Annotated in this window: 111 protein-coding genes and 1 pseudogene (2 of these 112 cut by a window edge); 59 read left to right on the forward strand and 53 right to left on the reverse strand. The window is 67.6% G+C overall.

Annotation, left to right across the window (positions count from 1 at the left end; genetic code table 11):
- On the reverse strand, positions 1–135 hold the 5' end (the start) of the coding sequence (locus FHY06_RS19080; protein ID WP_145759719.1) for a nucleotidyltransferase family protein. The gene continues 579 nt to the left of window position 1, outside the view; 135 of the gene's 714 nt are visible here — the first part of the coding sequence; it begins with the start codon at positions 133–135; the stop codon falls past the left edge of the window.
- A 20-nt stretch (positions 136–155) separates the two neighbouring features.
- The gene (speD, locus tag FHY06_RS19085; RefSeq protein WP_184606041.1) at positions 156–536 is read right to left on the reverse strand and encodes an adenosylmethionine decarboxylase; all 381 of its coding nucleotides are present in this window, start codon (positions 534–536) and stop codon (positions 156–158) included.
- A 153-nt stretch (positions 537–689) separates the two neighbouring features.
- Between speD and FHY06_RS19090 the strand changes: the two genes are divergently transcribed.
- Entirely contained in the window at positions 690–2,792 is a 2,103-nt protein-coding gene (locus FHY06_RS19090; RefSeq protein ID WP_184606042.1) for a transketolase family protein, read from the forward strand.
- Positions 2,793–2,852: 60 nt separating this feature from the next.
- The gene (gap, locus tag FHY06_RS19095) at positions 2,853–3,854 is read left to right on the forward strand and encodes a type I glyceraldehyde-3-phosphate dehydrogenase (protein WP_019653743.1); all 1,002 of its coding nucleotides are present in this window, start codon (positions 2,853–2,855) and stop codon (positions 3,852–3,854) included.
- A gap of 75 nt (positions 3,855–3,929) precedes the next feature.
- On the opposite strand, the gene FHY06_RS19100 is transcribed toward gap, so the two are convergent.
- The 3 genes from FHY06_RS19100 to FHY06_RS19110 all read right to left on the reverse strand — a co-directional run bounded on the left by FHY06_RS19100 (position 3,930) and on the right by FHY06_RS19110 (position 5,617).
- Positions 3,930–4,523, reverse strand: a complete 594-nt coding sequence (locus FHY06_RS19100; protein ID WP_184606043.1) for a hypothetical protein — start codon at positions 4,521–4,523, stop codon at positions 3,930–3,932.
- A 24-nt stretch (positions 4,524–4,547) separates the two neighbouring features.
- Positions 4,548–5,141: a hypothetical protein gene (locus FHY06_RS19105; protein WP_184606044.1), complete on the reverse strand. Its 594-nt coding sequence runs from the start codon at positions 5,139–5,141 to the stop codon at positions 4,548–4,550.
- Between the two features lie 167 nt (positions 5,142–5,308).
- Positions 5,309–5,617 carry a putative quinol monooxygenase gene (locus FHY06_RS19110; protein ID WP_019653746.1) on the reverse strand — a complete coding sequence of 103 codons (309 nt, stop codon included), beginning with the start codon at positions 5,615–5,617 and terminating at the stop codon, positions 5,309–5,311.
- A 136-nt stretch (positions 5,618–5,753) separates the two neighbouring features.
- On the opposite strand from FHY06_RS19110, the gene FHY06_RS19115 reads away from it, so the two are divergent.
- On the forward strand, positions 5,754–7,082 hold the full coding sequence (locus tag FHY06_RS19115; protein WP_184606045.1) for an Nramp family divalent metal transporter: 1,329 nt from the start codon (positions 5,754–5,756) through the stop codon (positions 7,080–7,082).
- 3 nt (positions 7,083–7,085) lie between these two features.
- Here FHY06_RS19115 and FHY06_RS19120 read toward each other — a convergent pair whose 3' ends face one another.
- The 3 genes from FHY06_RS19120 to FHY06_RS19130 all read right to left on the reverse strand — a co-directional run bounded on the left by FHY06_RS19120 (position 7,086) and on the right by FHY06_RS19130 (position 9,521).
- Positions 7,086–7,427 carry a protealysin inhibitor emfourin gene (locus tag FHY06_RS19120; protein ID WP_019653748.1) on the reverse strand — a complete coding sequence of 114 codons (342 nt, stop codon included), beginning with the start codon at positions 7,425–7,427 and terminating at the stop codon, positions 7,086–7,088.
- On the reverse strand, positions 7,424–8,500 hold the full coding sequence (locus FHY06_RS19125; RefSeq protein WP_184606046.1) for a M4 family metallopeptidase: 1,077 nt from the start codon (positions 8,498–8,500) through the stop codon (positions 7,424–7,426). Before FHY06_RS19125 ends, FHY06_RS19120 begins: the two co-directional genes overlap by 4 nt.
- Positions 8,501–8,591: 91 nt before the next feature.
- Positions 8,592–9,521, reverse strand: a complete 930-nt coding sequence (locus FHY06_RS19130) for a LysR family transcriptional regulator (RefSeq protein ID WP_184606047.1) — start codon at positions 9,519–9,521, stop codon at positions 8,592–8,594.
- 124 nt (positions 9,522–9,645) lie between these two features.
- Between FHY06_RS19130 and FHY06_RS19135 the strand changes: the two genes are divergently transcribed.
- The 3 genes from FHY06_RS19135 to FHY06_RS19145 all read left to right on the forward strand — a co-directional run bounded on the left by FHY06_RS19135 (position 9,646) and on the right by FHY06_RS19145 (position 12,249).
- Positions 9,646–10,740, forward strand: coding sequence for a tartrate dehydrogenase (locus FHY06_RS19135; RefSeq protein WP_132754448.1), 1,095 nt, complete (start codon positions 9,646–9,648; stop codon positions 10,738–10,740).
- A gap of 82 nt (positions 10,741–10,822) precedes the next feature.
- Positions 10,823–11,839: a Bug family tripartite tricarboxylate transporter substrate binding protein gene (locus FHY06_RS19140; RefSeq protein ID WP_184606048.1), complete on the forward strand. Its 1,017-nt coding sequence runs from the start codon at positions 10,823–10,825 to the stop codon at positions 11,837–11,839.
- Positions 11,840–11,958: 119 nt separating this feature from the next.
- Entirely contained in the window at positions 11,959–12,249 is a 291-nt protein-coding gene (locus FHY06_RS19145) for a YciI family protein (protein ID WP_019653753.1), read from the forward strand.
- Here the strand turns inward: FHY06_RS19145 and FHY06_RS19150 are convergent.
- Positions 12,246–13,334, reverse strand: coding sequence for a pirin family protein (locus tag FHY06_RS19150; protein WP_126183646.1), 1,089 nt, complete (start codon positions 13,332–13,334; stop codon positions 12,246–12,248). The two genes, FHY06_RS19145 and FHY06_RS19150, sit on opposite strands and share 4 nt — an antisense overlap.
- Before the next feature lie 160 nt (positions 13,335–13,494).
- On the reverse strand, positions 13,495–13,917 hold the full coding sequence (locus tag FHY06_RS19155) for a VOC family protein (protein WP_019653755.1): 423 nt from the start codon (positions 13,915–13,917) through the stop codon (positions 13,495–13,497).
- Between the two features lie 168 nt (positions 13,918–14,085).
- Here FHY06_RS19155 and FHY06_RS19160 point away from each other — a divergent pair, with 168 nt between their 5' ends.
- Positions 14,086–15,660 (forward strand): CYTH and CHAD domain-containing protein, encoded by a 1,575-nt coding sequence (locus FHY06_RS19160; protein ID WP_260310529.1) that lies wholly within the window; start codon positions 14,086–14,088, stop codon positions 15,658–15,660.
- A 21-nt stretch (positions 15,661–15,681) separates the two neighbouring features.
- Here the strand turns inward: FHY06_RS19160 and FHY06_RS19165 are convergent, their stop codons facing one another.
- Together FHY06_RS19165 and FHY06_RS19170 are read right to left on the reverse strand one after the other, a co-directional pair.
- Entirely contained in the window at positions 15,682–16,158 is a 477-nt protein-coding gene (locus tag FHY06_RS19165; protein WP_184606049.1) for an FKBP-type peptidyl-prolyl cis-trans isomerase, read from the reverse strand.
- A gap of 74 nt (positions 16,159–16,232) precedes the next feature.
- Positions 16,233–17,135 (reverse strand): LysR family transcriptional regulator, encoded by a 903-nt coding sequence (locus tag FHY06_RS19170; protein WP_184606050.1) that lies wholly within the window; start codon positions 17,133–17,135, stop codon positions 16,233–16,235.
- 87 nt (positions 17,136–17,222) lie between these two features.
- Here FHY06_RS19170 and FHY06_RS19175 point away from each other — a divergent pair, with 87 nt between their 5' ends.
- The 7 genes from FHY06_RS19175 to FHY06_RS19205 all read left to right on the forward strand — a co-directional run bounded on the left by FHY06_RS19175 (position 17,223) and on the right by FHY06_RS19205 (position 23,318).
- Entirely contained in the window at positions 17,223–17,609 is a 387-nt protein-coding gene (locus FHY06_RS19175) for a DoxX family protein (RefSeq protein ID WP_184606051.1), read from the forward strand.
- A 43-nt stretch (positions 17,610–17,652) separates the two neighbouring features.
- Positions 17,653–18,237 carry an NADPH-dependent FMN reductase gene (locus tag FHY06_RS19180; protein WP_184606052.1) on the forward strand — a complete coding sequence of 195 codons (585 nt, stop codon included), beginning with the start codon at positions 17,653–17,655 and terminating at the stop codon, positions 18,235–18,237.
- Entirely contained in the window at positions 18,234–19,100 is an 867-nt protein-coding gene (locus FHY06_RS19185) for a pirin family protein (RefSeq protein WP_409327458.1), read from the forward strand. Before FHY06_RS19180 ends, FHY06_RS19185 begins: the two co-directional genes overlap by 4 nt.
- A gap of 113 nt (positions 19,101–19,213) precedes the next feature.
- Positions 19,214–20,422: a M20 aminoacylase family protein gene (locus FHY06_RS19190; protein WP_019653763.1), complete on the forward strand. Its 1,209-nt coding sequence runs from the start codon at positions 19,214–19,216 to the stop codon at positions 20,420–20,422.
- A 23-nt stretch (positions 20,423–20,445) separates the two neighbouring features.
- Positions 20,446–21,444, forward strand: coding sequence for a tripartite tricarboxylate transporter substrate-binding protein (locus FHY06_RS19195; RefSeq protein WP_354414687.1), 999 nt, complete (start codon positions 20,446–20,448; stop codon positions 21,442–21,444).
- A gap of 96 nt (positions 21,445–21,540) precedes the next feature.
- The gene (locus tag FHY06_RS19200; protein ID WP_126183654.1) at positions 21,541–21,999 is read left to right on the forward strand and encodes a type II toxin-antitoxin system RelB family anti-toxin; all 459 of its coding nucleotides are present in this window, start codon (positions 21,541–21,543) and stop codon (positions 21,997–21,999) included.
- Positions 21,993–23,318: a HipA domain-containing protein gene (locus FHY06_RS19205; protein ID WP_409327459.1), complete on the forward strand. Its 1,326-nt coding sequence runs from the start codon at positions 21,993–21,995 to the stop codon at positions 23,316–23,318. Before FHY06_RS19200 ends, FHY06_RS19205 begins: the two co-directional genes overlap by 7 nt.
- Before the next feature lie 44 nt (positions 23,319–23,362).
- Here the strand turns inward: FHY06_RS19205 and FHY06_RS19210 are convergent, their stop codons facing one another.
- Both FHY06_RS19210 and FHY06_RS19215 read right to left on the reverse strand, forming a co-directional pair.
- Complete coding sequence (locus FHY06_RS19210; protein WP_019653773.1) at positions 23,363–24,349, reverse strand: tripartite tricarboxylate transporter substrate-binding protein; 987 nt, start codon at positions 24,347–24,349, stop codon at positions 23,363–23,365.
- A 65-nt stretch (positions 24,350–24,414) separates the two neighbouring features.
- The gene (locus FHY06_RS19215; RefSeq protein ID WP_184606054.1) at positions 24,415–26,412 is read right to left on the reverse strand and encodes an acetoacetate--CoA ligase; all 1,998 of its coding nucleotides are present in this window, start codon (positions 26,410–26,412) and stop codon (positions 24,415–24,417) included.
- 110 nt (positions 26,413–26,522) lie between these two features.
- On the opposite strand from FHY06_RS19215, the gene FHY06_RS19220 reads away from it, so the two are divergent.
- The 10 genes from FHY06_RS19220 (at position 26,523) to FHY06_RS19265 (ending at position 35,826) form a co-directional block, all read left to right on the forward strand.
- The gene (locus tag FHY06_RS19220; RefSeq protein ID WP_260310530.1) at positions 26,523–27,320 is read left to right on the forward strand and encodes a Crp/Fnr family transcriptional regulator; all 798 of its coding nucleotides are present in this window, start codon (positions 26,523–26,525) and stop codon (positions 27,318–27,320) included.
- A 127-nt stretch (positions 27,321–27,447) separates the two neighbouring features.
- On the forward strand, positions 27,448–28,158 hold the full coding sequence (locus tag FHY06_RS19225) for an outer membrane lipoprotein (protein WP_184606055.1): 711 nt from the start codon (positions 27,448–27,450) through the stop codon (positions 28,156–28,158).
- 166 nt (positions 28,159–28,324) lie between these two features.
- On the forward strand, positions 28,325–29,242 hold the full coding sequence (locus FHY06_RS19230; protein WP_184606056.1) for a dihydrodipicolinate synthase family protein: 918 nt from the start codon (positions 28,325–28,327) through the stop codon (positions 29,240–29,242).
- 81 nt (positions 29,243–29,323) lie between these two features.
- On the forward strand, positions 29,324–30,457 hold the full coding sequence (locus tag FHY06_RS19235) for a branched-chain amino acid ABC transporter substrate-binding protein (protein ID WP_019653778.1): 1,134 nt from the start codon (positions 29,324–29,326) through the stop codon (positions 30,455–30,457).
- Between the two features lie 15 nt (positions 30,458–30,472).
- Positions 30,473–31,411, forward strand: coding sequence for a 4-hydroxyproline epimerase (locus FHY06_RS19240; protein ID WP_184606057.1), 939 nt, complete (start codon positions 30,473–30,475; stop codon positions 31,409–31,411).
- A gap of 20 nt (positions 31,412–31,431) precedes the next feature.
- On the forward strand, positions 31,432–32,535 hold the full coding sequence (locus tag FHY06_RS19245) for an NAD(P)/FAD-dependent oxidoreductase (protein WP_184606058.1): 1,104 nt from the start codon (positions 31,432–31,434) through the stop codon (positions 32,533–32,535).
- Positions 32,532–32,780 (forward strand): (2Fe-2S)-binding protein, encoded by a 249-nt coding sequence (locus FHY06_RS19250; protein ID WP_126183660.1) that lies wholly within the window; start codon positions 32,532–32,534, stop codon positions 32,778–32,780. Before FHY06_RS19245 ends, FHY06_RS19250 begins: the two co-directional genes overlap by 4 nt.
- Positions 32,777–34,081 carry an NAD(P)/FAD-dependent oxidoreductase gene (locus tag FHY06_RS19255; protein WP_184606059.1) on the forward strand — a complete coding sequence of 435 codons (1,305 nt, stop codon included), beginning with the start codon at positions 32,777–32,779 and terminating at the stop codon, positions 34,079–34,081. Before FHY06_RS19250 ends, FHY06_RS19255 begins: the two co-directional genes overlap by 4 nt.
- Entirely contained in the window at positions 34,078–34,818 is a 741-nt protein-coding gene (locus FHY06_RS19260) for a GntR family transcriptional regulator (RefSeq protein ID WP_019653783.1), read from the forward strand. Before FHY06_RS19255 ends, FHY06_RS19260 begins: the two co-directional genes overlap by 4 nt.
- 81 nt (positions 34,819–34,899) lie before the next feature.
- Entirely contained in the window at positions 34,900–35,826 is a 927-nt protein-coding gene (locus FHY06_RS19265; protein ID WP_019653784.1) for a fatty acid desaturase family protein, read from the forward strand.
- A gap of 7 nt (positions 35,827–35,833) precedes the next feature.
- Here FHY06_RS19265 and FHY06_RS19270 read toward each other — a convergent pair whose 3' ends face one another.
- Positions 35,834–36,727, reverse strand: coding sequence for an EamA family transporter (locus tag FHY06_RS19270; protein ID WP_019653785.1), 894 nt, complete (start codon positions 36,725–36,727; stop codon positions 35,834–35,836).
- Between the two features lie 81 nt (positions 36,728–36,808).
- Here FHY06_RS19270 and FHY06_RS19275 point away from each other — a divergent pair, with 81 nt between their 5' ends.
- A complete protein-coding gene (locus FHY06_RS19275) occupies positions 36,809–37,696 on the forward strand; it encodes a LysR family transcriptional regulator (protein ID WP_145759546.1) in 888 nt (295 codons plus the stop codon).
- Here FHY06_RS19275 and FHY06_RS19280 read toward each other — a convergent pair.
- The 4 genes from FHY06_RS19280 to FHY06_RS19295 form a co-directional block, all read right to left on the reverse strand.
- Positions 37,633–38,871: an acyltransferase family protein gene (locus FHY06_RS19280; protein ID WP_184606060.1), complete on the reverse strand. Its 1,239-nt coding sequence runs from the start codon at positions 38,869–38,871 to the stop codon at positions 37,633–37,635. The genes FHY06_RS19275 and FHY06_RS19280 overlap by 64 nt on opposite strands.
- Before the next feature lie 33 nt (positions 38,872–38,904).
- Complete coding sequence (locus FHY06_RS19285) at positions 38,905–39,921, reverse strand: MerR family transcriptional regulator (RefSeq protein ID WP_184606061.1); 1,017 nt, start codon at positions 39,919–39,921, stop codon at positions 38,905–38,907.
- 22 nt (positions 39,922–39,943) lie between these two features.
- Positions 39,944–40,279: a hypothetical protein gene (locus FHY06_RS19290; RefSeq protein ID WP_019653789.1), complete on the reverse strand. Its 336-nt coding sequence runs from the start codon at positions 40,277–40,279 to the stop codon at positions 39,944–39,946.
- 128 nt (positions 40,280–40,407) lie between these two features.
- Positions 40,408–40,578 carry a hypothetical protein gene (locus tag FHY06_RS19295; RefSeq protein WP_019653790.1) on the reverse strand — a complete coding sequence of 57 codons (171 nt, stop codon included), beginning with the start codon at positions 40,576–40,578 and terminating at the stop codon, positions 40,408–40,410.
- A 60-nt stretch (positions 40,579–40,638) separates the two neighbouring features.
- Here FHY06_RS19295 and FHY06_RS19300 point away from each other — a divergent pair, with 60 nt between their 5' ends.
- A complete protein-coding gene (locus tag FHY06_RS19300; protein WP_184606062.1) occupies positions 40,639–42,114 on the forward strand; it encodes an MATE family efflux transporter in 1,476 nt (491 codons plus the stop codon).
- Between the two features lie 65 nt (positions 42,115–42,179).
- Here FHY06_RS19300 and dbpA read toward each other — a convergent pair whose 3' ends face one another.
- The 3 genes from dbpA to FHY06_RS19315 all read right to left on the reverse strand — a co-directional run bounded on the left by dbpA (position 42,180) and on the right by FHY06_RS19315 (position 45,570).
- Entirely contained in the window at positions 42,180–43,592 is a 1,413-nt protein-coding gene (dbpA, locus tag FHY06_RS19305; protein WP_184606063.1) for an ATP-dependent RNA helicase DbpA, read from the reverse strand.
- Between the two features lie 84 nt (positions 43,593–43,676).
- Positions 43,677–43,961, reverse strand: a complete 285-nt coding sequence (gene infA, locus FHY06_RS19310) for a translation initiation factor IF-1 (protein WP_019653793.1) — start codon at positions 43,959–43,961, stop codon at positions 43,677–43,679.
- Between the two features lie 361 nt (positions 43,962–44,322).
- On the reverse strand, positions 44,323–45,570 hold the full coding sequence (locus tag FHY06_RS19315; RefSeq protein WP_184606064.1) for an MFS transporter: 1,248 nt from the start codon (positions 45,568–45,570) through the stop codon (positions 44,323–44,325).
- 87 nt (positions 45,571–45,657) lie between these two features.
- On the opposite strand from FHY06_RS19315, the gene pdxR reads away from it, so the two are divergent.
- The gene (gene pdxR / locus FHY06_RS19320) at positions 45,658–47,118 is read left to right on the forward strand and encodes a MocR-like pyridoxine biosynthesis transcription factor PdxR (RefSeq protein WP_184606065.1); all 1,461 of its coding nucleotides are present in this window, start codon (positions 45,658–45,660) and stop codon (positions 47,116–47,118) included.
- A gap of 53 nt (positions 47,119–47,171) precedes the next feature.
- Here pdxR and FHY06_RS19325 read toward each other — a convergent pair whose 3' ends face one another.
- Positions 47,172–47,654 carry an Lrp/AsnC family transcriptional regulator gene (locus FHY06_RS19325; RefSeq protein WP_184606066.1) on the reverse strand — a complete coding sequence of 161 codons (483 nt, stop codon included), beginning with the start codon at positions 47,652–47,654 and terminating at the stop codon, positions 47,172–47,174.
- Positions 47,655–47,773: 119 nt separating this feature from the next.
- Between FHY06_RS19325 and FHY06_RS19330 the strand changes: the two genes are divergently transcribed.
- Positions 47,774–49,072, forward strand: a complete 1,299-nt coding sequence (locus tag FHY06_RS19330; RefSeq protein WP_184606067.1) for an aspartate aminotransferase family protein — start codon at positions 47,774–47,776, stop codon at positions 49,070–49,072.
- Between the two features lie 3 nt (positions 49,073–49,075).
- Here the strand turns inward: FHY06_RS19330 and FHY06_RS19335 are convergent, their stop codons facing one another.
- On the reverse strand, positions 49,076–50,131 hold the full coding sequence (locus FHY06_RS19335; protein WP_145759552.1) for a sugar phosphate isomerase/epimerase family protein: 1,056 nt from the start codon (positions 50,129–50,131) through the stop codon (positions 49,076–49,078).
- 140 nt (positions 50,132–50,271) lie between these two features.
- Here FHY06_RS19335 and FHY06_RS19340 point away from each other — a divergent pair, with 140 nt between their 5' ends.
- Positions 50,272–51,165 carry a gamma-glutamyl-gamma-aminobutyrate hydrolase family protein gene (locus FHY06_RS19340; RefSeq protein WP_019653799.1) on the forward strand — a complete coding sequence of 298 codons (894 nt, stop codon included), beginning with the start codon at positions 50,272–50,274 and terminating at the stop codon, positions 51,163–51,165.
- 33 nt (positions 51,166–51,198) lie between these two features.
- Here the strand turns inward: FHY06_RS19340 and FHY06_RS19345 are convergent, their stop codons facing one another.
- Both FHY06_RS19345 and FHY06_RS19350 read right to left on the reverse strand, forming a co-directional pair.
- The gene (locus FHY06_RS19345) at positions 51,199–52,839 is read right to left on the reverse strand and encodes an acyl-CoA dehydrogenase family protein (protein ID WP_184606068.1); all 1,641 of its coding nucleotides are present in this window, start codon (positions 52,837–52,839) and stop codon (positions 51,199–51,201) included.
- A gap of 40 nt (positions 52,840–52,879) precedes the next feature.
- Positions 52,880–53,716 (reverse strand): thioesterase family protein, encoded by an 837-nt coding sequence (locus FHY06_RS19350; RefSeq protein WP_184606069.1) that lies wholly within the window; start codon positions 53,714–53,716, stop codon positions 52,880–52,882.
- A gap of 75 nt (positions 53,717–53,791) precedes the next feature.
- On the opposite strand from FHY06_RS19350, the gene FHY06_RS19355 reads away from it, so the two are divergent.
- Positions 53,792–54,421, forward strand: a complete 630-nt coding sequence (locus FHY06_RS19355) for a TetR/AcrR family transcriptional regulator (protein ID WP_260310535.1) — start codon at positions 53,792–53,794, stop codon at positions 54,419–54,421.
- 6 nt (positions 54,422–54,427) lie between these two features.
- Here FHY06_RS19355 and FHY06_RS19360 read toward each other — a convergent pair whose 3' ends face one another.
- The 3 genes from FHY06_RS19360 to FHY06_RS19370 all read right to left on the reverse strand — a co-directional run bounded on the left by FHY06_RS19360 (position 54,428) and on the right by FHY06_RS19370 (position 56,556).
- Positions 54,428–54,619 (reverse strand): hypothetical protein, encoded by a 192-nt coding sequence (locus FHY06_RS19360; protein WP_019653803.1) that lies wholly within the window; start codon positions 54,617–54,619, stop codon positions 54,428–54,430.
- Between the two features lie 79 nt (positions 54,620–54,698).
- A complete protein-coding gene (locus tag FHY06_RS19365) occupies positions 54,699–55,580 on the reverse strand; it encodes an N-formylglutamate amidohydrolase (RefSeq protein ID WP_184606070.1) in 882 nt (293 codons plus the stop codon).
- A 13-nt stretch (positions 55,581–55,593) separates the two neighbouring features.
- Positions 55,594–56,556: a tripartite tricarboxylate transporter substrate binding protein BugE gene (locus FHY06_RS19370; protein ID WP_019653805.1), complete on the reverse strand. Its 963-nt coding sequence runs from the start codon at positions 56,554–56,556 to the stop codon at positions 55,594–55,596.
- A 111-nt stretch (positions 56,557–56,667) separates the two neighbouring features.
- Here FHY06_RS19370 and FHY06_RS19375 point away from each other — a divergent pair, with 111 nt between their 5' ends.
- Positions 56,668–57,600: a LysR substrate-binding domain-containing protein gene (locus FHY06_RS19375; RefSeq protein WP_184606071.1), complete on the forward strand. Its 933-nt coding sequence runs from the start codon at positions 56,668–56,670 to the stop codon at positions 57,598–57,600.
- Positions 57,601–57,616: 16 nt separating this feature from the next.
- Here FHY06_RS19375 and FHY06_RS19380 read toward each other — a convergent pair whose 3' ends face one another.
- Both FHY06_RS19380 and FHY06_RS19385 read right to left on the reverse strand, forming a co-directional pair.
- Complete coding sequence (locus tag FHY06_RS19380; protein WP_184606072.1) at positions 57,617–58,603, reverse strand: Bug family tripartite tricarboxylate transporter substrate binding protein; 987 nt, start codon at positions 58,601–58,603, stop codon at positions 57,617–57,619.
- 3 nt (positions 58,604–58,606) lie between these two features.
- Positions 58,607–61,558: a DNA topoisomerase III gene (locus FHY06_RS19385; RefSeq protein ID WP_132754389.1), complete on the reverse strand. Its 2,952-nt coding sequence runs from the start codon at positions 61,556–61,558 to the stop codon at positions 58,607–58,609.
- 85 nt (positions 61,559–61,643) lie between these two features.
- Here FHY06_RS19385 and FHY06_RS19390 point away from each other — a divergent pair, with 85 nt between their 5' ends.
- Genes FHY06_RS19390 through FHY06_RS19400 form a run of 3 tightly spaced genes read left to right on the forward strand, consistent with a single transcriptional unit; the run spans position 61,644 to position 63,384 of the window.
- On the forward strand, positions 61,644–62,351 hold the full coding sequence (locus FHY06_RS19390; RefSeq protein ID WP_409327460.1) for an SET domain-containing protein: 708 nt from the start codon (positions 61,644–61,646) through the stop codon (positions 62,349–62,351).
- A 5-nt stretch (positions 62,352–62,356) separates the two neighbouring features.
- Positions 62,357–63,172, forward strand: a complete 816-nt coding sequence (locus tag FHY06_RS19395) for a biotin--[acetyl-CoA-carboxylase] ligase (RefSeq protein WP_184606073.1) — start codon at positions 62,357–62,359, stop codon at positions 63,170–63,172.
- Positions 63,173–63,183: 11 nt separating this feature from the next.
- Positions 63,184–63,384: a hypothetical protein gene (locus FHY06_RS19400; protein ID WP_019653811.1), complete on the forward strand. Its 201-nt coding sequence runs from the start codon at positions 63,184–63,186 to the stop codon at positions 63,382–63,384.
- Between the two features lie 18 nt (positions 63,385–63,402).
- Here FHY06_RS19400 and FHY06_RS19405 read toward each other — a convergent pair whose 3' ends face one another.
- The 3 genes from FHY06_RS19405 to FHY06_RS19415 all read right to left on the reverse strand — a co-directional run bounded on the left by FHY06_RS19405 (position 63,403) and on the right by FHY06_RS19415 (position 66,193).
- The gene (locus tag FHY06_RS19405) at positions 63,403–64,845 is read right to left on the reverse strand and encodes a sensor histidine kinase (RefSeq protein WP_126183681.1); all 1,443 of its coding nucleotides are present in this window, start codon (positions 64,843–64,845) and stop codon (positions 63,403–63,405) included.
- A 115-nt stretch (positions 64,846–64,960) separates the two neighbouring features.
- On the reverse strand, positions 64,961–65,635 hold the full coding sequence (locus FHY06_RS19410; RefSeq protein ID WP_019653813.1) for a response regulator transcription factor: 675 nt from the start codon (positions 65,633–65,635) through the stop codon (positions 64,961–64,963).
- 72 nt (positions 65,636–65,707) lie between these two features.
- The gene (locus FHY06_RS19415) at positions 65,708–66,193 is read right to left on the reverse strand and encodes a MarR family winged helix-turn-helix transcriptional regulator (RefSeq protein ID WP_019653814.1); all 486 of its coding nucleotides are present in this window, start codon (positions 66,191–66,193) and stop codon (positions 65,708–65,710) included.
- 146 nt (positions 66,194–66,339) lie between these two features.
- Between FHY06_RS19415 and recA the strand changes: the two genes are divergently transcribed.
- From recA to FHY06_RS19430, 3 genes are read left to right on the forward strand one after another with little or no spacing between them, the layout of a single operon-like run.
- The gene (recA, locus tag FHY06_RS19420) at positions 66,340–67,443 is read left to right on the forward strand and encodes a recombinase RecA (protein ID WP_019653815.1); all 1,104 of its coding nucleotides are present in this window, start codon (positions 66,340–66,342) and stop codon (positions 67,441–67,443) included.
- 52 nt (positions 67,444–67,495) lie between these two features.
- A complete protein-coding gene (recX, locus tag FHY06_RS19425; RefSeq protein ID WP_132801467.1) occupies positions 67,496–67,957 on the forward strand; it encodes a recombination regulator RecX in 462 nt (153 codons plus the stop codon).
- Positions 67,938–68,369 carry an SRPBCC family protein gene (locus FHY06_RS19430; protein ID WP_126183682.1) on the forward strand — a complete coding sequence of 144 codons (432 nt, stop codon included), beginning with the start codon at positions 67,938–67,940 and terminating at the stop codon, positions 68,367–68,369. The genes recX and FHY06_RS19430 overlap by 20 nt, the downstream gene beginning before the upstream one ends.
- Before the next feature lie 26 nt (positions 68,370–68,395).
- On the opposite strand, the gene yiaA is transcribed toward FHY06_RS19430, so the two are convergent.
- Positions 68,396–68,833, reverse strand: a complete 438-nt coding sequence (gene yiaA / locus FHY06_RS19435) for an inner membrane protein YiaA (RefSeq protein ID WP_019653818.1) — start codon at positions 68,831–68,833, stop codon at positions 68,396–68,398.
- Between the two features lie 90 nt (positions 68,834–68,923).
- Between yiaA and FHY06_RS19440 the strand changes: the two genes are divergently transcribed.
- Entirely contained in the window at positions 68,924–69,667 is a 744-nt protein-coding gene (locus tag FHY06_RS19440; RefSeq protein WP_184606074.1) for a hypothetical protein, read from the forward strand.
- Between the two features lie 52 nt (positions 69,668–69,719).
- Here FHY06_RS19440 and argC read toward each other — a convergent pair whose 3' ends face one another.
- Entirely contained in the window at positions 69,720–70,643 is a 924-nt protein-coding gene (argC, locus tag FHY06_RS19445; protein ID WP_184606075.1) for an N-acetyl-gamma-glutamyl-phosphate reductase, read from the reverse strand.
- Positions 70,644–70,861: 218 nt separating this feature from the next.
- Between argC and sucC the strand changes: the two genes are divergently transcribed.
- The 9 genes from sucC (at position 70,862) to FHY06_RS19490 (ending at position 79,832) form a co-directional block, all read left to right on the forward strand.
- The gene (sucC, locus tag FHY06_RS19450) at positions 70,862–72,028 is read left to right on the forward strand and encodes an ADP-forming succinate--CoA ligase subunit beta (RefSeq protein WP_019653821.1); all 1,167 of its coding nucleotides are present in this window, start codon (positions 70,862–70,864) and stop codon (positions 72,026–72,028) included.
- A 10-nt stretch (positions 72,029–72,038) separates the two neighbouring features.
- The gene (sucD, locus tag FHY06_RS19455; protein ID WP_126021035.1) at positions 72,039–72,932 is read left to right on the forward strand and encodes a succinate--CoA ligase subunit alpha; all 894 of its coding nucleotides are present in this window, start codon (positions 72,039–72,041) and stop codon (positions 72,930–72,932) included.
- A gap of 120 nt (positions 72,933–73,052) precedes the next feature.
- Entirely contained in the window at positions 73,053–73,739 is a 687-nt protein-coding gene (locus FHY06_RS19460) for a TerC family protein (RefSeq protein ID WP_019653823.1), read from the forward strand.
- A gap of 28 nt (positions 73,740–73,767) precedes the next feature.
- Positions 73,768–74,568 (forward strand): Stp1/IreP family PP2C-type Ser/Thr phosphatase, encoded by an 801-nt coding sequence (locus FHY06_RS19465; RefSeq protein ID WP_184606076.1) that lies wholly within the window; start codon positions 73,768–73,770, stop codon positions 74,566–74,568.
- Positions 74,569–74,646: 78 nt separating this feature from the next.
- A complete protein-coding gene (locus FHY06_RS19470; protein WP_019653825.1) occupies positions 74,647–75,300 on the forward strand; it encodes an FHA domain-containing protein in 654 nt (217 codons plus the stop codon).
- Positions 75,301–75,351: 51 nt separating this feature from the next.
- On the forward strand, positions 75,352–77,610 hold the full coding sequence (locus tag FHY06_RS19475) for a CHASE2 domain-containing protein (RefSeq protein WP_184606077.1): 2,259 nt from the start codon (positions 75,352–75,354) through the stop codon (positions 77,608–77,610).
- Between the two features lie 29 nt (positions 77,611–77,639).
- Positions 77,640–78,443: a 3',5'-cyclic-nucleotide phosphodiesterase gene (locus FHY06_RS19480; protein ID WP_184606078.1), complete on the forward strand. Its 804-nt coding sequence runs from the start codon at positions 77,640–77,642 to the stop codon at positions 78,441–78,443.
- 211 nt (positions 78,444–78,654) lie between these two features.
- Positions 78,655–79,218, forward strand: a complete 564-nt coding sequence (locus tag FHY06_RS19485) for a pilin (RefSeq protein WP_184606079.1) — start codon at positions 78,655–78,657, stop codon at positions 79,216–79,218.
- A 62-nt stretch (positions 79,219–79,280) separates the two neighbouring features.
- A complete protein-coding gene (locus FHY06_RS19490) occupies positions 79,281–79,832 on the forward strand; it encodes a pilin (protein WP_184606080.1) in 552 nt (183 codons plus the stop codon).
- Here FHY06_RS19490 and FHY06_RS19495 read toward each other — a convergent pair.
- The 9 genes and pseudogenes from FHY06_RS19495 to FHY06_RS19535 all read right to left on the reverse strand — a co-directional run bounded on the left by FHY06_RS19495 (position 79,819) and on the right by FHY06_RS19535 (position 88,082).
- Complete coding sequence (locus tag FHY06_RS19495) at positions 79,819–80,154, reverse strand: hypothetical protein (protein ID WP_184606081.1); 336 nt, start codon at positions 80,152–80,154, stop codon at positions 79,819–79,821. The genes FHY06_RS19490 and FHY06_RS19495 overlap by 14 nt on opposite strands.
- Before the next feature lie 232 nt (positions 80,155–80,386).
- A pseudogene (locus FHY06_RS19500) lies at positions 80,387–80,665 on the reverse strand (transposase); the annotation flags it as partial.
- Entirely contained in the window at positions 80,643–80,912 is a 270-nt protein-coding gene (locus FHY06_RS19505; RefSeq protein WP_184606083.1) for a hypothetical protein, read from the reverse strand. The gene FHY06_RS19505 and the pseudogene FHY06_RS19500, both read right to left, overlap by 23 nt.
- Before the next feature lie 255 nt (positions 80,913–81,167).
- Positions 81,168–84,695 carry a pilus assembly protein gene (locus FHY06_RS19510; RefSeq protein WP_184606084.1) on the reverse strand — a complete coding sequence of 1,176 codons (3,528 nt, stop codon included), beginning with the start codon at positions 84,693–84,695 and terminating at the stop codon, positions 81,168–81,170.
- A gap of 30 nt (positions 84,696–84,725) precedes the next feature.
- The gene (locus tag FHY06_RS19515) at positions 84,726–85,427 is read right to left on the reverse strand and encodes a pilus assembly PilX family protein (RefSeq protein WP_184606085.1); all 702 of its coding nucleotides are present in this window, start codon (positions 85,425–85,427) and stop codon (positions 84,726–84,728) included.
- Entirely contained in the window at positions 85,424–86,560 is a 1,137-nt protein-coding gene (locus FHY06_RS19520; RefSeq protein ID WP_184606189.1) for a PilW family protein, read from the reverse strand. The genes FHY06_RS19515 and FHY06_RS19520 overlap by 4 nt, the downstream gene beginning before the upstream one ends.
- Positions 86,561–86,563: 3 nt before the next feature.
- On the reverse strand, positions 86,564–86,986 hold the full coding sequence (locus FHY06_RS19525; protein WP_184606086.1) for a type IV pilus modification PilV family protein: 423 nt from the start codon (positions 86,984–86,986) through the stop codon (positions 86,564–86,566).
- Between the two features lie 56 nt (positions 86,987–87,042).
- Positions 87,043–87,618 carry a GspH/FimT family pseudopilin gene (locus FHY06_RS19530; RefSeq protein ID WP_184606087.1) on the reverse strand — a complete coding sequence of 192 codons (576 nt, stop codon included), beginning with the start codon at positions 87,616–87,618 and terminating at the stop codon, positions 87,043–87,045.
- Between the two features lie 8 nt (positions 87,619–87,626).
- Complete coding sequence (locus FHY06_RS19535; protein WP_184606088.1) at positions 87,627–88,082, reverse strand: type IV pilin protein; 456 nt, start codon at positions 88,080–88,082, stop codon at positions 87,627–87,629.
- 152 nt (positions 88,083–88,234) lie between these two features.
- Between FHY06_RS19535 and FHY06_RS19540 the strand changes: the two genes are divergently transcribed.
- The 7 genes from FHY06_RS19540 to FHY06_RS19570 all read left to right on the forward strand — a co-directional run bounded on the left by FHY06_RS19540 (position 88,235) and on the right by FHY06_RS19570 (position 98,140).
- On the forward strand, positions 88,235–89,950 hold the full coding sequence (locus FHY06_RS19540) for a PglL family O-oligosaccharyltransferase (RefSeq protein WP_184606089.1): 1,716 nt from the start codon (positions 88,235–88,237) through the stop codon (positions 89,948–89,950).
- Between the two features lie 229 nt (positions 89,951–90,179).
- Positions 90,180–90,755, forward strand: a complete 576-nt coding sequence (locus FHY06_RS19545) for a GspH/FimT family pseudopilin (protein ID WP_184606090.1) — start codon at positions 90,180–90,182, stop codon at positions 90,753–90,755.
- A gap of 11 nt (positions 90,756–90,766) precedes the next feature.
- A complete protein-coding gene (gene pilV, locus FHY06_RS19550; RefSeq protein ID WP_020723019.1) occupies positions 90,767–91,384 on the forward strand; it encodes a type IV pilus modification protein PilV in 618 nt (205 codons plus the stop codon).
- A complete protein-coding gene (locus tag FHY06_RS19555; RefSeq protein ID WP_019653837.1) occupies positions 91,381–92,385 on the forward strand; it encodes a PilW family protein in 1,005 nt (334 codons plus the stop codon). Before pilV ends, FHY06_RS19555 begins: the two co-directional genes overlap by 4 nt.
- Entirely contained in the window at positions 92,382–93,014 is a 633-nt protein-coding gene (locus tag FHY06_RS19560) for a pilus assembly PilX family protein (RefSeq protein WP_184606091.1), read from the forward strand. The genes FHY06_RS19555 and FHY06_RS19560 overlap by 4 nt, the downstream gene beginning before the upstream one ends.
- Before the next feature lie 3 nt (positions 93,015–93,017).
- The gene (locus tag FHY06_RS19565) at positions 93,018–97,664 is read left to right on the forward strand and encodes a pilus assembly protein (protein WP_221404311.1); all 4,647 of its coding nucleotides are present in this window, start codon (positions 93,018–93,020) and stop codon (positions 97,662–97,664) included.
- Entirely contained in the window at positions 97,661–98,140 is a 480-nt protein-coding gene (locus FHY06_RS19570; RefSeq protein ID WP_184606093.1) for a type IV pilin protein, read from the forward strand. The genes FHY06_RS19565 and FHY06_RS19570 overlap by 4 nt, the downstream gene beginning before the upstream one ends.
- Before the next feature lie 31 nt (positions 98,141–98,171).
- Here the strand turns inward: FHY06_RS19570 and moaC are convergent, their stop codons facing one another.
- The gene (moaC, locus tag FHY06_RS19575; protein WP_184606094.1) at positions 98,172–98,654 is read right to left on the reverse strand and encodes a cyclic pyranopterin monophosphate synthase MoaC; all 483 of its coding nucleotides are present in this window, start codon (positions 98,652–98,654) and stop codon (positions 98,172–98,174) included.
- Between the two features lie 63 nt (positions 98,655–98,717).
- On the opposite strand from moaC, the gene FHY06_RS19580 reads away from it, so the two are divergent.
- The gene (locus FHY06_RS19580; RefSeq protein WP_184606095.1) at positions 98,718–100,274 is read left to right on the forward strand and encodes a M48 family metalloprotease; all 1,557 of its coding nucleotides are present in this window, start codon (positions 98,718–98,720) and stop codon (positions 100,272–100,274) included.
- Between the two features lie 19 nt (positions 100,275–100,293).
- On the opposite strand, the gene FHY06_RS19585 is transcribed toward FHY06_RS19580, so the two are convergent.
- From FHY06_RS19585 to FHY06_RS19595, 3 genes are all read right to left on the reverse strand, one after another.
- Positions 100,294–100,647: a phage holin family protein gene (locus FHY06_RS19585; RefSeq protein WP_184606096.1), complete on the reverse strand. Its 354-nt coding sequence runs from the start codon at positions 100,645–100,647 to the stop codon at positions 100,294–100,296.
- 94 nt (positions 100,648–100,741) lie between these two features.
- Entirely contained in the window at positions 100,742–101,206 is a 465-nt protein-coding gene (locus FHY06_RS19590; RefSeq protein WP_019653844.1) for a hypothetical protein, read from the reverse strand.
- Positions 101,207–101,284: 78 nt separating this feature from the next.
- Complete coding sequence (locus FHY06_RS19595; RefSeq protein ID WP_184606097.1) at positions 101,285–102,034, reverse strand: TerC family protein; 750 nt, start codon at positions 102,032–102,034, stop codon at positions 101,285–101,287.
- Between the two features lie 496 nt (positions 102,035–102,530).
- Between FHY06_RS19595 and FHY06_RS19600 the strand changes: the two genes are divergently transcribed.
- The gene (locus FHY06_RS19600; protein ID WP_026346302.1) at positions 102,531–103,016 is read left to right on the forward strand and encodes a DUF3717 domain-containing protein; all 486 of its coding nucleotides are present in this window, start codon (positions 102,531–102,533) and stop codon (positions 103,014–103,016) included.
- Between the two features lie 2 nt (positions 103,017–103,018).
- On the forward strand, positions 103,019–103,324 hold the full coding sequence (locus tag FHY06_RS19605) for a putative signal transducing protein (protein ID WP_184606098.1): 306 nt from the start codon (positions 103,019–103,021) through the stop codon (positions 103,322–103,324).
- A 119-nt stretch (positions 103,325–103,443) separates the two neighbouring features.
- Here FHY06_RS19605 and FHY06_RS19610 read toward each other — a convergent pair whose 3' ends face one another.
- Positions 103,444–104,004 carry a YaeQ family protein gene (locus FHY06_RS19610; RefSeq protein ID WP_019653847.1) on the reverse strand — a complete coding sequence of 187 codons (561 nt, stop codon included), beginning with the start codon at positions 104,002–104,004 and terminating at the stop codon, positions 103,444–103,446.
- Positions 104,005–104,094: 90 nt separating this feature from the next.
- Complete coding sequence (purB, locus tag FHY06_RS19615) at positions 104,095–105,474, reverse strand: adenylosuccinate lyase (protein WP_132754361.1); 1,380 nt, start codon at positions 105,472–105,474, stop codon at positions 104,095–104,097.
- Positions 105,475–105,627: 153 nt separating this feature from the next.
- Between purB and FHY06_RS19620 the strand changes: the two genes are divergently transcribed.
- Positions 105,628–106,239, forward strand: a complete 612-nt coding sequence (locus FHY06_RS19620) for a glutathione S-transferase N-terminal domain-containing protein (RefSeq protein WP_019653849.1) — start codon at positions 105,628–105,630, stop codon at positions 106,237–106,239.
- Between the two features lie 62 nt (positions 106,240–106,301).
- On the opposite strand, the gene FHY06_RS19625 is transcribed toward FHY06_RS19620, so the two are convergent.
- Together FHY06_RS19625 and FHY06_RS19630 are read right to left on the reverse strand one after the other, a co-directional pair.
- Positions 106,302–107,549, reverse strand: coding sequence for an SAM-dependent methyltransferase (locus tag FHY06_RS19625; RefSeq protein ID WP_260310536.1), 1,248 nt, complete (start codon positions 107,547–107,549; stop codon positions 106,302–106,304).
- Positions 107,550–107,970: 421 nt separating this feature from the next.
- Entirely contained in the window at positions 107,971–108,585 is a 615-nt protein-coding gene (locus tag FHY06_RS19630) for a glutathione peroxidase (RefSeq protein ID WP_019653851.1), read from the reverse strand.
- A gap of 128 nt (positions 108,586–108,713) precedes the next feature.
- Between FHY06_RS19630 and FHY06_RS19635 the strand changes: the two genes are divergently transcribed.
- Positions 108,714–108,965: the start of a ferritin family protein gene (locus FHY06_RS19635; RefSeq protein WP_019653852.1), read on the forward strand. Its footprint extends 606 nt past the window's final position; only the first 252 of its 858 coding nucleotides appear in the window; the start codon lies at positions 108,714–108,716; its stop codon lies off the right edge, out of view.

Below are 108,965 nucleotides of genomic sequence, written 5' to 3' on the forward strand. Positions count from 1 at the left end.
TTCGGTGAAGCCGCCGTCGGCCAGCGCCTCCATCGGCCATTGCATCAGGGGCTTGCCGTGCACCTCCAGCAGGGGCTTGGGTGTGGCATCGGTCAGCGGCCGCATGCGCTCGCCGCGCCCGGCGGCCAGGATCATGGCGCGCACCGCGTTGCCGCTCACGCCGCGACCCGTCCGCGCTGCAGCTCGTTGCGCTCGCTGTGCCGAGGCTGGAACAGCGACACCAGGCATTCCATCAGCGCATGCGCCTTGGCCGAGTGGTCGCCGCTGAAGTTGCAGACGTACACGTCCAGCGTCACGCCGCGCTGTTCGGGCCATGTGTGGATGCACAGGTGCGATTCGGCCAGCAGCACCGTGGCGGTGACCCCGCCCGGGCCCTGTGGCGTGGCCGGGAAGCCGTGGATCAGCTTGCCCACCGCCTGCAGCCCGGCGGCCGCCACCGCCTTGAGGCAGACCGCGCCGAGGGCATCGCGATCGATGAGCCACTGGGGGCCGCATTGGCAGTCGTGGAGGTCGGCGGTGAGGTGCAGCCCGTGCATGGGTGGCAACTCTAGCAGTCCGCCCTGCTGCCCAGGCGCACAGGAGCATCGGAAGGGTGTTCGGGCCGTATCGGGAGCGTTCGGGGCTCGCCCGGTAAAATCGCGGGTTCTCCCCACCCCAACCTCCCTTTTCCCTCCGAAAGTCCACCGCACATGGCAAACCACGCCCTGATGGCCAACGCAATCCGCGCACTGGCCATGGATGCCGTCCAACAAGCAAATTCCGGACATCCGGGCGCACCGATGGGCATGGCCGACATGGCCGTCGCACTCTGGGGCGATCACCTGCGCTACAACCCCGCCAACCCGCACTGGTTCGACCGCGACCGCTTCGTGCTGTCGAACGGCCACGCCTCGATGCTGCTGTACTCGGTGCTGCATCTCACCGGCTACGACCTGCCCATCGGCGAACTCAAGAACTTCCGCCAGCTGCACAGCAAGACCGCCGGCCACCCCGAAGTGGACGTGACCCCGGGCGTCGAGACCACCACCGGCCCGCTGGGCCAGGGCATCACCAACGCCGTGGGCTTCGCGCTGGCCGAGAAGCTGCTGTCGGCCGAGTTCAACCGCAAGGACCACACCGTGGTCGACCATCACACCTACGCCTTCCTGGGCGACGGCTGCATGATGGAAGGCATCAGCCATGAGGCCTGCGCGCTGGCCGGCGCCTGGCACCTTAACAAGCTGATCGCGCTGTACGACGACAACGGCATCAGCATCGACGGCCAGGTCAAGCCCTGGTACATCGACAACGTGGCCGAACGCTTCCACGCCTATGGCTGGCATGTGATCGGCCCGATCGACGGCAACGACGCCGCCGAAGTGTCCAAGGCCATCGCCAAGGCCAAGCTGTCGACCGACAAGCCCACGCTCATCAACTGCAAGACCGTCATCGGCAAGGGCAGCCCGAACCGCGCCGGCACCGCCAAGGCCCACGGCGAGGCGCTGGGCGCCGAAGAAATCAAGCTCACGCGCGACGCCATCGACTGGCACTACCCGCCTTTCGAGATCCCGGCCGAGGTGTACGCCGACTGGGACCACAAGGAAGCCGGCGCCAACATCGAAGCCGAGTGGAACGCCAAGTTCGCCGCCTACGCCGCCGCCTACCCTGAGCTGGCTGCCGAGTTCACCCGCCGCATGAAGGGCGAGCTGCCCAAGGACTTCCACCAGGTGGCGTTCGACACCGTGGTCGCCGCACACACCAAGGCCGAGACCGTCGCCAGCCGCAAGGCCAGCCAGCTCGCGCTCGAAGCCTTCACCGCCGCGCTGCCCGAAATGCTCGGCGGCAGCGCCGACCTGACCGGCTCGAACCTCACCAACACCAAGAGCACCGCCGCGCTGCGCTTCGACGCGAAGACCGGCGCGGTGGTCATGAACGTGCCCGCCGTCGAAGGCAAGCAGGGCGCGGAAGACGAAGCCAAGTCCGAAGCCCCGGCCGAAACGCCGCACGGCACCATCGGCCGCCACATCAACTACGGCGTGCGCGAGTTCGGCATGGCGGCCATCATGAACGGCGTGGCGCTGCATGGCGGCTACATCCCCTACGGCGGCACCTTCCTCACCTTCAGCGACTACAGCCGCAACGCCATCCGCATGGCCGCGCTGATGAAGCGCCGCGTGATCCACGTCTTCACGCACGACTCCATCGGCCTGGGCGAAGACGGCCCGACGCACCAGTCGATCGAGCACGCCGCGTCGCTGCGCCTGATCCCGAACCTCGACGTCTGGCGCCCGTCGGACACGGCCGAGACCGCCGTGGCCTGGGCCGTGGCGCTCCAGAACCAGTCGCGCCCGACCGCGCTGCTGCTGAGCCGCCAGAACATCGCCTACTCGCCCAAGAGCGAACTCGGCGACATCAGCCGAGGCGCCTACGTGCTCTCCGAGCCCGAGAACGTCGGCCTCAAGAACAAGAAGACGGCGGCCGTCATCATCGCCACCGGCTCCGAAGTGCCGCTCGCGCTGGCAGCCCAGAAGCTGCTGGCCGAGAAGAAGATCGCCGTGCGCGTGGTGTCGATGCCCTCGACCACCACCTTCGACCGCCAGGACCTGGCCTACAAGAAGGCCGTGCTGCCGAAGAAGCTGCCGCGCATCGCCGTGGAGATGGGCTGCACCGGCGGCTGGTGGAAGTACGGCTGCGCCGCCGTCGTCGGCATCGACACGTACGGCGAATCGGCCCCCGCGCCGGTGCTCTTCAAGCACTTCGGCTTCACGGCGGAGAACGTCGCGGCCACGGTGGAAGCCGTGCTGCGCGACTGATCGATTCCTTCTTCGCCGTTCACGACACACAACAGTTTTTCAACCTTAGGAGCAAGTCAGATGGCTATCAAACTTGGTATCAACGGCTTCGGCCGCATCGGTCGCAACGTGCTGCGCGCAGCCGTGCAGAACTTCCAGAACGACATCGAAATCGTCGCCATCAACGACCTGCTCGAGCCTGACTACCTGGCCTACATGCTCCAGTACGACTCGGTGCACGGCCGCTTCAAGGGCGACATCGCCGTCGAAGGCAGCACGCTGATCGTGAACGGCAAGAAGATCCGCCTCACGCAGGAACGCGATCCCGCGAACCTGAAGTGGAACGAAGTCGGCGCCGACGTGGTGCTGGAATCGACCGGCCTCTTCCTCACCAAGGAAACCGCGCAGAAGCACATCGACGCGGGCGCCAAGAAGGTGATCCTGTCGGCACCGTCGAAGGACGACACGCCCATGTTCGTCTACGGCGTGAACGACAAGAAGTACGCCGGCGAAGCCATCATCAGCAACGCCAGCTGCACCACCAACTGCCTGGCCCCGCTGGCCAAGGTGCTGAACGACAAGTGGGGCATCAAGCGCGGCCTGATGACCACCGTGCACGCCGCCACCGCCACGCAGAAGACCGTGGACGGCCCGAGCAACAAGGACTGGCGCGGCGGCCGCGGCATCCTGGAAAACATCATCCCGTCGTCGACCGGCGCCGCCAAGGCTGTGGGCGTGGTGATCCCCGAGCTCAACAAGAAGCTCACCGGCATGAGCTTCCGCGTGCCGACCTCCGACGTGTCGGTGGTCGACCTGACGGTCGAGCTGGTGAAGGAAGCCACGTACAAGGAAATCTGCGCCGAGATGAAGGCGCAGAGCGAAGGCGCGCTCAAGGGCGTGCTGGGCTACACCGAAGACAAGGTCGTGGCCACCGACTTCCGCGGCGACGCCCGCACCTCGATCTTCGACGCCGAAGCCGGCATCGCCCTCGACGGCACCTTCGTGAAGCTCGTGAGCTGGTACGACAACGAATGGGGCTACTCGAACAAGTGCCTGGAGATGGTGAAGGTCGTGTCGAAGTAAGGCTTCGCCGCTTCCATAAAAAAACGCGCCTCCGGGCGCGTTTTTTGTTGGGCTCCTTGATCGGGCGCCTCACCGCTATCGCAGCTTCTCGTTCCTGCGTATCTCGCTGCTCAACTGCGCCGTCAGCCGCGTCGCGGCCCTTCGCGCAGCCAGCCCGAAGTCGCCCTTGAACTCGCCGAACTCCGCTGTGCCGTTGCCCGCGGCGCGCACGCGCGTGACCTCGGTGCCCGCCGCATCGGTCACCACGCACGAGACCTCGGCCGTGAACGAGGTCGGCGGCCAGCTGATCCATGAGGACGAGCTCGAATCGGTCTTGATGCGCGGCGAGAACACCAGCGAGACGCCCGCCGCCTCGTTCGCCTTCGCGTCGCTGGCGCTGCGCAGCACGACCACGTCGCGGTAGACGGCGCGCAGCGCATCGCGGATCGACTTCTCCAGGTCGCGGTACGGGTAGTAGCTCACGCGGTCGCCGCTGCCGCCGGGGGTGATCACTTCGAGGTCGCGGTCGGCATCGGTCATCACGTAGGCGACCTTCTTCGACACGAGGTACGCCTGCGAACGTGGCGGGGCGGTCTCGGTGATCATGGTGATCGGGTGCACGCAGCCGCCGAGCAGCAGCAGCAACAAGGCCGACAGTGCGATGGACGCCGGACGAAAAAGGGATTGCATCGAAGCGCCTCCTGGCCTCAGGGGTCAACGGCCGATGGCGGCCACGAACTGCGGATCGGCATACACCTGCCGCAGCAAGGCACGCACGAGGCGCGGGTACGCGGCCTGCCCGGCGGGCACGGCGACGATGCTCGCGTAGCTCGAATCGAAGGCGGTCTCGGCGCGGTAGGTCTTGCGCAGGCGCTGCGTGGCGTCGCGCGTGACGGTGATCTCGACTTCCATGCGGCCCGCGCCGTTGATCACGCCGAGGTCGATCTCGTTGACCAGCACGCGCGCCGCGATGCGCGTTGGCGCCTTCGGGTCGTAGACGGAGATCTCGCTGAGGTCGCGCATCATCGCGTCCTGCAGGTACTGGGCGAAGCTGCCGCTGGGCGACAGCAACCGGGCGCTGCGCAGCCGCACGGTGTTGACCTTGTCGTTTGCATCGGAGGGCTGCGCCTTCGCGAGGGCCACCATGCCGGGGCGCGTGGCTTCCAGCTTGTCGAGGGTCTCGTAGTCGGCCGCGTAGGGCGGCGCCAGCAATGGCGCGCAACCGGTGGCCAGAACGGCGGCTGCCAGCGCGCCTATCAAGAGCAGGCTGCGCAAACGCCAGCCTTGCTGCGAACTAAAGATCGCCATCCCTTCGGTCCCCTCTCTGCATCTTCACGAGGCCCGCGATGCATGCATGGTGCATCGGTGGCGCGTGCTCCCGGCGTGACGGTAGCACGCATCGCGCGGCGCGCGAATGCGTGAAGCCGCGAAACCGAAAGGTACGAAGAGGTGGGAAGGAGGGGCTAAGGCGAGCCTCAGACCGGCTCGAGCACGTGGATCAGCTTGCCCGCGGTGAGCTCCTTCGTCTTCTCGCCGTGGGCCTTCATGTGCGGCGCGACCGCGTGCGCCTGCAGGTGCGCCAGGGTTTCCCACTTCTCGATCACGACGAAGGTGTCGGGGCCGAAGCTGGCCTTCGACGCGGGGATGCCCTGCGCATCGACCGTGGCGCCGTACTCGATGCAGCCTGCCTCGGCCAGCACGGCTGCGCGGTTCTCGGCGAAGGCTTCGAGCAGCCTGGCGCGCTGGCCGGGCTTGGCGGTGATGACGGCGACGACGTGGATCATTGAAAGGGTCTCCGGTTGGTTGGTTGGATGGGTGGTCGACTGGAATGCGACGGCCGAATCTAAGAGATTTGGCGCGGCGGTGCCGGTCAGGTCCGCGACAAGGCCGTGTCCCTGTCTTGTCCCTATCATCTTCCGCATGTTCTTCCCGCTCCCTCGCACGGCCACCGCGCCCTTCTGTCCTTCCGAAGTCAAGGGCAGCGTCGCCGTCCCGCAGGAACTGCCGTTCTTCAAGAAGCTGATGCGCTACGCGGGTCCGGGACTGCTGGTGTCGGTCGGCTACATGGACCCGGGCAACTGGGCGACCGACATCGAGGCCGGCTCGCGCTTCGGCTACGGCCTGCTGTTCGTGGTGCTGCTCGCGAGCCTGGCCGCGATGCTGCTGCAGACGCTGTGCGTGCGGCTGGGCATCGTCGCGCGCAAGGACCTGGCGCGCATCTGCCGCGAGCACTACTCGCCGCGCGTCAACCGCCTGCTGTGGCTGGGCGCCGAGCTGGCCATCGTGGCCTGCGACCTCGCCGAAGTGCTGGGCAGCGCGCTCGCGCTGCACCTGCTGTTCGGCGTGTCGATCCCGGTGGGCATCGCGATCACCGCCTTCGACACGCTGCTGGTGCTGGGCCTGCAGGGCGCGGGCTTCCGCCGCGTGGAGGCCATCGTGCTGGGGCTCGTGGGCACGATCGCGGCCTGCTTCGTGGTCGAGCTGGCGATGTCGCCGCCCAACTGGTTCGGCGTGGCGATGGGCTTCGGCCCGAGCCTGGAGCGGCTGCACCAGCCGGGCGCGCTGTACCTGGCCATCGGCATCGTCGGCGCGACGGTGATGCCGCACAACCTGTACCTTCACTCGTCGATCGTGCAGACGCGCCTGATCGCCGACACCGAGCCCGCGAGGCGCGAGGCGGTGCGCTTCTGCACGCTCGACGCGGTGGTGTCGCTCTCGCTTGCGCTGCTGGTCAACGCGGCCATCATGGTGCTCGCTGCCAGCGCCTTCCACGCCACCGGCCACCGCGAGGTGACGGAGATCGACGACGCCTACCGGCTGCTGGAGCCCGTCGTCGGCAGCGCGGTCGCGGCCACGCTGTTCGGCATCGCGCTGCTGGCCTCGGGGCAGAGCTCGACCTTCACCGGCACCATCGCAGGCCAGATCATCATGGAAGGCTTCCTCGACCTGAAGATCCCTTGCTGGCAGCGCCGCCTCATCACGCGCGCGCTGGCGCTGGGCCCGGCGTGGCTGGGCGTCTGGTGGTTCGGCTACGGCGGCGTGGGCAAGATGCTGGTGCTCAGCCAGGTGGTGCTGAGCTTCCAGCTGCCCTTCGCGATGTGGCCGCTGATCCGCTTCACGAGCAGCCGCGCGCTGATGGGCGGCTTCGCCAACGGCCCGGTGGTGAAGTCGCTGGCGTGGCTGCTGTTCGGCGTGATCGGCGCGGCCAACGTTTGGCTGATCGCATCGGTGGTCGTGAGCGGTGCCTAGGCCTCAGCGCTTGCCCGCTTCCTTCCACAGGTGCACCAGCGCCTCCGGCGCCTCGGCCTCGGGCACCTCGAAGCTCACGAAGATGTCCTGCTGCTCGCCGGCGCTGCGCACGAGCACCTCGACGCGGTAGAAGCGCTGGTCGCCGCCCGACACCGTCGCGCCGGCCTGCTGTTGCGCGTGGGGCACGGCGCTGTGCAGCGCGTCGCCGATCTGCTGGCGCAGCTCCTGCGTGCACTCCCCCAGCCGGAAGCTGCGCGGCTGCGCCAGCCCCGGCACGAAGGCCAGCCCGCCCTCGCGCGTCACGCGCACGGTGGTCGCCTCGTTCAGCGGCGGCAGGCGGATCATGGCGCGATCACCCCCACGGCCTGCCAGGCGTCGACGACCGCCTTGCGGACTGCGCTGCCGGCGCCGAAGCGCTGCGACGCGACATCGATGCTGAGCGTCGCGAAGGCCTCGAAGTCGGCGTCGTTGCGCAGGCGCCCGTCGCGCAGCGTGTCGTACCAGACGCGGCCTGCGCTCTCCCATGCCGGCCCGCCGATGGCGACGGCCGCCAGGTGGAAGGCGCGGTTCGGAATGCCCGAGTTGATGTGCACGCCGCCGTTGTCCTGCGAAGTGACGACGAAGTCCTTCATGTGCGCGGGCTGCGGGTCCTTGCCGATCACCAGGTCGTCGTAGGCGGTGCCGGGCTCGGCCATCGAGCGCAGCGCCTTGGCTTTCACGGTGGACATGAAGAGGCCCGCGCCGATGAGCCAGTCGGCCTGCTGCGCGGTCTGCTTCAGCACGTGCTGCTTCACCAGGACGCCGAACACGTCGCAAATCGATTCGTTGAGCGCGCCTGGCTGGCCCTGGTAGATGAGCGCGGCCTCGTGGTCGATCACGCCGTGCGTGAGCTCGTGGCCGATGATGTCCACCGCGATGGTGAAGCGGTTCATCACCTCGCCGTCGCCGTCTCCGAACACCATCTGCGCGCCGTTCCAGAAGGCGTTGTCGTAGTCCTTGCCGTAGTGCACGCTGCCGGTCAGCGGCATGCCCGCGCCGTCGATGGAGTCGCGCTCGTACACCTCGCGGTACAGCCGCCAGGTCGCGCCCAGGTGCTCGTAGGCCTCGTCGGCCGCGATGTCGCCGGTGGCGGGCCTGCCTTCGGTGCGCACCAGCCTGCCGGGCAGCTCGGTCGTGTGGCCCGCGTCGTGGATGGCGCGCTCTGGCGAATCGGGCCGCGCGGGGCGCACCGGTGTGCCGGTGATGTTCGACACCACCGCCGGCGGCACCAGGCCGCGCAGCGCGCGATGTTCGCGGTCGATGGCCAGCGTGCTCACCGCGCGCTCGCTCAGCGGCGGGCTGGCGCTTTCGGCAAGCCGGCTCAGCAGGTACGGCGGCACGAAGGCGGGCGGCAGGATCTGCGGATTGCGCGACGGCATGGGCGGGCCTTTCGTCGAAGGTCGATCGGGGCATCGATCGGTTCGAAACCACCGTAGCAGAAACGCGAGGCGGCGCCTGTCGGATCGCGGCTCAAGCCCTGGGCGGCATGTCGTCTTTGCCGAGCGCGGCGGCCATGAAGTCGACGAAAGTTCGCACGCGCGCCGACAGCTGGTGGCGCTGCGGGTACACCGCGTAGATGTCGGCATCGGGCGTGCGGTAGCTGGCGAGCACCTGCACGAGCCGGCCGCTGCGCAGGTAGCGCGCGATGTCCCACTCGGCGCGCATCAGGATGCCGTGGCCGTCGAGCGCCCAGTTGACCGCGATCTCGCCGTCGTTGGTGCTGAGCATGCCGCGCGTCTTCACTGCCTCGGTGCGCTGCGCGGTGCCGCGCCCGCTGCTCAGGCGCCAGATGCCGTAGGCCTCGTCGCCCTGGCGGATGCCTATGCAGCGATGGCGCGTGAGGTCGTTGGGCACCTTGGGCTGCCCGGCGCGCGCGAGGTAGGCGGGCGAGGCGCACAGCAGGCGCCGGTTCGACGCGATGCGCCGCGCGATCACGCGGGCCTCGGGCGGTGCGCCGAAGCGGATGCAGACGTCGAAGGCGTCGTCGGTCAGCGGCGGCGGGTTCACCGAGAGCTGCAGCTGCACCTCGACCTGCGGATGCCTGCGCGCGAACTTCGAGATCAGCGGCGCCACGTGGCTGCGCCCGAAGCCCAGCGTGGCGTTCACGCGCAGCAGCCCCTGGGGCTCGCCCTTCGCGCCGCCGAGCAGCTGCGCCATGTCGTCGATCTCGCCGAGGATGCGGCGCGCGTGCGCCACGTAGAGCTCGCCCTCGGGCGTGAGGCTCATGCGCCGCGTGGTGCGGTTCACCAGCGTGACGCCCAGGCGCGACTCCATATGCGCAAGCCGCTTGCTCACTGCGGGCGTGCTGATGCCGAGTTCTCGCGCCCCCGCGCTCAGGCTGCCGCTGGCCGCGAGCGTGGAGAAGAAGCCGAGATCGGCGGGCTGGACCGGGGCTGCCATGGGTGATCCGATTGTTGAATTCAGGTTAACGATGGATTCACTTCCGCCGTGAATCGTTCGACCCAGCCGATCCTACAGTGGGAGCCCGACAGAGCACCCACACACACGAAGAAGGACATCGACGATGAGCAGCAGCTACAGCATCGCCACCATTCCCGGCGACGGCATCGGCAAGGAAGTGATACCCGCAGGCCGCCAGGTGATGGAGGCGCTGGCCGAGGCCTCCGGCGGCGCGCTGCGTTTCAGCTTCGAGGACTTCGGCTGGGGCGGCGACTGGTACCGCGAACACGGCGAGATGATGCCGGCCGACGGCCTCGAGGCGCTGCGCGGCAAGGACGCGATTCTTTTCGGCTCCGCGGGCGATCCGCACATTCCCGACCACATCACGCTGTGGGGCCTGCGCCTGAAGATCTGCCAGGGCTTCGACCAGTACGCCAACGTGCGGCCCACGCGCATCCTGCCGGGCATCGATGCGCCACTGAAGCGCTGCCGGGCGGAAGACCTGAACTGGGTGATCGTGCGCGAGAACTCCGAAGGTGAATACGCCGGCGTCGGCGGGCGCGTGCACCAGGGCCATCCGATCGAGGCCGCCACCGATGTGAGCATGATGACCCGCGCGGGCGTCGAGCGCGTCATGCGCTTCGCCTTCAGGTTGGCGCGATCGCGCCCGCGCAAGCTGCTCACGGTGGTCACCAAGAGCAACGCGCAGCGCCACGCGATGGTGATGTGGGACGAGATCGCGCTGCAGGTCTCGAAGGAGTTCCCCGACGTGCGCTGGGACAAGGAGCTCGTGGACGCGATGACCGCGCGCATGGTCAACCGGCCTGCCACGCTCGACACCATCGTCGCCACCAACCTGCATGCCGACATCCTCAGCGACCTCGCGGCCGCGCTCGCGGGCAGCCTGGGCATCGCGCCCACCGGCAACATCGACCCGGAGCGGCGCTATCCGTCGATGTTCGAGCCCATCCACGGCTCGGCCTTCGACATCATGGGCAAGGGGCTCGCCAACCCCGTGGGCACCTTCTGGTCGGTGGTGATGCTGCTGGAGCACCTCGGCGAGGCCGAGGCCGCGCGCCGCGTGATGGCCGCGGTGGAGCACGTCACGGCCAACCCCGCGCTGCACACGCGCGACCTGGGCGGCAACGCGACCACCGAGGAGGTGACGCGTGCGGTGTGCGCGCACATAACTGCACAGCCGCTGCGGCTGGCGGCCTGATCGGCCCCCTGCCGAGCAGGCGAACGACGGTATCCGCGCGCCTCGAAGCGCGCGGCGCAGAACAACGAGCCGGAGACAAGACATGAACGCTTCATCGAACGCGCGCCTGCATCGGCGCATCGTGCTGCAGGCCGCAGCCATCGCGCTGGGACTGGGCTCCACCGCCCTCGCCTTCGCGCAGCAGGGGCCGGGCGCCGCGGGCTGGCCCGCGCGGCCGATCAGCCTCGTCGTGCCCTTCCCGGCCGGCGGCACCACCGACGTGCTGGCCCGCGCGCTGGCCGACAAGCTCTCTCAGTCGCTGGGCCAGCCGGTCGTGGTCGAGAGCAAGCCGGGCGCCGGTGCCACGCTGGGCGCCGACTACGTCGCCAAGGCCAGGCCCGACGGCTACACGCTGCTGATGGGCGCGGTGCACCACACCATCGCCACCAGCGTCTACAGGAAGCTGCCTTACGACTTCCAGAAGGACCTGGCGCCCGTCACCGTGGTGGCGATGGTGCCGAACGTGCTGGTGGTCAACGCGGCGAACACGCCCGCGAAGAACGTGGCCGAACTGGTCGTGCTCGCCAAGGCCGCGCCCGAGAAGCTGGCCTACGGCTCCAACGGCAACGGCACGGCGCAGCACCTGATCGGCACGCAGTTCCAGGCCAGCACCGGCACGAAGCTGCTGCACGTGCCCTACAAGGGCAGCGGGCCGCTCACCACCGACCTGCTCGGCGGACAGGTGGCGATGTCATTCGACACCATCACGCCGGTGCTGCAGCACATCAAGGGTGGCAAGCTGCGTGCGCTGGCGGTGACCACCGCGCGGCGCTCGTCGGTGCTGCCGGACGTGCCGACGCTGGATGAGTCCGGGCTCAAGGGCTTCGACATCGGCACCTGGTTCGGCGTGCTGGCGCCCGCGGCCACGCCGAAGGAGATCGTGGCGCGCCTGAACGCCGAGATGGTGAAGATCATCCATTCGCCAGACTTCGCGCAGCGCATGCAGGCCATCGGCGCCGAGCCGCTGGGCGGCACGCAGGAAGAGATGGCGCGGCAGATCCGCGAGGAGACGGCCAAGTTCGCGAAGCTGGTGAAGGAAGGCGGCGTGGCGATCGAATAGCGCCGCGGCGGACGGCTCGACGGCGGCGTGCAGCCGGTTACGCACGCGCACACCTGCATTCAGCGGCATGGGCGCCGAGGCCATAGGATCAGGGCTTCCGAAATCACCGCCTCCCGCCCATGTTCATCGTCACCCTCACCTACATCCGTCCGCTCGAGGAAGTCGACGCGCTGATGGATGCGCACATGGTCTGGCTCAAGAAGCACTACGAAAGCGGGCTTTTCGTGGCCTCGGGCCGGCAGGTGCCGCGCCAGGGTGGGGTGATCCTCGCGCGCTCGGGCGACCGCGAGGGCCTGGAGGCGGTGCTGGCGCGCGACCCCTTCGTGCAGGGCGGGGTGGCGCGCACCGACGTCATCGAGTTCGTGCCGCGCATGACGGCGCCGGGCGTCGAGATCCTCAAGAACTTCTAGCGCGCCGCGGCCGCATCCGCCGGCAGTTCCTCGCGCCCGCCCGGATGCCGGGCGAAGCGCGGCGCGTCGTGGCCGTGCACCGGCGCGGGGTCTTCCCAGGGCCAGCCGCCGAACTGCGTGCGGCGGTAGTCGGCCATGGTCTGGCTGATCTCGGCCTGCGTGTTCATCACGAAGGGGCCGTACTGGACCACCGGCTCGGCGATCGGACGGCCCTGCAGCACCAGGAACTCCGCGGCGTCGGCGTCGCCGTTGGCGATCTCGACGTCCACGCCCGCGCGCAGTTCGATGGCGACCGGCCCCCGCACCTGCTCGCCGCCCACCCGCGCGGCCGACCCCTTGAAGAAGTACAGCATGCGCCGCGTGCCCTCGCCGGTGGCGGCGGGCAGCGTCCATTGGGCGCCGGGCGTCATCTTCAGCGTCCAGATCGCCACGTCGGCATCGGCCTGCGCGGCCCACGAATCGGGCGGGGGCGCCAGCGGCTGGATCGGTGCCCGGCCGTTGGAAGGGTCGTCGCCGAGCCGGCCCGCGATCACCGCGACCTCGGTGCGGCCGCCCTTCGCGTCGTCGGAGACGAAGCGCGGAATGGCCTCCGACCAGAACATCGTGAAGTGCGGCTCGGCCATCTTGTTCTTCGCCGGCAGGTTGAGCCAGATCTGGAACAGCTCCAGCGGGTTGGCGGAGTCGGCCTCGAGCAGCGGGAACATCTCGGAATGCACGATGCCCTTGCCGGCCGTGAGCCACTGCACGTCGCCGCCGCCGAAGCGCGCGGTGGCGCCCAGCGAGTCGGAGTGGTCGACCAGGCCCTTGCGCACGATGGTCACGGTCTCGAAGCCGCGGTGCGGGTGCGAGGGAAAGCCCGGCACCGTCTCGCCGTGGTACATGCTCCAGCCGTCCTTGCGGCTGAAGTCCTGGCCGATCTGGCGGCCGGCCAGCGAGGCCTCGGGGCCCATGCGGCCGTTGGCCTTCGGGTAGGCGTCGTCGTGGTAGACGCAGAAGAGGAACGGGTCGATCGTCTGCCAGGGAAAGCCCAGGGGCTTCACCTGCAGGACGGGGCTCCTGTCGTCGTTGTTCTTGTCGTCGGGCATGCGGATATTCCTTTCCTTGGGGCGCGCGGCCGATGATGCCGTGCCGGTGGGTGGAATATCGGGCCGCCGGCGCCTTTCGCCAGAGGCCTTCCGTGCAACAGTGAAGAGCGCGTATGGAACGATCGGCATCGTTCGGGTCCTCGGCGGCGGCGGCGCTGCCTCAGGGGTTCTGGTGCGTCACGGCGGCGTTCGGGTCCATGTAGACCAGCTCCCACAGGTGGCCGTCGAGGTCCTGGAAGCCGTGGCCGTACATGAAGCCGTAGTCCTTCGGCTCGGTCGGCGTGGTGCCGCCGGCCGCCTTGGCCTTGGCCACCAGTTCGTCGACCTCGGCGCGGCTCTCGCACGAGAGGCACAGCAGCACTTCGGTGCTCTTGGCGGTGTCGGCGATGCTCTTGGTGGTGAAGGTCTTGAAGAACTCCTCGACCAGCAGCATGACGTGGATGCTGTCCTTCTGGACGACCATGCACGCGGCATTGGCGTCGGTGAACTGCTCGTTGAAGGTGTAGCCCAGCGCGGCGAAGAACGCCTTGGTCTTGTCGAGGTTCTTGACGGGGAGGTTCACGAAGATCTGCTTGGTGGCCATGGTGTCGTCCTGTCGATGAAAAGAGGTTTGTGAGGGTGTTGTCCGGCGTTTTGTGTACGCCGTCCACAAACGATAGCAAATCAAATGGACGGCGTCCACATATTTTTTCGAGGCTGCCGATCCCGACGATGCGGCCGCGATTGCAAGGGGCGAAACGGACCGGGCATCATGGCTGCCATCATGGAAATCGAGTTCAAGTTCTGCATCCCCGCCAGCCGCCTGAAGGCCGTCGAAGCCGCCCTCAGGCGCGGCACTGTCGCCCGCACCCGCCTGCAGGCCCGCTATTTCGACACCGCCGACCAGCGCCTGGCCGCCGACGGCGTGGTGCTGCGGCTGCGCAAGGAGGGGCCTCGCTGGGTGCAGACCGTGAAGGCCACCGGCGACAACGCCCTGCATCGGCTGGAGCACAACGTCGACCTCGGCACTGCAGCGCCGGCGCCGCAGATGGATCCGCAGCGCCACCAGGGCACGCCCGTGGGCGAACGGCTCGCGAAGCTGCTCGCCGACGGCAGCCCGCTGGTCGAGCGGCAATCGACCGACATCGTGCGGCTCACCCGCGACGTCCGCGTCACCGGCTCCGCCGGCGCGGTGATCGAGATGGCGCTGGACGTCGGCAAGGTCGTCGCCCACGCCGGCACGCCCGAGCAGCGCGAATCGCCGGTGTGCGAACTGGAGCTCGAACTCAAGCGCGGCGACGTGCAGGGCCTGGTCTCGCTCGCGCGGCGCTGGTCGCAGCAGCATGGGCTGTGGTTCAGCACCGTGTCGAAGGCCGAGCGCGGCGCGCGGCTGCTTGCGGCGCAGGAAACGGTGGAAGCCGTGAAGGCCGAGCCGCCGCGCTTCGCCGACCAGCATCCGGACGGCCCGGCCATCCGGCAGGCCGTGGTCGCGTCTTGCCTCGCGCAGATGCTGCCGAACGCGAGCGAGATCGCCGCGGGCAGCGCCGACGAGGAGCAGATCCACCAGCTGCGCATCGGCATCCGCCGCCTGCGCACGGCGCTGCGTGAGCTCGCCGATCTAGACCCCGCCTCGGGTGCCGCCCAGGCCGCGGAATGGGAGTCCCCGCTCGTAGACGCCTTCCGCGCCCTCGGCGCACTGCGCGACCGCGAACAGGTCGTGAAGTTGGCGCAGCCCCGCCTGCGCGAAGCCGGTGCGCCGGACTTCGACCCGCTGGCCGCCGACGGTGGAGCCGCAGCCGATGCGCCCTCGCCCGGCGACATCGTTCGCTCCCCGGCCTTCCAGAACGTGCTCGTTTCGCTGATCGGCTTCACCGCGGCGAAGCCGGCCGAACCCGAACCCGCGCCCGCCGCGGAAGGCGACCCGCCATCAGCAACGGTCGGCGCCAACGACGCCCACCGCCTGCTGCGAAAGCGCCTGCAGCGCCTCCACAAGCAGGTGCTGCGCGACGGCGAACGCTTCGAATCGCTGGACACCGAAAGCCAGCACCGCGTGCGAAAGCGCCTCAAGCGTTTGCGCTACCTCGCCGAGTTCGTGGCGCCGCTGTTCGATGAAAAGGAAGAAGGCGCCGACACCTATCTGAAGGCCCTGCGCCCCGCGCAGGACGCATTGGGCGAATTCAACGACGAGGCCGTCGCGCTCGCGCTGTACCGCGAGGCCGCCGCCCGCGATGCGCGCGCATGGTTCGCCGTAGGGTGGTTCACCGCGCGGCGCGAGGCCGGGGCGAAGGCCTGCCGCAAGGCGCTCGCGAAGATCGAGGATGCGGCGAGGTTCTGGAAGAAGAGCTAGTCGCGGGGCTACGCAGCCCGTTCAGTGATGGTGCCCGTGTGCCCCATGAACATGCCGGTGCTCGATCTCCACCGGCTGCGCCGCGCGCACGTCCGTCACCTGCAGGCTGAACTTCAGCGCCTTGCCGGCCCAGGGGTGGTTGCCGTCGAGCAGCACGACCGGGCCCTTGATCTTCATCACGGTGAAGACGTGCTCGCGGCCGTCGTCGAGCCGGCCCTGCAGCTGGCCGCCGACCTTCACGCCGGGCGGGAAGTCGGTCTTGGGAATGGAGCGCACCAGCGACTCGTCGCGCTCGCCGAAGGCGTCTTCGGGGGCGAGGTTCAGCACGGTCTGGTAGCCCTTTTCCTTGCCGTTGAGCGCTTCCTCGATCTTCGGCAGGGTGTTCTCATAGCCGCCATGCAGGTAGGCCATCGGCTCTGGGCTCGCCTCGATGAGCTTGCCCTGTGCGTCGGAGACCTTGTACTTGATGGTGACGACGGTGTCTTTTGCGATTTTCATGGGCTCGCATTCTCGGCCGAAACCCGAAGGCGCACGCAGCCGGGCCTTTCCCGGGGATCGCGGTGGCTGCCCGGTTACTTGAGCACGTCCATCTGGTCGAGCTTGCCCATCACCAGCTCGATGAAGGCCGACACCGCCAGCGGCAGGTGCTTGCGGCTCGGATAGACGACGTTGAGCCCGCGCCCGGTGTATTCGTACTGCGGCAGCACGCGCACCAGCTCGCCGGCCTGCTCGTCGCGCGTGGCCATCGCGGGCGGCAGCTGGGCGATGCCCAGGCCGGCCAGGGCCGCCCTGCGCAGCGCCTGGGCGGTGTTGCCAGTGAAGCGGCCGGCGACCTGCACTTCCTCTTCCACGCCGTCGGGGCCGGTGAGGCGCCAGGTGGTGTGGCCGGTGGGGGTCGAGGGGGTCACGCAGTCGTGCCGGGCCAGCTCCTGCAGGCTCTTCGGCTCGCCGCGCCGGGCGATGTAGGCGGGGCTCGCCAGCAGGCCGGCGCTGCGGGTGACCAGCCGCCGGCCGACGTAGCCCGAGTCGCGCAGCACGCCGCCGCGGAAGGCCACGTCGATGCGCTCGGCGATCAGGTCGGCGGCTGCGTCGCTGAGCACGAAATCGAGCTTGACCAGCGGATGCGCGGCCAGGAAGTCGGCCACCCATTCCATCGGGAAGAAATCGAAGAAATCCGCCGGCGCGGCCACGCGCACCAGGCCGCTGGGCTCCTGGCCGCCGGCCGCCAGCGCCTGCCCGGCGGCGGCCAGGCCGTCGATCAGCCCGGCGCAGCGGTCGTGGAAATCCTGTCCGGCGCTGGTCAGCGTGAGCTTGCGCGTGGAGCGCTGCATCAGCCGGGCGCCCAGCTGCGATTCGAGCTGCTGGATGCGCCGGCTCACGGTGTTCGGCGGCAGGCCCAGCCGCCTGCCTGCCTCGGCGAAGCTGCCGTGGCGCACCACCTGGACGAAGACGGCGGCGTCGTTGAGGTCGAACATGGCGGGCTGATTCCTTCAATTCATGGACGAGTGCAATCCGACTCTACCGCCTAGTCGATTAATGGGTGCATGCCTAACCTTGTGCCCATGACTACTTCATCCCTTATCTCCCCCACTCGGCGCCGCATTGTCTGGGGCGTGCGCGTCCTGCTGGCGCTGGCTTTCGGCGCCGCGGGCGCTGCCAAGCTGGCCGGTGCGCAGCAGATGGTCCAGGTGTTCGACGCCATCGGCTTCGGCCAGTGGTTCCGCTACCTGACGGGGCTGGTCGAGGTCGGCGGCGCGGTGCTGCTGCTCGTGCCCGCTACCGGCTTCCTCGGCGGCCTGCTGCTGTTCGCGACCATGGTGTGCGCCGTCGCCACGCACCTGCTGCTGATCGGCGGCAACCCCGCGCCGGCCGTGGTGCTGGCGCTGTTGTCGGGCTTCGTCGCCTGGCGGCTGCGGCCGCAGTCCGGGTCCGTCGCCGCGGCGGCCTGATTTCCTTTTTCTCTCTTTCTTCCAACCTCTTTCGGAGTACCCCATGACCCAGCAGCAACCCCGCATCGGCATCATCCTCGGCTCCACCCGCGAAGGCCGCTTCGGCGAGAAGCCCGCGCAGTGGATCCACGAGATCGCGAAGCAGCGCACCGACCTCGCCTTCGAACTGGTCGACCTGCGCGACCACCCGCTGCCCCTTTTCGACGAAGCCGGCGCGCCGGCCTGGGACCCGGTGAAGAACGAGGCCGCGCAGCGCTGGCAGGCGAAGCTGGCCGGCTTCGACGGCCTGATCGTCGTCACGCCCGAATACAACCACGGCCCCACGGCGGTGCTGAAGAACGCGATCGACTGGGCCTACAAGGAGTTCATCCGCAAGCCGATCGGCTTCGTGGGCTACGGCGGCGTGGGCGCGGCGCGCGCCATCGAGCAGCTGCGGCTGGTGGCGGTCGAGATGCAGATGGCGCCGGTGCGCCACGCGGTGCACATCGGCATGGTCGAGTTCCTCGGCATCTGGCAGCAGGGCAAGAGCTTCACCGACTTCCCGCACCTCGCGCAGGCGGCCACCGCGCTGCTCGACGACATCGCGTGGTGGACCAAGGCGCTGAAGAGCGCGAGGGAGGCCGCATGATGAGCACGGCCATCGAAGCAGGCGCCCGCGCCATCGTCTACCGCACGCGCGGTTCGCGCCACGGCGGGATCACGCGGCTGATGAGCCCCGGCGACCTGGGCGAATTCCTCAAGCCCTTCGTGTTCCTCGACCTCTTCGGCTTCGACGTGACCGGCGGCCACAAGGGCTTCGGCCTGCATCCGCACTCGGGCATCGCGACGCTGACCTGGCTGATGGAAGGCGACACCCAGTACGAGGACACCACCGGCGAGCAGGGCACGCTGCGCGGCGGCGGCGTCGAATGGATGCGCGCCGGCAACGGCGTGTGGCACACCGGTGCGCCCGCGCCGGGCGTGGAGCGCGTGAGCGGCTTCCAGCTGTGGGTGGCGCTGCCGCCTTCGGAAGAGAACGGGCCCGCGCAGAGCATGTACCTCGCGCCCTCGCAGGTGCCGGCGCAAGGCCCGGCGCGCGTGCTGCTCGGGCGCTATGGCGCGGCGCAGAGCCCCATCGCCGCGCCCTCGCCGATGAACTACCTGGCCGTGAAGCTGAAGGACGGCGAACGCTGGACCTACCTGCCGCCGGCCGGCCACACGGTGGGCTGGATCGCCGTCAGCGCGGGCGCGCTCGAAGCGGGCCGAGACACCGGCGGCACCGGCGGCCCTGTCGCCGCGGGCGAGCTCGCGGTGTTCGAGGAATCGGGCGCGGCCATCGACTTCGTGGCGCACGGCGACACGGCCTTCGTGCTGGGCTCGGCGGCGAAGCATCCGCACGAGCTGGTGATGGGCTACTACTCGGTGCACACCAGCAAGGCCGCGCTCGAGCAGGGCGAGGCCGAAATCCGGCGCATCGGCGCGCGGCTGAGGCAGGAAGGGCGCATCGCGTAGCCGGGCCGGCAGATGATCCGGCGTGCGCGCGGCGGGCTGCTGCGCCAGAATCGTTCGCTTCACCCCCAACGTCGAACGACCCGGCCGGCTTCGCAGCCGGCAGCAGCCCCGCCATGAACATCGCCGATTCCTTCATCACCAACGCCGCCCGCTTCGTCGAGATCCGGCGCGACATCCACGCCCACCCCGAGCTCGGCTTCGAGGAGCACCGCACCTCCGACAAGGTCGCGAAGCTGCTCGCCGAGTGGGGCATCGAGGTGCACCGCGGCATCGCGGGCACGGGGCTCGTCGGCGTGCTGCGCAAGGGCACGGGCAGCCGCACCATCGGCCTGCGCGCCGACATGGACGCGCTGCCGCTGCACGAGGCCAACGAGTTCGCGCACAAGTCGACGCACCCCGGCCGCATGCACGCCTGCGGCCACGACGGCCACACCACCATGCTGCTGGCCGCCGCCTGGCACTTGGCGCAGCAGGGGCCCGACGACTTCGACGGCACGGTGAATTTCATCTTCCAGCCCGCCGAGGAGATGGGCAAGGCCGGCGCCAAAAAGATGATCGACGAGGGCCTGTTCGAGCGCTTCCCCTGCGACGCCGTCTTCGGCCTGCACAACTTCCCGGTGGGCGACGTGGGCCGCTTCGCGCTCAACGAAGGCGCGCTGATGGCCTCGAGCAACACCTACATGATCACCGTGCGCGGACGCGGCACGCACGCCTCGATGCCGCACACCGGCATCGACCCGGTGGCGGCGGTGGTCACGCTCGCGCAGCAGCTGCAGACCATCGTGGCGCGCACCATCCCGAGCACCGAACGCGCGCTGCTCGCGGTCACGCAGCTGCAGGGCTCCGACGCACCGAACGTGATTCCCGACGTCGCCACCGTCGGCGGCACCATCCGCACCTTCTCGATCGACGCCATCGACAAGCTCGAGGCCCGCCTGCGCGAAGTCGCCGCCGGTGTGGCGGCCGCGCACGGCTGCACGGCCGAGGTCTTCTTCAAGCGCTCGTCGCCGCCGACCGTGAACCACCCGGCCGAGGCGCGCTTCGCGGCCGGCGTGATGCGCGAAGTGGTGGGCGACGACATGGTCACCGACGACTTCCCCGCCGTGATGGGCGCCGAAGACTTCGCCCACATGCTGCTCGCGCGGCCCGGCTGCTACGCCTTCCTGGGCAACGGCGACGGCGACCACCGGCTCGACGGCCACGGGCCCGGCCCTTGCATCATCCACAACACCTCGTTCGACTTCAACGACGAGATCATCCCGATCGGCGCCAGCTACTTCGTGAAGCTGGTGCAGCGCTGGCTGCCGGCGGCGCGCGCCTGAAGTTGTTTCCCTACTGCTGACCGATGACCAAGAAAGTGGCCACACAGATGACCCCCACTCGATTCACCCGACGTTCATTCAACGCGATTGCCGCCGCGGCGGCGCTTTGCGGCATCGCTGCGGCGCACGCGCAGCAGCGCGTGATCCACATCGTCGTGCCCTTCGGCACCGGCGCGGTGCAGGACACGGTGGCGCGCGCCTTCAACAACGAACTGGGCGCCGCGCTGAACGCCAGCGCCATCGTCGAGAACCGCGCGGGCGCAGGCGGCACCGTGGGCGCGGCGATCGTGGCGCGCGCGCCGGCCGACGGCAACACGCTGGTCCTCGCCGCGGCGAGCCACAACATCGCGGGCTTCCTCTACAGCAAGCTCAGCTACGACCCGCTGAAGGACTTCGTCGGCGTCGCCAACGTCGGCAACGCGGGCTACGTGCTCGCGGTGTCCAGCGGCATGGGCGTGTCGAGCACGGCCGACTTCATCAAGGAGGTCAAGGCCAATCCCGGCAAGTACAACTACGCCTCCGCCGGCAACGGCAGTGCCACGCACCTGGCGATGGCCTCCTTCCTCGCGAAGGCGGGCCTGCAGATGACGCACATCCCGACCAAGTCGACCGGCGAGGCCGTCAACGAGGTGCTCGCGGGCCGCGTGCAGGCGGTGATCTCGTCGAGCATCGGCGTGATGGGCTTCCAGGAGGACGCGCGCATGAAGCTGCTGGCCTCCACCGGCCAGTCGCGCAGCCCCTTCCTGCCCAAGCTGCCGACCGTGGCCGAGAGCGGCCTGCCCGGCTACGCCTTCGATTCGTGGATCGGCCTGCTCGCGCCGGCCGGCACGCCCAAGGCCGAGGTCGAACGCCTGAACGCCGTGACCAACAAGGTGCTGGCCGACCCGGTGATCCAGGAACGCTTCAAGCGCCTGGGCGTGGAGCCGCGCAGCCAGAGCGCGGAGGAGTTCCAGAAGCTGCTGCGCGCAGACTGGGATGCGATGGGGGCGGTGGTGAAGGCGTCGGGGGCGAAGGTCGACTGAGGTCAGTGAATTACAAGCCTGAGCCGATATAAAGTAAAAATAAGCTAAGACAGATATTTTGACAAAACAAGACAGGGCCGATATTCTGAAACCTCAATGGAATATCCCCTGCGCTTCGTCGATCAGCTGCGGCCGCATCTCAAGGCCCTGCGCAAGCAGCGCGGCCTGACGCAGGCGCAGGCCGGCGCTCTCATCGGCGTCAGCCAGGCCCGCATCGCCGAAATCGAGGCGAACCCCGGCGCTGTCAGCTTCGAGCAGCTGATGAAGCTCCTGTCGGCGCTGGGCGCATCCTTCTGTCTGCGCGAGGAAGCAGCGCCGAATCCCGTGCCCGTGGCAGCGGAAGAGCCCGCGCCGTACGACGCCGTGAAGCTTCCCCCCGGCCCATGGACCGCCACGCCGATGAGCGACCAGTCGGTGCTGGTGCGCCTGGAAGCGGAATCGCCCGGTGCGCCGGGCGAATCGCTTCGCGCACTCCAGGCACTGAATCCCGGCAAGGACGTCAAGCCCACCTCGCGCCGGAACTTCGTCGTCCGGCCCAAGAGGGAGTCGTGGTGACGCAGGCCCTCGACGCCTGGATGAACGGAGAGCGCGTAGGCACCTGGATAGTCGAACGCGGCACCCATTCCTTCCGCTACGACCCGGCCTGGTCTGAATCGCCGCGGCGGCGATCGCTGTCGCTGTCGATCCCGCTGAACAGCGCGCTCGAGGTTCGCGGCGAAGTGGTCCGCAACTACTTCGACAACCTGCTGCCCGACAACGACAGGATTCGCGCGCGCCTGCGCAACCGTTTCCGGCTCAGGGACGCCACGACCTTCGGCCTGCTCGAAGCCATCGGCCGCGACTGTGTCGGCGCCGTTCAACTCGTGCCGGAGGGCGCTGCGCCGCAGGGCTGGAACTCCGTCGACTGCGAGCCGCTGGACGAGGCGCAGATCGCCGAATTGCTGCAGGCGGTGCCATCCGAAGACGTGCCGCAAGGCATGCGCGACGAAGACCTGTTGCGCATCTCGCTGGCCGGTGCGCAGGAAAAGACGGCGCTGACCCGCTGGAATGGCGAATGGTGCCGGCCGCACGGCGCCACGCCAACCACGCACATCGTCAAGCTGCCGCTCGGGCTGATCGGCGGCTCCAGGCGTGTCGACGCCTCCGACTCGGTGCAGAACGAATGGCTGTGCGCGCAGATCGTGCTGGCCCTCGGCCTGCCGGTGGCGCCAAGCACCGTGGCCACCTTCGGCGGGCAGACGGTGCTGATCGTGGAGCGCTTCGATCGCGAGTGGATGGACGACAGCACCTGGATCGCACGCCTGCCGCAGGAAGACTTCTGCCAGGCCCTGGGCCTGCCGTCCGAAAGGAAGTACGAGCAGCACGGCGGACCCGGCATGTCGAAGTGCCTGCAGCTTCTCCAGGGCAGCAGGAGCGTGTACGACGGCGCGCGCTTCCTGCTTGCGCAGTTGGCCTTCTTTCTGCTCGCGGCCACCGACGGGCATGCCAAGAACTTCTCGATCCATCTCCAGCGTGGCGACGCCTACGAGATGACGCCGCTGTACGACGTCATCTCGATGTGGCCGTATTTCGGCGATGGCGCCAATCAATTCCAGCAGCGCAGGGCGGGCCTGGCAATGGCGATCCGTTCAAGGAATGCGCACTACGTGTTCCAGACCATCCAGGCCCGCCATTGGCATGGCCTGGCAATGAAGAACGGCGGCATCGACGTGTGGAACGCGATGCTCGACCTGGTGACGTCGGTGGACGCCGCGCTGGGCGAGGTCGAGGCGCTGCTGCCGCCGGACTTTCCCGCGCGGACCTGGGAGGCCATCTCGCAAGGCATGCGAGGCGAGGCGAAGCGATTCCTCGCGGGCGCCGACATCGCCTCGTAGGACGCCGCCGGGCCGACATCGAACCGGCTTGCGCCGGATGCCGCTCAGGACTCCGAAGTGAACCCGATCTGCTTCACCAGCGGCCCCCAGCGCTCGTACTCGGCCTTCTGGTCGGCCGCCATGTCCTGCGCCGTGGTGCCGTTCGCGACCAGTCCGACCAGGGCCAGCGCGTCGACCACGGCCTTGTCCTTCAGCGCCTGGGTGATGGCGGCGTTGGCGGCAGCGATGGTGGCGGCGGGTGTCCTGGCCGGTGCGTAGAAGCCGAACCATTCCTCGGAGGTCACGTCGGGGTAGCCCAGCTCAGTGAAGGTCGGCACGTCGGGCAGGAAGGGCGAGCGCTTCTTGCCGGAGGTGGCCAGCACGCGGATGCGGCCGGCCTTCACGTACTGAAGGTAGTCGCCGCTGGGGTTCATGGCTGCCGCGATCTGGCCGCCCACCAGGTCGGTGATGCTGGGCACGGTGCCGCGGTAGGGCACGTGCTTGAGGTCGACGCCCGCGCGCATGCCCAGCAGCGCGCCCAGCAGGTGCGGCATGGAGCCGGCGCCTGGCGATCCGTAGCTGGCCTTCTCGGGATGGGCCTTGGCCCAGGCCAGGAAGTCCTTGAGGGTCTTCACTTCCGCCGGTACCGAGGGCCCAACGGCCAGGCCGTGGAACATCACCGCGCCGATGGACACGGCGGTCACGTCCTCGGGCTTGTACGAGAGCTTCGGATAGATGTACGGATACACCGACAGCGCCGACACGGGCGCCAGCGCCAGCACCGAGCCGTCGGCCGGCGCTGCCTTGAGCGTCTCCAGCGCGATCCGCCCGCCCGCACCGGGCTTGTTCTCCACGTAGCCCGGGTTCCTGCTGTAGGGCGTGCCGCCGAGTTTCTCGGCGACGCGGCGCGCCACGCTGTCGCCGGCGCTGCCGGCGGGAAAGCCGTAGATGACCTTCACCTGCTCCAGGGCCTGGGCGAGGGCGGCGAAGGGCGTCAGTGCGCCGGTGGCGGCGGCGCCTGCCATGGCGTTGAGGAAGTGGCGTCGTTGCATCTTCTGTGTCTCCTTGGGTGTGTGTATGGGTGGGATGCGGGTGGAAAGCGAGTGGCCGCGCGGCATCAGGCCGCCGCGCGCTTGCCTGCGTAGTCGACGAAGAAGGCGAGGCTGCGCGGGTTCTGCATGCTGTCGGGGCTCGCCACCTTCTCGGCCGGCGTGCCCAGCAGCAGCTTGCGCAGGGGCACTTCCATCTTCTTGCCGCTGAGCGTGCGCGGAATCTCGTCCACCTGCACGACGTCGTCGGGCACGTGGCGCGCCGACGCCTTGGTGCGGATGGCGGCGCGGATGCGCTCGACGAGGGCCGCATCGAGCGCCATGCCCGGCTGCAGCACGACGAACAGGGGCATGAACGAGGGACGGCCCAGGTATTCGAGATCGACCACGAGGCTGTCGCGCACCTCGGGCAGCTGCTCGACCACGCGGTAGATCTCGGCGGTGCCCATGCGGATGCCGAAGCGATTGATGGTGCTGTCGGAGCGCCCGTAGATCACTGCGCTGCGCCGCGGCGTGAAGCGAATCCAGTCGCCGTGCCGCCAGACATGGGGGAAGGTCTCGAAGTAGCTTTCGCGGTAGCGCCGGTTCCCGGGATCGTTCCAGAAGTACAGCGGCATCGAGGGCATCGGCTTCGTGATGACCAGCTCGCCCACCTCGTCGACCACCGGCCGGCCGGCATCGTCGAATGCGTAGGCCGCCACGCCGAGTTCGGGGCACTGGATCTCTCCGGCGTGCACCGGCAGGCTGGGCGCGCAGGCAACGAAGCCCGAGGCGATGTCGGTGCCGCCGCTGATCGAGGCCAGCCAAAGGTCGGACTTGACGGCGTCGTAGACCCAGAGATAGGCCTCCACCGGCAGCGGCGAGCCGGTCGCGTTGATGGCGCGCAGCCGGTCGAGGTCCGCGATGTCGCGCGGGCGCAGCCCGTCCTTCATGCAGTTGGCCAGGTAGGCCGCGCCGCAGCCGAACAGCGTGACGCCCTGCTCGCCGATGAAGCGCCACAGCGCGCCGGCGTCAGGCCAGGCGGGGTTGCCGTCGAAAAGCACGATGCTCGCGCCGGTCAGGAGCGCGCCCACCTGCAGGTTCCACACGATCCAGCCGGTGCTGCCGAGGAACAGCAGCCGGTCGCCCGCGCGCAGGTCGTGCTGCAGCGCCATGGTCTTCAGGTGCGTGAGCACGATGCCGCCGTGGCCGTGCACCATCGCCTTGGGCAGGCCGGTGGTGCCGGACGAATAGACGATCCACAGCGGGTGGTCGAAAGGCAGGCGCTCGTAGCGCGGCGGCGCGTCCTCGCGCAGCGCATCGGCCCAGTCGACGCGGTCGCGCCAGTCGGGTGCCGGGGCCTCGTCGCCCGGGCCCGGCACGTGGATCACGCGTTTCACGCTGGGCAGTTCGGCCAGCAGCTCCTTCACCTGGGCGCTGCGGTCGTGGCGCTTGCCGTTGTAGCGGTAGCCGTCGGTCGCCAGCAGCAGGCAGGGCTCGATCTGGCGCAGCCGGTCGAGGACCACGCCCGGGCCCATGTCCGGCGCGCAGCTCGACCAGATGGCGCCGATGCTGGCGCAGGCCAGGAAGGCGACGACGGTCTCCGGCCAGTTGGGCAGGTAGCCGGCCACCCGGTCGCCTGGGCCGATGCCCCATGCGCGCAGCCGGCCGGCCAGCGCGGCGGTGTCGCGCTCGAGCTCAGCCCACGACATGGTGCGCAGCGGCGCGTCTTCCCTGCGCGCGACGATCGCGGGGCTCGCCGGGTCGTTGCCCACCCTGCGGAACACGTTCTCGGCGTAGTTCAGCCGCGTGCCGGGAAACCACTGCGCCCCGGGCATCTCGCGCTGCGCGAGCACCGGATGCGTGTCGCCCTCGCCCACGACGCCGAAGTACTCCCAGATCGACTGCCAGAAGGGCTCCAGCGAGTCCACGGACCACTGCCAGAGCTGCTCGTAGCCGCCCGCCGGCACGCCGTGGCGTTCGTCCAGCCACTGCTGGTAGGCATGGAGCCCGCTGGCGCGGACCTGTTCGGCCGAGGGTGTCCACAGCAGCTGGCCGTGGGCGTCGGAAGGGGGCGAATCGTGCATCGTGTAGCGGGCATCCAGAAGCCGCCCGGCGGGCGGTTCGGGCCGGATTGTTCGGGCGATGCGGCGGCGATACTGTTGGAAATGAGACATTTGAATTAAGGGTTTGCCCGTTGGAAAAGAAGCCACACGAGCCGTCGCAGGGGCCGTCGCACGATCCGCCGGCCGTGCCTCATCGGCGAGCAGCGGAGCCCCTTCCTTCGCGGCGTGCGAAGGCCGACGAACCCGCGGGCCTGGGCATCGACGAGCTGCTGCGCCTGTCGCCGTGGAGCGCGGCCCTGCCCGCGCCGCTGCGCAAGCAGGTGATGGAGCGCATGCGCGAGCACCGGGTGTCGAAGGGCCAGCTGCTGGCGCGGCGCGGCGAGATTCCGTCGACCTGGTTCGGGCTGATGGAGGGGCTGCTCAAGACCTCGGTGCTCGCCGCCGACGGCCGCAGCTCCACGCTCGGCGGCATCCTGCCGGGCTGCTGGTTCGGCGAGGGCGCACTGCTGCGCGGCAAGCCCCGCCACGCCGACTACGTGGCGCTGCGCGACAGCCGCGTGGCGCTGCTGCCGCTGGACGATTTCGCCCGCCTGCTGCAGGAGCACCCGGCGTTCAAGGACTTCATCTACGCGCAGATCAACGAGCGCCTGCATTACTTCATGGACCACGTGGGCGACGTGCGGCTGATGCGCGGCCCCGCGCGCGTGGCGAACGCGCTGTGCGGGCTGGCCCATCCGCTGAACAACCCGCTCGGGCTGATCCACCTGCCCATCGCGCAGGACGAACTGGCCGCCATCGCCGGCGTCTCGCGCCAGCGCTGCAACCTCGCGCTGCAGCACATGCAGGCCGAAGGCTGGCTGCACGTCGGCTACGGGCAGCTGACCCTGCTCGCGCTGGAGCCGATCGCGGACATGGCCCGGGCGGGCTGATCCCCTGCGGCGGCGCCTCCGGCGCGAAATCGCCTTGTAGGACGCCGGCGGATTGAACTTCCCGCCCCTCGAAGCCATGCTTTGGCGGTGCCCCGCGCGCCGTGCGCCGGGGCGGAAAGGAAATCTCATGAACTCGACATCGCCCCTCGAACAGCCTGCCACCGTGCACGCGGGCAGATCGCCCAAGGTGCTCTGGGCCGTGATCGGCGTGCTGGCCATCGCGGTCGCGGCGCTGGGCGGGGTGCTGCTGCACAGGCAGGGGCAGGAAACCGCGGCGCCCGCCTCCGCGCCCCTGGCCGCCGCTTCGACCGCCCCGGCGCCCGACGACTTCAAGCCCGAGGCCATGCCGCCCGCGCCTGCCATGCCGCCGCCTGCGGTCGCTCCAGCCTCTCCCGCCCCTCAGGCAATGGCTGCCGCACCGCAGTCAGCGCCCGCTCCTGCAAATTCGACTGCCGTTGCTGCAGCCGAACCCGCGCCTCCCACGCGTGCCGCGCCGCCGTGCGCGGTCTGTGGCCGCGTCGAATCGGTCCGGCCGGTGCAGCGCCAGCAGAAGACCACCGGCGTGGGCGCCGTAGCGGGCGGCGTGGTCGGCGGCCTCGTCGGCAACCAGTTCGGCCACGGCAACGGTCGCGTCGCCACCACGGTGCTGGGCGCGGTCGGCGGCGGCTTCGCGGGCAATGCCATCGAGAAGCACGTGCGCACCGTCACCGTCTACGAGGTGGGCGTGCGCATGGACGACGGCAGGCTGCGCACCGTCGAGACGAAGACCGCGCCGCCGATCGGCAAGCAGGTCACGCTCCAGCGCGGCGTGCTGCGACCGGCCGACGGCCACAAGTAGGCGGGCGAGCCACCTGCACGGCAGGGCCGCTCGCCCTGCGCCGCCGCTTCCGTATCACAGAAGAACACGCTGCAAAAGAGCGCTTGCCCCAAAAGTATCTTGACCGTATATCCTTAATATATTTAGAGTCCGGTGTCTTCCACCGCACATCCGAAGGAGCGATCAAGTGAGCAATCCCCGCTGGCAAGGCGTCTTTCCCGCCGTCACCACCAAGTTCCACGCCGACGAGAGCATCGACGCCGAGGGCACCGCCCGGCACATCGACTTCCAGATCCGCAACGGCATCCACGGCCTCGTCACCTGCGGCTCGCTCGGCGAGGCCAGCACGCTGACGCTGGAGGAGAAGCTGCAGGTCGCCAAGATCGCGCTCGAAGCCGCCGACGGCCGCATCCCGGTGCTGGCCAACGTGTCGGAGACCAGCACCCGCGAGGCGCTGCGCTACGTCGATGGCGCCAACAGGCTCGGCGTGGCCGGCTTCATGGTGATGCCCTCGGTGATCTACGTGGCCGACGCGCGCGAGGCCATGCTCAACGTGCGCACCATCGCCAATGCGGCGCAGAAGCCCATCATGGTCTACAACAACCCGGTGGCCTACCGCGTCGACCTGAAGCCCGCGCACATGGTCGAGCTGGCCGACTGCGAATGGATCGCCGCCATCAAGGAAAGCACCGACGACATCCGCCGCATCACCGACCTGCGCAACACCGTGGGCGACCGCTACCAGCTGTTCCTCGGCGTCGACGACCTCGCCTACGAAGGCCTGGCGCTGGGCTGCGACGGCCTGCTCGCCGGCGTGGGCTGCGCCTTCCCGCGCGAGACGGTGGCGCTCTACGACCTGATGAAGGCCGGCAATTTCGCCGAGGCGCTCAAGCTCTACCAGTGGATGACGCCGATGCTGCACCTCGACGTGTCGACCAAGCTCGTGCAGAACCTCAAGCTCATCGACGCGATCGTGGGCGTGGGCACCGAGCACATGCGCCGCCCGCGCCTGCCGCTGGTCGGCGCCGAGCGCGAGTTCGTCGAAGGCATCGTGAAGAAGGCGCTCGCGACGAGGCCTGTTCAATACCAGTCGGTCATGCAATAAACCGACGGCGCGCCGGCACCGGCTTACCGGTCGGCTGCCGGCCGCGTGTTTTTCATCGTCCCCAACCCAGCAGGAAGAAGCATGAAGACAAAAGCAAGCATGGTTTCGTTTCTCGGTCTCGCGGCCCTGGCCCTCGCCGGCCAGGCGCACGCGCAGGAGCAGGTGGTCAAGATCGGCCACAGCGGTCCTCTCTCGGGCCCCAATGCCTTCGCGGGCAAGGACAATGAAAACGGCGTGCGCCTCGCCATCGAGGAGCTCAACGCGAAGAAGCTCGTCGTCGGCGGCAAGACGCTGAAGTTCGAGCTGGTCTCCGAAGACGACCAGTGCGACGCCAAGACCGGTGTGAGCGTGGCGCAGAAGTTCGTGGACGACGGCGTCAAGTACGTCATGGGCCCGTACTGCTCGGGCGTGGCCATCCCGGCCTCGCGCATCTACGCCGACGGCGGCACCATGGTCTCCACCGTGGGCACCAACCCGAAGGTCACGCAGGGCGGCTACAAGAACCTCTACCGCATCATCGCGAGCGACAACCAGATCGGCGGCGCCATGGCCGTGTACGCGGCCAAGGAGATGAAGGTCAAGAAGGTCGGCGTGATCGACGACCGCACCGCCTTCGGCCAGGGCCTCGCCGAGGAATTCACCAAGGAGGCGAAGAAGCAGGGCCTCACCGTGGTCGGCCAGGAGTTCACCACCGACAAGGCCGTGGACTTCACCGCCATCCTCACCAACATGAAGGCCAAGGCGCCCGAGGCCATCTTCTTCGGCGGCTACGCGCCTCAGGCCGCGCCCATGGCGCGCCAGATGAAGCAGCTCGCGGTGCCCGGCAAGCTGCTGGGCGGCGACACCGTCTGCAGCCCCGCCACCGGCAAGCTCGGCGGCGACGCGGTCAACGACCTGGTGTTCTGCGCGCAGGGCGGCTCCATCCTCGAGAAGGCGCAGAGCGGACCGGCCTTCAAGGAGAAGTTCAAGAAGCGCTTCAACATCGATCCCGATGCGTACGCCGCCTCGTACTACGACCAGGTGCTCTTCATCGGCGAGTCGATGAAGAAGGCCAACTCCATCGATCCCGACAAGGTCGGCGCCGAGCTCTACAAGGCCACCTACAAGGGCGTGGCCGCCACCTACGCCTACGACGACAAGGGCAACATGAAGCAGGCGCCGATCACGGTGTTCACCTTCAAGAACGCGGCCCCGGTGCCCATCGCGAGCTACTGAGACGAAGCGAAGAACATGCATCGCATCCAGGTCATCGACTCACACACGGGCGGCGAGCCCACGCGCCTGGTAATCGGGGGCTTCCCCGATCCGGGCAAGGGCAGCATGGCCGAGCGCCGCGCGCTGCTGGCCGAGCGGCACGACAAGTGGCGCGCCGCCGCCGTGCTGGAGCCGCGCGGCAGCGACGTGGTGGTGGGGGCGCTGCTGTGCGAGCCAGTCTCGGCCGATGCGGTCGCGGGCGTCGTCTTCTTCAACAACGCCGGCTATCTCGGCATGTGCGGCCACGGCACCATCGGGCTGGTCGCTAGCCTCGCGCACATGGGACGCATCGGCGTGGGCGAGCACCGCATCGAGACGCCCGTGGGCACCGTGACCACCACGCTGCACGAAGACGGCTCGGTGAGCGTGCGCAACGTGCCCGCCTACCGGCACCTGCGGCAGGCGGCGGTCGAGCTGCCCGGCCACGGCATCGTGCGCGGCGACGTGGCCTGGGGCGGCAACTGGTTCTTCCTCGTGAGCGAGCACGGCCAGCGCGTGGCGAGCGACAACCTCGCCGCGCTCACCGACTACACCGCCGCATTGCGCAAGGCCCTTACGGCGCAGGGCATCACCGGTGCCGACGACGCGGAGATCGACCACATCGAGCTCTTCGCCGACGACAGCGAAGGCGCCGACAGCCGCAACTTCGTGCTGTGCCCGGGCAACGCCTACGACCGCTCGCCCTGCGGCACCGGCACCAGCGCCAAGATCGCCTGCCTCGCGGCCGACGGCAAGCTCGCGCCGGGCGAGGTTTGGAAGCAGGCCAGCGTGATCGGCAGCGTCTTCGAGGCCAGCTACGCGCTCGACGGCGACGGCCGCGTCATTCCCACGCTGCGCGGCCGCGCGCACATCAGCGCAGAGGCCACGCTGCTGATCGACGACGCCGATCCCTTCGGCTGGGGCATCCGGCTCTGACCACGGGCACGACGGGCGCAATGGACGCGGACGTCATCGTCATCGGCGCCGGCATCGTCGGCGCCGCGTGCGCGCATGCGCTCGCGAATGCGGGCGCGAAGGTGCTGGTGCTCGACGCCGGCATCGGCGGCGCCACCGGCGCAGGCATGGGCCACCTCGTGGTGATGGACGACAACCCGGCCGAACTGGCGCTGAGCCGCCATTCGATCGCGCAGTGGCGCGAGCTCGCGCCGCGCATGGGCGAGGACTGCGCCTACAGCGCCTGCGGCACGCTGTGGATCGCCGCGAACGACGAGGAGATGGCCGAGGCCGGGCGCAAGCTGCAGCGGCTGCGCGCCGACGGCATCGACAGCCGCCTGCTCGACGCACGGCAGCTCTCGGCCGCCGAACCTGCATTGCGCAAGGGCCTCGCGGGCGCGCTCGAAGTGCCTGGCGACGGCATCCTCTACGCACCCAACGCGGCGCGCTGGCTGCTCGCCCAGCATGGGGCATCGATCCGCGTCGAGCAGGCGAAGGTCGATGCCATTGAGGAAAACGGCACGCTGCGCCTGGCCGACGGCAGCCGCCGCGCCGCGCCGCGCGTCGTGCTCGCCAACGGAATCCAGGCCACCGCGCTGTGCCCCGAGCTGCCGATACGCCCGAAGAAGGGCCACCTGCTCATCACCGACCGCTATCCGGGCACGGTGCACCACCAGCTCGTCGAACTCGGCTACGTGACCAGCGCCCACCACAGCGAGGGCGACTCGGTCGCCTTCAACGTGCAGCCGCGTCCCACGGGGCAGCTGCTGATCGGCTCCTCGCGCCAGTTCGACACCACCGACGCGGCCGTGGAAGCGCCGATGCTCGCGCGCATGCTCCAGCGCGCGCTCGACTACCTGCCGGGGCTCGCGAACCTCAACGCCCTGCGCTCGTGGACCGGCATGCGCGCGGCCTCGCCCGACGGGCTTCCGCTTCTGGGCAGGCATCCGTGGCGCGAGAGGCTCTGGCTCGCCGTCGGGCACGAGGGCCTCGGCGTGACCACGGCACCCGGCAGCGCACACCTGCTCGCCGCGCTGATGACCGGGGCGACACCCGGTTTCGACGCCGCGCCCTACGCGCCTCGCGGCCTGCGGGGGGCCGCATGAGCGCCCACACCCTGTTGAACATCGACGGCCGCCTGGTCCGCGTGAAGGCCGGCAGCTCGGTCGCCGCCGCGCTGCGCGTGGCCGGCGGCACGGGCGTGGCGCGCACCTCCGTCGGCGGCCAGCCGCGCGCGCCCTTCTGCGGCATGGGCGTGTGCCAGGAATGCCGCGTGCTCGTCGACGGCCGGCGCAGACTCGCCTGCCAGACGGTGTGCGTCGAGGGCATGCGCGTGGAGACTGCGGAATGAGCGGCGTCGTGCCCGAGCATTGCGACGTGCTGGTCGTCGGCGCCGGCCCGGCCGGCATGGCGGCGGCAGTGGCGGCTGCGCGCAGCGGCGCATCGATCGTCGTGATCGATGACAACCCCGCGCCCGGCGGACAGATCTGGCGCGACGGCCCCGGCGCGAAGCTGCCGCCGGCCGCGCGCAAGTGGCGCGAGGCGCTCGAACGCCATGCCAACATCCGCGTGCGCAGCGGCACGCGCGTCGTCGCTGCGCCCTCGCCCGGCGAACTGCTGCTCGAAGATGCCGACGGTGCCGTGCGCATGCGATGGGGCAGGCTCATCCTGTGCACCGGCGCGCGCGAACTGCTGCTGCCCTTCCCGGGCTGGACGCTGCCCGGTGTGACCGGCGCGGGCGGGCTGCAGGCGCTCGTCAAGGCCGGCCTGCCGCTCGAGGGCGAGCGCATCGTCGTCGCGGGCAGCGGACCGCTGCTGCTTGCCGCCGCGGCCACTGCGCGTTCGGCGGGCGCCAAGGTGCTGCGCATCGCCGAGCAGGCTTCGTTCGCCGCGGTCGCGCGCTTCGGCGCCAGCCTCGCGCGCTGGCCCGGCAAGGCGGCGCAGGCCGTCGCGCTGGCTGACCCCTGCTATCGCACCTCGTCGCACGTCGTCTCGGCGGGTGGCGCCGTGCAGGTCGAGTCGGTGCGCCTGCGCCAGGGCAACGGCCAGGAAGTGGAGATCGCCTGCGACCGCATCGCCTGCGGCTTCGGCCTGGTGCCCAACACGCAGCCCGGCCGCATGCTCGGCTGCGCGCTGGCTTCGGACGGCTTCGGCGCGCGGGGCCTGCAGGTCGATGCGCGGCAGGCCACCAGCGTGCCGGGCATCTACGCGGCGGGCGAGTGCACCGGTTTCGGCGGCAGCGAGCGCGCGCTGGCGCAGGGCAGCATCGCCGGCCATGCAGCGGTGGGCGACGAACGCGCGGCCGCCGCGCACGAGGGCGAGCGCGCGCGCTGGGATGCCTTCGCGGCGCAGCTGCACCGCGGCTTCGCGCTGCATGCCGCCATCCGGGCGCTGCCACGGCCCGACACCCTCGTGTGCCGATGCGAGGACGTGCCCTTCTCCGCGCTGCAGGACTGCAGCGGCTGGACCGACGCCAAGCTGCACCGCCGCTGCGGCATGGGCGCCTGCCAGGGTCGCGTGTGCGGCGATGCCGCGCAGTTCCTCTTCGGATGGACACCGCCCGCGCCGCGCCCGCCGCTGTCGCCGGTGCGCATCGCGACGCTCGCGGGACTCGTCGAGATCGAGTCCACGGGCGCGGACGCCCGACAATGACGGCGCCGCCGCATCCGCAGAACGAGACCATGGCCTCCCCGAAGACAGCACCGAAGAAGAAAGAAGCAGAGACAGCCCCCGTGGCCGCCGCCCGCGCGCGGCCCAAGCGCCGGGCCGCCGACGAGGCCTACGACGCCATCGAGACGCTGCTGTCCACCATGCAGCTGCAGCCCGGCAGCCAGATCGTCGAGGCCGAACTCGCCGAGCGCACGGGGCTGGGCCGCACGCCGGTGCGCGAGGCGCTGATGCGAATGGTGTCCATCGGCCTGATCGTGCAGCAGCCGCGCCGCGGGCTGCTGGTGTCGACCATCGACCTGGCCGACCACCTCGACGTGATCCAGACGCGGCGCGTGCTCGAGGTGCTGATCGCCGCCTGCTCGGCGCGCCGAGCCACCGCGCAGCAGCGCCAGGAGATCGTGCGCTGCGCCGAGATGATGGTCGAGGCCGCGAGCCGCGGCGACCTCAACGACTACATGCAGGCCGACCGCGCGCTGGACCTCGTCAACCACCGGGCGAGCCACAACGACTCGGCGGTGCGCGCGGTGATCCCGCCCATCGTCCAGTGCCGGCGCTTCTGGTACGCCTACCAGCACGAAGGCGAGATCGTCGAGGGCGCGAACGCGCACCTGCAGCTGGCGCGGGGCATCGCGACCGGCGACGAGGCGGCCGCCACCGCGGGCGCCAACCGGCTGATGGACTATCTCGAAGTCTTCGCGCGCAAGATCATCGACAACTAGGCCGAAGGGCTTCGCTTTCCGCACTGGCACCCCGGGCAACTCCGCGTGCCTGCGCCCGTCTCGCGGCGCATACTGGCCCGCATGGCCGTCGCACCCCGCGCCCAACCCGAGGACTTCTTCACCGCCGACGAGTGGGGCTCGCTCACCGCGCGCTCGTCGTGGAAGGGCCTCTGGCTGGTGCTGCACTGCTGGGGCGTGATCGGCGCGGCGATGCTCGCGGGCATCATGTGGCCGTGGACCGTTCCGCTGGTCGTGCCGATCGTCGGCGCGCGGCAGCTGGGCCTCTTCATCCTCATGCACGACGCCGCGCACGCGGCGCTGCACCGCAACCGAAAGATCAACGACTGGGTGGGCCACTGGCTGTGCTCGTCGACGCTGCGCGACTACCGGCCCTATCACCTTCAGCATCATCGCTTCGTGCAGCAGACCGAAGACCCGGACCTCGTGCTGTCGGCGCCCTTCCCCATCACGCGCGCCTCGATGTGGCGCAAGGTGGTGCGCGACCTGAGCGGGCAGACCTTCTACAAGCAGCGCTTCGGGCACATCGCCGAAGGCATCCGCAAGAGGGCGCCCGGCGAATCGGCACTGCAGGTTTTCGGCCGCGAGCTCGCGAAGGACCGGCGATTCCTCGTTGCCAACGGGCTGGGCTTGCTCGCCTTCGCCCTCGCCGGCTACGGGTGGGCGTGGCTCGCGATGTGGCTGCTGCCGATGGCGACCTGGCTTCCTCTGGTGAGCCGCGTGCGCAACATCGCCGAGCATGCGCTGGTCGCGCAGAACGAGCCCGATCCGCTGCGGCAGGCGCGCACCACGCATGCCGGCTGGCTGGAACGTGCGCTGGTGGCGCCCTACTGGGTCAACTACCACTGCGAGCACCACATGTTCACCAGCCTGCCCTGCTGGGCGCTGCCGAAGGCGCACCGCCTGCTGCAGCGGCAGGGCGCCATCGCGCGCATGGAAGTGCAGCCGGGCTACCTGAGCCTGCTCGGGCGGGCCACGGCCGCAGCCTAGCCTTCCCTCAGCGCGCGCCCGCCGGCGCGGTGCGCACCTTCGGCGCCTGCGCGCCGCGCTGCGCATGCTGGCTCAGCCAGATGCTCGCGATCACGACGAGGATGCCCAGCACCTGCCAGGTCGAAAGCGCCTGGCCGAGCAGCGCCCAGCCGAGGATCACCGCCGTCACCGGGCTCAGGAAGGCCAGCGGCGCGACGGTCGATGGCTCCAGGCGGGCCACGCCGCGGAACCACACGATGTAGGTCAGCGCGGCGCCCACCAGGCCCAGCCAGCCGAAGCCGATCCAGTTGTGCAGCGTGAGCGCAGGCAGCGGCGGCTCCAGCAGCAGCGCCACCGGCAGCAGCAGCAGGCCGCCCGCGGTGAGCTGCCAGGCGGTGAAGGTCAGCGCCGACACCGGCGGCTGCCAGCGCCGGCTCAGCACCGTGCCGAAGGCCATCGACACCGCGGCGGCGATGGCGGCCGCGATGCCCAGCGCATCGAGCGCCGCGTTCGGCGTCAGCACCAGCAGCGCCACCCCGCCGATGCCGACCACCGCCGCCACCACCGACAGCGCGCGCACCGGCGAGCCCAGGAAGACGCTGGCCAGGAACACCACGAAGAGCGGCTGCACCGAGGTGATGGTGGCCGCCACGCCGCCCGGCAGCCGGTAGGCCGCGAGGAACAGCATCGCCCACAGCACCGAGAAGTTCAGCGCGCCGAGCAGCAGGATGCGGCCCCACCACGCGCGCTCGGGCAGCTGCCGCACGATCGCCAGCAGCAGCAGGCCGGCGGGCAACGCGCGCAGCAGCGCCACCGTCAGCGGGTAGTTCGCAGGCAGCAGCTCGGTCGTGACGATGTAGGTGCTGCCCCAGACGGCGGGCGCCGTGGCGGTCAGGAGGATGTCGGTGGTGCGGCTGGTCATGCCTCGAATCTAGTGAGTTGACCGGTGGTTGTGAATGTTCGAATAATGAATTGATTCTTTACCGTCAGTCGTCAATCAGGCATGGACCACCTCACCGCCCTCAGAGTCTTCCGTACCGCCGCCGCCACGGGCAGTTTCGCCGGCGCCGCGCGGCAGATGGGGCTCTCGCCCGCGGCGGTGAGCAAGAACATCGCCGAGCTGGAAGCGCACCTGAAGGTGCGGCTCATCAACCGCACCACGCGGCAGATGAGCCTGACGGAGGCCGGCGCGGCGTACCACGAGCGGCTCTCGCGCATCCTCGACGAGCTCGCCGAGGCCGATGCCGCGCTCGCGCCCATGGGCAGCAGCCCCGGCGGCGTGCTGCGCGTGAGTGCGCCCCTGACCCTGGCGCTCACGCTGCTGTCGCCGGCCATCCCGGAGTTCATGGGCCGGCATCCGAACCTGCGGCTGGAGCTGAACCTGCAGGACGCCCGCGTCGACATCATCGGCGAGGGCTACGACCTCGCCATCCGCGGCAGCGACCGGCTGGAGGATTCGAGCCTCGTCGCGCGCGAGCTCATGACCATGGACCACGTGCTGTGCGCCGCCCCCGCCTACCTCGACGCCGCCGGCCGGCCGGGGCAGCCCGCCGACCTGAAGAGCCATGAGTGCGTGCAGTTCACGCTCTCGGGCCATGCCAACAAATGGACCTTCACGCGCGCCGGCCGCAGCGTGGCGGTGCCGATCGACGGACGCTACAAGGTCGGCTCCAGCATCGCCGTGCGCGACGCGCTGCTCGCGGGCTTCGGGCTGAGTCTGATCCCACGCATCTATGTGGAGAAAGAGCTCGCCTCCGGCCGGCTGGAGGCGGTGCTGCAGGAATGGGAGGCCGACCGCACGCCGGTGTACGCGGTGTACCCCTCGCGTCACCTCGCGGCCAAGACGCGCGCCTTCGTCGACTTCCTGGTGGAGCGGTTCTCCGGCCGCTGACCGTTCAGCAGCCTGCCGAGGGGCGTGCGGCGCACCAGCAGCTGGTAGCTCGCGAGCGCGGCCAGCGAGGTCGCCGCGATGTTCAGCCCCATCTTCGCGACCGCGCCCAGCGGCACGTCGAACAACAGGATGCCGAAGCCCACGGTGCCCAGCATGTGCACCAGGTACACCCAGTACGAGCTTTGTGACAGGTAGTCGAGCACCGCGTTGCGGCGCGGCAGGTAGCGCAGGAAGCCGCCGATCAGCGCCATGCTCCAGAGCCACGCGGTCGCGCTGTAGGCGTAGGCGATCCAGAACTCGGGATGCGGCACACGATGCAGGCTGCCGCCGCGGGTGGCACCCAGCAGCAGCACCGTCGCGACCAGGAAGGCGAAGCCGGCCGCTGCATGGCCCTTGCAGCGTGCCGAGAAGACTGCGAGCAGCTGCTCCTGCCGGCCATGAACGTACCAGCCGGCCGCGAAGAAGAGGCCGCTGCGCATCCACTCGGCCGCAGGCGGCAGGAAGGAGCCTGTTTCCTGGAGCAGGCCCGACGGATAGGCCATGCCCACGAGGGCCAGCGGCAGCGCCAGCACCGCGAAGCCCCAGCGCCGCGACAGCAGTTGCGTGAAGCCCCGTGCCAGTGCCTCGCGCAGCCGTGCCGGCACGAAGCGCCGGACCCGCATGCCGGCCCAGGCCAGCACGCTGAGCCAGAACAGCTGGTACAGGAACCACAGGTGCATGGTGTTGAAGGGCGAGCCGCCGGCCTGCCGCGGGGGTGCCAGCGCGACGTCGATGCCCGGCACGCTGCGCACCGTCAGGTGGATGTAGACCATCGCCAGCACCGTGGTCGCCGCGAACAGTGGCGGCCAGAAGATCGCGAAGGGCAGCGCGAGCCGCAGGCAGCGGTTCTTCAGCATGCCGTTCGCGCCGCGCCGCTCGGCCAGCAGCGCCACGAAGAAGCCGGCCAGCACGAAGAACACCGGCATGCGGAAGCTGTGGATGAACAGCAGCAGCAGGTCGGCCACCGGCGACGTCTTCGGGTCGCGCCAGGGCAGCGGCGAGTCGACGGTGAGGTGGTTGATCGCCACGTGCAGCACGATGCCGAGCCACATCATGAGGGCGCGGAGGTTGTCGAGCGCGTGGAGCCGCTCGAGCGGCTGCGGATGTGGCGGCAGTGGAGTGTGTGCGTTGTTCATGAGGCCACTGTCGGGCCTCACGCAACGTCAGGGTCAAGCGCTGCGCGGGGCCGTCGCGGGGTTCATCGCACGCAGCAGGTAGTCACGCACCGCAGGCGTGGTGACGGCGGTGGCCTGCAGCACCGGCTCGGCGGCCATCGCCTGCATCAGCCGGGCGCCGATGCCGGGGTCGTGGTCGGTGAAGGCGTCGAACAGGCGCACCCATTCGCGCGCGATGGCCTGCACGGCCTCGTCTTCGGGCGGAACGCCGCGCGCCTGCAGGGCAGCGAGTTCGGTCGCGAGCCTGCGCCATTCGTCCTCGGGCGGCGGGCCCAGCCGTGCGAAGTCGTCGGTGCGCATGTGGCGCAAGAGCGCGGCCATGCGGATGCCGATGGCCTCGCCGATGTAGTCGACCAGCTCGGCGGACGGCCCGTCGTCGCGGCGCGCCACGGGTTCGCGGCGGTACATCTCGCCCCAGCGCGTGACGAGGTCGTAGTTGCCGTCCATCCACTGGCCCATCAGCGTCATCCAGCGCGCGGCCAGCGGCTGCACCTCCAGCGAATCGGCCGGCACGCCCCGCGCCATGAGCGCGGCCACCTCGGCCACCAGCGGCGGCCAGCGGTCGGCCACCTGCTTCCAGTTGGCCATGAGCGACCTGATCTCGGCGGGGCTGAAGTAGCGACCGTACGTGGTCATCTGCTCGAGCGTGGCGAGCCAGTCCTTCATGTCGGGCTGGGCGCCTTCGGCCAGGCGCTGCTCGAGCAGGCCGAGCCGCTCGCGCAGCGCGGTGGCCTGCGCGATCTGCTGGTCGAGCGATTCGATCTGCCGCGCGATGATCGCGGGCATCGAGCCGCCTTCCGCGTCGAGCACCGCGCCGATCTCGGCCAGCGGCAGGCCCAGCAGCCGCAGCGCCTGGATGGCGTGCAGGCGGGCGATGTCAGCCGCGTGGTAGAGGCGGTAGCCGGCCTCCGAGCGCGCCGAGGGCGCCAGCAGGCCGATGGCGTCGTAGTGGTGCAGCGTGCGCACCGTGAGGCCGGTGTGCCGGGCGAGTTCTCCGACCTTGAGCAGCACGGGTTGTCGCTCCTGCGGGGACTCAGCCGGCTTCGGAACCGGGCTCGGGCTCGGGCAGTTCCGGATCCTCCCAGCCGAGCAGTTCGGCCAGCCGCCGCACCACCCACGTGGCCTCGGCCGGCGACACGCCCGATTCGGGCGCGGCCAGTCCGGCGTGGATGCGGCGCAGGATCTCGCTTTCGACCGGCACCTCGGTGTGGTGCTGGATCTGCGCGTGGCCCACGAGATGGCTGGCGAGGTCCTCGCAGATCTCGTAGCGCTCGCGCACCACGCCGATGGGCTCGCTCAGGCGCTGGCGCGCGTCGGTGTAGACGGCGAAGAACGAGGGCGGGATGAGGATCTGGTTGTCTTCGGACATCGCGGGCCTGGGGAAAGTCTGGTGGCAGCGGCGGCCCCAATGACAAAACGCGCCCTGGGGCGCGTTCGTCGTGGCTCCTTCGGTGCTCTTTCAGGAAGCGTGGGGAGCCGGCGGGGGCAGAAGCCGGATCAGCCGCCCTTCTTGGCGCGCTTGCCGGGGTTCTTCTTGCTGCGCGTGGCGGTGCCGCGTTCGAGGCTGACCTTCTGGCCGCCACCGGAGCGCGGCGCGGTGTAGCCGGGCAGCGGCGTCGGCTTCGGGGTGGCAACGCGTTCGGCTTCGGTACGGAATGTCTTGGGCATGAAAAGCTCGGGTAAAAGTGAATGTTCGAACCTGCAATTAGGCCACATCGGGAATTTCACATGCCAATAACCGCAACGGCGGGTGGTGTCGGGCGCGCGCGTTTCGTTTCGGGCTCGCTGATGCGCCACGTCTGCGTGATGGCCGGCACGGGCGCCATCGGGCTGATCGCGGTGTTCGCGGTCGACCTCATCAACCTGTTCTACATCTCGCTGCTGGGCGAGAAGGAGATCGCCGCGGCCATCGGCTTCGCGGGCGTGGTGGGTTTCTTCCATGCGTCGCTTTGCATCGGGCTGACGATCGGCATCGCGGCGGTGGTGTCGCGGACCGTGGGCGCAGGGCGCGCCGAGGATGCGCGCCGCATCGCCACGTCGAGCCTCCTGCTGATGACGGCGCTGGCCGTGGTGGCGGGCACGGGCACCGCGTTCTTCCTGCATCCGGCGCTGCACGTGCTCGGCGCACAGGGCGAGACGGCGCGGCTCGCGCACCGCTATCTATCGGTGACGGTGCACACGCTGCCGCTGCTGGGCATCGGCATGGCGACCTCGGCGCTGCTGCGCTCCATCGGCGATGCGCGCCGCTCGATGACGGTGACGCTCGGCGGTGCCTTCGTGACGGCTGTGCTCGATCCGATCCTGATCTTCGGCTTCGGCCTGGGGCTCGACGGCGCGGCCATCAGCGCGGTGGTCTCGCGCATCGTGCTCGCGGCCATCGGCCTGCACGGCGTGATCGTGCGGCACCGCATGCTCGGGCGCTTCGAGCCGCACAAGCTCGCCGACGATGCGCGCGCGCTCGGCACGGTGGCGGCTCCGGCGGTGCTGACGAATCTCGCGACGCCGGTAGGCGCGGCCTTCGTCACGCATTCGGTCGCGCAGTTCGGGCCCTCGGCGGTCGCGGGCGCCGCCACCATCGACCGGCTGACGCCTGTGGCCTTCGGGCTGGTCTATGCGCTCAGCGGCGCGGTCGGGCCGATCCTTGCGCAGAACCTGGGTGCGGGGCAGTTCCGCCGCGTACAGGAGGGCCTGCGCGACAGCCTGCTCTTCATGGTGGTGTCGGTGGCCGCGGCGTGGCTGGTGCTGGGGCTCGGGCAGGGCGTGATCATCCGGGCGTTCTCGGCCGACGGACAGGCGGCGCAGCTGATCTCGCTCTTCTGCAGCTGGCTGGCCGCGAGCTTCTTCTTCGCGGGCGGGCTGTTCGTGGCGAACGCCTCGTTCAACAACCTCGGGCATCCGCTGCTGTCGACGGCGTTCAACTGGGGGCGCGCCACGCTGGGCACGATTCCGTTCGCCTGGTGGGGCTCGCACTACGGCGCGGCCGGCGTGCTGATAGGCCAGGCGGTCGGCTCGTCGATCTTCGGCCTGCTGGCGGTGATCGTCGCGTTCCGGCTGGCCGCGAAGCTGGCGCGCCAGGAGCTGCCGGCGCCGGACGCCGTACCGGCCCCGGTGCTCGACGCGCCGGTGGCACCGACCTCGGCGCATGCGGAGGCCGCGGCTTTGAGCACGCCGCAATCGGTTCCGAAGGGCGCCGCATCTTCGTGAGGGCCGCCGCGCCCGGTAGGGGGTTGGAGAAGCGACACGAAGTGCGCGAAGCCTGGGAGCGAGTCCTAGATGAGCCGCACCCTGACCGACTTGCCCTTCACGCGGCCGGCGGAGAGCTTGCGCGCCGCCTCGGCCGCGATCGCACGGTCCACCGCCACATAGGTCGAGAACTCGTTGACGTTGATCTTGCCGACCTGCTCCTTCGCATAGCCGCATTCGCCGGTCAGCGCGCCCAGCACGTCGCCGGCGCGGATCTTCTCCTTGCGCCCGCCCACGATCTGCAGGGTGGCCATCGGCGGCTGCAGCGGCGCGCCCTTGCCCGGCGTGAGTTCGGCCAGCGGGTGCCATTCGGATTCGCGGCCCTGCAGCTGCTCGATCTTTCCGACGCTGCCCATCTCGTCCATGCTGGCCAGGTTCAGCGCCAGCCCTTCCGATGCGCCCTGCTGTCCCACGCGGCCGGTGCGGCCGACGCGGTGGATGTGCACTTCGGCATCGGGCGTCACGTCGACGTTGATCACCGCTTCGAGCTGCGCGATGTCGAGCCCGCGCGCCGCCACGTCGGTGGCCACCAGCACCGAGCAGCTGCGGTTGGCGAACTGCACCAGCACCTGGTCGCGCTCGCGCTGCTCCAGCTCGCCGAAGAGCGCCAGCGCGCTGAAGCCCTGCGCGCGCAGCACGTCGACCAGGTCGCGGCACTGCTGCTTGGTGTTGCAGAAGGCCAGCGTGCTGACGGGGCGGAAGTGGTCGAGCAGCAGGCTCACGGCGTGCAGGCGCTCGTGGTCTTCCACCTCGTACCAGCGCTGGCGGATCTTGCTGCCCTCGTGCTGCGACTGCACCGCGATCTGCTCGGGGCTCTTCATGAACTGCTCGGCGAGCTTCGCGATGCCTTCGGGATACGTGGCCGAGAACAGCAGCGTCTGGCGCTCCTTCGGGCACTGGCGCGCCACCTTCACGATGTCGTCGAAGAAGCCCATGTCGAGCATGCGGTCGGCCTCGTCGAGCACCAGGGTGTTGAGCGCTTCCAGGTCCAGGTTCCCGCGCTCGAGGTGGTCCATGATGCGCCCCGGCGTGCCCACCACGATGTGCGCACCGTGCTCCAGGCTCGCGATCTGCCCGCGCAGCGCGACGCCGCCGCAGAGCGTGACCACCTTGATGTTCTCCTCGGCGCGCGCGAGGCGGCGGATCTCGAGCGTGACCTGGTCGGCCAACTCGCGCGTCGGGCACAGCACCAGCGACTGCACCGCGAAGCGGCGCGGATTGAGGTTGGCCAGCAGCGCCAGGGCGAAGGCGGCGGTCTTGCCGCTGCCGGTCTTGGCCTGCGCGATCAGGTCCTTGCCGAGCAGCGCGCTCGGCAGCGAGGCTGCCTGGATCGGCGTCATCTGCGTGTAGCCGAGCTGCGTGAGGTTGGCCAGCATCCGGGGCGAGAGCGCCAGCGTGGAGAAGCCGTTGTTGCCGGCCGTGGAATCAGGGGTGGTCATGGTTCTAAGGCCGACAGACGCGCGAATGACAAAGGCCTTGCGGCGCCCCTGGGGAGCGTCGCAAGGCCTTGGGTCGGTGGCGTATCAGCGGCGGGGTGAGTTGTTGCCGGAACCGCCGGAGCCGGAGTTCGTCGGCGGGGGGCCGCGGCGCTCCAGGTGGCGGAAGGTGATGCGGCCCTTGGTCAGGTCGTAGGGCGAGAGCTCGAGCGAGACCTTGTCGCCGGCCAGGATGCGGATGTGGTGCTTGCGCATCTTGCCGCCGCTGTAGGCGATCAGCTGATGGCCGTTGTCCAGCGTGACGCGGTAGCGCGAGTCCGGCAGGACTTCGGTCACCGCGCCGTTCATTTCGATCAGTTCTTCCTTTGGCATCTGTGCTTACCTCTGAATCGTTCGTTCGATGTGTGTTGGAGATTGAATTGGTGTGATTGTTTCAGCCCGCGAACGGGAGCGCGAGACGGACGCGCGATTCGCTTCAACAGGAACGACGGCAGTGGTGGCCATCATGGGCGCCGGTCGGGCACTCCAACACACTGTGAACGCCGGCGTGCCGAGCGGGAGGCCGGAGAATCCGGAAAGCAGCGCAGCTCGCAGGCGGGATTGACGAAATTCTTCGTCGTGGTATCGAAACGAACCCGACATTATAGCTTGCGGGGCATGACAGTTGCTTGTCTTGAAGCAACGCTCCAAAGAAAAAGGCCCCGAAGGGCCGTGGTGCAAGCTCCATTTGCTATCAAAAACATAGCTTCGTCGAAGCGGAGCCGGGCACGCGCGCCCGGCGTGCGGCACGCAGCAGCATCAGGCCGGCGAGCTGGCAGGCCGCCCCCACCCAGCCCACCGTGGCGACGCCGAACAGGTCGATCGCCATTCCGCCCAGTCCCGAGCCCGCCGCGATGCCCAGGTAGATCGCCGAGGCGTTGAGCGACAGCGTCATCGGCGCGCGCTCCGGCGCGAGCCGGATCAGCCGCACCGCCTGCGCCGGCCCGAAACCCCAGCCCGCGAAGCCCCAGAGCGCCGACAGCACCACGATCGCCGGCAGCGCCAGCCCGTGCGGCAGCATCTGCGCGGCGAACGACAGCCCGCCAAGGATCAGCACCAGCATCAGCGCGAAGCCCTGCGCCATGCGGTCGGCGCCGAAGCGGTCGGTGGCCCAGCCGCCGGCCGCAGTGCCGATGGCCGCTGCCACGCCGATGGCGAAGAACACCGCGCCCGTGCCTTCAGTGCCGAAGCCCAGCGTGTGCGAGAGGAAGAGCGCGATGTAGGTGTAGAAGCTGAAGCCGCCCGTGGCCCAAAGCAGGCTGACCAGCAGCCCCGGCAGCACGCCCGGCTCCCGGGCCACGGCGAAGGCCGGCGTGCGCTTTTCCGCGACAGGCGCCTGCGACAGATCGCGCGGCAGCCCCAGCGCGAGGCCCCATGTGGCGAGCGCCGCCACCGCCGCGATCAGCAGGTAGGCCGTGCGCCAGCCGCCCCAGCCCGCGATCCATGCGCCCAGCGGCACGCCGAGCGCCACCGCCACCGTGCCGCCGCCGGTCACGATCGCCAGCGCCCGGCCGCGCAGCGCGGGCGACACCATCACCGCCGCCACCGCGCTTGCCGTCGGCAGGAACACGCCGGCTACCAGCCCCAGTGCGACGCGCGCCAGCGCCAGCTGCACGAACCCGTGCGCCATCGATGCGGCCAGCGTCAGCCCCGAGAAGGCCGCGAGGCTCACCAACAGCAGCCGCCGGCGCCCGAAGCGCGCCAGCAGCGCCGCCATTAGCGGCGAGCCGATCGCATAGCTCAGAGCGAACAGCAGCACCAGCTGCCCGGCGCGCGCGGCGCTGATCCGCAGGTCGGCTGCCAGCACCGGCAGCAGGCCTGCGACCATGAAGCTCTCGGTGCCGATGGCGAATGCGCCCAGCGCGAGCCAGCCCAGGCTCAGCGGCAGGCGTTCGGCCGGCTGCGGCGAGGAGGGGGAAGAAGAAAGAGCCGGGTTGTTCATGACGATGGACTCCGTGGCGAGTGTGTTCAGTGCCTCCAGAATAGGTTTGCAACTGGCTCTTCAAAAGAACCACAATCGGCGAAGTTCATGGAGCCACTTTTCGAACTCGCCATCCGCCTGCCGCCCGCCGGCTCGCGCGACCTGCTGCGCGAACTGCACCGCCAGCTGCGCGCAGCCATCGTCGATGGCCGCCTGCAGCCCGGCTCCCGCCTGCCCGCCACGCGGGCGCTGGCGCAGCGGCTGGGCGTTTCGCGCAACACCATGCTGGCGGCCTACGACCTGCTGCTGGGCGAGGGCTACCTGCTCGCGCGGCCGGGCGCCGGCACCTACGTGGCCGACACGCTGCCGGTGTCCCGACGGCGCCTCGTCCCCAGGAGAGCCCAGGCCTCCGGCCGCGACCCCCGCCTCGTGCCCGCGAGCGTTCCCGGCGCCGACCTCGCCCCCACCCTGCAGCCGCCGCCCGCGCGTGACGACTTCCGCGTCGGCCTGCCCGACGTGAGCCTCTTTCCCTTCGACATCTGGCGCCGCCTGAGCGACCGCGCCCTGCGCCGCATCGCGCGCCAGACGGCCGACTACGCCGACCCGCAGGGCCAGCCCGCGCTGCGCGAGGCGATCGCGGGGCATGTGTCGTTCACCCGCGCGGTCGGTTGCACCGCCGACGACATCGTGGTCACGGCCGGCGCCCAGCAGGCCTTCGGGCTGCTCGCGCGCATCCTGGTGGTGCCGGGGCGCACGGTGGTCGCGGTGGAGCAGCTTTTCTACCCTTCGCTGCGCGAGGCCATGCTGGCGGCCGGCGCGAAGGTGGTGACCGTTCCCACCGACGCCGAGGGCCTGTGCGTGGAGCGCATCCCGCCCGAGGCGCGCGTTGTCTGCGTGACGCCCTCGCACCAGTTCCCGACCGGCGTCGCGATGTCGCCGCAGCGCCGTGCGGCGCTGCTGGCCTTCGCGCGCGAGCGCAACGCCGTCGTCGTCGAGGACGACTACGACAGCGAATTCCGCTTCGCCGGCCGCCCGCTCGACGCCCTGCAGACGCTGGACCGCGCCGAGTCGGTCTTCTACGTCGGCACCTTCTCGAAGAGCCTCTTTCCCGCGCTGCGGCTGGGCTTCGTGGTGGCGCCGCCCTGGGCCCGCGCGGCGCTGGTGCGATCGCGCGAGCTGGCCGACTGGCACGGCCCGGTGCTCGGGCAGGAGGCGCTCGCGGCCTTCATTGCCGAAGGCCACCTCGCGCGCCACATCCGCAAGATGCGCAAGCTCTACGGCGCGCGGCGCAACGCCCTGCTCGACGCGCTGGCGCGCCACGGCGCGGGCCGGCTTGAAGTGATTCCCTCCAGCGCGGGCCTGCACCTGTCGGCCTGGCTGCACGGCGGAACGCGCGCCGACTCGGTGGTCGAGCGCGCCGCGGCGACCGGCATCACGCTGCCGCCGCTGTCGCGCTTCGCGCTCGATCCGCTGGCGCCCGGCACGCCCAACGGGCTGGCCTTCGGCTACGGGCTGATCGGCGAAGCGCAGATCGACGGGGCGATCCGGCGGCTGGCCGGGCTGCTGTAGCGAGGGCCTGTTCACACTATGTCCGCGGCCACGGAAATAGTGTGAACAGGCCCCTAGGCCCGGTCCAGCGGCAGCTGCGTGGTGAACTTGGTGGTCGACAGCACCACGTCGCTCGAATAGTTCTCCAGCTCCAGCGCGTCGCCCAGCTGCTCCTGCGCGAAGGCCTGGTACTCGGGCAGCGAGCGCGCGCAGATCACCATCACGAAGTCGGTGTCGCCCGCCACGCAGTGGCACTGCAGCACCTGCGGCAGCGCGTGCACCTTGCGCTCGAAGGCCTGTATCGCCTCGCGCGTGGTGCTGCGCAGCGACACGCGCGAGATCACCAGCACCGGAAAGCCCACGCGCGCCGCGTCGAGGATCGCCACTTCCTCGCGGATCACGCCCGAGCGCCGCAGCCGCTGCACGCGCTTGAGGCAGGCCGAGGGCGAGAGGTTCACCCGCTCGGCCAGCGTCTGGTTCTGCAGGCCGGCGTCGGCCTGCAGCTCGGCGAGGATGCTCTGGTCGATGCGATCGAGATCGAGGGTGCCGGTCTTCATGGTGCCGCCAGTGTGGCGCAACGCCCGTGCAATCGGATGCGCTTTGGGGCCTGCACAACGACACCGGATTCTCCCGCCGCTGGCTACGCTGCCCGCATCCCCACGAAAAGGAGCATCCGATGGCAGAAGGCGCAACCTACGACCCGGCGGCCGCCAGGCACCTCGTGCGCTACGGCATGGGCCTGAGCCCGCACGTGATCGTCAAGGCGCGCGGCGCCACGCTGTGGGACCAGCACGGCCGCGAGATCCTCGACTTCACCTCCGGCCAGATGTGCGCCACCATCGGCCACAACCATCCGCGCATCGTCGCGGCCATCGAGAAGGCCTGCGAAGGCGCGCTGCACCTCTACAGCGGCTTCGTCGGCCCGGCCGTGCCCGCGCTGGCAGGGCGGCTGGCGTCGATGCTGCCGCCGTCGCTGTCGAAGTCGCTCTTCCTTTCCACCGGCGGCGAGGCCAACGAGGCGGCGGTGCGCATGGCGCGGCTGGCCACCGGCCGCTACGAGATCGTGGGCCTCAACGGCGGCTGGCACGGCGTGACCGGCGGCATCGCCTCGCTCACCTTCGCCGGCCGTCACCACGTCGACTACGGGCCGCGCAAGCCCGGCACCATGTCGATTCCGGCGCCCAACTGCTACCGATGCCCGGTGCGCCACTGCCGCGATGCCTGCGACACCACCTGCCTCGACGTCGGCTTCGACATGGTCGACGCGCAATCCAGTGGCTCGCTCGCGGCCTTCATCGCCGAGCCGGTGCTCAGCTCGGGCGGCGTGATCGTGCCGCCCAGGGGCTACTTCCCCAAGCTCAAGGAGAAGTGCCGCGAGCGCGGCATGCTGCTGATCCTCGACGAGGCGCAGACCGCCTTCGGCCGCATGGGCGCCAACTTCGCCTTCGAGCAGGCCGATGTGGTGCCCGACATCCTCACCGTGTCGAAGACGCTGGGCGGCGGCGTGGCCATCGGCGCGACGATCACCGGCGAGGCCATCGAGCAGGACTGCCACGACAAGGGCTTCGTGCACGTCACCTCGCACGTGTCCGACCCGCTGCCGGCCGAGGTCGCGCTGGCCGTGCTCGACGTGCTGGAGGAGGAAGGCCTCGCCCGCCGCGCCGCCGAGATGGGCCGGCGGCTGCGCGAGGGCCTGCAGACGCTGAAGGCCCGGCACGAGGTGATCGGCGACGTGCGCGGCCACGGCCTGCTGCAGGGCGTCGAACTCGTGAAGGACCGCGAGACCCGCGAGCCCGACGCCGAGCGCGGCCGCGCCATCACCGACGCCTGCATGGCGCGCGGCCTCAGCATGAACATCGTGTCCGTCGGCGGCATGGCGGCGGTGTGGCGCATCGCGCCGCCGCTGAACGTGAGCGAGGCCGAGATCGACCGCGGCCTCGAGATCCTCGACGACGCGATCCGGTCTACGTCCTAGTCTCTAGCCGATCCCCAGCATCCGCTTGTTCGCCGCCACGTCGACCCCGCCTGCCGCGAAGTCGTCGAAGGCGCGGTCGGCCACGCGGATGATGTGGTCGGCGATGAACTTCGCGCCCTCGCGCGCGCCGTCTTCGGGGTGCTTGATGCAGCACTCCCACTCCAGCACCGCCCAGCCCGGGAAGTCGTACTGCGCCATCTTCGAGAAGATCGCCTTGAAGTCCACCTGCCCGTCGCCCAGCGAGCGGAAGCGCCCTGCCCGGTTGATCCAGCTCTGGAAGCCGCCGTACACGCCCTGCTTGCCGGTCGGGTTGAACTCGGCGTCCTTGACGTGGAAGATCTTGATGCGCTCGTGGTAGTGGTCGATGTAGGCCAGGTAGTCGAGCTGCTGCAGCATGAAGTGGCTCGGGTCGTACAGCAGGCAGGCGCGCGGATGGTTGTTGACGCGCTCCAGGAACATCTCGTAGCTCACGCCGTCGTGCAGGTCTTCGCCGGGGTGGATCTCGTAGCCCACGTCGACGCCGGCCGCGTCGAAGGCGTCGAGGATGGGCCGCCAGCGGCGCGCGAGTTCGTCGAAGGCCTCCTCGATGAGGCCCGGCGGGCGCGGCGGCCATGAGTAGAGATAGGGCCAGGCCAGCGCACCCGAGAAGGTCGCGTGCGCCGCGAGCCCGAGGTTGGCTGAGGCCTTCGCCGCGAGGTGCAGCTGCTCGACGGCCCACTGCTGGCGCCGCACCGGGTCGCCGCGCACCTCGGGCGCCGCGAAGCCGTCGAAGCCCGCGTCATAGGCCGGGTGCACCGCCACCAGCTGGCCCTGCAGGTGGGTCGAGAGCTCCGTGATCTGCAGGCCGTGGCTCGCCAGCGTGCCCTTCACCTCCTCGCAGTAGGTCTTGCTCTCGGCTGCGCGCCGAAGGTCGAAGAGGCGGGCGTCCCAGCTCGGTATCTGCACGCCCTTGTAGCCCAGGCCGGCGGCCCAGCCGGCGATGCCGTCTAGCGTGTCGAAGGGGGCGGTGTCTCCCGCGAACTGGGCCAGGAATATGGCTGGGCCCTTGATGGTTTTCATCGGCTTGTCTTCCTTGTACGTTGGGGCAGCGTTGAAAGCATACTTGGCGTGTCGTCCGACCCCGTGCGAGAGGCCAACGAGCCAAAATGGACTTTCCTTTCCGCATCCCCCGTCCGGTTCGCACTGGCGACAGTCCTGCGATGACACAACCTGTTTCCGCCCGGCTCAAGATCGGCCTGTCGGCCTGCTTCTCGCATGCCGACCCGGCGCGTTCGCTCTTCACCAACAAGACGCTGCAGTACGTCGAGCAGTCGATCGCGCACTGGCTCATGTCCGCCGGCGCCATGGTCGTGATGGTGCCCTGCCCCACCGGCGAGACCGCGCGCGGCGACACCAAGCTGTCGCACTACGCCGAGTGGCTCGACGGCGTGGTGATGCACGGCGGGGCCGACGTCTGGCCCGGCAGCTACGGCGAGGTGCCGCTGAAGGACGCCTGGATCGGCGACCGCATCCGCGACCTCTACGACCTCGCGCTGGTCGAGGCCTTCGAACAGGCCGGCAAGCCCATCTTCGGCGTGTGCCGGGGCCTGCAGCTCATCAACGTGGCCTTCGGCGGCACGCTCTACCAGGACATCGAGGAGCAGCACGGCCATCCCCAGACGCTGAAGCACCGCGACCCGGTGACCTACGACCAGAACTTCCACGACATCGAAATCGTCGAGGGCACGCGGCTTTCCAAGCTCTATCCGAAGATTCGCTCGGCGCGCGTCAACAGCATCCACCACCAGGGCATCAAGGGGCTCGCGCCGGGCTTCGAGATCGAGGCCTGGAGCCTGCCCGACCGCGTGCCCGAGGCCATCCGCCGGCTGCCCGACCGCGGCCGCAGCTACATCGCCGCGACCCAGTGGCACCCCGAGTTCCACAAGTACGGCAGCACCGAGACGGTGGACGACACGCCCATCCTGCACGACTTCCTCTGGGCCTGCGCCACCGCCAAGGTCGCGCCCAGGACCTCGCCGCGCTCCGGCCCCGGCAAGATCCGCGACCGCGCCGCGCGCGTGCTGCGGCAGGCGCTGCTGAGAAGGCGGGGCTAGGCGGACGCGAGCCTCGCCCAGGCGCCCAGGCGCTCAGCGCCAGGCGGCGCGCAGCAGCGCTGCCGGATCGGAAGTGCCGGCACTGATGCCCGTCACCGGCCCCCAGTCGGGATCGAAGCGGCTCGACAGGAAGGCGGCCGACTCCTCGTCGCTCGCGTGCTCCAGCATCAGGCAGGCCTGCGCGGCCAGCACCAGGCGCTGGGTGAAGCGGCGGGCCTGCGGCTCCAGCTCCTGCGGCGGCAGCTGCGTCATGCGGCGCACGGACTGCAGCGCGTCGAGCACGCGGGGCTCGCCGGTGGCGACCTCCTGCAGCTGGTCGAGCACGAGATGCGCGTCGTCGGGATTGCGCGAGACGGCGCGCAGCACGTCGAGGCACATCACGTTGCCCGAGCCTTCCCAGATCGAGTTGACCGGCGCCTCGCGGAACAGCCGGCCCATCGGGCTCTCCTCGACGTAGCCGTTGCCGCCGAACACCTCCATCGCCTCGCCGGTGAAGGCCACCGCGCGCTTGCAGTTCCAGAACTTGGCCGCGGGCGTGAGCAGGCGGCGCCAGGCCGTGTCCAGCGGCGCCGCCGAGCCGAAGCGCGAGGCCAGCCCCATCGCCAGCAGCGTGGCGGCCTGCGATTCGAGCGCCATGTCGGCCAGCAGCGCGGTCATCACCGGCTGGTCGGCCAGCGCCTTGCCGAAGGCGTGGCGGTTGCGCGCGTAGTGCAGCGCCTGCGCGAAGCCCTGGCGCATGAAGCCGGCGCTGGCCAGCGCGCAGTCCAGCCGCGTCACGGTCGCCATCTCGATGATGGTCGGGATGCCCCGGCCCTCCTCGCCCACGAGCACGCCCCAGGCCTCCTTGAACTCGACCTCGCTGCTCGAGTTGGAGCGGTTGCCCACCTTGTCCTTCAGCCGCTGGATGTGCACCGCGTTCCTGCTTCCGTCGGGCCGCCAGCGCGGCACGAAGAAGCACGAGGAGCCGTGCTCTTCGGTCTTGGCCAGCACCAGGTGGCCGTCGCACATCGGCGCCGAGAAGAACCACTTGTGGCCGGTGAGGAGGAATTCGCTTCCCCATGGACCATTCCCCGCCGGCACGGCGCGCGTGGTGTTGGTGCGCACGTCGCTGCCGCCCTGCTTCTCGGTCATGCCCATGCCGACGGTGATCGAGGTCTTGCCCTCGAGCGGAATGTCGCGCGGATCGTGCTCGTTCGACGCGAGCTTGTCGCGCAGCACGGCATGCAGCGCCGCGTTGCGCCGCACGACAGGGATGCAGGCCTTGGTCATGGTGGTCGGGCAGGTGGAGCCCGACTCGATCTGGCTGTGCATGTACAGCGACGCGCCGTAGCCCACCCAGGCCGAGGGCCGTTCGTCGAAGAACGGCAGGTTGGCGATGCCGTTGCGCCGGGCGATGGCCATCATCGTGTGCCAGGCCGGATGGAAGCGCACCTGGTCGATGCGCTCGCCTGTGCGCGAGTGGGTGTGCAGCTCGGGCTCGTGGCGGTTGGCGTCCTCCGCGGCGCGCAGCGTGGCCTCGGCGCCGTATTCCGCGCCCTGGCGCACCAGTTCCTCGTCGCGCCAGGCCGCGCCGCCGCGTTCCACTGCGCCGCGCAGCGCGGGGTCGCTGGTGTAGACGTTGTAGTCCTTGAGTTCGGGGACCTGGTTGTCGGGATGGATGCCGGTGGTGGTCATGCGCGTCTGTCTCCTGAGTGTTCGTTCGGGTGCCGATGGATCAGGCGCCGGGGCTGCGTTCGCGCAGCACCAGCGTCTGGGTGGCGATGCCGATCGGGCCCTGCTCGTCGAAGAGGTGGGACACGACCAGGCCCGCGCCGCCGCCGTGCACCTCCGAGGCCGAGCACAGGCCGATCCACTCTCCCTGCGGCACGCGGAAGAGGTTCATGCTCAGGTCGGCATTGGTGAACAGGTAGCGGTCGACCGGCAGCACCCAGCTCAGCCCGTTGCCGAAGTCGGCCGCCGCCGCGGCGCGCATCGCAGGCGAGGTGGCCGCGCCGCGCAGCAGCGGCACCGCGAGGCGGAACCATGCGGAACACGGACCGGGCCGGGTCGAGTCGCCCTCGGCGACGCGCGTCTCCATGGCCGTGCTGTAGAACGACTCGCCCTCGGGCAGGCCCGGGATGCGCACCTGCTGTGTGCAGTCGCGCGGCAGCGGCCGCAGCGGCTCCTGCGGCCAGCCCGGCAGGCCGGGCGGAAGCGCCAGCGACTGGCTTGCCAGCAGTAGCGCGTGCGCCCGCGCCACCAGCACCTCGCCCGCCAGCAGATCGATGCCCACGCGCACCGTGGAGCGCGCGGACTGCACCTGTGTGCGCGTGACGAGCGGTGCCAGCGGCACCGGCTTGACCAGTTCGAGCGTGAGCCGCGTCAGCTGCCAGCCAGGCCCCGGCGCAGCGCGCTCGGCCACGTGAACCAGCAGCGCGGCCGGTGCGCCGCCGTGCTGCGCACGCGGGTCCCAGGGGCCGCGCGACGATGGGCCGGGCAGCCATGCATCGTCGCCCTGTGCAGTGTAGACAGCTGGATGCGATTCGTCCCGGGTGCTCTCGTCTTGTGCCATTGCAGAATGCCGTTCGATGGGTCAGAAAATTCTAGGAACAACCCGCCCGCGAGGTGTTCGGGTTCGGCTGCGCTGATGGCGACCGCTCGCGCCCAGGCCGCCGCCCCCAGGCGCAAGCCGCGCCAGTCCCGCGCGCGCCACACCTCGCAGGCCCTGCAGGAGGCCTTTGTTCGGCTTTTGGTCGAGAAGGGCTACGCCGCCATCACCATCCGCGAGATCGTGTCGGTGGCCGGCACGGGGCTCGGCAGCTTCTACGAATACTTCGCGAGCAAGGAAGACCTGGCGCGCGTGTGCCTGCACCTGCGCTCCAAGGCGCTGCTGCTGGACATGCGCGCCGCCGTCGCCGCGCATGCGGGCCGGCCGCTCGCGGAAATCGTGGATGCGGTGATCGACGCGCAGCTGGAGGCGCATCGCGCGCAGCCCCTGGCCTGGGGCGCGCACTACCTGCTGGAGCGGCATCTCTCGGGCCCCGAGGCCTATCGCAAGATGTACGACCGCTTCGTGGCCGAATGGGTGGGCGTGCTCGACGCGGCCATCGACCTGTCGCCGGACTGCCAGAAGAAGGAAGTCGCCCGCGTGTGCCAGACCATCATCTACGGCCTGTTCGCGCACCTGCACATCGGCACGGGCGGGCGGGCCGACCTTCAGGCGCTGTCTCGGCAGCTGCGTGCCGCACTGCACGGCTACCTGAAGGGCGTGGCCTGATCCGGGTCAGCGCGGGCTGCTGCTGTTCTTGTAGCCGCTGACGCTGGCGTCGATGGTGCCGAACACCGTGACGCCGCTGCCGCTGCTCGGCGTTGCGGCGGAGGAGCCGGCGTTGCCTGCGGAACCCGTGCCGGCGCAACCCGTGGCCAGCACGCCCATGGCGATCGCGAATGCGGCGGCGATGAAAGACGACTTCAACGGAATCTCCTGGGTGGTTGGATCGGAACCACTATAGGCCGGCCGCGTAAAGCGGCCTGTAACAGCACACCCGGCGCCGTCAGGGTTGTTGGCGCGGGTCGGTGGCCAGCAGCATCTCGACCATCGAGCGCAGGTGCCCCTGCAGCCGCGCCGCGCCGGCCTCGTCGAGCGCCAGCGTGGCCTCGTCCATGTAGAGCCTGCGGTTGATCTCGACCTGGATGCTGTGCCGGTTCGCGTCGGGCCTGCCCTGCCGGCGCACCAGTTCCACGCCCTTGTAGGGATGGTTGTAGTCCACGCTGTAGCCGAAGCCGCGGAGGTGCTCGCAGATCCTGCGCGACAGCGCCGGATCGGCCGTGCTGCCGTCGCGGTCGCCGATCACGAAGTCGGCATGCACCAGGCCCGGAAAGTCGGTCGCATGGCTGGCCGCGACGGCCGGCATCGAGTGGCAGTTGATGTGGATGCTGTAGCCGTGGCGCGCATGCGCCTCGTCCACCGCCTGCGCCACGGCGGCGTGGTACGGCCGCCAGCAGTTGTCGATGCGCTGGCGCACCTCTTCAACCGGAAGCAGTCGGTCGTAGATCGGCAGCCCGTCGTCGGTGAGCTTCCAGATCAGGCCCTTGCCCAGGCGCACCTTCGACAGCACGCGCGGGTCGGTGGAGACCGGGTCGGTCCACGTGCCTTCGAGCATGGTGGTGTCGATCTCGGTCGTGTCGCGGTTGGCGTCGAGGTAGCTGCGCGGAAAGTGCGCCTCGATCCATGCCGCGCCCAGTTCGGGCGCGAAGGCATAGAGCTTCTCGACGTGCGTGTCCTCGGCCCGGCGCAGCGTGGCCAGGTCGCGCACCGTGCGGAAGTCCTCGGGGTAGACGGTGCCGCTGTGCGGGGAGTCCAGCACCAGCGGCGTGTGCCCGGCGACGCTTGTCACCTGGGCGCGGGTTTGAATCAGTTTCAGGACAGGATGCATAGGCAGGCCGGGCTCAGTCCAATCGCACGCGTGCGAATTCGGCCACCTTCTTCATCTTGTCGATCTCGCTGGCGATCTGCCTGGTGAACTGCGCCGGCGTGGTGCCCGAGGCGTACAGGCCCTGCAGCGCAAGGCGATCGCGCACCGAGGCGTCCTTCAGCGCGGTGGCCACGGCCTGCTGCATGCGCAGCACCAGCTCGGCCGGCGTGCCTGCGGGCGCGACCATGCCGAACCACGACGGGTCGTTGTTGACCGGATAGCCCAGCTCCGCATAGGTGGGCACGTCGGGCAGCACGTCGAGGCGGCCGTTCCACGACACGGCCAGCGCCTTCAGCTTTCCCGCCTTCACGTGCGGCAGCGAGGAGGCCACCTGGTCGAAGTACACCGGCACCTCGCCCGCGAGCACGTCGTTGATGGCCGGGCCCGCACCGCGGTAGGGGATGTGCACCATCGAGGTTCCGGTGCTGCTCTTGAACAGCTCGCCCCACATGTGGCCGATGGTGCCGTTGCCCGGCGTGGCGTACGACACCTTGCCCGGGTTGGCCTTCAGGTACTTCACCAGCTCGGCGAAGCTGGCCACTGGCAGCTTCGTCGGGTTGATGACGATCACGCCCGGCGCCTTGACGATCTCGGTGACGGCGGCGAAGCCCTTTATCGGGTCGTAGGGCAGCTTCTGGTAGACGGCCGGGTTCACGCCGTGCGTGGACAGGGTGGCGATGCCGAAGGCCAGGCCGTCCGGCGTGGCGCGGGCCAGTTCGGCCATGCCGATGGAGCCGCCGGCGCCCGCACGGTTGTCGATGACCACGGGCTGCTGGAGGATCTTGCCGAGGGGCTCGCCGAGCACGCGCGCCGTGATGTCGGTGGCGCCGCCGGGCGGGAAGGGCACGATCAGGCGGATCGGCTTGCCCTGGGCGAAGGATATTCCTGGCACGACAGATGCGGCGGCGAGGGTGGAAATGAAATGACGACGTAGCATGGGATTTTTCCGATGAATCAGGAGGTGACGGAGCAATTCGCTCCCATCACCTGAAGCAAAGGATAGACCAGCTAACATTCCAATCTGGAATGTTTTGATGGGCTTCCTTCCATGTCGCTTCGCCGTCTCAATCCGCCTCTGAACCTGCTGCGCGCCTTCTCGACCGTGGTGCGCTTCGGCGGCGTCTCGCGCGCCGCCGAGGCGCTGCACCTCACGCAGGGCGCCGTCAGCAAGCAGGTGCAGGAACTCGAGCGCTGGATCGGCGCGCCGCTGTTCGAGCGCAGCCGCAAGCGCCTCGCGCTCACGCCGGCGGGCGAGCGCTACGAGAAGGCGGTGCGCGCCACGCTGGCGCAACTGGAGGCGGCCACGCTGGAGCTCATCACGAGCGGCGATGGCGGTGGCGCGCTGCACCTCTCCGCCCTGCCCACCTTCGGCGCCAAGTGGCTGATTCCGCGGCTGCCCGATTTCCAGCGCGCGCATCCGCAGATCACGCTGCATTTCGTGCCCTTCGTGCACGGCTACGACTTCGAGCGGCCGGAGCTCGACTGCGCCATTCTTTTCGGCGACGGCCATTGGCCCGGCGCCCGGTCGCACTACCTCGCGGGGCAGGACGTGGCGCTGATCGCGCCGCGAGCGGCGCAGGCCGAGGTGGCCATACGCACGCCGCAGGACGTGGCGCGCTGCACGCTGCTGCGCCACGTCACGGTGCCGCAGTCGTGGCTGCACTGGAGCGAAACGCATGGGGTGCGCGGGCTCGACCCGCTGGCGGGTCCGCAGTTCGACCAGTTCCAGACCATGATTCGCGCGGTCATGGCCGGCATGGGCGTGGCGCTGGTGCCGCGCTGCCTGGTGCAGGACGAGATCGCCTCGGGGCTGGTGGACGAGCCGCTGCCCGGCGGCGGCTACCGCGGCAATGAGGGCTACTGGTTCTGCTACCCGGAAGGGCGCGGCCAGCTCGCCACGCTCGATCATTTCCGCAGCTGGCTGCTCGCGGAGGTGGACCGCGCCCAGGAGGCGCCGGCCCCCCGGCCCGCCCCTGGCTGAAGCGCCCGGCGGGACGCTACTCGGGCTTGGCGCCCGAGGCCTTCACCGCCGCGCCCCAGACACCGATCTCGCTGGCCACGAAGCGGTCGAACTCGGCCGGCGTGGTCGGTGCGGGCTCGGCGCCGCGCTCGCGGATGAAGCGGGCCATCTGCTCGCTCTTGAGGATGTCGGTCACCTCATGGTTGAGGCGCTCGACGATCTCGCCCGGCGTGCCGCGCGGCGCCATCAGGCCGAGCCAGCCGACGGCCTCGAAGTTCTTCGTGCCCGCCACGCCGCTCTCGCGCACGGTGGGCACGTCGGGCAGCTGCGAGGAGCGCGTGGCCGAGGTCACGGCCAGCGGCACCGCGCGGCCCGACTTGATGTGCGGCAGCGCGGCCGTCACCGAGTCGATCATCAGCGGCACCTGGTTGCCCAGGAAATCCGACTGCGCCGGGCCGCTGCCCCGGTACGGAATGTGCGTGACGAACACATGCGCCGCCGCCTTGTACATCTCGCCCGACAGGTGCTGCGTGCCGCCGATGCCGGCGCTCGCGTAGCTCAGCCGGCCGGGTTCGGCCTTGGCGCGCGCGGTCAGCTCGGCCAGGGTGCGGATGCCGCTTTCGGGCGTGGCCAGGAACACCAGCGGGACCTTGGCGACGAGCGAGATGCCGACCAGATCCTTGCGCGGATCGAAGCCCGGCTTCGCGTAGAGCGTCTGGTTCACCGCCATCGCGCTGCCTGCCACCACCAGCGTGTAGCCGTCGGGCTGCGAGCGCACCACGAACTCGGTGCCGATGTTGCTGCCGGCGCCGGCCTTGTTGTCGACCACCACCGGCTGCCCCAGCCGCTTGCCGAGCTGCTCGGCCAGGGCGCGGGCGAAGATGTCTGTGGCCTGCCCGGGCGGGAACGGCACCACCAGCTTGACCGGCTTGTCGGGCCACGCGGCGGCCTGCGCCGGGCCGATGCCGCCGAGCAGCACCGCCGCAGCCATCGCGAGGCTTGCGCCGAAGCGTCTGCGCCGCATGGCTCAGGGCGCCGAGAGGTGCTTGCCCACGATGCCCGCGAGCTCGAACATCGTCACCTGGTCCTTGCCGAACACGGGCTTGAGCTTGGCGTCGGCGTTGATCGCGCGCTTGTCCTTCGCGTCCTGCAGGCCGTTGGCCTTGATGTAGTCCCACAGCTTCTTGACCACCTCGGTGCGCGCGACCGGCTCGTTGCCGATCACCGCCGCCAGCGCGTCGCTGGGCTTCAGGCCCGCGCCGGGCTTGCGCGGCGCGGCGGCCTTCTTCGCGGCCGGTGCCTTCTTGGCGGCGGGCGCCTTCTTCGCCGCTGCCGTCTTCTTGGCTGCAGGGGCCTTGCCGGCGAAGGTCTTGCGCGGCGGGAACTTGGCTGCACCCTCGCGCGGCGCGAACTCGAAGGTCACCTTGCCCTCTTCCGCATTCCAGGTCAGGAAGGCCTTGAAGGGGCGGCGCGTGCGCATGCTCACGAACTTGTCGAGCAGGTCGGTCTTGCCGGTGGCCAGCAGCTTCTCCATCTGCGCGCGCTCCACCGGCTGCTGCAGGATGATCTTGCCGGTCTTGAAGGTGCAGCTCGGCGTGGGCTGCGCATTGGTCGGCACCGACTTCTCGCAGACGTAGTTGCTGCCGTGCTCGAACACCGGTGCGCCGCATACCGGGCAGGGGCCCACGGTGTCCTGATCGCTGAAGTCGACGATCTCGCCGCTTTCCTCGTTCTTGTCGTCGCCGAAGTCGAACTCCAGCTTCCAGTTCTTCGCCTCCTCGTCGTACTTGATGACGATCTCGGAGGTGAAGGGCCAGCCGGCCTTGGAGCGGAAGCCTTCCAGCGGACCGATGTGCTTGTCGCGCAGCAGCGCCTCGGCCTCTTCCACCTCGAAGGTGCGCCCGGCCGGCGACTTGCCGAACGAGAAGCCGCAGGCGTCCTCGCCCGTGCCGCTCTTGCCGGTGCAGGCGTAGCGGCGGTAGTTCTCGCGCACGATGCCGCCGCAGTTGGGGCACGGCGTGCGCAGGGTGGCGTAGTCGCCCGGCACGGTGTCGCGGTCGTATTCCTTGGCCTTCTTGACGATGTGCTGCGTCATCTCGGCGATCTCGCGCATGAAGGCGTCGCGGCTGAGCGAGCCCTTCTCCATCTGCGCGAGCTTGTATTCCCACTCGCCGGTCAGCTCGGCCTTGGAGAGTTCCTCCACGCCCAGGCCGCGCAGCAGCGTCATGAGCTGGAAGGCCTTGGCCGTGGGGATCAGCTCGCGGCCTTCGCGCAGGATGTACTTCTCGGCGATCAGCCCTTCGATGGTGGCCGCGCGCGTGGCCGGCGTGCCGAGGCCCTTCTCCTGCATGGCCTCGCGCAGCTCGTCGTCGTCGATGGTCTTGCCCGCGCCTTCCATGGCGCCGAGCAGCGTGGCTTCGGAGTAGCGTGCCGGCGGGCGCGTCTTCAGGCCCTTGATGTCGGCCGCGAGGGTCTTGACGATCTCGCCCGGCTTGACCGGTACGAGGCGCTTGCCGTCCTTGTCGTCTTCCTTCTCGTCGTCCTGCGCTTCCTTGCCGTAGATGGCGAGCCAGCCCGGCTTCACCAGCACCTTGCCGTCGGTGCGGAAGGCGTACTTCCTGCCGCCCTGTTCCACCGTGCTGATGCGCGTGGTGACCTGGTATTCGGCGCTCGGGAAGAATACCGAGAGGAAACGCCGCACCACGAAGTCGTAGAGCTTCTGCTCGGCCTCGCTCAGGCCGCTGGGCGCCTGCAGCGTCGGGATGATCGCGAAGTGGTCCGACACCTTCGCGTTGTCGAAGATGCGCTTGTTGGGCTTCACGTAGTTGCCGTCGATCGCCTGCTGGGCGAAGGGCGCGAGGTGCTTCATGCCGCTGTTGGCGAGCATGCCCATAGTCTGCTTGACCACGGGAAGATAGTCTTCCGGCAGCGCGCGCGAATCGGTACGCGGATAGGTCAGCGCCTTGTGGCGCTCGTACAGGCTCTGCGCCAGCGCCAGCGTGGTCTTGGCGCTGAAACCGAAGCGGCTGTTGGCCTCACGCTGCAGCGAGGTCAGGTCGAACAGCAGCGGCGAGGCCTGCGTGGTGGGCTTGCTCTCTTCCGTGACGGTGGCGGGCTTGCCGCGCGCGGCGTCGGCGATGGCGCGGGCTTCCTGTTCGTTCCACACGCGGTCGGCGCGCTGCTCGGGGTCGGGCTCGCCGTTGGGCAGCAGCGGCGCGCTGGCCTTCTTCCAGTCGGGGTTGAACCACTTGCCGGGGTACTCGCCGGCCTCGGCGCCGAAGGTGCCGTGGATCTCCCAGTAGTCGCGCGAGACGAACTTGCGGATCTGCTCCTCGCGCTCCACCACCACCGACAGCGTGGGCGTCTGCACGCGCCCCACGGTCGTGAGGAAGAAGCCGCCGTCGCGCGAATTGAAGGCCGTCATCGCACGCGTGCCGTTGATGCCCACCAGCCAGTCGGCCTCCGAGCGCGAACGCGCGGCGTCGGCCAGGCCCTGCATCTGCTTCTCGGTGCGCAGGGAGTCGAAGCCGTCGCGGATGGCCTGCGGCGTCATCGACTGCAGCCACAGCCGCTTCACCGGCTTGTTCAGCCCCGACTTGCCGCCCGCGTACTGCTCGATGAGCCTGAAGATCAGCTCGCCCTCGCGCCCCGCGTCGCATGCGTTGATGAGCTGCGTGACGTCCTTGCGCTTGGCCTGCTTGACCACCGCGTTCAGGCGCGTCTTGGTCTTGTCGACGGGCTTCAGGTCGAAGTGCGGCGGGATCACCGGCAGGTTGGCGAAGCTCCACTTGCCGCGCTTGACGTCGAATTCCTCGGGCGCCTGGATTTCGACCAGGTGACCGACAGCGCTGGTCACGACATAGCTGTCGTTCTCGAAATGCTCGTCATGTTTGTCGAATTTGCCGGCCACCGGCGTGAGAGCGCGGACGATGTCCTGCGCCACCGACGGCTTTTCTGCGATTACCAACGTCTTTGTCATCTAAGGGCTCTCTATACTCTGCGGCTTCCCGCGTGCGCACGCGCACACGCGCATGTGTGCATATTCAAACTAACAGACTTCGGCGATGCCTTCCAAATCCCCACTTCCGGCCGGTCGTGATTCGCAGGCCACCGCGCTCCCCGAGGCGGATGCGAAGTCCGCCAAGGATCGCTCCACCGGCCGCCGCATCCAGATGCGGCGCTCCGCCGTCCACGGCAACGGCGTTTTCGCCGTGCAGGACCTGGCCGAAGGCGAGACGCTGATCGAATACAAGGGCGAAGTCATCAGCTGGAAGGAGGCGCTGCGCCGCCATCCGCACGACCCGAGCCAGCCGAACCACACCTTCTACTTCCACATCGACGACGGCCGCGTGATCGACGGCAACGTCAAGGGCAACGATGCACGCTGGATCAACCACTCGTGCGAGCCGAACTGCGAAGCCGACGAGGTCGACGGGCGCGTTTATATCAAGGCGCTGCGCAACATCGCAGCCGGCGAAGAGCTCAACTACGACTACGGCCTGATCATCGACGAGCCGTACACGCCGAAGCTGCTCGCCGAATTTCCGTGCTGGTGCGGCTCGGAGCAGTGCCGCGGCACGCTGCTGACACCGAAGGATGAGGACGAAGAAAAGAAAAAGAAGAAGAAGGCGAAGAAAAAGGCTGAAAAGAAGGCCGAGAAGAAGGCCGAAAAGAAAAAGGCCGAGAAAAAGGAAGCCAGGAAGGCCGAGAAGAAGGCCGACGCCAAGGCTGAAAAGAAATCGGCGAAGAAAGCCAGGTCCGCCAGGGACTGACGGCGATGAACGACAGCAGCACCGCCGACTGGTTCCAGGACCGGATCGCCGCGGCGGTCGCGCCGCTGCTGCCCGGCTTCGCGGTCGAGGCCGTGGCGGAAATCGACTCCACCAACACCGAATTGATGCGCCGCGCGCGTGCCGGCCGCGTCGAGCCCGTGCTCCTGGTGGCCGAGCGCCAGACGGCCGGGCGCGGCCGCCTCGGGCGCCCCTGGCAGAGCGGCGCGCAGCAGGATGCGGCCGCCTCGCTGACCTTCTCGCTCGGCATGCCGCTGGCGCCCGCCGACTGGTCGGGCCTGTCGCTGGCCGTCGGCGTGGCGGTGGCCGAGGGGCTCGATCCCTCGGGCGCGCACAAGGTCGGCCTCAAGTGGCCCAACGACATCTGGGTCGACGACCGCAAGCTGGTCGGCATCCTCATCGAGACCGCCCTGCCCTCCGACGGCGGGCCGGCCGCGTCGCGCTATGTGGTGATCGGCATCGGCATCAACATCGGCGCGCGCGAGGGCGACGGCATGCGCACGCCGCCGGCATGGCTGCACCAGTGGCGCCCCGGTGCCACCGCGGCCGAGGTGCTGGCCGATCTGGCCGGGCCGCTGGTGCGGACGGTGCTCGACTTCGAGGCGCGGGGCTTCGCGCCCTTTGCCGAGCGCTTCGCCGCGCGCGACGTGCTGCGCGGACGCGAGGTGATGCTCAGCGACGGCACTGCCGGCCTGTGCGAAGGCGTGGCCTGGGGCGGCGAACTGCAGGTACGCATCGACGCGGGCCTGCAGCTGATCTCCAGCGACGAAGTGAGCGTGCGCCCTCGCGGCATGGCCTTCTGATCTTCACCAACATGAAGCTGCGCCTGCTCCTCGTCGTGCTGCTGCTGGCCAACGCCGGCTACTTCCTCTGGACACGCGGCGACCTCGCGGGCTTCGGCCTCGCGCCGGCCTCCCTCGCGGAGCGCGAGCCGCAGCGCATGGCGCGGCAGATCCACCCCGAGTGGTTGCAGATCCGCAAGGAATCGGCGAAGCCTGCTGCGCCGGCGCCATAGACGGTTTCCGGGCGCGCCTCAGGAGGGCTGCTCGGCCTCGAAGCGCACGGTGAACAGCGCCCCTGGCGGGTGCTTGCCCGGATGCGCGTCCTCCAGCTTCACCTGCGCGCGGTGCTGGTTCGCGATCTCCAGAACGATCGGCAGGCCCAGCCCCGAGCCGTCGGCCTCGTTGCCGAGCACGCGGTAGAAGGGCTCGAACACCAGCTCGCGGTCGGCCTCGGCGATGCCCGGGCCGTTGTCCTCCACCTGCAGCAGCAGCACGTGGCCGAAGGGATCGGCCAGCACGCGCACGGTGATCAGGCCGGGGCGCTCGGGCGTCGAGGGCGTGTAGTTGATGGCGTTGTCGACGAGGTTGCGCACCAGCTCCTTCAGCAGCGTGGGATTGCCGTCGAACACCACGCCCGGCTGGCCGGGCTCCACGCCGTCGTAGCCCAGGTCGATGCGCTTCTCGATCGCGCGGGGCACAGCCTCGCGCACCACCTCGATGGTCAGCTTCGCGAGGTCGCAGGGCTGGTGGTGTGCATGGGCGCTGTTGCCCTCGGCGCGCGCCAGCGACAGCAGCTGGTTCACCGTGTGCGTCGCGCGCTTGCTCGCGCGGCCGATCTGCTTGAGCGACTGCTTCAGCTCGTCGGCATTCGCGCCCTCGCGCTGCGCCAGGTCGGCCTGCATGCGCAGGCCCGCCAGCGGCGTCTTCAGCTGGTGCGCCGCGTCGGCCAGGAAGCGCTTCTGCGTGCCGATGGAGTCGTTGAGCTTGTCCAGCAGCTCGTTCACCGACGACACCAGCGGCACCACCTCCAGCGGCACCGAGGACTCATCCAGCGGGCTCAGGTCGCCGGGGCGCCGCTCGCGGATGCGCGCCTCCACCACCGACAGCGGCTTGATGCCGCGCACCAGCGCCAGCCAGATCAGGAGCACCGCCAGCGGCAGGATCGCGAACTGCGGCAGCAGCACGCCCTTGATGATCTCCGCCGCCAGCACCGACTGCTTCTCGCGCGTCTCGGCCAGCTGCAGCAGCGTGGGCGGCACGTCGTCGGCACCGCTGGCGATCCACATCGAAGCGACGCGCACCGGCTGGCCGTGCACGTCGCTGTTGTGCAGGAACACCTGTCCGGGGGGCAGCGGCTCGTCGAGGCCGGGCTGAGGGATGTCGCGCTCGCCGCTGAGCAGGTTGTCGTAGCCGTCGAGCAGCTGGTAGTAGACGTGGCCGGCCTCGTCGGCGCGCAGGATCTCGCGCGCAGACTGCGACAGCACGAACTGCACGTGCCCCTCCTTCACCGTCACCAGCTCGGCCAGCACCTTCACGTTGTGCTCCAGCGCGCGGTCGAAGGGCGCGTTGGCGATGCCCTGCGCCACCAGCCAGGTGACGCCGATGCTCACCGGCACCAGCAGCAGCAGCGGCGTGAGCATCCAGTCGAGGATCTCGCCGAACAGGGAGCGCTGCGCGCGCTGGAAAAGCTTCACTTGGTTCGCTCCCGGGCGGCGCGCACCGCGTGCCTCTGCGCCGCCGTCTTTCCGAGGGCGATGCCAGCGGGCCGGCAGAGCCGGTTCCGCGGCATTTCCCGCATGTCAGGGCGCATCAGGGCTGGATCTTCTCGAGGCAGTAGCCCAGCCCTCGAACGGTCGCGATGCGCACCGGGCCCTTCTCGATCTTCTTGCGCAGGCGGTGGATGTAGACCTCGATGGCGTTGAGGCTCACTTCCTCGCCCCATTCGCACAGGCGGTCGACGAGCTGGTCCTTGCTCACCAGCCGGCCGGCGCGCTGCAGCAGCACTTCGAGCAGGCCGAGTTCGCGCGCCGAGAGTTCGATCATCTTGCCGTCGATGGTGGCCACGCGGCCGGCCTGGTCGTACACCAGCGGGCCGTGGCGGATCGTGTTGCTGGTGGCGCCCATGCCGCGCCGGGTGAGGGCGCGCACGCGCGCCTCGAGCTCCTGCAGGCTGAAGGGCTTGGCCATGTAGTCGTCGGCGCCGTGGTCCAGGCCCTTGACCCGCTCCTCCACGCTGTCGGCGGCGGTGAGCACCAGCACCGGCAGCTGCGAGCCGCGTGCGCGCAGCCGCTTGAGGATCTCGATGCCGTGCAGGCTGGGCAGCCCGAGGTCGAGGATCAGCAGGTCGAACTCGTCATGGGTCATGAGCGCGGTGTCGGCCTGCGAGCCGTTGGCCACGTGGTCGACTGCCGCGCCCGAGGTGCGCAGGCTGCGCAGCAGGGCATCGGCCAGCACCTGGTCGTCTTCGGCAATCAGAATCCGCATGCGCCACCTCCGGCCTGTTTCAGGTGTCGGGCGCCACGCCGGCGCCGTTCAAATTTGTCTCTTCGCCGGAGTCTAGCCCGCCGTATAGGCTTCGAGTCCGATGGTTACCACGGTGGCGATCTCGTCGCCCACGCTGCTTCGGAACTCCTTCTCGGCCTGCGTGACGGCGCCGCGGAAGGCGTCCAGCCAGGCCAGCCCGTCGGCGGTGAAGAGCACGCGCCGCGCCCGTGCGTCCAGCGGATCGGGCCCGCGCGTGACCAGCCCCCAGGCCTCGCACTGGTCGACCAGCGCGCCCATCGCCTGCTTGGTCATGCCGGCGCGCTCGGCCAGCTCGGTGAGGCGCGAGCCCTCGCGCGACAGGTGCCGTGTGATGTGGATGTGCGCCGCGCTCACCTGCGCGCGCGCCGCGAGGTTCGACAGGGCCAGCGGCACGTCGACGTCGTGCGCCATCAGCTCCAGCACGCGCTCGTCGAAGCGGCGCATGGCGTGGCCGAGCAGGCGGCCGAGGTGGGTCTGCCGCCAGGCGTCCTGGTCGGCTGGGAAGGGGGCATCGGCCATGGCTTGAAATGGTAAAGCAAACTGACCAAAAAACAGGTTTACGCCGCGGGATCAGCCTCTACACTACTGTTCAAGCATCCAGCCTGTAGTTAAACGCAGATGGGTGGAGTCACACACAAGCCATTGATCTTCAAGGAGTTTTTCAAATGGACGCAGTAGTCAAGGGTTCGAGCATCGGCGCCAACAGCGAGAAGGCCAAGGCCCTGCAGGCCGCGCTGGCCCAGATCGAAAAGCAGTTCGGCAAGGGCACCATCATGCGGCTCGGCGAGGGCGAGGTGCTGGAGGACATCCAGGTCGTCTCCACCGGCTCCCTGGGCCTGGACATCGCGCTGGGCGTCGGCGGCCTGCCGCGCGGCCGCGTCATCGAGATCTACGGCCCTGAATCCTCGGGCAAGACCACGCTCACGCTGCAGGTCATCGCCGCCATGCAGAAGCAGGCCGGCACCTGCGCCTTCGTCGACGCCGAACACGCCCTCGACGTGCAGTACGCCCAGAAGCTCGGCGTCAACCTGTCCGACCTGCTGATCAGCCAGCCCGACACCGGCGAGCAGGCCCTCGAGATCGTCGACTCGCTGGTGCGCTCGGGCGCTGTGGACCTGATCGTGGTCGACTCGGTCGCCGCGCTCACGCCCAAGGCCGAAATCGAAGGCGAGATGGGCGACTCGCTGCCCGGCCTGCAGGCCCGCCTGATGAGCCAGGCGCTGCGCAAGCTCACCGCCACGATCAAGAAGACCAACTGCATGGTCATCTTCATCAACCAGATCCGCATGAAGATCGGCGTGATGTTCGGCTCGCCCGAAACCACCACCGGCGGCAACGCGCTGAAGTTCTACGCCTCGGTGCGCCTGGACATCCGCCGCATCGGCACCATCAAGAAGGGCGACGAGGCCATCGGCAACGAGACCAAGGTGAAGGTGGTGAAGAACAAGGTCTCGCCTCCGTTCAAGACGGCCGAGTTCGACATCCTGTTCGGCGAGGGCATCAGCCGCGAGGGCGAGATCATCGACATGGGCGTGAACGCCAAGATCATCGACAAGTCGGGCGCCTGGTACGCCTACAACGGCGAGAAGATCGGCCAGGGCCGCGACAACGCCCGCGAGTTCCTGCGCGAGAACCCCTCGCTGTCGCGCGAGATCGAGAACAAGGTGCGCGAGTCGCTGGGCGTGCCGCTGCTGGCCGCCGATGCCGAGGACGCGCCCGAGAAGCCGCAGAAGGCTTCCAAGGCCGACAAGGCGGACAAGGGCGAGTAAGTTCGAGCAAGGACAGGCGCGGCCCCGCGGGGCCGCGATCGCGCCCCCCCGCATGGCATTCGAAGCTCCTTCACTCAAGGGCCGCGCGCTGCGCCTCCTGAGCCAGCGCGAGCATTCGCGTGCGGAGCTGGAGCGCAAGCTGGCAAGGCACGAGGAAGAGCCCGGCACGCTGGCGAAGGCGCTCGACGAGCTGGCCGCCAAGGACTTCATCAGCGAGCCGCGCGTGGTGGCCTCGGTGCTTCACCAGCGCGCGGCGACTTCCGGGGCCCTGCGCGTGAGACAGGAGCTTCAGGCCAGGGGCATCGCGCCCGAGGCCATCGCCGAGGCGGTGGCGGGCCTGCAGGAAACCGAGGTCGAGCGCGCCGTCGCCCTGTGGCGCCGCCGCTTCGACGCTCCGCCTGCCGATGCGAAGGAGCGGGCGAAGCAGATGCGATTCCTGATGGCGCGCGGCTTCTCGGGCGCCGTCGTCTCCAAGGTGCTCAGGAGCGATTTCGATGAAGCAGCAGACGAGTGAAGGCGCCGCGGCGCAATCTCGCGTCATCACCCAGCGCGTCGCCTGCGAATGGCGCCGCGCCTACGTGCTGGCGGCCGACCCGAAGCGCCTGCCCGAATGGGCCAGCGGCCTTGCGAAGAGCGCACTGGTGCCGCACGGCGACCACTGGATCGTGCGCACGCCCGAAAGCGGCGAGGCCCGCATGCGCTTTGCCCCGCGCAACGATCTCGGCGTGCTCGACCACTGGGTGGCGCCCGAAGGCGTGCCCGAGGTCTACCTGCCGTTCCGCGTGATCGGCGTCGCGCCGGACGCCTGCGAGCTTCAGTTCACGCTGCTGCGCCAGCCGCACATGGACGATGCGGCCTTCGAGCGCGACGCGCAGTGGATCGCCCGCGACCTGCGCACCTTGCGCGACCTGCTCGAGGCGGGCTGACGGGGCGGACTGACCGGGCGGCGGCTTCAGCCGGCTTCGGGGGCGTCGTCGAGCGAAGGCGCTTCGCTCTTGTGCGCGGCGATGTCGCGCACGTTCTTCTGCACGGCCACCGCGCCGAACAGGCTCAGCAGGAAGGCCATCGCGTAGAAGCCCTTCTCGCTGGCCGCCAGCGTGGCGTTGAAGAGGCCGATGGCCAGCAGCGCCACCGACAGCAGCAGCGAGATCCAGCACAGGCCGTAGTAGATGCCGGTGACCGAGATGCCCTCGAGGCGGTCGCGCACCGTCTTCTGCAGCGACACGGCGGAGAAGAGGCCATACATCAGCACGGTGAAGTAGTAGCCCTTTTCGTTGAGCTGCATGGCTGCGTTCCACAGCCCGATCAGGTAGACGATGGCGCCGATGAACAGCGCTGCCCAGGAAGCGGCGACGAATGCCGCGGTCGGTTTCTGGAATCGGACGGCCATGGGATTCTCCTCGTATGGTTTGCGCGCGATTATGGTGGAGCGGCGCCGATGGCATGATCCCCGTCAATAACAACGGAGGAGTCTTTCCACATGTCGTCATCCGACCCCGCGGCCCCGCAGCCGTCGCTCGTGCGCACCGGTGCCAAGGCCGGGCTGTCCTTCGCCGGTTCCGTGATCAAGGGCGCCCTGCTCGGCGTGTTCCTGGGCGGCGGCGTTTTCTTCTTCTACCTGAGCCAGTTGCAGGGCCCGGGCAACGTCGCCGCGCGCGCGGGCGGCGTTGGTGCCGCCCTGGCGCTCATCACCTCGCCGCCGCTGCTGGTGGCGCTCCTGCTGCTGTTCTTCGTGGTCGTCTACGTGGCGCTGGGTGTGCAGCAAGGGCGTGCGCGCGCGATGCAGCACCTGGTCCAGGCGCGCGGCGAGGCGGTGTCGCAGCGGCTCGGCGGCGCCATCGCAGGCCGCATCGAGGCCATGCCGAGGGCGCATGGCGCCTTGCACCGGGCAGCCGACTGGCTGTCGGTCGATGCGCTGAGCAAGCAGCTCGCGCCGGTGCTGGGCGAGGGCAGGGCGGTGCGCACGATCGTGGCCTTCGTGATCGGCAGGCTGCCGCTGAGCGAGATGCTGGCCGAATGGCAGCAAAGCCGCGATGAGAACGCAAATGCGCCGGTGGCGGGTGAGGGCGGTGCCGCGGCGCAGGATCCGGCGCTGCGCGCGCTGCTCACGCGCCGCATTCACGCGGCGCTCCAGGACATGGCGGAGCCCTCGCGCATGCCGCTGTACATCGCGCTGGGCGCTCACGCGGCCCTGCTGGGCGTGGGGCTTTGGCTCGTGAAATGAGCGGCGGGCGGGCTGTTTGCCCGCCGCGCCGCTGAAGCCCGTGAAAGGGGGCTCAGAGCCCCAGCATCAGCTTCAGGTTCTGCACCGCGGCGCCGCTGGCGCCCTTGCCGAGGTTGTCGAGGCGGGCGATCACCACGGCGTGGCGATGGTCCTCGTTCGGGAACACGCGGATCTCGAGGTTGTTGGTGTCGTTGAGCGCGAGCGCCTCGAGCTTGCCGTCTTCGGTCGGCGGCAGCACCTTCACGAACTTCTCGGGCGTGTTGCTGCGCGCGTAGTGCGCGGCCAGCGCGTCCTGCAGGTCGCCGGCCTTGGGCTTGCCGGGCAGCAGGTCGAGGTGCAGGGGCAGCTGCACCAGCATGCCCTGCTTGAAGTTGCCCACCGACGGGATGAACACGGGCCGGCGGGTGAGGCCGGTATAGGTCATGATTTCGGGGATGTGCTTGTGCTTGAGGCCCAGCGCGTAGATCTCGAAGGCCGGCGCTTCGCCCGTCTCGTAGGCCTCGATCATGGTGCGGCCGCCGCCCGAGTAGCCGCTCACGGAAGGCAGCGAGATGGGGAAGTCGGCCGGCAGGATGCCCGCGTCGACCAGCGGGCGGACCATGGCGATCGCGCCGGTGGCGTAGCAGCCGGGGTTGCCGACGCGCTCGGCCTTGCCCACGGCCTGCCAGTGGCCTTCGGCGAGTTCGGGGAAGCCGAACACCCAGCCCGGGGCGATGCGGTGCGCCGTGGAGGCGTCGATGATCTTGGGCTTGGCGCCGGGCAGCTGGTCGATCAGCGCGACCGATTCGCGAGCGGCGTCGTCGTGCAGGCACAGCACCACCAGGTCGACGCCGGCCATCAGCTCGCGCTTGGCGTTGGCGTCCTTTCGCAGCTCGGGGGCGATGCTCACGAGTTCGACCTGCGGCATCGCCTGCAGACGTTCGCGGATCTGGAGGCCGGTGGTGCCGGCTTCGCCGTCGATGAAAACCTTGGCCATGATGGAATTGCCCCTGGGTAGCTGGTGGAGGAAGTACGGGAAGTACGTATTGCCCGCAACCACACTCTCAGTATTGGTGCGGCGCACCATGATACAGTCCGCGGTTGTTCGCCGCCCCCAGCCGTCAGGCTGCCGTCGCCCGCGGACAACAGAGCATAGACCCTCTCCAGCCCAGATCTCCCGATTTCTCAACTTCCTCCTTCCGAGAGACATCCCTCATGAAGATTCACGAGTACCAAGGCAAGGAAATCCTTGCCAAGTTCGGCGTGCCGGTGCCGCGCGGCATCCCGGCCTACACGGTCCAGGAGGCGGTTGAAGCCGCCCAGAAGCTTGGTGGCCCGGTCTGGGTCGTCAAGGCCCAGATCCACGCGGGTGGCCGCGGCAAGGGCGGCGGCGTCAAGGTCGCCAAGTCCATCGAGGACGTCAAGAAGCTCGCCGGCGAGATCCTGGGCATGCAGCTCAAGACCCACCAGACCGGCCCCGAAGGCCAGAAGGTCCGCCGCCTGTACATCGAGGACGGCGCCGACATCCAGAAGGAATACTACGTCTCGGCCGTGACCGACCGCGCCACCCAGAAGGTGGCCTTCATCGCTTCCAGCGAAGGCGGCATGGACATCGAGGAAGTGGCCCACTCCTCGCCCGAGAAGATCATCACCGTGTTCGCCGACCCGGCCCAGGGCCTGACCGACGAACAGGCCAAGCAGATCGCCGACGGCATCGGCATCCCGGCCGACTCCACCGCCCAGGCCGTGGACATCTTCAAGAAGCTGTACACCTGCTACATGGAGACGGACGCCTCGCTGGTCGAGATCAACCCGCTCAACCGTGACAGCAAGGGCAACATCATCGCCCTGGACGCCAAGTTCAACTTCGACAGCAACGCGCTGTTCCGCCACCCCGAGATCGTCGCCCTGCGCGACCTCGACGAGGAAGACGCGGCCGAAGTGGAAGCCTCGAAGTTCGACCTCGCCTACATCTCGCTGGACGGCAACATCGGCTGCCTGGTGAACGGTGCCGGCCTGGCCATGGCCACCATGGACACCATCAAGCTGTTCGGCGGCGAGCCGGCCAACTTCCTGGACGTGGGCGGCGGCGCCACCCCCGAGAAGGTCACCGAGGCCTTCAAGATCATGCTGAAGAACAAGAACGTGGAAGCCATCCTCGTGAACATCTTCGGCGGCATCATGAAGTGCGACACCATCGCCACCGGCGTGATCGCAGCCTGCAAGGCCGTGAACCTGCAAGTGCCGCTGGTCGTGCGCATGAAGGGCACCAACGAAGTCGAAGGCAAGAAGCTGCTGGCCGAATCGGGCCTGCCGATCATCAGCGCCGACACCATGGCGGAAGCGGCCCAGAAGGTCGTGGCAGCAGTCAAGAAGGCCTAAGGAACAAGTCATGTCGATCTACATCAACAAAGACACCAAAGTCATCACGCAGGGCATCACCGGCAAGACCGGCCAGTTCCACACCGAGAAGTGCCAGGAATACGCGAACGGCAAGAACGCCTTCGTGGCCGGCGTGAACCCGAAGAAGGCCGGCGAGTCGATCTTCAACATCCCGATCTTCGGCTCGGTCAAGGAAGCCGCCCAGCAGACGGGCGCCACCGTGTCGGTGATCTACGTGCCGCCGGCAGGCGCCGCGGCCGCCATCTGGGAAGCCGTTGAAGCCGACCTCGACATGGCGATCTGCATCACCGAAGGCATCCCGGTTCGCGACATGCTCGAAGTGCGCAACAAGATGAAGGCCAAGGAAGCCGCCGGCGGCAAGAAGACGCTGCTGCTGGGCCCGAACTGCCCCGGCCTGATCACGCCCGACGAGATCAAGATCGGCATCATGCCCGGCCACATCCACCGCAAGGGCCGGATCGGCGTGGTCTCGCGCTCCGGCACGCTGACCTACGAAGCCGTGGCTCAGCTGACCGAGATCGGCCTGGGCCAGTCCTCGGCTGTCGGCATCGGCGGCGACCCGATCAACGGCCTGAAGCACATCGACGTGATGAAGGCCTTCAACGACGATCCGGACACCGACGCCGTGATCATGATCGGCGAGATCGGCGGCCCCGACGAGGCCGACGCTGCCCGCTGGTGCAAGGACAACATGAAGAAGCCGGTCGTCGGCTTCATCGCCGGTGTCACCGCGCCTCCCGGCAAGCGCATGGGCCACGCCGGCGCGCTGATCTCCGGCGGCGCCGACACGGCCGAAGCCAAGCTGTCCATCATGGAAGAATGCGGCTTCACCGTGACGCGCAACTTCTCGGAACTGGCCAAGCTGCTCAAGGCCAAGCTGTAAAGAGACGGCTCCGCGACACCGGCCGCAGAGCCGGGTCATGAGAGGACCACGCAGAAACAAGAAAGCGCCCGCACTGGCTTGCGGGCGCTTTTTTCAATAAAACACAGTGGGATCAGAGACATGGAATTTCTTCAAAGCACCGATTTCTGGATAGGTCTGCTCAAGATCATCTGGATCAACATCATCCTGTCGGGCGACAACGCGGTGGTGATCGCCATGGCGGCGCGCTCTCTGCCGCCCGCGCAGCAGCAAAAGGCCGTGCTCTTCGGCTCGGGCGCGGCCGTGGTGCTGCGGATCGTGCTCACGGTGGTGGCGGCCAAGCTGCTCGCCCTGCCTTACCTGCAGATCATCGGCGGCATGCTGCTGCTGTGGATCGGCCTGCAGCTGCTGAGCGAGGACGACGACGGCGAGGGCGAGTCCAAGGAATACGGCAGCATGATGGCGGCCGTGCGCACCATCCTGCTGGCCGACCTGGTGATGAGCCTGGACAACGTGATCGCCGTGGCGGCCGCGGCACAGGGCAGCATGGTGCTGCTGATTCTTGGCCTGGCGATCAGTATTCCCTTGGTGATTTTCGGCAGCACGCTCATGATCAAGCTCATGGAACGTTTCCCGATCATCGTCATGCTGGGCGCCGCCCTGATCGGCTGGGTCGGCGGCGAGACCATCGCCCAGGACGCCATCCTGCGCGACACGCTGGCGGCCAACCCCTGGTTGCACTACGCGGCTGCGGCTGCCGGTGCGGTGTTCGTCGTGGCCGTCGGCCGCCTCATGCAGCGACGTGCGCACGCCGCTGCGCAACACTGAGTCCAAGAGAAAGCGGCGCTGACAGACCATGGCGAGTGTCGGCGTCTCCCTTTTTTCCACCCGCCCTTCGCTGACCTGGGAGTTCGCCTCCCTGACCGACGTCGGGCGGATGCGCGCCCACAACGAAGACGCGGTGCACGTCGATCCCGCCCTGGGCCTGGCCCTGCTGGCCGACGGCATGGGCGGCTACAAGGGCGGCGAGGTGGCCAGCGCCATGGCCGTCTCGCTGCTGCACGCCAGCTTCGGCCGCTGGTTCGCCCACGCGGGAATGCAGGCGCCGGCCCGCGTGGTCAGGCGGGCCCTGCAGGCGGCCACCGACGAGGCCAACAGCGCGATCCTGCACGAAGGCACCACCAACCCCGAACTGCAAGGCATGGGGACGACCCTGGTCCTGGCGGCGTTCCGGCCGCAAAGAGTAGTGGTCGGTCACATCGGCGATTCGCGCTGCTACCGCCTGCGCAACGGCAAGCTGGAACTGCTCACCCGCGACCATTCCCTTCGCCAGCAGCAGCTGGACGCCGGCGCCATCACGGCCGAGGAGGCGCTGAATTCCCCCACCCGCAACCTCGTGACGCGCGCCGTCGGGGTCGAGGCCCAAGTCTTGCTGGAAATGCATGAGCACAGCGCAAGACCGGGCGATCTCTATATGCTTTGCTCCGACGGGCTCAGCGAGATGGTTTCCGATGAGCAGCTTTTCACGCTTCTAGAACACGATGTCGGGCTTCAGAAAAAAGCATCACTTTTGGTTGCAATTGCCAATGACAATGGCGGACGGGACAACATCTCCGTCGTCCTGGCCAGGGCGAGGGTCGCGGAAACGCCGCGCTAGGGCCGCTGGCAGGTTCCGCGGGCAGCCAGGCAGTCTGCCCGCCATCGTCATTCATGCTTTGGATTCGGGGAGTCGGCAATGCCGAAGATGATCATTTCGGTCGATGGCGTTGTCATCGGGCAGGTGGCGCTCGCCAAGGAGCGCACGACGCTGGGACGCCGTGCCTACAACGACATCGTGATCGACAATCTGGCGGTCAGCGGCGAGCACGCCGTGCTGCACATGACTGGCGGCGAAGTTGAAATTGAAGATCTCAACAGCACCAACGGCACCTACGTCAACGCGCTCGCCGTCCAGCGGCAGGCGCTCAAGGACAACGATGTCATCGAGGTCGGAGGCTGCCGCATCCACTTCCGCGCCCGCAGCAACCTCGACACCGGCGCCGGCTCCATCCGCACGGCCTCGGGCGAGTACCCGTCGGGCGCCATGCCACTGTCTTCGGCGCCCACGGAGTCCGGCGCGCTGGTCGAACTCGGCATTCCGGTGCTGCGCGTGCTCTCCGGCGTCAACGAAGGACAGGACGTCGCGCTGCAGAAGGTCGTCACCACGGTCGGCAAGCCCGGCGTCGCGGTGGCCGTGGTCACGCGGCGGCGCCAGGGCTACGTGGCCGCCGGCGTCGAAGGCAACGTCACGCTCAATGGACTGCAGCTGGGGTCGGAGGCCGTCGCGCTGCAGGAGCGCGACGTGCTCGAGCTGGGCAATGCCACGCGCATGCAGTTCGTGCGCATCTGAGCCGCTCCCGTCTCTAGCTCTCCAGGGGCCGGCCTTCACGGACCGCATGCCGTGAGAGAAGAACTGCGGCGGCACTGGCCGCGCATCGTCATCACGCTGCTGCCGGTGCTGCTCGCGCTGGCGCACGCCACGGGCGCCTGGCGGCTGACCGCGCTGGAGCGCCTCGACCAGCTGATCTACGACATCCGTCTGCGCGCCACCATGCCGGGCACGCCCGACGCGCGGGTGGTGATCGTCGATGTCGACGACGCCAGCCTCGCGCGCCAGGGCCAGTGGCCGTGGCCGCGCGACAGGATCGCGGCCCTGGCCACCGAGCTGTTCGACCGCCAGCAGGCGGCCGTGCTGGGCTTCGACGTGATGTTCCTGGAGCCCGACCGCAGCTCGGGCCTCGACAGGCTGCGGCAGCTCGCGAGCGGCCCCCTGGCCAGGACGCCGGGCCTGGCCGCCGAGATCGAGCGGCTCGCGCCCTCGCTCGACCATGACGCCACGCTGGCCGCCGCGCTGAGCGGCCGGCGGGTGGCGCTGGGCTACTACTTCACGCGCACCGAGCCGCCGAGCGCGAAGGGACAGCTGCCCGCGGCGCCCCTGCTTCCGGCCGGTGCCTTCCCCCAGGGCGCTGCCTACGCCACGGGCTGGAACGGCTTCGGCGCCAGCCTGCCGGAGCTTGCGAAGGCGGCACCCGTCGCGGGCTTCCTGAACACCCTGGTCGACATCAACGGCGACGGCGTCATCCGCAGCGTGCCGCTCATCGCCCGCTACGACGGCGACAAGGCACAGCCGGGCTACTACGAATCGCTGGGGCTTGCGGTGTACCGGCTCGCGAACGGATCGCCGCCGGTGCAACCCACCTTCGCGCCGGGCGGCGGAAGCACGCCCCAGCTCGAATCGCTGAGGGTGGGGCGGCTGCGCATCCCGGTCGACTCCACCGGCAGCATGCAGGTGCCGTTCCGCGGCCAGGGCGGTGCGGACGGCGGATCGTTCCGCTACGTGCCCGCCGCCGACGTGCTCGAAGGACGCCTCGCCCCCGGCGAGCTGAAGGACAAGATCGTGCTCGTGGGAGCCACTGCCCCGGGGCTGCAGGACCTGCGCGCCACGCCCGCCGAGGCCGCGTTCCCGGGCGTGGAGGTGCACGCGAACATCGTCTCGGCACTGCTCGAGCGGCGCCTGCTCAGCGTGCCCGACTACGCCCCTGGCTACGAGGTGCTGCTCGTCGTGCTGACGGGGCTCCTGCTCGCCTTCGGGATGTCGCTGCTGTCCGCACCGCGCGCCATGCTGCTGGCCGTCGGCGCGATGGCGGCGCTGATCGGGATGAACGTATGGCTCTACACGGGCTACAGCCTCGTGCTGCCGCTCGGCTCGGCGCTGGCGATGGCGGCCCTGGCGTTCGCGTTCAACATGAGCTGGGGCTACTTCTTCGAGTCGCGCGCCCGGCGCGGCCTCGTGCGGCTCTTCGGCACCTACGTGCCGCCCCAGCTGGTCGACGAGATGATGGCGCAGCCCGACCGCTACAGCATGCGCGCCGAGAGCAAGCCCATGACCGTGATGTTCTGCGACATGCGCGACTTCACGCGCCTGTCGGAGCAGATGGCGCCGGCCGAGCTGCAGGGCTTTCTCAACACCGTCTTCAGCCGGCTCACCGACGTCATCAGCGCCCACCGCGGCACCGTCGACAAGTACATGGGCGACTGCGTCATGGCCTTCTGGGGCGCGCCCGTCGACACGCCAGACCACGCAACGCTCGCCGTGCGCGCCGCGCTCGACATGGCCGATGCCGTGCACGACATCAACCGCATCCACCGCGCGAGCGGCCGGCCCGAGATCAGCGTGGGCATCGGCATCAACAGCGGCGTGATGAGCGTGGGCGACATGGGCTCGGCGGCGCGCCGCAGCTACACGGTGGTCGGCGATGCGGTCAACCTCGCGTCGCGCCTCGAGGGCCTGAGCGGGCACTACGGCGTCGAAGTGGTCGCCAGCGGCGCGACGCGCGAACTCGCGCCGGGCTTCGTCTGGCAGGAGCTCGACAGCGTGCGGGTCAAGGGAAAAGCACAAGCCGTTTCCGTTTTTACGCCCCTCGCCGCGGGCACCCCCGAGGCGCTGCAGCAGGCGCAGCAGATGCTGGAACGATGGAGCGAAGTCCTCGCCGCATATCGCCGGCAGGACTGGGCCATGGGCCGAAACTTGCTGGCGCCCCTGCTCGCCGCGGATGCGAAAAAAGTCCTTTACCAGCTCTACGCCCAGCGTTTAGCCTCGATGGCGTTGCGACCGCAAGACCCGAACTGGGACGGCGCAACCCGGTTCGAGACCAAATGACGACAGACGCATCAAAGGGGTCTTTCACAATGCAGGTTCGTGTGCTGGGTTGCTCGGGCGCCATCGCCAAAGACTGCCGCACCACCTCGTTCCTGGTCGACACGGACCTGCTCGTCGATGCGGGCACGGGCGTCGGAGACCTCACGCTCGACGAGATGGTCGGCATCGACGACGTCGTGCTCACGCACAGCCACCTCGACCACATCGCCGCACTCCCCCTGATGGTCGACGCCGTCGGCGGCCGTCGCTCGCAGCCGCTGCGCGTGCATGCGCTCAGGGACACCATCGACGCGCTGCGCGTTCACGTCTTCAACAACGTCATCTGGCCCGACTTCGAGAGCATTCCCAGCCCCCAGGCGCCGTTCGTGAGCTTCCATGACATCGCCGTGGGCCAGCAGCTGCCGCTGGGCAGCCGCGAGCCCAAGGTGGTCGAGGTGCTGCCCGCAGTCCATACCGTGCCGGCGTGCGGTTTCGCCGTGCGGCCGGCCGAGCGAAGCGCCCACTGGGTGTTCAGCGGCGACACCGAGCGCAACGCGCCTTTCTGGGAACGCGTGAACGAACTCGACGTGGCGATGCTGGTCATCGAAACCGCATTCAGCAGCCGCGAGCAGGCGCTGGCGGAGCGCAGCCTGCACCTGTCGCCCCCACTCCTGGCTGGCGAGCTGGCCCGCATCGCCCCGGGCAAGCAGTACCCGATCTACATCACCCACACCAAGCCCGCCGAAACCGACGAGATCATGAGTCAGATCGAAGCCCTGGTGGTCGAGCAGGCGGCAGGCATGGCGCAACGGGACATTCGCTGGCTGAAGGTGGATGGCGTCCTGACTTTCTGACCATCGGTCAGTGACGCGTTGGCATGACAAATTTGTCACCACGTGTAGCATCTTGAGGCAAGTTGTGTCACACGGTGTAACTCCAATGTGGTCAGAGGTGACACGTCCGGTACGGGAAGGGCGCCCCAAGCGGGTGGCACAGATGCTGCGGAAGGTACCTCGCTCCGGGCAGGTTCCCGGGCGTAACAACCAACCTACCTGGAGTTAGTGAATGAACCGTCGTTCCATCGCACGCAACGTGCAAAAGGGTTTCACCCTTATCGAATTGATGATCGTTGTGGCGATCGTTGGTATCTTGGCAGCAGTTGCACTGCCTGCTTATCAGGATTACACCGTTCGCGCAAGGATCACTGAAGGCTTGAATTTGGCTGAAAGCGCCAAGCAAGCGGTCGCGACTGATGGAGCTACTTCCGCAAACGATCTTGCTACCACCGTAGCTACTTGGAATGCGCAAAACGGTGGAACGAATGGCTCGGGTATTAATAGCAAATACGTCTCGTCTGTTCAAATGGCTGCTTCGGGTGAAATCACCGTTACCTTCATTCCAGCGGCTGTTGGCCTGAAAACCGGCGAAACTACGCTTGTCCTCGCCCCTTATGTTCGCGCTGCAGGCGGTACTGCCTCGACGCTCGCTGCAGCACAAGCTGCTGGAACAAGTGGCGTTGTTGACTGGGGCTGCGCCTCTGTTACTCAAACGACGGCGACTAATGCTGGCATGACGGGTATCACCGCCGGCACGCTGCTCGCCAAGTACGCTCCTTCTGCCTGCCGTTAATTCATTCTGAAGCTATCTAGGGGCCGCCTTCATGCGGCCCTTTTCATTCGGGGTAAGCCTAAATGAGAGCAGTCGTTTTACGAGCAAGCCGAACTCTCGTTGCTGGGTTTACTTTGATTGAATTGATGATCAGTGTCGCTGTCATCGGTATCTTGGCTGCTGTGGCCTTGCCTCTATATCGCGACTACATAGTTCGAGCTCGAGTTATTGAGGGTTTTGCCCTAGTCGAGGGAGCGAAGCTCGCATTAACCACAGATGTGGGAACGCCAGCACAGCTGTCGTTGACGGTTGCTGAATGGAACGCTCGGAACAATGGCGCCGGCAGCACATCCAAATTCGTCTCCAGCATTCTGATGTCAGCTTCAGGCGAAATCGCCGTGACATACAACGCATCTGCCGTGGGCCTTGATCCAAGCGCAAACACGCTACGGCTAAATCCATTTGTACGTTCTGACGGAAGTGCAAGTCAGTTCGCGGCTGCAATGGCTGCTGGCAAAGTCGGGCCGATAGATTGGGCTTGTGCTTCGAATCAACAAGGGTTTGCAGCTGATCGCGGTCTCTCGGCGACTCCGGGGACTTTGAATGCGATATATGCCCCGCCTATTTGCCGATAAAATACGTAATGATCCAGTGCGTCATTGCCTCGAGATAAATCTCTTCTTCTTGGGAAGGCTGGTGCCGATCTCGCCTTAAGATTTGATTTGAAGCTGCTTTAATCAAGTTTTGCATTCTCTGTCGCAAATCGGCGCGGCAACAACTGGAATAGAGCTCCATTCGACGCTGTGCGAACAGCAGGTTCGAATTGATGCCGACCGCCAGCGCACCGGCTACCACTGATCTCGCGGCCACCAAGCTGCGCGCGGCAAGCTCGCGCTTGAACATTGAGCTATGCTCGCGCCGATGGCACTTACTCCAAGTGTTCTTGGGGATGTGCATTAGCAGTTCTTCATGACACGATCATCATCCGCACGGAACAACCAATCCTGCTCCAACGCGATCGTTAAAAGCAAAGGGTATTGAGGAAACGCTTACTGTCGGTGCTCTCCTTGGTCCGCATCTTCAGCGCTGACTCTCTTTCCTGATCGGTTGTAGGCCGAGGCCGACATCAATGCATTGCGCTGACTGCATCCAAAAAGCCGCATCAAATCGGACGCCGGCGCGCGGCGTTGCGAAGGCTTCGGGCTTTTTTGTAACGGCTGCCTGTAGGTAGCACCGCCCTGTCCGAGCTCAGATTGGCCACGATCTGCTTGAGCTTGCGGTTTTCTTCCTCGAGTTGACGCAGACGGCGAAGCTCAGACGGCCCCACGCCCACGTATTTCTTGCGCCACACGTAGAAGGTTGCATCGTTGATGCCCATCTTGCGACCGACCTCTTCAACGCTCGTGCCCAGCTCGGCCTGATTCAACGCAAAGGCGATCTGATCCTCAGTGAACTTGCTCTTCTTCACGACATGCTCCTGGCCCAAATAGGGCCTTCATCATGCCGGTCGTTCTGTTACCGAACGGTACGGAAACCTGGGACAGGGTCAGGCTCACACTGCGTACTTCTTGCGACACAAATAGAAGGTTGCTTCGCTGATATCCATCTTGCGACATACCTTTCTTTGACGTTGGTGCCAGCTCGGCCTGCTTCAGCGCAAAGGCATTCTGGACTTCATCAAACTTGCTTTTCTTCGCGAAATGCTCCTGACTCAAACGGGCCCTTGTCGTGCCAGTCGTTCTGTTCCCGAATGATTCGAAATCCTGGGCAGGGTCAGTAGCGGGAAGTTTCTATTTCCGAGCGGTACTGATTCGAGTGAAGGGTCAGACGGGGTTGCGTGTAGAAGCCGGCGCACTGCAGCCAGCCTTTTCCTCTAGTACCACCTCTTGGGCAGCACGCTTTAGTTCATCTCGACTCTTTGTGTCCGTGAAAGCTTTCAACTTCTTCCTAGTCCCGAGTTCCAGATACGGTCAATTAGTAATGACCTCCCTCCACATGATCCGGGTAGGCGTCGTCGAAGACGGCACCGCCACGTCATAGACCTTCGTCTTCCCATCCGACGTGCGCACCAGAATCTTTATCGCTCCATTCGGCAGTCCTTCAGGCTGCACTCGGCTCGCCAGCACATTGCCGATGTAGCGACTGCTCAGATTTGGGATGGACCCACCATTGGCATAGTTCAGGAAATAGAGGTTTGAGCTCCCGCCTGGCGAGCATGGGTCGCTCGAGGGGATGTTGGTGGTGAAAGCAAGAACACCCTGGAACAGAACGGGGCTGGTGTAGGCCCGCTCGCCAACCGGTTTCGTCGCGAAATCCAGCACCCAGCCCTTCTTGGCCGTGAGATCCAGCGGGTTGCTGGTTACATTGATGTTCGTGCCCGACATCGTGGCCGTTTGTTGCACGAGTTGCGTGCGCAGCGATGTGATGGTGGGGTTCGAGGATTGATCGTCCAGCAAGCCGTAGAACGATTGCGCCTGTGATGCATTGGCGTTGGCACCGGTGGTGCCGGGAATATCTGAGGTGCCAAGGTATTGGCCTGTGCCGACAAAGACCATGCGCTTGTTCTTCACCACACCCAGCTCAGGCGTACCCGTGACCGGTTGAGGATTGCCGCTGCTGTCGACCAACGTGGCCAGCCGCTTCACATTCCAATTGGCAGTCGATGCGTCCGACAGATCGAAGCGCCACACATTGCCGAGCAGGTCGCCGCCGTACACGTAGTCTGCGGTGTCGTCCACGCCGGGGTTCACGAGGAAAGCGCTGATCTTTGCCAGCCCGCTCGGAGCAGAACTCGTGCCGACACCCGTGCTCAAGTCCTTGATCAGGCTGCCTGTGGCGGTATCGAGCACGAAGAGATGGCCCGCGCCGTCGCCACCGGTATCGGAACCGTTGTTGTAGCCCGAGGTGACCAGCGTCACCCAGCCGGCCGCCTTGGTCTTCACATTGAGCGGCGACCCATAGGTGTAGCCAATGTTCTTTGCGACAGCGGCCGCGGTGCTGGCATTCGGAAATTCCCACATTACCTTGCTCGCCACGGTGGCATCGGAGGTTGCAGAGGGATCGGTCACGTTCAGGGCGTAATAGCCTCGGCCTCCCTTGGCCAAACCTCCCGTCAGAACCGTGGCCCAGTTGGCTGCAGGCGGTTTCGGCTGGTTGGCCACTGTATTGCTGAGGTCCACATCGGTTGCGATAGGCGTGCCGTCAACGTAGAACCGATGTTGGAACAGAGACTGCTGCGTCAGACCCACCAAGGCGCTGGTCGATGTGTTGGTGGCGGAAAGATTGGTGTCGAAGAGGCGGCCGGGCACATAAGCCCACAGTTCGTTGCCCGTACTGGCGTCGAAGGCGTGAAGCATGCCGTCATTGGCGCCTTGATACACAATCCTTGCCCGATTGGCAGCGGCCCCTCCTTTGAATGCGGCGTATCCCGAGTCGGTGTAGCTGGAACGCGGCGCCGGTACATAGATCGGCTCGGCATTCACGATGTCGCCCAGCACATGTGTGCGTGTCCGATAAGGCTGCGCGCTGTTGCTGCCATTCCCTTCACCCGTACGGTCGCCACGCAGATACGCGATCACGGCCGTACTGTCGCTCGGGCCGGGAGGGCTGCTCGGCGAATTCAGCCGGGACAGTTGGGTCGTCGAAAGGCCGGTCTTCGTAAAAGGCACGCCGCTACTGCCATTGAAACTAGCGATGTAGCGTGAGCTGGTTGCTTGTTTGTCCAGCAACGCCTGGGCCGACCACAGTGGCGTGTCCTGCAGCAGGCCGGTAGTCAGATCAATCGAGAAGGCCTGGAGATCTCCATACCAGGAGCCTGAGTTGAAGCTGGACGCGAAGGCCGTGTTGTCACCCGATTTGACGTTCGGATTGCTGACAGCTACCGAAGCCGCCGCACCTGTGCGATTGACAATATCGTTGAGGATGGATGCGAGCGCGGTTTGCAGCTTGGCCGGGTCCTTGGTGTTGAAATACTGACCGTGACCATTGAGTGCCGCATGCCAGAGGTCGTCAATTGCAGTCGCGCTGTCCGCTTGCGGCGTCGGCCAGGTCGCTGAGCCAGTCGGGACGCTGGACATGGTGCCGGAAGCACCTAGGCCGATGGTATAGGTCACCATGTGCTGCCAGTTGGCAGGGTCCAACTTGTTTGGTGCAACTTGCTTCGAAGAAGAGCCTGTGAGGTCGGTGATCCAGTAATACATCGCCACGTCGGCGAGACTGTTCGAAGCGCTGTTCCCATCGTAGAACGGAGCGGGGAATTTCTGCCCCGCGACGAGTGGTACCCCGGCAATGGGATCGTTGATCGGCGCTTTGGTATCCGGATCCTGATAAACGTTGTCGGGCAAAGTCGGGATGGTTGTGTCTCGATTGCCCACCGATGCACTCGCGCTTCCGTTCCAGTAACCGTCCGTTGAGAGAATTGTGTAGTTGGGCGTGCAAGACAGCGGTACCGTGGTGGTTCGCGCCGTCGTACTTGCGCCCGGCATCGTGCCCGTCTTGAAGTATTGGCCCGCTCGATCGAGTGCTGGAATCAACGGCGTCCCTCCGCTTGGGCTGATTGAATAGACCTTTGAATACCAAGTCTGCTTTTGTGCGCTATCAAAATCCGCGAGGGGAACGAAGTTTGCAGCCTTTGTGTTGTTGTTGGAATTGTTGTCGTTGATGGTCGAGAAGCCAACGCGAGACTTGGAGTCGAGCACAGAAAACGCGAGACCCAGTGAAGTCTTCGCAGTCTGGATGCGGGTGCGATAGTACGTAAACCAATTGGCGAAGTTCTGTATTTCCTGTGCGTAGGTGCACGTGGTGCCGGTGCCGCAATCCGTCCGTGTTGCAGCTTTGGCGTAAGTGGGCGTGGTGCTCAATATTTCCACGCGCGCGTAGTTACTGTCCGAGTTTTGACCGGAGGTTCCGTCTTCTGTCCCGGAACCTTTCCACACATAGTAGAAGGCATATAGGGCATATGCCGTGGAGTTTGTCTTGCTCGAAGACGCTGCGCATGACGTGCCAAGAGCGAAAGAGCTTGGGTCATAGCGCGGCAGCGAAGGGGGCGTTGAGGTGGCGTAGCACACCCGAGTCAGGTCGACGGTGTCTGTATCTCCCGCCGCTGTCGGGTAGGGGTCGATCCGTGCGTTATTTGTAGGGCTGGCGCCCATTGACGACGTGTAGTTGGTCGTTGTCGCTCCGCTGTCGTATTGAACGCCCGGCAAATAGGTGATTGCCGGGTTGTAGTACAGCTGATTGAAGGTAGGAGAATAGTAGGCGCGGGTGTTCTTCCTGCCGTTCGTGTATTCCGCCGTCGCATCGGTCCCGGTGATGGAGCCCCAGACCATACTGCCGGAATTGTCCAGGGTGTACAGCACATTGGGCTTCACACCGCTCTGCACGACCAGCGGCACATCTGTCAGGTCGGTGGCCGCAAACGCTGCGAAGGGTTGCGCAACCAAGGACACCACCATCGTTGCGATGATGCCGCGCGTCGTATTTTTGAACTGTGGATACATGCTGAATGCTCGCTGTGGATTCGGCCGAAATCAGCCGAAGGGCAATTCGATGGTTGTCTGGACAATGCTGACGGTGGAGCGCGGCCCGAGGACACGAACGGTCACCCGGTAATGGATCGTGGGTCGTGTCGGCGGTGGAGGTGTCAGGCTGCCGAAGACGTTGGTGGTCTGCGCATGGCTGTTGTTGTCGCTGCCCGCCGCATCTCCCCCCGCGGAGAATGGCTGGCCTGCCACGCATTTGCTGGTGAGCAGCGTCAACGGGTCGGTAGTCGAGGGCGCGACGGTGCACAGCCTGTCGATCACGTACTGCACTCGATAGAGAGACTCGTCCGTACAGTCGATCGTGGCGCTGCCACCTGCGGTGTCGTAGCAGGGGACGCTGGCCCAGTTGTTGATCGTGCTGGGAATGCCGGCGGTGTCCACCGGCTGCATGAGGCGGAAGTATGTGTTGGCGACGTCCACATCGTTCTTGGCAAGCGTGGGCAACGCATTGAAGGCACGCTCGGCACCGGTGTCGGCAGCGGCCGTCGCGGCCTCCTTGAAGGCCACGTTCCCGGAAATCACGCCGGCGGTATCGGTCGATCGCAGCAGCGCGACGGCCGCCAGTGAAAGAACTAGCACCGCGATCAGCGCGATGAAGACAACAATGCCGTCTTGCCGCCGGGAACGACGGCGGGGCCACGCGGGGAGAGGGCATTCCCCTGTTGCACGGATGAGGGGTAAGAGAGTCATGACAGATTGGCCCAAAGAACGTTGCGGAGAGGTACCACGGTCTCGAAGGAGCGGTAGCGGTAGCAGCGCCAATCCGGGTCATTGCTCAGATCGATGGCCGGGCCGCCCGGCCAGCTCGCGGGTGCTGTCGTCGTGATCGCGCAGGCAGTGGCGCCGTCAGGCAGCCTTTCTTTCAATGGACTGCGAACGACCACCGCGATGCGCACTGCCTTGATGCGCTTCAGATCCGCCACGGAGGGGGTGGCCCATGCACCCGTTGCACTGACCCAGTTGTTGACGACCTGGCTTCCCGCGTCGCTGATGCCGTAGCGAGCCTTGAAGCTGACGACGTTGTTGGCGACCTGGATCTGGGAGGTCGAGCTGAAATAGTCTTGCGACATCAGCGAGCCGCCAGCGACATAGTAGGTGCGCTGCGTAAGAGCGCCAAGATCGAAAATGCGCGGATTGGTGCTGTAGCTGACAGGCCACCCTTGAGCGGTCATGTAGCTCGCCGGTGGGTTGTAGACGGGTTGCGTCGACGAGCCAGTTCCGGGGTCGTGCGAAAGAATGACCGTGCCAGGACTCGCCGGATTGGGCGCAGTGCCTGTGATGCGCGTCAGCGCGCAGTTGCCTACGTCGTCGGTCAGGGAGACAAAGCCCCCCGTGGATGACAAGGCGACGCTGGTGGTCGGCTGGAGATTGGATGCTGGGGTGCCTGTGGGATTGGCCGTGACATTCTGCAAAAGCGCGTTGCGTACATTTGCTCGCACCGAGGAGCCCCAAAGCACGGTGATGCTGTCGGAGGCACCGGCGGCGGTCCCGCCGTCGATGATTCGCACCGGAGTGCTCGGAAAGTTCGGCACGGGGCCATTGATCGTGCCGTCGCTGAAATAGGTGAAGTATCTGCTGCAGGGCATGAGGTCTGCGGTCGGTATGCCCCAGCCCGCTGCGCGGACGTCTCGCTCCATGGTCGAGAGGCTGAAAATGCCGTTCTGTTGGGTGTCTGCGCCGGAAGTGGTCGTGCGCTTGACACCCTCATAGGTGGATATCACCTGGTAGATGATGATCGTGACGACGAGGCCGACTGCCATGCCGACGAGAATCTCAACGAGGCCGAATCCCCGTTGTCGATGAATTTGCTCGAGTGCCGGCATGGATCAGCCTTGAATCTGCGTTTTCAGAGCGAAGTTGTGCGGGGCCGTGTCCTGAGGGCCCTTCCAGCACACCGTCACAGTGACCACGTTGTTAGGTTCCACGAGGATCTGCTGCAAGTAGCTCGCGGCGCCCGGCAAGGATCCCGAGTTGGTTGCATCGGTGAGACCGTTGAGCCAACCGGTGACGACGGGATTGGCTGCGGCATTCGTGCCCGCGCTGCATGCGGCGCTGCCGGCATTCAGCGCATAGGTTGGAACGTTGAAGCGGTCGACCCACATCTGTCCAACGATCTGATGGGCGAAGAGGCTCGCCTTGGCTCGATAGTCCGCGTCGCGCACCGTCCGGATGGAAGTCGCTTGAAGACCCATGATGCCCAGGACCGCTAAGGAAAAAATGGCAACTGCTACGAGCGCCTCGATCAGCATGACGCCGCGCTCCAATCTGAATGCCGACCGAGAAGCTCGGCGAAGAAACTTTGGCTTCATGAACAACCTTGAGGATTGGTCGCCAGCGACAGCAAAGGGTCGCAGAGCCTCACATCGCCGCCAGGTGCGAGGATGATGGCCAGTCGGCGTGCCCCGCTTGCACCAGTAATGTCGATCTGACGCACGGCAGTTGTATTGCTCAGGCGTCCCATTCCCGTGAACAGGATCGCTGCGGGCATGCCGGCACCCGGCGCTGCCGCGACACTGCCGGTCGCATTGGCAACGCCGACGCGAGCGTTGGAGGAGGTGGAGTTTTCTTGGCGGGTTTGGACGACTTGATTGAAAGTGGTAGGAGCTGCGGCTGTGGAGGCCCGCACTGACCAGTCCGTACCACCGGTCAGGGCAATGCCGCTGGAGGTGTTAAGCAGTTGGAACTGAGTGTTGACATTCCTGCGGATGGCTTCGGCGCGCGCGAGCTGCAACCCGTTGATCATCGATTCCGCTGCAGTACGGATCTGTGCATTCTGGATATAGCTCGTGTAGCTTGGGTACGCGAAGGTGAGCAATAAAGCGAACAACGCGACAGCCACGATGAGTTCAACCAGCGTGAAGCCTTTCGCTCGATTGCGCATAGTTGAGCTCATTGCTTGCGCAAAACCCAGTAGGACTGGGTGCCAGTGAAGTTCCAGGCGCAGCCGGTGCAGGTCGTTCGTTGGCTGTTGGTTTGATCGATGCTGTATGCAAGGCCCTTGACCAAACTGCCCGTGTTCCCGGTGGCGGTTGCCAAATAACTTTGGCCCGAATTGGTGCAGCTCCAACTAAAGTTCTTCGGAGCGGGCGCGGCAATGCCGCAAGTGGCGCCTGTCCCATAGTTGCGGTTGTCCTGGTAGTACTGCTCCATCCGGGCGCGGAAGTCTGCCAACACTCCTGGCGCCTCCTGTGCCTGACCGCGCCTCAGATAATCCGTGTAACTTGGATAGGCAATGGAGGCAAGGATGGCCACGATCGCGATCGTGATCAGAACTTCGATCAGGGTGAAGCCAGTAGTGCCGCGCCGCGCCGTGCTCGAAAGGAATTGATCTGTCTGCAATTTCATGAAAAGACACCCTTGGTTCTGGACTGCGGGTCGATTTGTAAACAATTGGAACCAAGAATGTCTCCAAATGTGTCTTTTCGCAAAACCGCTTGTCTGCCGTCGACCGCCATTCGTCGGTGTCTGCCCGGCTCCCTGGTCGTCACAATAGGTAGATGACGCCTTGCAACGTTGCGCCGGAGATTGCTGCCACGAATGCAAAGTCCGTGGAAATCGTTCGGTCCGGGCTGCTCGCGCTGCCGTTTCTGTCCCCTCTTGTGGCCGGCCCTTCCGTCGTTGTCTGGCAATCGCTGGTGACGGCGGCGTGCGTTGCCGGCTTGCTGATCTCTGTTCGTGTTGCAGGACTTGGCACGCCCCTCCTGATGTGGTTGCTGGCCGGGGCGTTGACGGTTTCCGTCTCAGCTCTTTCGAGCGGGATGCCCTCGACGCTTGCTGCTCTTTTTGCAATTGCAGGCGTGGGCGCCATGGCCTTCGTTGGTTCCGGCGCCTTGCGGGAAGGGCTTGCAAGTACGAAGTCGCTGGCAGCCGGTGTGGTGGTCGCAGGGCTGGCCAGTTCGGTTATCGGCCTGCTCCAGTACTACGGCCACGCAGAATGGCTCGTCCCCTGGACAACGTCTCCCGCCCTGGGCCAGGCTTACGGAAATCTTCGTCAGCGCAACCAGTTCGCCACATTGATCAGCATGGCGTGGGTTGCAGTGTTATGGCTCCATGTCGTGAGTCCGACTGCGCGTGCACGGCGCAGGTTGATGGCTGTGGCATTGCTGTTGCTTGTTGCCGCCGCAGCTTCTACATCGCGCACAGGATTGCTGCAGTTGCTGGCGATCGTTGGCGTGGCGAGCTTTATCGCCAAGCGTGAGCGCCGAGGCTGGCGTGCGGAATCAAGGGGACAGGTCCAGTTGCCTTCGCCGCTGCTCCTCCTCGCCACCATCCCCCTCTACTTCGCCATCGCCTGGCTCCTCCCCCAATTGGCCGGCGGCAGCGAAGGCGCAGTCGAAAGCATGCTCCAACGCCTGCACACCGGCGCCCCCCAGGACCACAGCCGCCTGATCCTGTGGCGCAACGTGCTCACGCTGATCGCCCAGCACCCGTGGACCGGCTGGGGGTGGGGCGAACTCAGCTTCGCCCACTACAGCACCCGGTACGACGGCGCCCGCTTCGTCGAGATCCTCGACAACGCCCACAACCTTCCGCTGCACCTGGCGGTGGAACTGGGCATTCCCGCCGCCGTGCTGATCTGTGGCGGCTTTCTCTGGGTGGTGATTGCCGCGCGGCCCTGGCGCGAACGGGACCCCGCCCGCCTGATGGCCTGGGGCATGCTGGGAGCGATCGTGCTGCACAGCCTGCTCGAGTATCCGCTCTGGTATGGCCCGTTCCAGCTGGTGTTCGGCCTGTGCCTCGGCATGCTCTGGCCCGGCAAGGGGCGTTCTGCGATATCTGCGATATGGCCTGCGCTGTCGTCGCTGGCAGCGGTCGCGATGCTGGCGATCGTGGGGCTCGCGGGCTGGGACTACATCCGCGTCAGCCAGATCTATCTGCCTCCTGACGAACGGCTCCCGGCTTATAAGGAAGACACGCTCGCCAAGGTGCGTGGAACCTGGCTGTTCACGCGCCAGGCCGAGTTCGCGGAGTTGACGCTGGTCGCCGTGACACCCGCCAACGCCGCCGAAATGCACTCGCTCGCGCAGCGGGTGATCCATTTCTCGCCGGAGCCGCGCGTCATCATCAAGCTGATCGAGAGCGCCCGGCTGCTCGGGCGCGACGCTGAAGCGAGGGCGCAGGCGGAGCGTTTCAGCGAGGTCTATCCGCAGGAATTCGCCCGCTGGCTGAAAGAAGCCGATCGCGACCCGGCGCAGCTGCCGCCGCCGCAGTAGAGCAACAGAAGTGGATCGGCAGGCCGCTTGTGCGAGCTGGCCGCTGTCATCGACTGCGAGCGCCCGGCTTCGCGGTACGAGCGTGACTTTTTCTACGGCCTTCGCCCGCATGAGCCCAAGTCGTCGAACGGTCGCGCGCGGCTGACAAGCGGCATCTTTAATACTTTCAAACTCATTTAGCATCGAAAGACACATATAGACACAAGCGTTGCGAGGGAGGACTCCAACCATGCTCATGAAGCGCAAGGCGTTTCATTCCAGCGGCTTCACGCTCATCGAACTCGTCGTCGTCGTCACGATGATGGGCATCCTGCTCGCGCTGGCCGCGCCCAGCTTCGTCGCGATGCAGAGGAGCTCTGCTGCCGCGACGCTCGGCAACGAATTCGCCATGGCCATCGGCTTCGCGCGCTCCGAGGCCATCGCGACGAACAAGTGCGTCACCGTCTGCGCTCCCGCGGACATCACGGTCGCGGATCCGGTCTGTACCCAAAGAGGGCGCGAATGGAGCGGCGGCTGGATCGTCTTCTCCAATCCCAAGTGCGACAGCGTCGCGACCGATGACACTGCGCGGCTGCTGAAGTTCTACATCGGCAAGACGGGCGGCCCCACGCTGACCGCGCCCACCGGCAAGGTCGCGACACTGCGGTTCGATGCGCGAGGCCGATCGAGTCTTGCCGGACAGCAGGCGCTGGATCTCGCGCCCGCAGGCGGCTCCGCCACAAAGGTCGTGTGCCTGGACATGATGGGACGCGCCCGCGTCGGCAACGTCAGCGGCATCAGCTGCAGCGACAGCAACCAGAACTAGGCGGGGGACGGATGATGTTTCGCGCTCGTCAATCGGGTGTGGCGCTGATCGAGGCGCTGGTCGCTCTCCTGGTTTTTTCGCTCGGGCTGGTTGCCATCGCGAGCCTGCTGGCCGTCGCGCTGAAGTACCAGACCGGCAATGAGGCCCGGCTGAACGTCTCGGCCGTGATCGACGACCTGTCCGAGAGGATCCGCGTCAACGCGCCCGGAGCGAATGGATATTCGGGTGTCGTCGCAGGTGTCGGCGTGGAGGGCAAGGGCTATCTGCTGACCGACGCCTATTCGGAGCAGGTCGCCGAGGTGGCCACCGAACCAGCAAAGGATTGCGCGAGCGCTGTCTGCACACCGGCGGAGCTGGCCGTCTTCGACCTCGCCCGCTGGAAGAACATCCTGCGCGCCGCGTTGCCGGGGGGCGCCGGCTACGTCACCGGGGATGTCCGCGCCGGGTTCGACGTCAGCGTCATGTGGTTCGACAAAGGCGCTGTAGATGAGAAGGGTGACGCCCTGGAGCAGGCCGCTTGCACCAGGAAAAAGGAGGACCTGCAAACGGGCTCCGCACGTTTCTGCTGCCCCGAGGGAGCAAAGGCACCGGCTGGCGTGCGCTGCTATACCGCGAGGGTCCTTCCATGAAAAGCCGTGCTTGCAGGTCGCGCGGCCTCACGCTGGTCGAACTGCTGGTAGCCATCGTGATCGGGTTGCTGCTCGTTGCCGCAGCGGGCTACCTGTTCATCTCGACGACACGAGCCTCAAGGGCCATCGACGCCAGCGCGCAGCAGCAGGAGGCCGCGAGCGTCGTGCTGGACATCATCGGCCGCGACCTGAAGAACGCGGGCTTCTATCCCGCCAGCTTTCCCGTCTCCAGCGAATCCCCCAGGTTCCAGGGTGCCTATTCGAACATCGTCTCGGCCTCGGCCCACGCCTTCGACCAGGGCATCTTCGGATGCAGCTCGGGGCTGTTCGACGTGGAGAAGGGTACTTGCCCTGCAGTCAAGGACGGAGAGCCCGATTCGCTCGTCGTCAACTACTTCTCTGCCGACAACTTCGAGACCGAAGGCGTGGGCACGAGAAAGGACTGCCTGCGCCAGGACGTGGAGCTCGCCGAGTTCGGTGGAACGAAGTACAACGAAGCTCGCGCTGGCAGCGGTGCGAAAGGCACGGGCACCGTCGCGCTGCCGCTGTTCATCAGCAACGTCTACGGCCTCGGCGCGAGCTACACCTATCAGCAGGACGGCCGGTCCATCTCGACGCGCAGCTTCCGCTGCGCCGGCAACGGACCCAACACCAAGCCTTATCAGCCCATTGTGCCGGGCGTCACCCAGCTGAGGTTCCGCTACGGCGTCTCCGAGGCCAATACGCTCGAAGCGCCTGCGCGTTTCTTCACGGCAACGGAAGTCAACCGTCTTTCGGTCGCCACCATCAACGGGGAGAGCAAGACGGGATGGCAGCGCGTCGTCGCCGTCCAGGTGTGCGTGATGACCAGGACGCTCGACGCCTCCGTGAGGCAGACATCCGGCGGAAGCTATGTGGACTGCGACGGCACCTCCGTCTCGTTCACCGATTCGGATCGCGCCGTCTACAAGCAGCAGACCCGCATCTTCGGCGTCCGCAACAACCTCACGAGGACATTTTGAAGATCCCGCGCTACCCTGCCGCCGAACGCGGACTCGCCATGGTCGTGGTGCTGGTGTTCATCCTGATCCTGTCGGGCGCTGCCGCCTTCGCCGTGCGGCGCGTGATGTTCGGCGAGCACGTCGCGCGCAATGTGCTCGACATGGAGGTCGCCAGGCAGGCGGCAGAGGCTGCCCTGCGCGATGCGGAGCGAGACATCTCCCTTGCAGCCGACGTGGAGGGCGCAGCCTGCGCACGTGGCGACGACCGTCCTATCAAGTCGGCCTACGGCGAGCCGAACTTCGGCACCGACTGCCCGCGTGGCCAGTGCCGCTTCGGCGACCAAAGCCCCGCGGCCTATTACGCAGCCAGCAACTCCAAGTCGAAGACCAATCCAGAGCCCTGGTGGCCGGCGGCCATTGGCGGTGTCGGCTGGAAGGCGTCTCCGCCCTCGACCTGCAATTTCACCGGCGCGGTGCCGCTCGGCACCTTCACCGGCACGCCTGGAGTCACTGGCGTGTCGCGCCAGCCCGAGTACCTCATCGAGTACATGCAGCGCGGGGACGACATCTATTTCAGGAATACCGCCCGCGGCTGGGGGCTCGATCCGAACACCGAAGTCGTGCTGCAAAGCTACTTCAAGCGAAGCTGAAAAATGAAATCATCGATCCCGAAGCTGGTTGCGATGCTGGCACTGGTTGGCGCCGCCGCTTCCAATGCCCAGATCCAGGCGATTCCGCCCAATGTGAATCCGGACCCCAACCTCCCGATGGTGGTGCTGAACGTGTCCAAGGACTACAGCATGTTCAGCCGCGCCTACACCGACTACGAAGACCTGAACTTCGACGGCAGCATCGATTATTTCTTCCTGCCCCATTTCAAGTACTACGGCTACTTCGATCCCACGAAGTGCTACAGCTACAGCACGCAAAGCGGCAATTTCGTTCCGAACAAATTGGCCGACAGGGAAACGGTCAACGGAGATCCTGCGGGCTCGCAAAGGTATTACTGCGCCGGCGCATCCGCGACCACCTCCAGTCTCTGGAGCGGCAATTTCCTGAACTGGGCCACCATGTCCCGGATGGATGTGCTGCGCAAGATCCTCTACGGCGGCTTGCGTTCCACCGACGAGGCCGGCTCGCCGGGCAGACCCGGCAAGACCGTGCTCGAAATGGCATTCGTGCCTCGCAACAGCCAAGCCTATGCGAAATACTACAACGGCCGCGACTTGATCCGCCTCACGCCGTTCTCCTATGCGAGCGGACTGACCCTGTGCCGGCGTCATGAAAATCCCGGAAGCGGCGATACGCAGGAGTCGCAGGTATCCACTTTGAGGCCCGTGATTCGTGCGGCCGAAGGCAACTACATCCTCTGGAACATGACGGAAGTCCTGAGCTGCAACTGGAGCAACGAGCAACGATATGGGTGGCAGCCGTCGACCGTGCAGTTCATGACCGACAACTATGTGGGAGCTGGCGGCGCATCGGCCCACAACGGCAGCTTACCTTCAAGGGCCGACGAATACCTGGCCCGCGTCGAGGTCTGCAAGAAGGACCTCATCGGGGAAGAGCGCTGCAAGCAGTATCCGAACTCGAACCTGAAACCCATCGGCCTGCTCAATGAATTCGGCGAAAGCAGTAATTACGGCCAGAGCCCGGCCAAGGCCGAGTTCGCGATGTTTCTCGGTTCCTTCGACACCAATCTGGATGGCGGCGTGCTTCGAAAGAACATGTCGGAGATCAACGACGAGATCGATGCGCAGACCGGCGTGTTCAAGGTTTTTTCCAACGCCAACGACCGCGGCATCATCTATTCGCTGAACCGGCTGAGGCCGTTCGGGTACAACCCCTCAGAGGGAAAGTACTGGGCGGGAAACGGCCCGGACAACTGCAACTCCGTAAGCATCAAAAATGGAAAGTGCCCGTCATGGGGCAATCCGATCGGCGAAATTCTCCTGGAGGGGCTGCGTTACTACGCCCACCCCGAAACAAAGGCTCTCTACAGTGGCGGAGAGAAGGACAGTGCTCTCGGCCTGCCGTCTCCCTCCTGGATAGATCCACTCACGTCGAATCCGGTCTACGCGGCTTCCGGAAAGTCGCGCGAGTCGCTCTATGGCAAGAACATCTGCCGCCCGCTCAACATGGTCACCGTCTCCAGCGGCGTGGGAACCTTCGATGGAGACAAGATGGGTGCTTTCAACGAACGCGCTTCAGGCATCGGCGCACCGCATAGCGCCGCCTATTACACGGACCTCATCGGCAACTCCGAGCATGAAGGCATTTCGGGCACGACCCGCCTGGCGGGCTCCAACGGCACGGACGTCAACGGCATCTGCACCGGCAAGCTCATCGGCAACCTGAGCCTCGTGGCGGGCCTGTGCCCCGAGGCGCCGAACATGCGGGGCACCTATCTTGGCGCGGGCGCCGCCTACTACGCGCATGTGAACCGCATTCGCTCCAACCTGACCGTGCCCGTGGACGCCAACGCCAACGTGTTGAAGGTCCGGCAGTACGCGGTGACGATGTCGGGTGGGTCGGCGTCCATCCGCATTCCGGTTCCGGGGTCCAATCCAAGCAAATACGTCTTCATCACCCCCGCCAGCATTGATTGGAGCGGTACACCCCCTCTCCCGGGCAACATGGTGGACTTCAAGGTCCTGAGGCGCGCGGCGAACGGCGAATCGGGAACCTTTCTCGTGCTCTGGCAGCACCAGGCGCTCGGCGAAGACCAGGACCAGGACATGCTCGGCTCGATCCGATACGAGACCGATGCGAGCACCACGCCGCCCACGCTGCGCATCTTCACGCAGACCCTGGAGTCGAACACCGGGCATGCCAAGCCCTTTGCCTTCGGCTACACCGTGGTGGGCAGCGACAAGGACGGGAGCCACTTCCACAGCGGCATCAACAACTATGCCTCCGGAGAGTCGAATGTCGTCTACGCTTCCTCCAGCGAGCAGGCCGCGCCCAGGCACACGGAAGACAAGTGCTATCTGAACGACGACGGGACAACACCGCCCGACTGGCGTTACGACAAGGCCCCGCGCCTGTGCGTGAAGATCGGCGACGTATTCGTCAAGGGCGAGACCCGGCTCGACTACAAGATGATCGGCTCAGGCGACGTAGCGATCCAGGACCCCCTCTGGTACGTTGCCAAGTACGGCGGCTTCAAGGACTCCGAGAAGAATCCGACCGGATTCCCCGACGCCGTCTCCAAGTGGGACGTCAAGCGTGCCGACGGCGCCGCCTGCGGGGCTGCCGGCCAGCCCAACTGCAGCGACGGCATTCCTGACAACTACTTCCTCGCCCGGCGCCCGGACCTGCTCGAGGAATCGCTGCGGCAGGTCTTCGCGGACATCACCGGGAATTCGAACTCCGCCCCGGCCGTGTCGCGTCCCGACCTGCGCGCCGGCGACTACAAGTACGTCGCGAACTTCTCGGCCTCCGACCTGCACGGCGAGTTGCTGTCGTACCGGCTGGATTCGGCAGGCAATTTCGGCAGCACGCCCTCCGCGAGGGGGCAGGTCAACCTCACGAACGCGACGACGCGCGAGATCATCACGAACCTCGGTACCACCGGCGTGCCGTTCACCTATGCAGGCCTGAACGTCTCCGCGGGCGCTGCATACCTGGCCGGCCTCAATGCATCGACGAGCGTGCAGCAGGACATCATCGGCTACCTGCGCGGCACCCGCACCAGGGAGAAGCTGTACGGCGGCACCTTCCGCGACCGGAATTCGGATTCGATCATGGGCGGCGTGGTCAATTCCAACCCCTGGCTTCAGGACCGGCCCGCGGCCAATTTCTTCGGCTCCGTCTTCGAGGGCTACGGCACCTTCAAGACCGCACAGAAGTCGCGCGCCAAGCTGGTCTGGGTGGGCGCCGCGGACGGCATGCTCCACGCCTTCACCGCCGATACGCTGATGCCGGTGATGTCCTATGTGCCGCAGGCGCTCTCCTCGCGCCTCAAGGAGTTGCCGGACGCCACCATCACCGAGTTGCGCGCCTATGCGGACGGGTCGCCGTTCACCGCGGACGTGAAGACTTCCGCCGCGACCAGCCCATGGAAGACCTACCTCTTCTCCAGCCTCGGGCGTGGCGCGAAGGCGATCTTCGCGCTCGACGTGACGTCGCCTGGGGCGCTGACCGAGGCGAATGCCGCCAGCATCTACAAGTGGCAATTCACTGCCGCGGACGATGCCGATCTCGGCTACGTGATCTCCGACGGCGGGGTGCATCCGGCAAGCAATCAGGCCGCGCAGGTCGCCAGGATGGCCAACGGCAAGTTCGCCGTGCTCTTCGGCAACGGCGTGTCGAGCACGTCGGGCAAGACCGTGCTCTACATCCTCTTCATCGACGGGCCGAGCTCCGCCGGAAAGTGGGTCGACAACACCCACTACAAGCGCATCGAGGTCGGCACGGCGGGCGGCGGCGGACTGATGCAGCCCATCTGGCTCGATACCAACGACGACGGCATCGCCGACGCGATCTATGCGGGCGATCTCAAGGGCAACATGTGGAAGTTCGATGTCTCCGGTGCCGACGTGACGGACTGGAAGGAGGCCTACGGCAAACCGCTGTACTCGGCGCTGGACGCTTCGAGCAAGACGCTGCCGATCACGACTGCGCCGGTGCTGCGCTTTCATCCCCACGGCGGCCAGGTCGTGGTGTTCGGCACGGGGCAGTCGATCTTTTCCGGCGACTTCCCCGACACGGTACGGCAGCACCGCATCTTCGGAATCTGGGACAAGCCGGGCTATGCCGCCGCCCCCGGCGCCATTCCCTCGGGCGTCACCGATCTCCAGCAGCGCACGTGGGGCCTCGACACGGCGAAGGCCGAGGCGATCGTCCAGAGCGCCACCGATGCCATCGACTGGAGCAGCAAGAAGGGCTGGTATGTGGATATTCCAACGTCCTTGTCTTCGGGCATGGTGCTGGGCAACCCGAAGGCCGTGGGCAAGGACGTCAACATTCCCATCGTCTACAAGAAGGCAACGCAGGGCGTCGTGTGCGCCGACACCGGAGTGGGCGCGGACGTGCAGGTGAACGGTGTCGCGGGCGTCTCCATGACGCCGAATCTCTTCGGCATTGCCGGCGCTGCCGGTGCGGTGATCGGCATCGCCGGCCTCGACCAGCGCTTCGCAGTTCCCGAGGACTCTACCGCCCGCTGCACCGCGGGCCTGTCCTGCGCCCGGATCGTCGGGCCGAACTCGGACGTCACGATGAAGAGGAACACCACCCAGTCGCGCATCTTCTGGCGCGAGATCCCCGGCCTGAAGACCACCGTGGAGAAGCACCGATGAGCGCGGCGCGCAAACGTGCGGGAGGCTTCACGCTGGTCGAGGTGATGATCACGGTGGTCATCATCGCGATCCTCAGCGCCGTCGCCTACCCGAGCTACAAGGAGCAGATCGCCAAGGGCAAGCGCGCGCAGGTGAAGGCCTCGCTCTCGCAGGCCCAGCAGTGGCTGGAGCGGCACTACAGCGAGAACTACAGCTATGCGAAGACGGCGGGCGGAACAGACATCAACGCGGACGGCGGGATCTTCAAGACGCAGTTCGGAACTTCTCCCTTGCCGGGTGGAGGTGCCGCGAACTACACCATCGCGCTGACGCCCAACGCGGCGGGCACCGGCTATAGCCTGAAGGCGACCCGCACGGGTTCGATGAGCGGAGACCGTTGCGGCGACTATGTCGTCACCCACACCGGACGGAAATCGGTCGAGAACTACACGGGCTTCGATGCGGCGCTCGCGGCTGCGAGCGAATGCTGGAACTGAGCCGCGGTTCCCGGGTTCCTGAGAAGGCGGACTACCCCGCCACCCAGCTCCCCGACTTGCCCCCATGCTTCTCCAGCACATGCACGTCGGTGATCCGCATGCCGCGGTCCACCGCCTTGCACATGTCGTAGATCGTCAGCAGCGCTACCTGCACGGCGGTCAGCGCTTCCATTTCCACCCCCGTAGGCCCGACGGTCTCCACGGTCGCCGTGCAGACCACCTGGGGCGCGCTTCCTGCGTCGGCCAGCGCGAACGCCACCGCAACCCGGGTGAGAGCCAGCGGGTGGCACAGCGGAATCAGGTCGCTGGTCTTCTTGGCCGCCTGGATGCCCGCGATGCGCGCAATGCCCAGCACGTCGCCCTTCTTCGCGGTGCCGGACTCGATCAGCGCGAGCGTCGCCGCCTGCATCTCGATGCGGCCGGTGGCGACGGCCACGCGGTGGGTGGTGGGCTTGGCGGCCACGTCGACCATGTGGGCCTGGCCCTGGGCGTCAAAATGGGTGAGGGTGCTCATGGGTGAACGATCGGGTTGGACGTGCATCATACGAGCCCGAGCCATTGACGAGGAACGCCGCGCTTGACTCCCCAACGCCACTCCCGGAACCAGCGGACGCCCGCCCTGCGGTCGTTGTGCGCTAGTGTTTTGATAGCTTCCCAGGTGCTGCTGCCGGTGCCCGCGCTGGCGCAGATCCAGCAGGTGCTGCCCGGCATGGGCGACGGCGGCGAGATGACCGCCAGCGCCGAGCGCCACCTGGGCGACCAGATCGCCCGCGAGCTGTACCGCGACACCGACTACATCGACGACCCGGTGATCGCCGCCTACGTGCAGGACATCTGGCAGCGCCTGCTGGCCGCCGCCCGCGCGCGCGGTGAGCTCACGCCCGAGCTCGACGAGCGCTTCGCGTGGACGATCCTGCTGGGCCGCGACCGAAACATCAACGCCTTCGCGCTGCCGGGCGGCTATCTCGGGCTCAACCTCGGGCTGGTGGCCGTGGTCGGCAGCCGCGACGAGCTGGCCACGGTGCTCGGGCACGAGCTCTCGCACGTCACGCAGCGCCACATCTCGCGGATCATGACCCGGCAGGGCCGGCAGATGCCGCTGATGATCGCCGGCCTGATTCTCGGGATGATCGCGGCCGGCAAGAGCCGCAATGCCGACGCCGGCCAGGCCATGATCATGGGCAGCCAGGCGATGTTCGCGCAGAACCAGCTCAACTTCTCGCGCGACATGGAACGCGAGGCCGACCGCATCGGCTTCGGCGTGATGACGCAGGCCGGCTTCGCGCCGCAGGGCGCGGCGACGATGTTCGAGAAGCTGCAGTACGCCTCGCGCCTCAACGACAACGGCTCCTACCCCTACCTGCGCAGCCACCCGCTGACCACGGAGCGCATCTCCGACATGCAGGGCCGCTTCCAGTTCAACATGGACACGGTGCCGCCGCAGCCGCTGGCCATGGACCACGCGATGATCGCCGCACGTGCCCGCGTGCTGACGCGCCCGGGCGTCGACGTGCTGCGGCTGTGGATCGACTCTGCCTCCAGCGGCGAATTCGCCAAGAGCTCACCGGCCCAGCAGGCCGGCACGCTGTACGCGGCGGCGCTGTCGGCGAAGGAAATCCGCGACTACAAGGCCGCGCGCGCACTGGCCGAGCGCCTGACCACCCGCGTGGCCGACGACCCTGCAGCGGCCAGGCAGGCGCGCTGGCTCAGCGCCGAGATCGAGCTTGCCGCTGGCGCGGCGCCCAAGGCTGCAGCCCTGCTCGATGCGAAGTCGAAGGATCGGCCCGAGATGCTGCTCGCCGCCGAGGCCGCCGCCGCCATGCGCCAGCCGGCACCGATGATCCAGGTGCTGCGCGACTGGGTCGCCACCAATCCGCGCGACGCGACCGCATGGCGCACGCTCAGCAGCCTCTATGGCGCGCAGAACGACACGCTGCGTGCGGTGCGTGCCGACGCGGAGGCGAACGTGGCGATCCTCGACTACCCGGCGGCGCGCGACCGCTTCAAGGCGGCGCAGGAGATTATCCGCCAGTCGAAGGTGGTCGACCACTACGAGGCGTCGATCATCGACACCCGCGCCCGCGCGGTCGATGTGCTGGTGAAGGAGCAGGCGGCGGAGCCGCCGCTCAAGTAGCAGCAGCCGGCGGGCGTGCTCAGCGCCTGGAGAGCAGCCCGCCCAGCGCCGACTCGATCAGCAGCCCCAGCAGCGAGTACAGCAGCGAGCCGATCAGCGCGGCCAGGAAGCCGTTGACGTGGAAGCCGCCCAGCAGGCCCGAGGCGGCCCAGAAGAGCAGCGCGTTGATGATGAAGAGGAAGAGCCCGAGCGTGACGATGGTGACGGGCAGGGTCAGGACCACCAGCACCGGCCGCACGACCATGTTGAGCAGGCCGATCACAGCGGCCGCGATGAGCGCGGAGCCGAAGCTGTTGACCTGGACGCCGCTGTAGAGGTATGCGACCGCCAGCAGCGCCACGGCGCTGAGCAGCCATTTGAGGATGATGCGCATGGGGGCAGGATACCCCAGGGCCCGCAAAAGACAACGAGCCCCGGCACCTTTCGGCGCCGGGGCTCGCAGGGAATCGAGCTTCAGTCCTGCGGCCTTATTCGGCCAGTTCGTTCGCCAGCACGAGCAGTGCGCCCATGCCCATCACCGCGCCAGGGAAGGCCCAGCCCGACTGCTGCGGCGGCGTCTGGTCCGGCGTCACCGGCTCCAGGTCGACGCCGACCTTCGGGCGGCGCGCATCGACCACGTGAGTGGCCGAATGCTCGCGCTTGAGCTGCGCGGTGAGCTCGGCCAGCGGGCCCTTGGCCAGCACCGGCGTCACCTGGCCGCCATTGCGCTCCAGCAGCGGCGTCATCTGCGCCTGCACCTTGCTGAACCACTTGGCGCGCCAGTTCTCGCGCGCGCTGTGGCTCACCCACTTGCTGATGCGATGCGTCATTCGAGGAGCGCAGGCCACGAGCACCCAATGGCGCGCCACGACGCTGTTCGCGTCCGGCGCCAGTTCGGCGAACTGCTCGCAGGCGTAGGTGGCGTCGTCGACGTAAAGAATGATCTTTTCCATGGCGTGCTCCTTCAGGTAGTTAGAGTGACAGAGACAGTGTTGGTCAGGAAGTTCGTGGCGAGGGCGTGGTCGCCGGCCTCAGCCGGTCGTCACCGCCGGTTCCTCGTGCTTGTTGCGGGCATGGCGCGCAGCCACCCACTTGCCGACCACCAGCACCAGCAGTGCACCGAGGACGCCGGCTGCGTACTTGATCAGGTCGGTCTGCGGCACCTTCGGCACCCAGGTCCAGGCGGCGGTGTTGGCGAGCGCAGGGTCAGAGACGGCCATCGTGCCGGCGATCCAGCCCAGCAGCATGCCGCCGGCGGTGATGATCATCGGGAAGCGGTCCATCAGCTTGATGACCAGCTGGCTGCCCCAGACGATGATCGGGATGCTCACGAGCAGGCCGAAGATCACGAGCGGCATCTGGTGGCTGTCGCCGGCGCCTTGTGCGGCCCCCGCGATGGCGATCACGTTGTCGACGCTCATCACGAGGTCGGCGACGATCACGGTCTTGACGGCACCCCACAGCTTGTCGCTGCCGGTGATGTTGCCGTGCCCGTCGTCATGCTCGGGAGCCAGCAGCTTGATGCCGATCCACACCAGCAGGATCGCGCCCACCAGCTTCAGGAACGGAATCGCCAGCAGGGTCAGCGCGAAGAAGATCAGGATCACGCGCAGCGCGATCGCGCCCGCGGTCCCCCACAGGATGCCTTGCGTGCGCTGGGCCGGCGGGAGTTTGCGGCAGGCCAGCGCGATCACCACGGCGTTGTCGCCGCCCAGCAGGATGTCGATCATGATGATCTGACCGACTGCGACCCAGAACTCCGGGGTCATGAACATTTCCATAGGTTTCCTCTTTGTCTGCGCGCCCCTGCCTCTCCCTTCAGGGGCGACGACGGAAGGCGCATGGCTATGCGTTTCGATTCATCCCGTGCAGGGCGAGTCGAAAGCGAGGAATGAAGGCCGGGGGACACCGGGGACTTGCGAACGCTTCGACCAAACCTGCACAGGTTCAAATCGAAGGTCTTGCTCGACAGCGCGCGCGCAAGAACCCGCGCGTACGTTGCCCGACAGGCCGGAAGTGTTTTGCTTCGTATTGACGACCTGACGATTCGCGCTACCGTGGCCGGCAGCGGTCGGGAGCTACTCCCCTTCGTGCGGCGGATTAGAGCATCGAAGCTCTTGGCGGCGCAATCGAAAGTTTTCAGGAATTCAAAGAGAACGGCTTTGGAATGCCCATGGATAAAGGGTTTGAAGCTCTTCTTTTCATAGCGACCATGTCCCTTCGACGCTTCGGGACATTGCCGGACTATGATCGCCGTCCGCTGCTTTTTCACGCTCCATGGCCGCCATACACATCACCGACATCGAGGCCGCCATCAACTACTGGCGCGAGAAGACGCCGTCGCCCGACGGCGTCACGCTGGGCCCTGAATTGCGGGCGCTGGCCGAGGTCTACGCGCTCATGGTCTTCCATCACGAGGACGAGGTCGACGAGGTCGGCTTTCCGGCCAAGGCCTGGGCCGCCTGGATGGCCTGGTACGACAGCACGCCCGACACCCCCTGCATCGCGATCTGCTCCACCAGCCAGGGCGACGACGAATGCAAGGGCTGCGGCCGAACCTTCGACGAAGTGCAGTTCTGGCCCGGCATGTCGCCCGTCGAGAAGCGCGCCACATGGCGCCGCATCACGATGGAAGACTCGGCCTGGCGCTTCAACCGCTATGCCGAGCGCGCACGCGAGGCCGAACGCGAGCCATCGTCGCCGCCGCCATCGGCCGACGAGCCCGAGTTCGATCCCGACGACGAGAAGAATTGGGCCCCCTGACCATGCGCCGTCTTGCGCAAGCGCCCAACCTCGCGATCGCGACCGTGTGGGCGCACGCCTTGCGCGAGGAGGGCGTGGCCGCCACCGTGCAGCGCGAGTTCCTCGGCGCGGTGATGGGCCAGCTGCCGCCCGACCAGTGCCTGCCCGAGATCTGGATCGACGACGAAGCCCAGTTCGATCTCGCCAAACATCTGCTGCACGAACTGCAGCACCGCCCGCAGCGCAGCTGGCGCTGCGTGTGCGGCGAGCAGATCGAAGGCGGCTTCGAGCAGTGCTGGCAGTGCGGCCAGATGATGCCGGCGGTCTAGAAACAACGAGCATGGCGCCTTCGCGAAACACCGCGGAGCCGGCTTCGCCGGGCCGCAGGTGTTGCCCCCGGTAGGGAGTTGGCGAAGCGCACGAAGTGCGCGCAGCCTGGGGGCGAGCCCTATTTCCAGCGCAGCAGTTCGATGTCGACGCTGTTGGCGCCGTCGCCCAGCGTCAGCGTGTTCTCCTGGATCGTCGCCTGCAGCTGCATGCTGCGCTGCGCCAGCGCGGCCAGGGCCTGCGAGGCGCTGGTCGGCACGCGGTACACCTTGAGGTTCTGCGGCCGCGTGAGCTTGTTCTCGATGCCGCGCCACCAGATCTCGGCCGCGTGGTTGAAGGCATAGACGATCACCTCGTCGGCCTTGTTGCAGGCCTTGATGATGGGCTTGTCTTCAGGCTGTCCGACCTCGATCCAGAGCTTGACCTCGCCCGTGAAGTCGCGAAGCCACACGTCGGGTTCCTCGACGTTCGACAGGCCGGCGCCGAAGGCCAGCGTGCCGTCGCCGTTGCACACGTCCTGCAACTGGTGCGCGTTGAGCGCGAGCGCCACGAGCCTGATCATCATCCGCTCGTCGGTCTCGCTGGGGTGGCGCGCCAGGGTCAGCGCGTGGTCGGCGTAGTAGCCGTGGTCGATGTCGGCCACCGCGAGGGTGGCCTTGAAGATGGTGGATTTGAGGGCCATGGGTGCGCGAGTTTAGGCGGCAGGCGCCCCGGGGATGCGAAAGAAACAGCCGCCCGAGGGCGGCTGTCGGCGTGAAGGCGCGAACGCCTCCTAGATCCGGCTGGCGAGCTCCGCGGCCTTGCCCACGTAGCTGGCCGGCGTCATGGCCAGCAGGCGGGCCTTCTCGGCCTCGGGGATGTCCAGCGAGCGGATCAGCCCGTGCAGCGCCTCGGCCGTCACGGTCTTGCCGCGCGTCACTTCCTTGAGCTGCTCGTAGGCGCCCTGCACGCCGAAGCGGCGCATCACCGTCTGGATCGGCTCGGCCAGCACTTCCCACGAGGCGTCGAGGTCGGCGGCCAGCGCCTCGTCGTTGAGCTCGAGCTTGCCCAGGCCGGTGGCCAGGCTCGCGTAGGCCAGCGTGGCGTAGCCGAAGCCCACGCCGATGTTGCGCAGCACCGTGCTGTCGGTCAGGTCGCGCTGCCAGCGGCTGATGGGCAGCTTCTCGCTCAGGTGGCGCAGCACCGCGTTGGCCAGGCCCAGGTTGCCTTCGGCGTTCTCGAAGTCGATCGGGTTGACCTTGTGCGGCATCGTCGAGGAGCCGATCTCGCCCTTCTTCAGGCGCTGCTTGAAGTAGCCCAGGCTCACGTAGCCCCAGATGTCGCGCGAGAAGTCGATCAGGATGGTGTTGGCACGCGCCACCGCGTCGAACAGCTCGGCCATGTAGTCGTGCGGCTCGATCTGGATGCTGTAGGGCTGGAAGCTCAGGCCCAGGCCCAGCGGTGCGGGCGTCTCGACGACCTTGCGGCTGAAGGCTTCCCAGTCGAAGTCGGGCCAGGCGGCCAGGTGGGCGTTGTAGTTGCCGACAGCGCCGTTCATCTTGCCCAGCAGCTTCACCGCGGCGATCTGCTCGCGCGCCTTCGACAGGCGCACCGCCACGTTGGCGATCTCCTTGCCGACCGTGGTCGGGCTGGCGGTCTGGCCGTGCGTGCGCGAGAGCATCGACACGCCGGCGAACTGGTGCGCCATCTCGCGCAGCTTGGCGATCAGGCCGTCGAGGGCCGGCAGCACCACCTTGTCGCGCGCGGCCTGGATCTGCAGGGCATGGCTGGTGTTGTTGATGTCCTCGCTGGTGCAGGCGAAGTGCACGAACTCGGCGGCTGCGAGCAGTTCGGGACGGGCCTCGAACTTCGACTTGATCCAGTACTCGACCGCCTTCACGTCGTGGTTGGTGGTCTTCTCGATCTCCTTGATGGCCAGCGCGTCGGCCTCGGAGAAGTGGGTGACCAGGCCCATCAGGTACTTGCGCGCGCCGCCGGTCAGCGGCTTGAATTCGGCGAAACCGCAGTCGGACAGCGCAATGAACCACGCCACCTCGACTTGCACGCGCCGGTGCATATAGCCCTGCTCGCTCATCAGCGGACGCAGCGCCGCGAGTTTGGCCGCGTAGCGGCCGTCAAGGGGGGAAAGGGCGGATACGGTGGAAAAGCTCATGCCTCAATTTTAGGCGGGCGCCGCGCGCAGGGGCCGGCGGAGCGCTTCCGGGGCGTTTGGGGAGACGATCCGCAGGGGATCGGGCCTCTGGTTTTCCCGTTCACCTAAAATGACTATTACCAAACGTCATCAATGCATAGGGAGAGAGCCTTCATGAAACTGATCGGATCCGCCGCCAGCCCCTACGTGCGCAAGGTGCGCGTGGTGCTGGCCGAGAAGCGGCTCGATTACCAGTTCGTGATCGAAGACGTCTGGGCTGCCGACACCACCATCTCCAGCTCCAACCCGCTGGGCAAGGTCCCCTGCCTGATCATGGAAGGCGGCGAGGCGATGTTCGATTCCCGCGTGATCGTCGAGTACCTGGACACCCTGTCGCCCGTGGGCAAGCTGATTCCGCAGCAGGGCCGCGAGCGCGCCGAGGTCAAGACCTGGGAGGCGCTGGCCGACGGCGTCATGGACGCCGGCGTGCTCTGGCGCCTGGAAGCCACCTGGTCCGGCCGCGCCGACGGCGAGCGCAGCGCCGCCTGGATCGAGCGCCAGCGTGCCAAGGTCGAGGGCGGCATCTCAGCCATGGCCAAGGGCCTGGGCGACAAGCCCTTCTGCAGCGGCATCCACCTGAGCCTGTCGGACATCGCCGTGGGCTGCACGCTGGGCTGGCTGGACCTGCGCTTCCCCGAGATCGACTGGCGCAAGGACAATGCCAACCTCGCGAAGCTGTTCGACAAGCTGATGCTGCGTCCGAGCTTCATCGACACCAAGCCCTGAGCGGGCGTCGGCGAAACGCAACAAAAAACGAAGGCGCCCCAGGGCGCCTTTTTCCTTGTCCCTCAAGGCCTGCGCAGCGTGTACTGCACCACGTCGATGTTCGCCTGCGAGAACGCCGCCTCGCAGTAGGCGAGATAGAACTCCCAGATGCGCATGAAGCGCTCGTCGAAGCCCAGCTGCAGCACGCTTGCGCGCCGGGCCAGGAAGCTCTCGCGCCAGCGGCGCAGCGTTTCGGCGTAGTCGGCGCCGAAGCCGAACTCGTCCACCACCTCCAGTCCTGCCGCCTCCGCTTCCAGCCGGAACTCGCGCGGACAGGGCAGGCAGCCGCCCGGGAAGATGTACTGCTGGATGAAGTCGGTCGAGCCGATGTAGCGGTCGAAGAGCGCGTCGTCGATCACGATGCTCTGCACGCAGGCGCGGCCGCCCGGCTTGAGCAGGCGGGCCAGGGCGCGGAAGTACTCCGGCCAGTACGCCCGGCCCACGGCTTCCACCATCTCGATGGAGCAGATCGCGTCGAAGGGGGCGTCGTCGATGTCGCGGTAGTCCTGCAGCCGCAGGTCGGCGGCGAGCCCGGCGGTGCGCTGCCGGGCGTAGGTGAGCTGCTCGGTCGACAGGGTCACGCCCGTCACCGAGGCGCCGAAGTCGAAGGCCGCCATCTCGGCCAGCGCGCCCCAGCCGCAGCCGATCTCCAGCACCCGGTCGCCGGGCTTCGCGTGCACCGCCTCGAGCGCTCGGCGAACCTTCGCGCGCTGCGCCTCCGGCATGGGCTTCGACAGGTCGCCCTCGAACCAGGCCGACGAGTAGTTCATCGTCTCGTCGAGCCACAGCGCGTAGAAGCCATTGCCCAGGTCGTAGTGCGCGTGGATATTGCGCGAGCTGCCGGCCTTGCTGTTGCGGTTCAGCAGGTGACGCAGGCGGTAGAGCAGGCGGCCGGCCCAGCTGCCGTACACCACGTCTTCGATGGCGCGGCGGTTGGCGATGAAAAGCCGGAGGAGCTCGGTGAGATCGGGCGTGCTCCAGTCGCCTGCGATGTAGCTTTCGGCGAAGCCGATGTCGCCCGACTTGAGCGCAGCCTTGCAGACATTCCAGTTGCGCAGCGTGATCGAGGCCGAGGGGCCCGAGCCGGCCGCGGCGCCGAAGTGCCGCACCGAATCGTCAGGCAGCCTCACCGTGAGCGAGCCGCAGGACAGCCGCTGGAGCAGGCCGAGCACCGTGCGGGCGGCGGTGGGCGGGGTCCGGGATCGTCCGAAGGAGGGGGAGGGAGCGGTGCGCGCGAATCCCGGCAGGGGCATGGCGTCCGCGCAGGACATGCCGGGAGCTTCGCAGTGGGTTCGTCCAAGAACCGGGTGGAGGTCGTCGTTTTCGGCCATGACCCGATTACGCGCAGCGGCGCAAACCGGATTCAGGGAGAACGATCGGGAGGGGCCTATCGGACCTGGGTTCGCGTGCGGCGCAACCCGGTCCGGCCCGAATACAAAAATGCTGCGAGGCGCCCCGACGCGAAGGAGGGAGGGAGGGAGGAGGAGAAGAATCGCCTCGGGATTTCGACCAGACGGCAAGCGCCCGGAAGACCTCGCAACATGAAAACCGCGCGGCAGCGACTCGAAAATCAGTCGCTGCCCACGCGATTTAGGAGCGCGGTATCGGCGGCACGGTTCCCGTCCGGTTTGTAAACGTTTGTTCCCGGTGGGGCAGCACGGAAATCGACCGGTCGGTAAAAGTTGCCGGCGGTCAGTTCGGCCCGAGCTGCTTCTCGATGACGTTCACGAACCCGTTCTCGTCCGGCGCCGTCATGCTCGACCACGCCTGCACGACCTTGCCGTCGCGCCCGATCAGGTACTTGTAGAAATTCCACTTCGGCGTGGTTCCCGAGGCCTGCGCCAGCTGCCTGAACAGCGGATTCGCATCCGTGCCGCGCACCGACGACTTCGCGAACATCGGGAATTTCACGCCGAAGGTGCTTTCGCAGAATTCGGCGATCTCCTTGTTGGAGCCCGACTCCTGGGCGAAATCGTTCGACGGGAAGCCCAGGACCACCAGGCCGCGGGAGCGGTACTTCATGTCCAGCGCCTCCAGGCCCTTGTACTGGGGCGTGAAGCCGCAGAAGCTGGCCGTGTTGACCACGAGGACCACCTTGCCGGAGTACTGGCACAGGGATTGGGGTTTTTCGTCCTGCAGCCGCGGGAACGTGTGCTGAAGGATCACCGGGCATCCCGCGGGCTCCGCGGCGGCGGGCGCTGCAGGGGGGGTCTGGGCCTGCGCCGCAAGGGGCGAAACCAGGCTCGCCACGAGGGAAACCGCAGGGGCGCAGCGCCACAACATCGACAATCGGAAGGGGGTTCGCATGGCGGCTCCTGATTCAAAAATGGGAATGCGCATCCATGCTGCAAGGACGCGCGTATCCGCATCATCGCGCGTCTGTCATGGGCGCGCCAAACGGGCCGATTAAAATCGACGGCCTTAGAAAGATATAGATGCTCTATCCGGAACTCTTCAGACAACTCGAATCCGTCCGCTGGGACATGGACAAGGACATCCCGTGGCAGTCGTTCGACGCCTCCTTGCTGTCGGAAGAGCAGGCGCAGACCATCAAGATGAATGCCATCACCGAGTGGGCGGCACTGCCGGCCACCGAGATGTTCCTGCGCGACAACCGCCACGATAGCGATTTTTCCGCTTTCATGTCCATCTGGTTCTTCGAGGAGCAGAAGCATTCCCTCGTGCTG

Source organism: Variovorax atrisoli, from assembly GCF_014195185.1.
Lineage (GTDB): Bacteria > Pseudomonadota > Gammaproteobacteria > Burkholderiales > Burkholderiaceae_C > Variovorax > Variovorax atrisoli.

Excerpts from the sequence above, each read along its gene's own strand:
- FHY06_RS19330 (WP_184606067.1), top strand. The coding sequence starts at position 47,774 with ATGGCAGAAGGCGCAACCTACGACCCGGCGGCCGCCAGGCACCTCGTG.
- FHY06_RS19185 (WP_409327458.1), top strand. The coding sequence starts at position 18,234 with ATGATGAGCACGGCCATCGAAGCAGGCGCCCGCGCCATCGTCTACCGC.
- FHY06_RS19190 (WP_019653763.1), top strand. The coding sequence starts at position 19,214 with ATGAACATCGCCGATTCCTTCATCACCAACGCCGCCCGCTTCGTCGAG.
- dbpA (WP_184606063.1), bottom strand. The coding sequence starts at position 43,592 with ATGACCACCCCTGATTCCACGGCCGGCAACAACGGCTTCTCCACGCTG.
- FHY06_RS19465 (WP_184606076.1), top strand. The coding sequence starts at position 73,768 with ATGGCGAGTGTCGGCGTCTCCCTTTTTTCCACCCGCCCTTCGCTGACC.
- FHY06_RS19390 (WP_409327460.1), top strand. The coding sequence starts at position 61,644 with ATGCCTTCCAAATCCCCACTTCCGGCCGGTCGTGATTCGCAGGCCACC.
- FHY06_RS19515 (WP_184606085.1), bottom strand. The coding sequence starts at position 85,427 with ATGACTCTCTTACCCCTCATCCGTGCAACAGGGGAATGCCCTCTCCCC.
- sucD (WP_126021035.1), top strand. The coding sequence starts at position 72,039 with ATGTCGATCTACATCAACAAAGACACCAAAGTCATCACGCAGGGCATC.
- FHY06_RS19600 (WP_026346302.1), top strand. The coding sequence starts at position 102,531 with ATGGCCGCCATACACATCACCGACATCGAGGCCGCCATCAACTACTGG.
- sucC (WP_019653821.1), top strand. The coding sequence starts at position 70,862 with ATGAAGATTCACGAGTACCAAGGCAAGGAAATCCTTGCCAAGTTCGGC.
- FHY06_RS19565 (WP_221404311.1), top strand. The coding sequence starts at position 93,018 with ATGAAATCATCGATCCCGAAGCTGGTTGCGATGCTGGCACTGGTTGGC.
- FHY06_RS19605 (WP_184606098.1), top strand. The coding sequence starts at position 103,019 with ATGCGCCGTCTTGCGCAAGCGCCCAACCTCGCGATCGCGACCGTGTGG.
- FHY06_RS19385 (WP_132754389.1), bottom strand. The coding sequence starts at position 61,558 with ATGACAAAGACGTTGGTAATCGCAGAAAAGCCGTCGGTGGCGCAGGAC.
- FHY06_RS19180 (WP_184606052.1), top strand. The coding sequence starts at position 17,653 with ATGACCCAGCAGCAACCCCGCATCGGCATCATCCTCGGCTCCACCCGC.
- FHY06_RS19395 (WP_184606073.1), top strand. The coding sequence starts at position 62,357 with ATGAACGACAGCAGCACCGCCGACTGGTTCCAGGACCGGATCGCCGCG.
- FHY06_RS19480 (WP_184606078.1), top strand. The coding sequence starts at position 77,640 with ATGCAGGTTCGTGTGCTGGGTTGCTCGGGCGCCATCGCCAAAGACTGC.
- FHY06_RS19590 (WP_019653844.1), bottom strand. The coding sequence starts at position 101,206 with ATGGAAAAGATCATTCTTTACGTCGACGACGCCACCTACGCCTGCGAG.
- FHY06_RS19130 (WP_184606047.1), bottom strand. The coding sequence starts at position 9,521 with ATGGCAGCCCCGGTCCAGCCCGCCGATCTCGGCTTCTTCTCCACGCTC.
- FHY06_RS19400 (WP_019653811.1), top strand. The coding sequence starts at position 63,184 with ATGAAGCTGCGCCTGCTCCTCGTCGTGCTGCTGCTGGCCAACGCCGGC.
- FHY06_RS19570 (WP_184606093.1), top strand. The coding sequence starts at position 97,661 with ATGAGCGCGGCGCGCAAACGTGCGGGAGGCTTCACGCTGGTCGAGGTG.
- FHY06_RS19495 (WP_184606081.1), bottom strand. The coding sequence starts at position 80,154 with ATGCACATCCCCAAGAACACTTGGAGTAAGTGCCATCGGCGCGAGCAT.
- FHY06_RS19140 (WP_184606048.1), top strand. The coding sequence starts at position 10,823 with ATGAACGCTTCATCGAACGCGCGCCTGCATCGGCGCATCGTGCTGCAG.
- FHY06_RS19525 (WP_184606086.1), bottom strand. The coding sequence starts at position 86,986 with ATGCTGATCGAGGCGCTCGTAGCAGTTGCCATTTTTTCCTTAGCGGTC.
- FHY06_RS19625 (WP_260310536.1), bottom strand. The coding sequence starts at position 107,549 with ATGTCCTGCGCGGACGCCATGCCCCTGCCGGGATTCGCGCGCACCGCT.
- FHY06_RS19265 (WP_019653784.1), top strand. The coding sequence starts at position 34,900 with ATGGCCGTCGCACCCCGCGCCCAACCCGAGGACTTCTTCACCGCCGAC.
- FHY06_RS19620 (WP_019653849.1), top strand. The coding sequence starts at position 105,628 with ATGAAACTGATCGGATCCGCCGCCAGCCCCTACGTGCGCAAGGTGCGC.
- FHY06_RS19585 (WP_184606096.1), bottom strand. The coding sequence starts at position 100,647 with ATGCGCATCATCCTCAAATGGCTGCTCAGCGCCGTGGCGCTGCTGGCG.
- FHY06_RS19370 (WP_019653805.1), bottom strand. The coding sequence starts at position 56,556 with ATGCTACGTCGTCATTTCATTTCCACCCTCGCCGCCGCATCTGTCGTG.
- moaC (WP_184606094.1), bottom strand. The coding sequence starts at position 98,654 with ATGAGCACCCTCACCCATTTTGACGCCCAGGGCCAGGCCCACATGGTC.
- FHY06_RS19125 (WP_184606046.1), bottom strand. The coding sequence starts at position 8,500 with ATGCCGTCGCGCAATCCGCAGATCCTGCCGCCCGCCTTCGTGCCGCCG.
- FHY06_RS19210 (WP_019653773.1), bottom strand. The coding sequence starts at position 24,349 with ATGCAACGACGCCACTTCCTCAACGCCATGGCAGGCGCCGCCGCCACC.
- FHY06_RS19555 (WP_019653837.1), top strand. The coding sequence starts at position 91,381 with ATGAAAAGCCGTGCTTGCAGGTCGCGCGGCCTCACGCTGGTCGAACTG.
- FHY06_RS19375 (WP_184606071.1), top strand. The coding sequence starts at position 56,668 with ATGTCGCTTCGCCGTCTCAATCCGCCTCTGAACCTGCTGCGCGCCTTC.
- recX (WP_132801467.1), top strand. The coding sequence starts at position 67,496 with ATGGCATTCGAAGCTCCTTCACTCAAGGGCCGCGCGCTGCGCCTCCTG.
- FHY06_RS19470 (WP_019653825.1), top strand. The coding sequence starts at position 74,647 with ATGCCGAAGATGATCATTTCGGTCGATGGCGTTGTCATCGGGCAGGTG.
- FHY06_RS19135 (WP_132754448.1), top strand. The coding sequence starts at position 9,646 with ATGAGCAGCAGCTACAGCATCGCCACCATTCCCGGCGACGGCATCGGC.
- argC (WP_184606075.1), bottom strand. The coding sequence starts at position 70,643 with ATGGCCAAGGTTTTCATCGACGGCGAAGCCGGCACCACCGGCCTCCAG.
- FHY06_RS19155 (WP_019653755.1), bottom strand. The coding sequence starts at position 13,917 with ATGGCCACCAAGCAGATCTTCGTGAACCTCCCCGTCAAGAACCTCGAC.
- purB (WP_132754361.1), bottom strand. The coding sequence starts at position 105,474 with ATGAGCTTTTCCACCGTATCCGCCCTTTCCCCCCTTGACGGCCGCTAC.
- FHY06_RS19380 (WP_184606072.1), bottom strand. The coding sequence starts at position 58,603 with ATGCGGCGCAGACGCTTCGGCGCAAGCCTCGCGATGGCTGCGGCGGTG.
- FHY06_RS19225 (WP_184606055.1), top strand. The coding sequence starts at position 27,448 with ATGAACTCGACATCGCCCCTCGAACAGCCTGCCACCGTGCACGCGGGC.
- FHY06_RS19410 (WP_019653813.1), bottom strand. The coding sequence starts at position 65,635 with ATGCGGATTCTGATTGCCGAAGACGACCAGGTGCTGGCCGATGCCCTG.
- FHY06_RS19195 (WP_354414687.1), top strand. The coding sequence starts at position 20,446 with ATGACCAAGAAAGTGGCCACACAGATGACCCCCACTCGATTCACCCGA.
- FHY06_RS19245 (WP_184606058.1), top strand. The coding sequence starts at position 31,432 with ATGGACGCGGACGTCATCGTCATCGGCGCCGGCATCGTCGGCGCCGCG.
- FHY06_RS19485 (WP_184606079.1), top strand. The coding sequence starts at position 78,655 with ATGAACCGTCGTTCCATCGCACGCAACGTGCAAAAGGGTTTCACCCTT.
- FHY06_RS19345 (WP_184606068.1), bottom strand. The coding sequence starts at position 52,839 with ATGACCACCACCGGCATCCATCCCGACAACCAGGTCCCCGAACTCAAG.
- FHY06_RS19315 (WP_184606064.1), bottom strand. The coding sequence starts at position 45,570 with ATGAACAACCCGGCTCTTTCTTCTTCCCCCTCCTCGCCGCAGCCGGCC.
- FHY06_RS19090 (WP_184606042.1), top strand. The coding sequence starts at position 690 with ATGGCAAACCACGCCCTGATGGCCAACGCAATCCGCGCACTGGCCATG.
- FHY06_RS19460 (WP_019653823.1), top strand. The coding sequence starts at position 73,053 with ATGGAATTTCTTCAAAGCACCGATTTCTGGATAGGTCTGCTCAAGATC.
- FHY06_RS19510 (WP_184606084.1), bottom strand. The coding sequence starts at position 84,695 with ATGTATCCACAGTTCAAAAATACGACGCGCGGCATCATCGCAACGATG.
- FHY06_RS19340 (WP_019653799.1), top strand. The coding sequence starts at position 50,272 with ATGACACAACCTGTTTCCGCCCGGCTCAAGATCGGCCTGTCGGCCTGC.
- FHY06_RS19350 (WP_184606069.1), bottom strand. The coding sequence starts at position 53,716 with ATGGCACAAGACGAGAGCACCCGGGACGAATCGCATCCAGCTGTCTAC.
- FHY06_RS19325 (WP_184606066.1), bottom strand. The coding sequence starts at position 47,654 with ATGAAGACCGGCACCCTCGATCTCGATCGCATCGACCAGAGCATCCTC.
- FHY06_RS19335 (WP_145759552.1), bottom strand. The coding sequence starts at position 50,131 with ATGAAAACCATCAAGGGCCCAGCCATATTCCTGGCCCAGTTCGCGGGA.
- FHY06_RS19215 (WP_184606054.1), bottom strand. The coding sequence starts at position 26,412 with ATGCACGATTCGCCCCCTTCCGACGCCCACGGCCAGCTGCTGTGGACA.
- FHY06_RS19540 (WP_184606089.1), top strand. The coding sequence starts at position 88,235 with ATGACGCCTTGCAACGTTGCGCCGGAGATTGCTGCCACGAATGCAAAG.
- FHY06_RS19355 (WP_260310535.1), top strand. The coding sequence starts at position 53,792 with ATGGCGACCGCTCGCGCCCAGGCCGCCGCCCCCAGGCGCAAGCCGCGC.
- FHY06_RS19290 (WP_019653789.1), bottom strand. The coding sequence starts at position 40,279 with ATGTCCGAAGACAACCAGATCCTCATCCCGCCCTCGTTCTTCGCCGTC.
- FHY06_RS19145 (WP_019653753.1), top strand. The coding sequence starts at position 11,959 with ATGTTCATCGTCACCCTCACCTACATCCGTCCGCTCGAGGAAGTCGAC.
- FHY06_RS19170 (WP_184606050.1), bottom strand. The coding sequence starts at position 17,135 with ATGTTCGACCTCAACGACGCCGCCGTCTTCGTCCAGGTGGTGCGCCAC.
- yiaA (WP_019653818.1), bottom strand. The coding sequence starts at position 68,833 with ATGGCCGTCCGATTCCAGAAACCGACCGCGGCATTCGTCGCCGCTTCC.
- pdxR (WP_184606065.1), top strand. The coding sequence starts at position 45,658 with ATGGAGCCACTTTTCGAACTCGCCATCCGCCTGCCGCCCGCCGGCTCG.
- FHY06_RS19415 (WP_019653814.1), bottom strand. The coding sequence starts at position 66,193 with ATGGCCGATGCCCCCTTCCCAGCCGACCAGGACGCCTGGCGGCAGACC.
- FHY06_RS19295 (WP_019653790.1), bottom strand. The coding sequence starts at position 40,578 with ATGCCCAAGACATTCCGTACCGAAGCCGAACGCGTTGCCACCCCGAAG.
- FHY06_RS19165 (WP_184606049.1), bottom strand. The coding sequence starts at position 16,158 with ATGAAAATCGCAAAAGACACCGTCGTCACCATCAAGTACAAGGTCTCC.
- FHY06_RS19490 (WP_184606080.1), top strand. The coding sequence starts at position 79,281 with ATGAGAGCAGTCGTTTTACGAGCAAGCCGAACTCTCGTTGCTGGGTTT.
- FHY06_RS19235 (WP_019653778.1), top strand. The coding sequence starts at position 29,324 with ATGAAGACAAAAGCAAGCATGGTTTCGTTTCTCGGTCTCGCGGCCCTG.
- gap (WP_019653743.1), top strand. The coding sequence starts at position 2,853 with ATGGCTATCAAACTTGGTATCAACGGCTTCGGCCGCATCGGTCGCAAC.
- speD (WP_184606041.1), bottom strand. The coding sequence starts at position 536 with ATGCACGGGCTGCACCTCACCGCCGACCTCCACGACTGCCAATGCGGC.
- FHY06_RS19275 (WP_145759546.1), top strand. The coding sequence starts at position 36,809 with ATGGACCACCTCACCGCCCTCAGAGTCTTCCGTACCGCCGCCGCCACG.
- FHY06_RS19520 (WP_184606189.1), bottom strand. The coding sequence starts at position 86,560 with ATGCCGGCACTCGAGCAAATTCATCGACAACGGGGATTCGGCCTCGTT.
- FHY06_RS19110 (WP_019653746.1), bottom strand. The coding sequence starts at position 5,617 with ATGATCCACGTCGTCGCCGTCATCACCGCCAAGCCCGGCCAGCGCGCC.
- FHY06_RS19530 (WP_184606087.1), bottom strand. The coding sequence starts at position 87,618 with ATGCGCAATCGAGCGAAAGGCTTCACGCTGGTTGAACTCATCGTGGCT.
- FHY06_RS19535 (WP_184606088.1), bottom strand. The coding sequence starts at position 88,082 with ATGAAATTGCAGACAGATCAATTCCTTTCGAGCACGGCGCGGCGCGGC.
- FHY06_RS19150 (WP_126183646.1), bottom strand. The coding sequence starts at position 13,334 with ATGCCCGACGACAAGAACAACGACGACAGGAGCCCCGTCCTGCAGGTG.
- FHY06_RS19595 (WP_184606097.1), bottom strand. The coding sequence starts at position 102,034 with ATGGAAATGTTCATGACCCCGGAGTTCTGGGTCGCAGTCGGTCAGATC.
- FHY06_RS19105 (WP_184606044.1), bottom strand. The coding sequence starts at position 5,141 with ATGGCGATCTTTAGTTCGCAGCAAGGCTGGCGTTTGCGCAGCCTGCTC.
- pilV (WP_020723019.1), top strand. The coding sequence starts at position 90,767 with ATGATGTTTCGCGCTCGTCAATCGGGTGTGGCGCTGATCGAGGCGCTG.
- FHY06_RS19120 (WP_019653748.1), bottom strand. The coding sequence starts at position 7,427 with ATGATCCGCCTGCCGCCGCTGAACGAGGCGACCACCGTGCGCGTGACG.
- FHY06_RS19250 (WP_126183660.1), top strand. The coding sequence starts at position 32,532 with ATGAGCGCCCACACCCTGTTGAACATCGACGGCCGCCTGGTCCGCGTG.
- FHY06_RS19115 (WP_184606045.1), top strand. The coding sequence starts at position 5,754 with ATGTTCTTCCCGCTCCCTCGCACGGCCACCGCGCCCTTCTGTCCTTCC.
- FHY06_RS19365 (WP_184606070.1), bottom strand. The coding sequence starts at position 55,580 with ATGCATCCTGTCCTGAAACTGATTCAAACCCGCGCCCAGGTGACAAGC.
- FHY06_RS19280 (WP_184606060.1), bottom strand. The coding sequence starts at position 38,871 with ATGAACAACGCACACACTCCACTGCCGCCACATCCGCAGCCGCTCGAG.
- FHY06_RS19610 (WP_019653847.1), bottom strand. The coding sequence starts at position 104,004 with ATGGCCCTCAAATCCACCATCTTCAAGGCCACCCTCGCGGTGGCCGAC.
- FHY06_RS19160 (WP_260310529.1), top strand. The coding sequence starts at position 14,086 with ATGGCTGCCATCATGGAAATCGAGTTCAAGTTCTGCATCCCCGCCAGC.
- recA (WP_019653815.1), top strand. The coding sequence starts at position 66,340 with ATGGACGCAGTAGTCAAGGGTTCGAGCATCGGCGCCAACAGCGAGAAG.
- FHY06_RS19100 (WP_184606043.1), bottom strand. The coding sequence starts at position 4,523 with ATGCAATCCCTTTTTCGTCCGGCGTCCATCGCACTGTCGGCCTTGTTG.
- FHY06_RS19255 (WP_184606059.1), top strand. The coding sequence starts at position 32,777 with ATGAGCGGCGTCGTGCCCGAGCATTGCGACGTGCTGGTCGTCGGCGCC.
- FHY06_RS19260 (WP_019653783.1), top strand. The coding sequence starts at position 34,078 with ATGACGGCGCCGCCGCATCCGCAGAACGAGACCATGGCCTCCCCGAAG.
- FHY06_RS19200 (WP_126183654.1), top strand. The coding sequence starts at position 21,541 with ATGGAATATCCCCTGCGCTTCGTCGATCAGCTGCGGCCGCATCTCAAG.
- FHY06_RS19430 (WP_126183682.1), top strand. The coding sequence starts at position 67,938 with ATGAAGCAGCAGACGAGTGAAGGCGCCGCGGCGCAATCTCGCGTCATC.
- FHY06_RS19630 (WP_019653851.1), bottom strand. The coding sequence starts at position 108,585 with ATGCGAACCCCCTTCCGATTGTCGATGTTGTGGCGCTGCGCCCCTGCG.
- FHY06_RS19240 (WP_184606057.1), top strand. The coding sequence starts at position 30,473 with ATGCATCGCATCCAGGTCATCGACTCACACACGGGCGGCGAGCCCACG.
- FHY06_RS19440 (WP_184606074.1), top strand. The coding sequence starts at position 68,924 with ATGTCGTCATCCGACCCCGCGGCCCCGCAGCCGTCGCTCGTGCGCACC.
- FHY06_RS19270 (WP_019653785.1), bottom strand. The coding sequence starts at position 36,727 with ATGACCAGCCGCACCACCGACATCCTCCTGACCGCCACGGCGCCCGCC.
- FHY06_RS19300 (WP_184606062.1), top strand. The coding sequence starts at position 40,639 with ATGCCAATAACCGCAACGGCGGGTGGTGTCGGGCGCGCGCGTTTCGTT.
- FHY06_RS19175 (WP_184606051.1), top strand. The coding sequence starts at position 17,223 with ATGACTACTTCATCCCTTATCTCCCCCACTCGGCGCCGCATTGTCTGG.
- infA (WP_019653793.1), bottom strand. The coding sequence starts at position 43,961 with ATGCCAAAGGAAGAACTGATCGAAATGAACGGCGCGGTGACCGAAGTC.
- FHY06_RS19545 (WP_184606090.1), top strand. The coding sequence starts at position 90,180 with ATGCTCATGAAGCGCAAGGCGTTTCATTCCAGCGGCTTCACGCTCATC.